The organism is Enterobacter sp. JJBC (genome assembly GCF_036936505.1).
In the GTDB taxonomy this organism is placed as follows: Bacteria; Pseudomonadota; Gammaproteobacteria; order Enterobacterales; family Enterobacteriaceae; genus Enterobacter; species Enterobacter hormaechei_C.
In genome coordinates this window covers 1265899-1380608 of sequence record NZ_CP136935.1, presented here as the reverse complement: position 1 = coordinate 1380608, position 114710 = coordinate 1265899, and the positions used below count along the sequence as shown (strand labels likewise).

Here is a 114710-nt window from a genome sequence, read left to right as displayed (position 1 = left end):
GATGGTACCGTGATGCCAACGCCAGAAGATCAGCTGCCGGTGATCCTGCCGGAAGACGTGGTCATGGACGGCATCACCAGCCCGATCAAAGCCGATCCTGAGTGGGCGAAAACCACCGTCAACGGTCAGCCAGCGCTGCGTGAAACCGACACCTTTGACACCTTTATGGAATCCTCCTGGTACTATGCGCGCTACACCTGCCCGCAGTACAAAGAAGGCATGCTGGATTCTGATGCAGCAAACTACTGGCTGCCGGTAGACATTTACATCGGTGGCATTGAACACGCCATCATGCACCTGCTCTACTTCCGCTTCTTCCACAAACTGATGCGTGACGCAGGCCTGGTCAACTCCGACGAGCCGGCAAAACAGCTGCTGTGTCAGGGTATGGTGCTGGCAGATGCGTTCTACTACGTTGGCGCGAACGGCGAGCGTAACTGGGTTTCTCCGGTTGATGCGATTGTCGAGCGCGACGAGAAAGGCCGTATCGTGAAGGCGAAAGACGCTGAAGGTCATGAACTGGTTTATACCGGCATGAGCAAGATGTCCAAGTCTAAAAATAACGGCATCGACCCGCAGGTGATGGTTGAGCGTTATGGTGCGGATACCGTGCGTCTGTTCATGATGTTCGCTTCCCCGGCAGATATGACCCTTGAGTGGCAGGAATCCGGCGTTGAAGGGGCCAACCGCTTCCTGAAGCGCGTCTGGAAACTGGTTTACGAGCACACCTCTCAGGGCGATGCGCCAGCGCTGAACGTAGCTGCACTGACTGAAGATCAACAGGCGCTGCGTCGTGATGTTCATAAAACTATTGCGAAAGTCACCGATGATATTGGTCGTCGTCAGACCTTCAATACCGCAATTGCGGCTATTATGGAACTGATGAACAAGCTGGCGAAAGCCCCGCAGGATGGCGAGCAGGATCGCGCGTTAATGCGTGAAGCGCTGCTGGCGGTCGTTCGCATGCTGAACCCGTTCACGCCGCACGTTAGCTTTACCCTGTGGCAGGAGCTGAAAGGCGAAGGCGATATCGACAATGCGCCGTGGCCAGTGGCGGATGAATCCGCTATGGTGGAAAACACCACGCTGGTGGTGGTGCAGGTTAACGGTAAAGTGCGCGGTAAAATTACCGTCGCGGTCGACGCAACCGAAGAACAGGTTCGCGAGCGCGCAGGCCAGGAGCATCTGGTCGCTAAATACCTTGAGGGCGTTACCGTACGTAAAGTGATCTACGTACCTGGTAAACTGCTGAATCTGGTCGTTGGCTAAGCGCGGGAGGAAACGTGCGACAACTGGCAACAATACTCTTATCTCTGGCGGTGCTTGTCACCGCTGGCTGCGGCTGGCACCTGCGCAACACCACGGCAGTGCCTGCGCAGATGAAAACGATGATCTTCGACTCATCCGATCCGAACGGACCGCTGAGCCGGGCCATTCGTAACCAGCTGCGTTTGAACGATGTTAAGCTGATCGAGAAGGGAACCCTACGTCAGGATGTTCCTTCGCTCCGTGTCCTGAAATCAACGCTGTCACAAGATACGGCCTCGATCTTCCAGGATGGGCGGACGGCGGAATATCAGATGGTGCTAACCGTTGATGCGGCCGTCTTGATGCCAAGTAAAGATATTTACCCTATCAATACCAAAGTCTACCGCTCGTTCTTCGATAACCCGCAGACGGCGCTGGCAAAAGACGCCGAACAGCAGATTATCATCAAGGAAATGTATGATAAGGCCGCGGAACAGCTGATCCGCAGGCTGCCTGCCATTGCCGCGTCGACGAAAAAAGGCGCTGACGTTATCGAAACACCGGATGCCAGCACGCCGGATATGCCAACGTCTCTGGGTAACTGATGATCAGGTTGTATCCTGAACAACTCCGCGCGCAGCTCAACGAAGGGCTGCGCGCGGCCTATCTGCTACTCGGCAACGACCCCCTGTTACTACAGGAAAGCCTTGATGCGGTTCGCCATGCGGCAGCCGCGCAGGGTTTCGATGAGCATCATACGTTCCAGATCGATAACAGTACCGACTGGAACGCTATCTTCTCGCTTTGTCAGGCCATGAGCCTGTTTGCCTCTCGTCAGACAATCCAGATCCTGCTGCCTGAGAATGGTCCTAACGCTGCCATCAATGAACAGCTGGCTATGCTGGTGAGTTTGTTACACGGCGATCTGCTGCTTATCGTACGCGGCAACAAACTCACAAAAGCGCAGGAAAACGCTGCCTGGTTTACCCGGCTAACCCCCAGTGCGGTGCTTGTCTCCTGCCAGACTCCAGAGCAGGCGCATCTGCCAAAATGGGTTGCCGCGCGAGCAAAGCAGCACAATTTGCAGCTGGATGAGGCCGCCAGTCAGCTCCTGTGCTACTGCTACGAAGGCAACCTTCTGGCACTGGCGCAGGCGCTGGACAGGCTCGCCCTGCTGTGGCCCGATGGCAAGCTGACGCTGCCGCGCGTGGAACAGGCGGTGAATGATGCCGCGCACTTTACCCCCTTCCACTGGGTTGATGCGCTGCTGTCGGCGAAAAGTAAACGTGCTCTGCACATCCTGCAACAGCTGCGCCTGGAAGGGAGTGAGCCGGTCATCCTTCTCCGTACGCTCCAGCGCGAATTACTGCTGCTGAACAACCTTAAACGCCAGTCAGCACACACGCCCCTGCGCGCCTTATTCGACAAACATCGCGTCTGGCAAAACCGTCGGGCGATGACCACGGAGGCGATAAACCGCCTGAGCCAGAAGCAGTTGCGTCAGGCAGTGCAACTTCTGATGCGCGCCGAACTGACGTTAAAACAGGATTACGGTCAGTCTGTCTGGGCGGAGCTGGAGAGTCTCTCTTTGCTGCTCTGCCATAAGGCGCTGGCAGACGTATTTATCGATGGGTGATATGCATTCTTTACAGGCAATGTATGGCGGGACCTTCGACCCGGTACACTATGGGCATCTTAAGCCGGTAGAAATCCTCGCGAATTTGATTGGGTTGCAGCGGGTAATCATCATGCCCAACAATGTTCCGCCGCACCGTCCTCAGCCAGAAGCAACCAGCGAGCAGCGTAAAGCGATGCTCGCGCTGGCTATCGCCGATAAGCCTCTCTTCACGCTGGATGAGCGTGAACTGCGCAGGGATACCCCTTCCTGGACATCGCAAACGCTGCGGGAGTGGCGCGCTGAGCAGGGGCCCATGAAACCGCTGGCGTTTATCATCGGCCAGGATTCCTTGCTCAACTTTCCCAGCTGGTACCAGTACGAAACCATTCTGGAAAACAGTCATCTGCTGGTCTGCCGCCGTCCGGGCTACCCGCTGACCATGCGCGACGCGCAGCATCAGCAGTGGCTTGACGCACATCTGACGGACAATATAGAAGACCTGCACAGTCTCCCCGCCGGGAAAATTTACCTCGCTGAAACGCCGTGGTTTGATATTTCCGCGACCCTCATCCGCGAGCGTCTCCAGCAGGGTTTAGACTGTGACGATCTCCTCCCCTCGCCCGTGCTGGCCTATATCCTTGCGCACGGTCTGTATCAGAAAAGTACAGATGTCTGAGCATCGCCGGCGAAATTGTCCGTTAATGATTATCCTGCCTTGACAGGCTAAGCCATACTGATATCCTCCGCTGCCAGACTTTCCCGCCGATCGCTGCTTTACGGAAATTGTTTTACAAAAATGGCGATGCAATCTCAGGCGGAGGGTGGGATGATACCCGCCTTCAAAAGCCGGGCGGTGACATTTGTCCCGCGACTGGCGTCAGTTCAGGTATACTGACTGGCCACGAATTCATAGTTGTACAATCTCATTCACCCAGGGGGAAAACTTGCAGGGTAAAGCACTCCAGGATTTTGTTATCGACAAAATTGATGACCTGAAAGGTCAGGACATCATCGCTATCGACGTTAAGGGTAAATCCAGCATCACCGACTGCATGATCATCTGCACCGGCACCTCAACTCGTCACGTTGTTTCGATTGCTGACCATGTTGTTCAGGAATCGCGCGCGGCAGGGCTGCTTCCGCTGGGCGTTGAAGGTGAAGCGACCGCTGACTGGGTGGTTGTCGATCTCGGCGATGTGATTGTCCACGTCATGCAGGAAGAGAGTCGTCGCCTGTATGAGCTGGAAAAACTCTGGGGTTAATGCGTGAAGTTGCAACTGGTCGCCGTCGGCACCAAAATGCCGGACTGGGTACAAACCGGTTTTACTGAGTATCTGCGTCGTTTCCCAAAAGATATGCCGTTCGAACTGGTGGAGATCCCAGCAGGAAAGCGCGGCAAGAACGCAGATATCAAACGTATTCTCGATAAAGAGGGAGAGCTGATGCTGGCTGCCGCAGGCAAAAACCGCATCGTGACCCTCGATATCCCGGGCAAACCCTGGGATACGCCGCAGCTGGCGCACGAACTGGAGCGCTGGAAGCAGGATGGTCGGGACGTCAGTCTGTTGATTGGCGGACCAGAGGGGTTATCTCCCGCCTGCAAAGCGGCAGCAGAACAAAGTTGGTCACTCTCGGCGCTGACGCTGCCCCACCCGCTTGTACGGGTTCTCGTGGCAGAAAGTTTGTATCGCGCATGGAGCATCACTACCAACCACCCTTATCACCGCGAGTAATGACTGACCAGGGTAATTTAAGCAGCGGATGAAACTACAGAATTCTTTTCGCGACTATACGGCTGAGTCCGCGCTGTTTGTGCGCCGGGCGCTGGTCGCCTTTACGGGGATTTTGCTGCTTACCGGCGTGCTGATCGCCAACCTCTATAATCTGCAAATTGTCCGCTATACCGATTACCAGACCCGCTCAAACGAAAACCGTATCAAGCTGGTGCCCATCGCGCCCAGCCGCGGCATTATCTACGATCGTAACGGCACGCCGCTGGCGCTTAATCGCACCATCTACCAGATAGAGATGATGCCCGAGAAAGTGGATAACGTGCAGGATACCCTGAACGCGCTGAGAAGCGTTGTCGACCTGACTGATGACGATATCGCTGCGTTCAAAAAAGAGCGCGCACGTTCTCACCGCTTCACCTCCATTCCGGTAAAAACCAACCTGACGGAAGTGCAGGTCGCCCGTTTTGCCGTTAACCAGTACCGTTTCCCCGGAGTGGAAGTCAAAGGCTATAAACGCCGCTACTATCCTTACGGCTCCGCGCTGACGCACGTCATTGGTTACGTCTCCAAAATCAACGATAAAGACGTCGAACGCCTTGATAAAGACGGCAAGCTGGCTAACTACGCCGCAACCCATGATATTGGCAAGCTGGGGATCGAACGTTATTACGAAGATGTACTGCACGGTCAGACCGGGTATGAAGAGGTTGAAGTTAACAACCGTGGCCGCGTGATCCGGCAACTGAAAGAGGTGCCCCCGCAGGCGGGGCATGACGTCTATCTGACGCTCGACCTGAAGCTACAGCAGTATATCGAGACGCTGCTGGCGGGTAGCCGTGCTGCGGTTATTGTGACCGACCCGCGTACCGGCGGCATTCTGGCGATGGTTTCGATGCCAAGCTACGATCCGAACCTCTTCGTGGATGGCATCTCCAGCAAGGATTACTCCGGCCTGCTCAACGATCCAAACACGCCGCTGGTAAACCGCGCGACGCAGGGGGTTTATCCTCCAGCTTCAACGGTTAAACCGTATGTCGCCGTGTCTGCGCTGAGCGCGGGCGTCATCACCCGTAATACCAGTCTGTTTGACCCCGGCTGGTGGCAGTTGCCTGGCTCTGAGAAACGCTACCGCGACTGGAAAAAATGGGGCCACGGCCATCTGAACGTGACCAAATCACTGGAGGAGTCGGCGGATACCTTCTTCTATCAGGTCGCCTACGACATGGGTATTGACCGTCTGTCTGAATGGATGAGCAAGTTCGGCTACGGGCATTACACCGGTATAGATTTGGCGGAAGAGCGTTCCGGCAACATGCCAACCCGCGAATGGAAGCTGAAGCGCTTTAAAAAACCCTGGTATCAGGGTGACACCATTCCGGTGGGGATCGGCCAGGGCTACTGGACGGCAACGCCGCTGCAAATGAACAAGGCGATGATGATCCTCATCAACGATGGCGTCGTGAAAGTGCCGCACCTGCTGCAAAGCACCGTTGAAGACGGCAAAAAAGTGCCATGGATACAGCCGCACGAGCCGCCGGTGGGTGACATTCATTCCGGATACTGGGAAATCGCGAAAGACGGCATGTACGGTGTAGCCAACCGCCCTAACGGGACGGCGCACAAATATTTCGCTGGCGCACCGTATAAGGTAGCCGCGAAATCAGGTACGGCTCAGGTCTTCGGTCTTAAAGCGAATGAAACTTACAACGCACATAAAATTGCCGAACGTCTGCGTGACCACAAGCTCATGACGGCGTTTGCCCCTTATGATAACCCGCAGGTTGCGGTGGCGATGATTCTGGAGAACGGCGGCGCAGGCCCGGCGGTGGGTACCATCATGCGTCAAATCCTCGACCACATCATGCTGGGTGACAACAACACCGAACTGCCAGCTGAAAACCCGGCAGCCGCTGCGGCGGAGGACCAATAATCATGACGGATAATCCGAATAAAAAATCGCTGTGGGACAAGATCCACATCGACCCAGCCATGCTGCTGATTCTGCTGGCTCTGCTGGTCTATAGCGCTCTCGTTATCTGGAGCGCCAGCGGCCAGGATATCGGCATGATGGAGCGTAAAATCGGCCAGATCGCCATGGGTCTGGTTATTATGGTGGTGATGGCGCAAATACCGCCGCGCGTGTACGAGGGCTGGGCGCCCTATCTCTATATTTTCTGTATCATTTTGTTGGTGGCAGTAGATGCTTTCGGCGCCATCTCGAAGGGGGCACAGCGCTGGCTGGATCTGGGGATTGTCCGCTTCCAGCCGTCGGAAATCGCCAAAATCGCCGTCCCGCTGATGGTGGCGCGCTTTATTAACCGCGACGTCTGCCCGCCGTCGTTGAAAAATACCGCCATTGCGCTGGTGCTGATTTTCCTGCCGACGCTGCTCGTGGCCGCACAGCCGGACCTCGGTACCTCGATTCTTATCGCCCTCTCCGGCCTGTTCGTCCTGTTCCTGTCCGGCCTGAGCTGGCGTCTGATTGGTATCGCCGTGGTGCTGGTTGCCGCGTTTATCCCTATCCTCTGGTTCTTCCTGATGCATGATTACCAGCGTCAGCGCGTTATGATGCTGCTCGATCCCGAGACCGATCCGCTGGGCGCAGGCTATCATATTATTCAGTCGAAGATTGCGATTGGCTCCGGCGGCCTGCGCGGCAAAGGCTGGCTGCACGGTACGCAGTCGCAGCTCGAATTTTTACCGGAACGCCACACCGACTTTATCTTTGCCGTTCTGGCTGAGGAGTTAGGGCTGGTTGGCATCCTGGTTCTGCTTGCACTCTACGTGCTGCTGATCATGCGAGGTTTGTGGATTGCCGCACGCGCCCAAACCACCTTTGGTCGCGTGATGGCAGGCGGATTAATGTTGATTTTGTTCGTTTATGTCTTCGTAAATATTGGTATGGTGAGTGGGATTCTGCCGGTTGTCGGCGTACCGCTGCCGCTGGTGAGTTACGGGGGCTCGGCACTGATCGTGTTGATGGCCGGGTTTGGTATCGTCATGTCGATCCATACCCACAGGAAAATGTTGTCCAAAAGCGTATAAAAATAAGGGGATCGCAATGCGTAAGCAGTGGCTGGGGATCTACATCGCAGCAAGTTTACTTGCCGCCTGTACAAGTGATGATGGTCAGCAACAGGCAACCGTCGCGCCGCCGCAGCCTGCGGTCTGTAATGGCCCGATTGTCGAGATTAGCGGTGCCGATCCCGTTTATGAACCGCTGAACGCCAGCGTGAATCAGGATTATCAGCGCGACGGTAAAAGCTATAAAATCGTTCAGGATCCTTCCCGTTTCAGCCAGGCTGGCTTTGCTGCCATCTATGACGCTGAGCCCGGTAGCAACCTGACCGCGTCGGGTGAAACCTTCGATCCGATGCAGATCACGGCGGCACACCCGACGCTGCCTGTCCCGAGCTATGCACGCATCACTAACCTGGCGAATGGCCGAATGATCGTGGTGCGTATCAACGATCGCGGTCCTTACGGCACCGATCGCGTGATCTCCCTGTCCCGCGCGGCGGCCGACCGTCTGAACACCTCAAACAATACTAAAGTGCGTATCGACCCAATTATCGTGGCGCAGGATGGTTCGCTGTCTGGCCCGGGCACGGCCTGTACCACGGTCGCGAAACAGACCTATGCCCTGCCCGCTCGCCCGGATCTGAGCGGTGGTATGGGGGGCGCTTCAACGCCGGCAGAGCCCACACAGCCGCAGGGTGAAGTGCGTGCTATCAGCAACGATACGCTGCAAAGTGAAGACGCGACAGGCGCCCCGGTGAAAAGCAGTGGTTTCCTTGGCGCACCCACCACGTTAGCGCCGGGCGTGATTGAATCAAATGAACCTGCCCCAGCGCCTGCGCCCGTCGTTGCTGCACCCGCTGCACAACCCGCCCCGGTGACCGCGCCTGCTGCTACGCAGACTGCGGCGCCTGCGACGGCGAGCGGCAGCTACGTGGTTCAGGTTGGCGCTGTCAGCGATCGGACCCGTGCAGAGCAATATCAGCAGCGTTTAAGCAAACAGTTTGGCGTGCCAGGCCGCGTTGAGCAAAACGGTGCGGTATGGCGTATCCAGATGGGTCCGTTTGCCAGCAAATCGCAGGCAGCATCCCTGCAACAGCGTTTGCAGAGCGAGGCGCAGCTCCAGTCGTTTATCGCTGTTGCAAAATAATTATTCGGTGGTATCCGAAATGTCAGTTTGTGTAAACCACGTTAACACTCTCATGATGAAAGTCGGATGCCTGCCCGTATAGCATTTGCTATAGTAAGGCACTTTTTTAATTCCATCACGGATGTCGTAGTTCTGACCATGAAGACCACTTTTTCTGCTCGTTTTGTGCAGCGCATGGCGCTGACCACGGCCCTTTGCGCTGCTGCATTCTCCGCAGCTCACGCGGATGACCTGAACATCAAGACCATGATCCCTGGCGTTCCGCAGATCGACGCGGAATCCTACATCCTGATTGATTACAACTCCGGCAAAGTTCTGGCAGAACAGAACGCCGATGCCCGCCGCGATCCGGCCAGCCTGACCAAAATGATGACCAGCTATGTTATCGGCCAGGCTATGAAAGCAGGCAAATTCAAAGAAACCGACCTGGTGACTATCGGTAACGATGCGTGGGCAACCGGCAACCCCGTGTTCAAAGGTTCATCGCTGATGTTCCTGAAACCTGGCATGCAGGTTCCGGTCTCTCAGCTTATCCGTGGCATCAACTTGCAGTCCGGTAACGACGCCTGCGTGGCCATGGCTGATTTTGCCGCGGGCAGCCAGGACGCGTTTGTGGGCCTGATGAACAGCTACGTCTCCGCGCTGGGTCTGAAAAACAGCCACTTCCAGACCGTTCACGGCCTGGACGCCGAGGGTCAGTACAGCTCCGCGCGTGACATGGCGCTGATCGGTCAGGCGCTGATCCGCGACGTGCCAAACGAGTACTCTATCTACAAAGAGAAAGAGTTCACCTTCAACGGCATTCGTCAGACCAACCGTAACGGCCTGCTGTGGGACAACAGCCTGAACGTCGACGGTATCAAAACCGGCCACACCGATAAAGCTGGTTATAACCTGGTGGCCTCCGCCACTGAAGGTCAGATGCGTCTGATCTCTGCCGTGATGGGGGGGCGTACGTTTAAAGGACGCGAAACGGAAAGCAAAAAACTGCTGACCTGGGGCTTCCGCTTCTTCGAAACCGTGAACCCGCTGAAAGCCGGTAAAGAATTTGCCTCTGAACCTGTCTGGTTTGGCGATAACGACCGCGCTTCCCTGGGCGTGGACAAAGATCTCTATCTGACTATCCCACGCGGTCGTATGAAAGATCTGAAAGCCAGCTACGTGCTGAATACCACCGAGCTGCACGCCCCACTGCAAAAGAATCAGGTCGTGGGTACTATCAACTTCCAGCTGGATGGCAAAACCATCGATCAACGCCCGCTGGTGGTGCTGGAGGAGATTCCTGAAGGCAATTTCTTCGGCAAAATCATTGATTACATTAAGCTGATGTTCCATCACTGGTTTGGTTAAAAATTGAACACTTGAAAGTGTGATTTTGATCCCCATATACTACGTATCAGTAAAACTCCCGCCCCGTGGCGGGAGTTATTATTTTTTACACACACGCCGGAGCTGACATGAAAACCAAACTTAACGAACTGCTTGAATTCCCTACCCCTTTTACTTACAAAGTAATGGGTCTGGCGAAACCTGAGCTGGTTGATCAGGTGGTTGAAGTGGTACAGCGCCATGCGCCGGGCGACTACTCTCCATCAGTCAAACCGAGCAGCAAAGGTAATTACCACTCGGTCTCAATCACCATCACTGCGACACACATTGAGCAGGTTGAGACGCTGTACGAAGAGCTCGGCAATATCGAAATTGTTCGTATGGTGCTGTAGTCCCTCAGCGGTTACCCGGTTTGCCGGGTAACCCACTTCCCCGCTGTGATATACTCCGCGTTACCTATTCTCCCTTGTCTTCGGAGACGTCCTTTTGTACCAGGATAAAATTCTTGTTCGCCATCTTGGGATACAGCCTTACGAGCCAGTCTCTCAGGCTATGCATGACTTTACCGATATGCGCGATGACACCACCCCTGATGAAATCTGGCTGGTTGAACACATGCCGGTGTTTACTCAGGGCCAGGCAGGAAAAGCCGAACATTTATTGATGACGGGTGATATCCCGGTGATCCAGAGCGATCGCGGTGGACAGGTAACCTACCACGGCCCGGGCCAGCAGGTAATGTATGTCCTGCTTAACCTGAAACGCAGAAAGCTGGGCGTACGTGAGCTCGTGACCTTACTGGAACAGACCGTGGTGAACACGCTCGCTGAGTACGGTATCGACGCTCATCCTCGCGCCGATGCCCCGGGCGTCTACGTGGGAGAGAAGAAAATCTGTTCGCTGGGGCTGCGTATCCGCAAAGGCTGCTCGTTCCACGGGCTGGCGCTGAATATCAATATGGATCTCACCCCTTTCCAGCGCATCAACCCATGCGGGTATGCGGGTATGGAAATGACGCAAATGCGCCAGTGGGTCGCTACCGCCACGCCTGAGAATATCCGCCCCGTGCTTCTGAAGATGTTTTTAGCGCTGCTTAACAATCCTGACTACGAATATATTGCTGCTTAACACACTTCCGGCAGTGGTTCGGTTATTTGACTAGCCACTGCTTAATTGCCGCATTTACGCTTTACAATAAACCGCATATTCTATATTTTCGAGTCGCCCATATATTAGCGTCCCATATTAATTAGAACCTTAATAGTACCATCACCGGGTATCGTGTAACGTGCGTGATAATCACCCAACTGCTTGTTTTCGATAAACAAGGGAAACTTACGAAACACTTTACGAATCTCTGCAAGCATAATAAATAAATTCAACTATCATTCATATTGTGAATGGATACGGAGTAAGAGCGTGGAGCCTACTAATTTACCAGCCAAACGCCTGAATGAAACCAGCGGCGAAGATAAGCCGCAAATTTTCCGGACTTTACGTAATATTGATCTCAATTTATTGACTATTTTTGAGGCGGTATATGTCCACAAAGGTATCGTTAATGCTGCGAAAATTCTTAATCTCACACCCTCTGCTATTAGCCAGTCAATTCAAAAATTGCGCGCGATATTTCCCGATCCCTTATTTATTCGTAAAGGCCAGGGCGTAACCCCCACCGCGTACGCAACCCATCTGCATGAGTACATCAGCCAGGGTCTGGAATCGATTCTGGGCGCGCTGGATCTCACCGGCAGTTACGATAAGCAACGAACCATCACCATAGGCACTTCTCCCTCTGTGGGCGTTCTGGTCATGCCCGCTATTTACCAGGCTGTTAAACAGCATGCGCCACAGCTGCTGATCCGCAATGTGCCCGTTAACGATCCGGAAACTCAGCTGGCGCAATTCCAGACGGACCTGATCATCGACAGCAACAGCTTCGCGGCCAGAGCATTAGGGCATAACGTTCTCTATACCGACTCTCTGGCGCTCGTTTGTCGTCAGAATCATCCTGTATTGAGCGCACCTTTAACGCCTGAAAATTTGCGTCATTACGAACATGCAACCTTTATGTCCGAGGGGCAGGGCCCGGATCCGCTGCGCCAGCGTATTGACGAACTGTTCCCGGACCGTCTGATCAGCTTCAGCAGTTACAATATGTTTACCCTCGCGGCCCTGATTGGCAGCAGCGATTTGCTCTGTATTATGCCTGTGCGTCTCTTCGCTTTACTTCAAAAATGCTGGCCGCTGGAGAGCATTCCATTGAGTCAACTTACGACGGAATCTGTTGAAATCTCACTGCATTACAACAAGCTAAGCCTGCGCGATCCGGTGCTGGAAAACGTCATTAACGTGATCCGCCAGGCTTTCTGATCCCGCCTTTCAGCGCAAGCCCCTGCCGCAAGCGGGGCAAAAGGCACAAAACAACAACTATTTTACAAATTGGCGACCTGGCAGGCTGCTTTATCGCCCCTTTAAATGATATACTGCCTGTCGTTCGTTCAAAAATAGTTGATAATTACAACATTCCCTTGAATTGAAACGCTTTCCTTCGATATTCGCAACTGGAACACGCACGCTATGAGTAAACCCATTGTGATGGAACGCGGTGTTAAATACCGCGATGCCGATAAAATGGCCCTTATCCCGGTTAAAAACGTGGCTACAGAGCGCGAGGCGCTGTTAAGAAAACCGGAATGGATGAAAATCAAACTTCCGGCCGACTCTTCGCGTATCCAGGGGATCAAAGCGGCGATGCGCAAAAATGGTCTTCACTCTGTCTGTGAAGAGGCCTCGTGCCCTAACCTTGCTGAATGTTTCAATCACGGTACCGCGACATTTATGATTCTGGGTGCCATCTGCACCCGCCGCTGTCCGTTCTGTGACGTTGCCCATGGCCGTCCTGTTGCGCCAGACGCTAACGAACCGCAAAAACTGGCGCAGACGATTGCCGATATGGCGCTGCGTTATGTTGTTATTACCTCCGTTGACCGTGACGATCTGCGCGATGGCGGTGCTCAGCATTTTGCTGACTGTATTACCGCCATCCGCGAAAAAAGCCCGAACATTAAGATTGAGACGCTGGTGCCGGATTTCCGTGGCCGTATGGATCGCGCGCTCGATATCCTGACCGCGACGCCACCAGACGTGTTCAACCACAACCTGGAGAACGTACCGCGTATCTACCGTCAGGTACGTCCCGGTGCAGACTACAACTGGTCGCTGAAGCTGCTGGAACGCTTTAAAGAAGCCCATCCGCATATTCCAACCAAGTCTGGTCTGATGGTCGGCCTGGGTGAAACCAACGCTGAGATCATTGAAGTGATGCGCGATCTGCGCCGCCACGGCGTCACCATGCTGACGCTGGGCCAGTACCTCCAGCCAAGCCGTCACCACCTGCCTGTACAGCGTTACGTAAGCCCGGATGAGTTCGATGAAATGAAAGCCGAAGCGATGGCGATGGGCTTTACCCATGCCGCGTGCGGTCCGTTTGTTCGCTCCTCTTATCACGCCGATATGCAGGCGAAGGGCGAAGAAGTGAAATAAAGCTGTAAAATTTATTTACAGTAAAACAAAAAACCGGCCTCGTGAGCCGGTTTTTTTATGCAAGCCTTGCAGCATTGCCATTACTCTTTGTGTGAAAGCTTCTGTGCAGTGATGTCATCTTCGGCACTTTTCTTCGCTGCCGCGTCGTCATCGTTCATTGCTTTCTTAAAGCCCTTAATGGCAGCACCCAGGTCTCCACCCAGCGTGCGTAACTTCTTGGTACCGAACAGCAGGACGACCAGTGCGGCAACCACCAGCAGTTTGGTAATACTAATCTCACCCATAAATACCTTCTTTACATGAAACAGGCTGCATTCCGCCAAAAAACCTGAACGTATTAACGGTCATTTGGCGCGTGCACACAATAGCAATCTGTAACAAGGTGAATCAAGCATTGTTGAAAAAAACATCACATTAATTGCGGTGGCGCAAACCTGCGGTTGCGCAGAACAGGTAATTGCTGCCGCGCAAGCGCTATTCGGGCTGAAATTATCTCCGTCAGCAATAACGCAGGCGTCTCCGCTGCCGCAACAACCGTCACCCCCAGCGGATCGACAACCCTGCTCTGCCCAATATTTTTGTTACCACATTCACCCGCGGCTACCACGTAACAGGTGGTATCCAGCGCGCGTGCTGCCAGCAGCGTCGCCCAGTGATGCTCCTTAAGCGGTCCTTTGACCCACGCGGCGGGCAGAACCAGCACCTCCGCCCCCTGCAATGCCAGGTTCAGCGCCAGCTCGGGAAAACGGATATCGTAGCAGGTCATCAGGCCAACCTTAAAACCCTCCACCTCAATCAGCGGCGGAATTACACTCCCCGGATCGACCAGGCGCGACTCCTGAACGCTGAACGCATCATACAGATGAAGTTTGGCGTAGCTCGCGGCAATGGCACCCTCACGTATCGCCACCAGCGTGTTCACCGCGCGCCCCGGCGAGGACGGAATATGGACCGTCAATATCGTGGTGAGCGCGCTGCCAACGCTTTCGGCCAGCAGTCGTTTCAGAAACGCCCCTTCCAGCGTTTGCGCAGACTTTACCGACAGGTCCGGATCGCCATCATCACGGGCCAGTAACGCCTCGGGAAGTACCAGCAACGACGCCCCCTTTTGCTTCGCCGCATGCATCAGGGAGACGCATTTTTCCGCGTTTTCATTCCAGTCCGGCGTCACCGCGAACTGCCCTACTGCAACATACATAATTGTCTCCCGGTCAAAAACAGCGTTACACTCGACGCACTTACACAGCAAATAGCAGGTACTGACAGTGTTACAACTACTTATAGCCGTTTTTATTGGTGGAGGCACGGGTAGCGTTGCGCGGTGGCTCTTAAGCATGCGGTTTAACCCTCTGCATCAGGCCATTCCGATGGGGACACTGGCGGCAAATCTGATCGGGGCGTTTATTATTGGGATGGGGCTGGCCTGGTTTAATCGCATGACCAACATCGACCCTATGTGGAAGGTTCTGATTACAACCGGTTTCTGCGGCGGCTTAACAACGTTTTCTACCTTCTCTGCGGAGGTGGTGTTTCTGTTTCAGGAAGGCCGGATGGGCTGGGCGCTGACGAACATTGCCGTTAACATGCTTGGCTCGTTTGCGATGACTGCGATCGCATTCTGGTTATTTTCCTCCGCCAGCGGACATTAAGCACGGCAACCTTAATGTTGGCTTAATTTTTCTCTGTCACTCTTGGCTCAATATTGAACGAGGGTGATAGCATGAAAGAAAATCTCTTAGGCGCAGGTATGGTATTGCTAAGCGTCGCGATCGTCGCCAGCTTCCTGAAGATCTATCTTATCGGTTGATTCAGAACGAAAAAAACCCGCTCATTGAGCGGGTTTTGAAATTCTTGCTGACGCGTCTGAATTACAGAGCGATTACGTTAGCAGCAGAAGGGCCTTTGGCACCGTTAGTGATTTCGAACTCTACGCGCTGACCTTCAGCCAGAGTTTTGAAACCATTAGACTGGATTGCAGAGAAGTGTACGAACACGTCTTTGCTGCCATCTTCAGGAGTAATGAAACCGAATCCTTTGGACTCATTAAACCACTTAACGTTACCTTTAATCTTAGACATCAAAATTACCTTTACATTAAAAAACGACACAAATGCTGTGTCGGGTATCAGTACAACAATTGTGAGGCGTTTTGTCCAGCGGATCTTTGATAAAAAGTGACAAAAGTCGCGTTAATTTTCGCTGTCCGATTTTTATCCTTTACATTTTAATGTCTGTGCATTTTTTGGCCGATTTAGCAGAAAAATTCAGTTAAAACTGAAACCGCATCCAGGCAAAGTAAACGTTACCGTTGTTATACGTACCCGGTATGTAGGTCATCTGAAACGTCGCCGGACCGTAACCAATGGAGGCAAGCGGCAGCAGTACCGGAACAGGAATGTATTTCCAGTTATCACGCGCCGTAAACCCTGCCGTATAGCCCAGCCCGAGACGGAAGTTGTCGTCTGATAACGGACGCCAGGTTTTTTCCCAGCCGTAACCGCCAATAGGCTCCCATTTATTGTAGGAGTCCTTAAACGCCATCAGGTACAGGCCATGCCAGTTACCTTTTTCATCCCAGCGAGACTGACCGAAGCCGGCCCCCCACGGACGTTCGTTATAACGGTCTGTTTTTTCTTTATCGTAGGCGAAACGTGCATGCCACGTAATGGCCGGAATATAGAGATCGTAATGCTCAGGTTCATTCCATGTTTGCGCGACGTTATCCGTGAAGGTGGTGAACCAGCCTTTATCCGCTGTATTGCTGTCTGCATTAACAGCAGACGCACACGATAACTGCCCAATAATAAACAACAAAATCAGGGGGAATTTAATTCGTACAATCACAATGCCATTACCATATTTAGTATTCGGTGCAGACCTTAACACAGAATACTTGAATGAACGCTTAACAGCATGGGTGTTATTCCTAATTACCATCCCGTTCCTGGGAATAATCTGAGGATACATAAACTGCATGCCTGAATAAGCACATGCAGTTGACATATTTAACGTTGATGTAACAATTTGTAGAGTGCGGGAATAACTAACATCGACAATAACGGTGCCGTTACCATGCCACCAATCATCGGCGCGGCAATACGTTGCATCACCTCCGAGCCACTCCCACTCCCCCACATGATGGGCAGCAGTCCTGCCATAATAGTGGCGACCGTCATCACCTTCGGACGCACGCGCAGCACGGCACCTTCGTGGATCGCCCGCATCAGCACCGTATTTCCCCCTTCTGGCTCCAGCCTGTGATATTTATCGATCGCATGATTCAAATAAAGAACCATAATTACGCCGAATTCTGCCGCCACTCCGGAAAGGGCGATAAAGCCAACGGCCCCCGCCACTGACAAATTATATTCAAGCAGCCACAATAACCACACGCCCCCAATAAGCGCGAACGGCAATGCCCCCATTATTATCAGGACATTTGATATCCGCCTGAAGGTTAACCATAAAAGGACGAATATAATCATCAGCGTGACAGGTAAAACTATTTTGAGCCTCGCGGTCGCCCGTTCCAGATATTCAAACTGCCCGGACCAGGAGAGAGACACGCCCTGCGGCAATACCACCTTCTCCTCCACCCGTTTTTGCATTTCATCCACGGCGGACTTCAGATCGCGCCCGCGCAAGTCAACATAGATCCAGCTGGAAAGGCGCGCGTTTTCACTTTTTAGCATCGGTGGGCCTTCCGTCACGACGATATCGGCCAATTCCCCCAGCGCCACCTGGCTACCGCTGGCGGTCACTACCGGCAACACCCGCAACGCGTCGACGTTATCACGCAAATCGCGGGGATAACGCAGGTTGATGGGATACCGCTCGCGTCCCTGGATCACCTCGCCAATGTTATCGCCCCCGACCAGCGTGGAGACCAGGCTTTGCAGTTCATCGACGGAAACGCCGTAGCGCGCGGCTTTTTGCCGATCGATACGAATATCCACGTAGCGTCCGCCTTCCAGACGCTCCGCCAGCGCAGAGGAGACGCCAGGAACGTCCTTCACCACCTGCTCAATCTGCCGGGCCACACGCTCAATGTCGGCAATATTATTGCCGTTCACCTTAATGCCGACCGGGCTTTTGATCCCGGTTGCCAGCATGTCCAGACGGTTACGGACAGGCGGCACCCACACATTGGCAATGCCCGGCAGCGACACGGTTTTATCGAGCTCCTCCACCAGCTTTTGCGGCGTCATTCCTGGCCGCCACTGCTCGCGGGGCTTAAAGTGGATGGTTGTTTCCAGCATGGTTAATGGCGCGGGATCGGTTGCCGACTCTGCCCGACCGGCTTTGCCAAACACGCTCGCCACCTCCGGGACGCTTTTGATCAAGCGGTCCGTCTGCTGAAGCAGCCGTGATGCCTCGCGAGCAGAGATCCCCGGCAGCGTGGAGGGCATATAGAGTAAATCTCCTTCATCCAGCGGCGGCATAAATTCGCTTCCCAGGCGGCTCAGCGGCCAGAGCGTGGCGATCAGCAGCAGACATGCCAGTGCCAGCGTCGTTTTCGGGAAGGTCAGTACCTTGTCCAGCAGCGGCTCATACAGGCGGATCAGGAGGCGGTTGATCGGGTTTGCCTTCTCATCCGGGATTTTCCCGCGAATGAAAAAGCCCATTAGCACCGGCACCAGGGTGATCCCAAGCCCGGCGGCCACGGCCATCGACCAGGTTTTGGTGAACGCCAGCGGCGAGAACATTCTCCCCTCCTGCGCTTCCAGCGAAAAAACCGGTATAAATGACAGCGTGATGATTAACAGGCTGCAAAACAGCGCCGGTCCCACTTCAACCGCCGCCTTTTCCGCCAGACGCCAGTATTCCCCCGGCGCGGGCTCCTTGCCCGGATTATCATGCCGCCACTGCTCCAGCACCTTGTGCATGTTTTCAATCATCACAATTGCGGCATCCACCATCGCCCCAATGGCAATGGCGATCCCGCCGAGCGACATCATATTCGCGTTAATGCCCTGATAGTGCATCACCACAAAAGCCCCGAGGATCCCCAGCGGCAGAGAGACCATCGCCACCAGCGCGGAGCGCAGGTGGAACAGGAACAGCGCACACACCAGTACCACCACGGCAAACTCTTCGAGCAGCTTGTGCGTCAGCGTTTTGACCGAGTCCTCAATCAGCGTGGAACGATCGTAGACCGGAACAATCTCGACGCCCTGCGGCAGCGTTTCTTGCAGCTCGCTCAGTTTCGCTTTTACCGCATGAAGCGTTTCCAGCGCATTCTGCCCGTAGCGCATCACGATCACGCCGCCAGCGACCTCCCCTTCACCGTTAAGCTCCGCCACACCCCGGCGGATCTCCGGGCCAATGCCAATGGTGGCGACATCTTTCAGCAGGACAGGTACGCCATCGCGGGTAGCGATCACCACATTGCGAAAATCCTCCAGCGAGCGCAAATAGCCCGTTGTCCGCACCATATACTCCGCTTCGCCCATCTCCAGCAGGGCGCCGCCGCTCTCCTTATTGGCGGCCTGCACCGCGCCGGATAGCTGGCTGTGGGTAATATTCAGCGCGCGCATTTTCGCCGGGTCCGCCACGATCTGATACTGACGCACCATTCCGCCAATACTTGCCACCTCAGATACATTCGGTACCGTCTTAAGCTCGAACTTAAGCGTCCAGTCCTGTAGGGCCCGCAGATCTGCCAGGCTGTGTTTTCCACTACGGTCGATCAGTGCATATTCGTAGATCCAGCCGACGCCCGTCGCATCCGGCCCCAGCGACACCTTCACGCCCGGCGGAAACTGCGCCTGTACCTGGCTTAAATATTCCAGCACCCGGGATCGCGCCCAGTAGAGATCGGTGCCATCCTCAAACAGCACATACACATAAGCGTCACCAAACATTGAAAAACCGCGCACGGTTTTAGCGCCCGGCACAGACAACATGGAGGTTGTCAGCGGCCAGGTCACCTGATCTTCAATCACCTGCGGCGCTTTCCCGGGGTAACTCGCTTTGATAATGACCTGCACATCAGACAGATCGGGCAACGCGTCCAGCGGCGCGCGTTGCACCGCCCACCAGCCCCAGCCTGCCATCATCAGTGCGGCCAGGATCACCAGCAGGCGGTTACGCAACGAGGCGCGAATCACAGCGGCAATCATGGCGTCACCTCCGGCATCACGCTACGCAGGCTGGCTTCGGAATCAATGAGGAATTGCCCGGACGTCACCACCTTATCGCCCTCTTTGACCCCGGACAGGATCGCCGTCCAGCCCTGCGCCGTCAGGCCGGTTGTCACCGTCACAGGCTGGAAATAACCGTCCCCGGTAGCCAGCAGCAGACGCGCAGACTCTCCGCTGTTAATCACCGCCTCTTCCGGCACCGCCAGCACCGGCGGGCCTTTCATCTCTTCCGCACGCCTGACGGAGAGGTACATACCCGGCTTCAGCTTATGTGCGGAATTTTCCATCACGATACGGGCTTTCAGGGTTCGCGTGGTCGTCTCCATCTGCGGCAGCAATTCGCTGACCGTGCCGTGGAATTGCTCCCCCGGCCAGCTTTCTGACGTTGCGACCACGTTGCTGCCCACTGCCAGAGACTGCGCCTGCGTTTGCGGGTAATCGACCACCAGCCAGACCGGATCGAGGCTGGCGATCTCAAACAGCGGAGCCGTTGCGGTGATTTGCGCCCCTTCCCGCACGTCCAGCTTCACCACATAGCCGGCCTGGTCAGCGCGCAGGATGAGCGTGGTCTGCGGCTTGCCGCTACGCTCCAGCAAACGAATGACCTCTTCCGGCATAAACTGCAACGCCAGCCGCTCGCGTGCGGCGCGGGTCAATGCGGCATCGCCAAGCTGACGAACTGCGAGATACTCCTGCTGGGCGGTGGTCCATTGCGGGATCCACAGTTGCGCCAGCGCCTCTCCGGCTTTCACCTGCTGCTGCGGTGCATTAACAAACAATTTTGACACCACGCCATTGGCCGGAGCTGACACCACCGAGACGTTACGTTCATCCGTTGCAACCGTGGCAAAGGCCGAGAACGGCGAAACCAGCTGGCGCATCTCAACGTTGGCGGTTTTCATCCCCAGGTTTTGCTGCTGTTGAGTGCTGATGGCCACGCCTGACGCCGCCTGCGCTTCATCAGCGTAGCGCGGGACCAGATCCATATCCATAAAGGGGGATTTACCCGGCTTATCGAAGCGCTGACCGGGTACCATGGGGTCGTACCAGTAAAGCACCTTACGTTCAGAGGGTTGTGCAGCCGCAGCCGGCTGATGCGTCTGCTTCTGTCCGACAAAATAGCCGCCAGCGGCAGCTATCGCGATGGCAATCGCCATTAACGTTGTTTTTTTCATTGCGCCAGCTCCTGCGGGATCAACCAGTTCACGGCAGCCCAGGTTCGCGCCATTTCGCGCTCCGCCTGGTTCACCGCCAGTTCCGTATCCAGTACGCCACGACGCGCCTCCAGCAGGGCCGGAAGCGCCGACTGTCCAGAGCGATATTGCGCCGTCAGTACCGCCAGCCGTTGACGCTGCAACGGTAGTACCTCGTCCCGCTGTCGCTGCCACACCGTTTGCGCAGCCTGATACTGCGCCACCAGCGTTTGCACCTGGGCAATGTGTTCGCGCTTGAGCAGCGTCAGTTGATCCGCCGCCTGCATAGAGCGGGAAACATCGGCGGCGTAATCCTTGTCCTGACGTTTTGACTGGAACAGAGGCAGATCCACGCTGAACATCACGCCAGCCATATCGTCATAGCCTTCAGCGCGGTGGGCGTAATAGACCTCCACATCCACATCGGGTATCGCCGCCACGGCAGATTGCGCTGAACGCGCTTTCGCGGTCTCGGCTTCACGTCGTGCGGCCTCCACTTCCGGGTGCCTGACGATCCCCTCCTGCAACGTTTTTTCATCGGCAGGAAGACGCTGATAGCGCGGCAGCGGACCGCGAACCGCCGTAATCGCGTGCCCCGTAAGCTCCAGCAGACGGCTTTGCGCCAGCTGCACATCCCGCTGCGCCAGCGTCTCTTTGTCGCGCATGGAGCTGAGGATCATTTGCAGGGCCAGTACGCTGTCCGGCATTGCGCTTCCCGCCCCGACGCTCGCCTTCTGCACGCCGCGCTGACGTTCCGTTTCACGGACCAGCGTTCTGGCCGTGTTCAGTGCCTGCTGGGCCAGCGCCAGATCCAGCCAGGCCTGGGCGGTATCACGCTGAAGCGCGGCGCGGACGGCCTCGGATTTTGCCAGCACGCTTCGCGCCTGCGCCTGAAAGGTCTGCGCTTTACGTTCCCGCTTCTCTGAGCTGACGTAGCTTTGCATGATGCCAACCTTCTGCATGGTCATCCCTTCGCGCGTCAGCCGCCGATCGTTGCTGCCCTGTACCGGCACGTTTTCGATGCCGAATTTCAGTTTTGGGTCTGGTAATTGCGTGGCGGAAACCGCCATCGCATCCAGCGCCTGCGCTTCGTTACGGCTGGCGGAGAGTTCTGCTGAGTAGCGCTGGGCTTCGGTCAGGGTGTGTTCGAGCGTCCACGGCTCCGCCTGCGCGGCGGAGGTTAACAGGCCGAACAACACCCCACCGAGCCACAGGCTCAGTGTGTGTTGTTTCATGGTGACCTCGCTTAGCGCGCTGGCGTCAGCGAGATAATCTGGAAACCGTCACCCGCACGCTCAAGCGTGAAGGTCACTTCATCCCCCGGTTTGGTGCCATTCAGCGTGGCGCCGGCAGATAAAGTAAACGGCATGGTCATCGCTGACCATTTTAGTTCCGGTATGGCCTCGTGCCGGAGCATGACGGCGCTGTCAGAGATCGACTGAACCACGCCGCGGCCCTGCCAGGTCTGGTTTGCCTGAACGGTATAAGAAGCGAAAGAGACGGACGCGCCAACCAGCGCGGAAAGGAATACGGTACGCATGATAAAACTCCTGTTAAACGTTAAGTAAATAAAATCAACGAATTAACAGGTTTTTACTCCCGAAACCGGCAATAGCGGATCGTTGCCGGCGGCCCCACAGTAGGAGGGGTAACGGACCACGCAGAATGGCTTGCAGACGAGCACTCTGGCGGAGTTAAGGTCAGGGTCATGGCGGCAGGCAGCGCCACCAGATGCGGCTGGGCAGGATCTTTTTGTACCTGATCCGGCACACAATGTTTTTCACACAGCGGTGAAGCACCGGCAGCATAATGCGGCCCCGGTTGCGCCATCATCTCCATATGCTGGATGGTGGCCACCTCGCCGCGCAAATCCATTGAACATTGATGGGAGGCGACGGCCACCTGAGTCTGGATCAACAGCCAGCCAAACGCCAGCAAAAACATCAGCAGATGTTTTTTGATAAAGCGCAGGCGATATGTCCAGCTGGCGTACATATTGAGATCGTCGGACAGGAGAAAGTGAACCGAGTATAAGCAGGCAAAAGAATGAAAGAGAAGTGGTTTTAAAGAGATTTACGTTTTAAATCGATTGTCGGCAAGTAATACTCAAAACCTTAACACTTCACCATCAATTTAATGACATATAATATCTATTCATCAGGTCAATAACGTCTTAATATAAATGACGCAGGGTTAGCAAAAATATCGTCATCAGTGCCTTTAGTAGTCTCTTTCTTGATTTTAATCAGCAAGGACTGGACATTTATTCGGCACATTTCAGCTTCTTTTTTATTGATTATTTGTCTCTCGGGCAGCAAGGAAATAGGGGAAATCATGCTTACTTTTCTCGAACTCCTCATTGGAGTCGTGGTCATTGTCGGTGTAGCACGCTACATCATTAAAGGTTACTCAGCCACCGGCGTGCTATTTGTCGGCGGCCTGACGCTGCTGATCATTAGCGCGCTAATGGGTCATCAGGTTTTACCCGCCAGCGAAGCCAGTACCGGATATACCGCTACCGATATTGTGGAATATATAAAAATTCTGCTGATGAGCCGCGGCGGCGATCTGGGCATGATGATCATGATGCTCTGCGGATTTGCTGCCTATATGACCCATATCGGCGCGAATGATATGGTGGTAAAACTGGCTTCTAAGCCGCTGCAATATATTAACTCCCCCTATCTGCTGATGGTCGCGGCCTATTTCCTGGCCTGTCTGATGTCATTAGCCGTTTCCTCAGCAACGGGCCTTGGCGTGCTGTTAATGGCAACTTTATTCCCGGTAATGGTTAACGTCGGGATCAGCCGTGGTGCAGCGGCGGCTATTTGCGCCTCTCCGGCGGCGATTATTCTCTCCCCTACTTCCGGTGACGTAGTGCTGGCCGCGAAAGCCGCGGAAATGTCGCTAATTGACTTCGCCTTCAAAACCACACTGCCGATCTCCATCACCGCTATTCTCGGCATGGGCGTGGCGCATTTCTTCTGGCAGCGCTATCTCGATAAGAAAGAGAACGTCAGCCACGAAATGATGGACGTCAGCGAAATCACCACTACCGCCCCGGCGTTTTATTCCATCCTGCCCTTCACGCCGATTATTGGCGTGCTTATTTTCGACGGCAAATGGGGCCCGCAGCTGCACATCATCACTATCCTGGTGATCTGTATGCTGCTGGCGGCCATCCTAGAGTTCGTTCGTGGTTTTAACACCCAGAAAGTGTTCACGGGTCTGGAAGTAGCCTTCCGCGGTATGGCGGATGCCTTCGCGGGCGTGGTGATGCTGCTGGTTGCCGCGGGGGTGTTTGCCCAGGGGCTGAGCACCATCGGCTTTATTCAGAGCCTGATCTCTATCGCCACCTCGTTCGGCTCGGCCAGCATTATCCTGATGCTGGTGCTGGTGGTGCTGACCATGCTGGCGGCGATGACCACCGGCTCCGGTAACGCGCCGTTCTACGCCTTTGTTGAGATGATCCCTAAGCTGGCACACTCCTCCGGCATCAACCCGGCTTACCTGTCCATTCCAATGCTTCAGGCCTCCAACCTGGGTCGTACCATTTCTCCGGTATCGGGCGTGGTGGTTGCGGTTGCGGGGATGGCGAAAATCTCTCCGTTTGAAGTGGTAAAACGCACGTCAGTGCCGGTGCTGGTTGGCCTGATTATCGTTATTATCGCCACCGAAGTGCTGGTTCCCGGCGCTGCCTAAGCGAAATTCCTGATATCCAAAAAGCGCCTGCGGGCGCTTTTTGTGCTTTAATAACCCCCAGAAATTAATCGCGCCCAACCAATCAGGAAAGCAAATGTTCAGGAAGGATATCGTTATCCCGTCTGGCGCAGTAGCGCTTGCACTCTGTGTCTTCTCAATTCAGGCAGATCCGCTTAAGCCAACCCAGTACGGCGATTTCGATCGCTACGTTCTGGCCCTTTCCTGGCAAACCGGATTTTGCCAGAGCATGGTCGAACGTAACCGTGACGAACCGGAAGAGTGTCGCCTGCAAAAAGAGAGCAGCAACAAAACCGATTTTCTGACCGTCCACGGCTTATGGCCAGCATTGCCGAAATCGATTGCCGCTCGCGGAGTGGATGAACGCCGCTGGATGCGCTTCGGCTGCGCCACTCGTCCGGTTCCGAATATGCCGGAAGCAAAAGCCAGCCGCAAATGTGACGCCGCAGAGACCGGACTATCGCTAACGGGCGCGGCGAAGCTGAACAGCGTGATGCCCGGCGCGGGCGGCAACTCCTGCCTTGAACGTTATGAATACGCGAAACACGGCGTCTGCTTTGGTTTTGATCCCGACGCTTACTTCGGCACCATGGTGCGCATGAACCAGGAAGTGAAGCACAGCGCGGCAGGAAAATTTCTGGCGGAAAACTATGGCAAAAGCGTCCGCCGCAGCGACTTCGATACAGCCGTGGCCAAAAGCTGGGGAAAACAGAGCGTAAAAGCGTTCAAGCTTACCTGCCACGGCAATCCGGCTTATCTGACCGAAATGCAGATCTCGCTGAACGCCAGCACCATCAACAACCCACTCTCTGACGGCTCCTTTGCGCCACAGCCGCATCCGGGCAACTGCGGCAAACAGTTTGTCATTGATAAAGCCGGTTACTGATGCTGCGCCGGGCAACTTTTTGCCCGGTTTTTCATTGGCTTCCGTGATATGACGATTAACCTCACACTTCCGCTCACACGCATCATTTTTCCAGCAAAAGCATTATTAATCTGGTAAACATCACTGAAACCTCCCCGTCATAATCGTGGCGTTATCTACAGGAGGAATTTCACATGGCTAAAAAACTGATTGCACTGTGCGCCTGCCCGATGGGCCTGGCACATACCTTCATGGCAGCCCAGGCGCTGGAAGACGCGGCGACGGAAGCCGGTTATGAGGTAAAAATTGAAACCCAGGGCGCGGACGGGATCCAGAATCGCCTGACCCCGCAGGATATTGCCGACGCTGACATTATCATCCACGCCATCGCGATCACCCCGGAAGACAATGAACGCTTCGAAATGCGCGACGTGTATGAGATTACGCTTCAGGACGCCATTAAAAACGCGGCAGGCACCCTGAAAGAGATCGAAGAGATGATTGCAGCAGAACAATAATAATCTTCACATCCAGGGGTTTTCGTCATGGCTATTAAAAAACGCAGCGCGGTTCGCCCGGACAGTCACGAGGGTGACACTCTTGCCATCAAATCCGCACCGGTTGCCGCCGGTGCGTCTTTCTGGAAAGAGCTTCCACAGCACATTATGTCGGGGATATCCCGCATGGTGCCAACACTTATCATGGGCGGGGTTATCCTCGCCATTTCACAGCTTATCGCCTACGTCTGGCTGGAGATCCCGCCTGACACCGGTATTCTCGACGCGCTTAACTCAGGCAAATTCACCGGTTTCAATCTCTCGCTATTGAAATTTGGCTATCTGACTGAATCGTTCGGCGGGCTGCTGTTCAGCTTCGCCATCCCAATGTTTGCCGCCTTTGTCGCCAACTCTATCGGCGGAAAACTGGCCTTCCCGGCCGGGTTTATCGGTGGCCTTGTCGCCACGCAGCCGACGCTGGTGCTGAACTTTGATGCGGAAAAACTGACCTGGCTTGCCACCAAACCCGTGCCCTCCACGTTTATTGGCGCGCTGATTATCGCCATAGCCGCAGGCTATCTGGTCAAATGGCTGAATAGCCGCATTAACGTTCCACAGTATCTGCTGGCCTTTAAAAGCACCTTTCTGATCCCAATCCTCTCGGCGCTGTTTGTAATGCTGGCGATGTATTACATCATCACGCCGATTGGCGGCTGGCTGAATGCAGGTATGCGGACCGTACTGCTGGCGGCGGGTCAGGCGGGCTCCATTATGTACGCCATCGGGATGGCGGCGGCCACGGCGATTGATCTTGGCGGCCCCATTAACAAAGCGGCGGGATTTGTTGGCCTGGGGCTGACAACCGATCATGTCCTGCCCATCACCTCCCGCGCCGTGGCGATTGTTATTCCGCCCATTGGTCTGGGGCTGGCCACGCTGATTGACCATCGTCTGACCGGCAAACGCCTGTTTAGTCCGCAGCTTTATCCGCAAGGCAAAACGGCCATGTTCCTCGCCTTTATGGGCATCAGTGAAGGGGCCATCCCGTTCCTGCTGGAAAATCCGCTTGCGACGCTGCCGGCGTATATGGCGGGCGCGATCGCCGGTGCAATGACTGCCACCGCGCTCGGTGCCGTGCAGTGGTTCCCTGAATCGGCGATCTGGGCGTGGCCACTGGTCACCAATCTGGGAGCGTACATGCTCAGTATTGTGGTCGGGGCGGCGATCACCGCGCTGTTGGTAGTGATTATTCGTAACAGTCTGCACAAGCGCGGGAAACTCGCTATCGACACGCTGTAACGGGGTGAACCATGGAATTACTGAGAAGGCTTCGTGCCTGGCTGGCTGCGGAAAAACTGGACGGCGTGCTCATCTCTTCGCGCCAGAATAAACAGCCGCACCTGGGCATTTCAACCGGTTCGGGATATGTGCTGGTGACACAAACCGCGGCACATATCCTGGTGGATTTCCGTTACTACAGCGATATCGCTTCACGAGCGGCGGGCTATGAGATGCATCTGCTTAACACGGAGAACCCGTTTGCGCAGGCGGTGAACCAGATTATTGCGAAGGAAGCTCTCACCCGTCTTGGCTTTGAGGGTGAATACGTGAGCTGGCAAACAGGCGTGCTGTGGCGCGATACGCTGAATACCGCCCTTTGCAGCACCTCGCTTGACGCGCTGCGGCAGATAAAAACCGCTGACGAAATCGACCGTATCCGTGCAGCATGCGGCATTGCCGACCGCGCCGCACAGCACATCCGGCGTTTCATTCAGCCCGGTATGCGCGAACGTGAAGTCGCTGCCGAGCTGGAGTGGTTTATGAAGCAGGAGGGCGCGGACAAGCCCTCTTTCGACACCATTGTCGCCAGCGGGCCGCGCGGTGCGCTGCCCCACGGCAAAGCCTCTGACAAAGTGATTATGCCTGGCGAGATGATCACCCTTGATTTCGGCGCCCAACACCAGGGGTATTGCTCGGATATGACAAGGACCTTTCTTGTCGCCGGGCAAAACACGCCGCCGGAGGAACACCCTCTCTATGCGGTGTACCAGATCGTTCTGGCGGCACAACAGGCAGCTATTGATGCCATCCGCCCCGGCGTTTCCTGTCATCAGATCGATAGCGCCGCACGTTCCGTGATTGAACGTGCAGGTTACGGTCCGCAGTTCGGGCATAACACCGGCCATGCCATTGGTATTGATGTTCATGAAAATCCACGTTTTTCCCCTACCGACCGCACCCCGTTGCAGCCCGGCATGGTGCTGACCGTTGAGCCGGGGATCTACCTTGAACACCTGGGCGGGGTACGAATTGAAGATGTGGTGCTGGTGACGGAAACGGGCGCCGAGGTGCTTTATACCTTCGACAAACGGCTATTGCTGACGGGAGAATAAGAGTGGACAGAGATTTACTGCGCGCCCTGAGCGAAGCAGACGCCATTGCGGCCTCAGAGCAAGAGGTGCGCGACATCCTGCTCAGTGAGGCGCAAAAGTACCATAAAGAGGTTCAGTTTGATGGGCTGGGTTCCGTGCTTATCCGCGTCAACCAGAGCCGGGGCCCGAAGGTGATGGTCTGCGCCCATATGGATGAAGTCGGTTTTATGGTGCGTAGCGTCTCGCGCGAAGGGGCCATTGATGTCCTGCCCATCGGCAACGTGCGCATGATGGCCCGTACCCTTCAGCCGGTGCGCATCACCACGCGTAACGGGAAAAAAATACCGGGACTGCTGGATGGGGATCTGAAAGGAGAAAACGTTGACAATTTGCGTGTCGACATTGGCGCGACGTCGGCGGAGGAGGTGTTCGCCGCCGGTATCGACGCAGGCGACCGCGTGACGTTCGATACACCCTTTCAAATCCTTCCCCACAATCGGGTGATGGGTAAAGCCTTCGACGATCGTCTCGGCTGTTACCTGCTGATCGCGCTGCTGCGCGAGCTGCACCAGACGCCGCTCGACTGCGAGCTTTGGCTGGTGGCCAGCTCAAGTGAAGAGGTCGGCCTGCGCGGCGGCCAGACCGCCACGCGCGCCATTCATCCTGATATCGCGCTGGTGCTGGATACCGCCTGCTGGTCAAAAAATTTCGATTATGGCAGCGCCAACCATCGCCAGATCGGTGCGGGCCCGATGCTGGTGCTGTACGACAAAACGCTCATCGCCCCAGCCAAACTGATTGCGCTGGCTGAGACAATCGCGCGCTCGCAGGGGATCCCGCTGCAAAAAGACATGTTCAGCAACGGCGGAACGGACGGCGGGGCGATCCATCTCTTCGGCACTGGCGTGCCGACTCTTGTGCTTGGTCCCCCTACCCGACACGGGCACTGCGCGGCATCCATTGCCGACGAAAAAGACATTCATCACACCCAACAACTGCTTGTCGCGCTTGTGGCAGGCATGAACCGTGAGACCGTGGATCATCTGACGGACTTCAGATGCTGATCTCACGCGGCCAGGAGGAAGTATGCTTTCAATTGAATTTTTCTGCCCACTGCCCAACGGCCTGCATGCGCGTCCGGCCTGGGCGTTAAAAGAGCAGTGCAGCGCATGGCGCAGCGACATCCGTTTTATCAACAGACGGCTTCACACTCACGCGGATGCCAAAAGCTCGCTGGCGCTGATCAGTACCGGTACGCTGTTTAATGACAGCTGCGTGCTGGAAATTAACGGCAGCGACGAGGAGCAGGCCCGACGCGTGCTGGAGGCGTATCTCACCGGCGCGTTTATCGACAGCGACAGTATTCCCTCCGGCGACGCGCCGCACGTTGCGCATCCCCTGCCCCGCTCGCTTGTAAGGCTTGCTCCCCATCTTCAGCACGGCATTACGCTCGCCAGTGGCATCGGGGCTGGCACTCTGCGAGGCTGGCAGAGCGATAACCTCAAACGTTATTGTCAGATCCCCGCCTCGCCGGAAGATATTACCCGCCTGGAACACAGCCTGGCGACGCTGGCCGAACAGCTCAACCACCGCTTGCGCGGGCTGGACGGCGAGAGTAAAACCATTCTCAGCGCGCATCTTTCGCTGATCCAGGATGAGGAGTTTGGCGGCACCATACGCCGACTGATCGCCGAGGAGCGGCTAAGCCTTGCGGAGGCGATCATTCGTAATATGGAGCTGATCTGCGACAAGCTGTCACTCTCCGCCAGCGACTACCTGCGTGAACGCGTCAGCGATATTCGCGACATCAGCGAGCAGCTTCTTAACATTACCTGGCCGGAGTTGCAGCAAACCTACGCATTCACCCTCAGCGCCCCCACTATTCTGGTGGCGGAAGATCTGACGCCCAGCCAGTTTCTCAGCCTCGACACGCAGTACCTGAAAGGCATGGTGCTTGAAAAAACAGGCCGGACGTCGCATACGCTGATCCTGGCACGCGCGGCCTCCGTGCCTGTGCTGAGTGGTTTAACGGTCGCCTCACTGGCGCCGTTGATGGGAAAAGAGGTCATTCTGGACGGCATCTGTAGCGTGCTGGTCGTTGAACCCAACGACGCGGTGAATGATTACTACAGCGTGGCGCAGCGCCTTGCCGACCGACGCCACCAGCAGCAGATCAAAGATGCGGGTCTTCCAGCGCTCACCCGCGACAACGTACCGGTAGAGATTGCCGCCAACATCGGCAGCGCGCTGGAAGCGCCCGGGGCGTTTACTTGCGGCGCGCAGGGTATCGGGCTGTTTCGCACTGAAATGCTGTATATGGACAGAGACACCGCGCCGGACGAGCAGGAGCAATTCGAAGCCTATCAGCAGGTGCTGCTCTCCGCGCAGGGCAAGCCGGTCATCTTTCGCACAATGGACATCGGCGGCGATAAGCAGATCCCTTACCTGAACATTCCCCAGGAAGAAAACCCGTTCCTCGGCTATCGCGCCGTTCGCATTTATCCCGAATTTGCCGATCTCTTCCGCACCCAACTGCGCGCGATCTTACGCGCAGGCGCAAGCGGCAATGCGCTGTTGATGATCCCGATGGTGCACAGCCTCGATCAGATTTTATGGATCAAACAGGAGCTGCAAAACGTTCGTGACGCCCTGGCCTCACAGGGGTTACGTCACACCGAGCGCCTGCCGCTGGGGATCATGGTTGAAGTGCCTTCAGTCTGCTTTATCATCGATCACTTCTGCGAAGAGGTGGATTTCTTCAGTATCGGCTCGAACGATATGACTCAGTATCTCTACGCTGTCGATCGCAACAACCCGCGCGTTTCGGGGCTGTATAACCCCATCACACCGTCTTTTTTACGCATGGTTCGCCAGATCGTCACCGCAGCGCATCGTCACGGGAAATGGGTCGGCATTTGCGGGGAACTTGGCGGAGAGCAGCGCTACCTCCCTCTTCTGCTTGGGCTGGGCTTGGATGAGTTCAGCATGAGCGGGCCGCGCATCCCTGCGGTAAAAACCCAGTTGCGTCAGCTTGACATGGCGACCTGCCGGGCGCTGGCAGATAAGGCCTGCGACAGCCGCAGCGCAGAGGAGATTGAAGCCCTGCTGGCGGATTTCACACCGGAAGCGCCGCCGCGTCCATTGCTGGCGCTGGAGACTATCGTGGTCAATGAGCCGCTGACCTCAAAAGAGCAGGTGCTTCAGTTCTTATGCGGAAATCTTGCGATTCATGGCAGGACCGAAAACCCGCTCGAGCTTGAAGAAGATCTCTGGCAGCGCGAAGAGATTGTCACTACCGCCGTCGGGTTTGGCGTGGCGATCCCTCACACCAAATCGCAATGGATACGCCATTCCAGCATCAGCATTGCCCGTCTGGACAAGGCGATTGACTGGGAGTCGGATTTGGGCGACGTCGAGCTGGTGATCATGCTGACGCTCGGCGCTCAGGAAGGGATTAATCACGTGAAGGTCTTTTCCCAGCTGGCGCGGAAGCTGGTCAATAAAACATTTCGCGAGTCGCTGTTTGCAGCAACGACGCCGCAAAGTATCCTGGATCTGTTGAACGCTGAAATCACGTTCTGACTGTCACTGAAAGCGTGCGCGATACTCCCCCGGCGTCAGGCCAAACTGGCGCCGGAAAAGACGGCTAAAATAGTCGCTATCGGCATAGCCACAGCGCTTCGCCACTTCCCCCACCGGCAGGTGGTATTTTTGCAGGATGGTTCTCGCCTTCGCCATACGCACCCAACGAACGTAATCCACAAAACTCATCGTCCCCTGTTGAGAGAACAGGCGTGACAGATGGTTAGCCGAAATATTAAACAGCGAAGCGACGCTGTCCCGCGACAGGGGTTCAGCATAGTTTTCCTGCACCCAGTTACAAATGCTCTGATAGAGGAAATCCCCGCGCGACACTCCCGGTTCAGGCAGCGACGACACCACTTTACGGCACCAGTGCAGCAGGCTCAGCACCAGTGGTTGAATAATAGCCTGGTCCTGCGGGGAAGCGCTCAGGTGCGTCAGGGCCATCAGCATCGCGGCACATTCACCTCGTTCAGGGTGAGGAAGCTCCACGTGTCGCTGCGCAGGCACGGATCGCCCGTGCCGGGTATCATGAAACACCAGCCCCAGCCACGACGGCGCGAAAAGAATGCTCAGCAGCATGACCGGTCGTTCAAACACCGGGACGCTGGCGGCCTGGGCGGGAAGAAACAGCATTTCCCCCTGGTGGAGGGGCTGCTGCCCGGCAACCAGTCTGTTGCCATATTCCCCGCGAAGAACGACGTCAAGCCGTGGCCAGTCGCGGCTCACGCTTCCGACAGCGTCAGACGCGCCACGATGAGCAAACCAGACTCGCCCCAACTGCTGTGGGTTGAGCACCAGGCCGCTCAACAGATCGGCAAAAAACTGCTGATCGGCGGGCAACAGGGTTGCGCGCATATTACCCCCTGCGCGCATCCGGGCGTACCAGGTCGAAGCGATGGCTATCACTGATGGCATAGTAGGCCGTCGGTCCACCCGCACGCAGAATGGGCTGCGCTTTCGCGGTCTGGTAAATCCCCTCTTCCAGCAAACTCTCGGCGATATGGACGCCCACGACTTCGCCGAGCACCAGCCAGGTATCAATCGGTGTCCCATCCGCGCCGGTAAGCTGAATGCACTGTGACAATCGACACTCGAAATTCACCGGGCTTTCCGCCACGCGTGGCGAGCTCACAAGCTGGCTGGCTACGGGCGTCAGGCCGGCAAAGGTAAATTCATCCTCGCCATGAGGGAGCGTGGCGGAGGTTTCATTCATCGCCTCGGCCAGATCGCGCGTTGCGAGGTTCCAGACAAACTCCCCCGTTTCGGTAATATTCCGCACGCTATCCTTCCAGCCATTGCTGGAAAAACCAATGATCGGTGGGCGATAGTTAAAACAGTTAAAGAAGCTGTACGGGGCAAGGTTCAGTTGACCGGCCTTATCACAGGATGAGATCCAGCCAATTGGACGTGGACCGATAATGGCGTTCAGCGGGTCGTGCGGCAGGCCGTGCCCCTGAGAAGGTTGGTAAAAGTACATATCGCTCTCTCTACGCTGGGGCTGCAACGCGCATTGCCCGGGTTCAGTCTTTCCAGCGTAACGAAATTTCCGTTCAGCGTGAATCGGGACGCCGGGTTTATTGCCAAAAATTCATATGGCGCATGATTGTGACCTTCATCACTTCAAACTTACGGTTTCAAACAGTATCATCAGCTAAGTTAAACCCTCGCTGCCAGACGGCGAGGGTTTTCTTTTGGATTGGTTTCTGCGTTACACGCAGCATTAACGACATGGAGTAAAAATGTCCAGACCTACGATTATCATCAATGAACTCGACGCAGAACGTATTGACCGACTGTTGGAGAAACCAGAATTCGCCTCGCTGCCGGTAGCCGATGCGCTGAACGAAGAGCTAGACCGGGCGCAGATGTGTACGCCTGAGACCATGCCGCATGATGTGGTCACCATGAACAGCCAGGTGAAGTTCCGCAACCTGACCACCGGCGAGGAGCTCACCCGTACGCTGGTCTATCCGGCGCAGATGACCGACAGCAGCACGCAACTGTCGGTGCTGGCACCCGTGGGCGCGGCGCTGCTTGGACTGCGCACAGGCGATACTATCCACTGGGAACTCCCGGGCGGTGCCTCAGCTCACCTGGAAGTGCTTGAGCTGTTCTACCAGCCCGAAGCCGCTGGCGATTACCTGCGTTAATCCCTTCTGAACAAGCGACCCCGCTTTGCACAGAGGATGCACCCGCATCCTCTTTCCGCAAATTCACCCGATTGTGTTATATCGGACAAAAACCGCTTAATCCACGCTTACTCTGTTGTGGTGCCGTGGGGACGGTCATGGGTGAGATACTTGTTATCACACTGGTTTTTCTCATCATCCTGGCGATCCTCGTCGTGGCGGTGCTATACCTTGAGCGCCACTGGTGAGTGAGGAACCTCACACAACGCCGCCGGGGAAGGCATTCACCAGTCCCTTCACTTTCTGCTGCGCTGCCTCCGGGGTGTCTGCACCAGGCACCAGGATCACCTTGCGGCACTCCTCCTCCCGTTTTTCGAAGATTTTATAGGCGCGCTCCGCATCAGCCAGCGGAAGATAGTGGGTGACAATATCTTCCGGTGTAAGCAGCCCTTTTTCGATAAGCGGCAGCAGCTCTCCCAGCCAGGCATGGACGTGGGTCTGCCCCATCTTAAAGCTCAGCCCTTTATCGAAGGCATCGCCAAACAGGAAGCCGTGTATAAAACCGGCATACACGCCCGGCACGCTGACCACGCCTCCGCGCCGCACCGCAGCAATGCACTGGCGCAGGGCTTTGCCGCTGCTGCCTTCAATTTTCAGGTTACTGAGGATCGTTTCCGTGGTGCTGCCTTTGGCCTCAAACCCGACGGCATCAATCACCGCATCCACTCCGCGCTGTCCGGCCGTTTGCTCAATGATTTTCTCCGCCGCGTCGTTATCGTCATCAAAGTTAATCGGGATCGCGCCGTAGCGCTCCTGGGCAAACCGCAGTCGATAGGGATGATGATCAACCACAAAAATCTGCTCTGCGCCGAGAAGCCGCGCGCAGGCAATGGTCAGTAGCCCCACCGGCCCGGCCCCGAATACGGCGACGCTGGAGCCTCTCTGAATCTGCGCATTTTTCGCCGCCTGCCAGGCGGTAGGCAGAATATCTGACAGGAAAAGCGCTTTGTCGTCAGACAGCAGTTGAGGCACTTTAAACGGCCCCACGTTGCCTTTCGGGACGCGCACATACTCCGCCTGTCCGCCCGGCACGCCGCCGTAAAGATGGCTGTAGCCAAACAGCGCGGCAGGGGCGGGAATTTGCTTTTTGTTCAGCGCCGCGCCCTGCCCGCGATTCGTGTTTTCGCAGGCCGCGTACTGTTGCATCTGGCAAAAGAAGCAGTCACCGCAGGCAATTACAAACGGGATCACCACTCGGTCACCTTTCTGCACGTTCTTCACTTCGCTCCCGCACTCCACCACCTCGCCCATAAATTCATGACCAAAGATATCGCCATGCTGGACCTTGGGAATTTTTCCGCGATAAAGATGCAAATCAGAACCACAGATCGCCGTGGCCGTTACGCGCAGGATGATATCGTCAGGCTGTTCGATGCCCGGATCGGGGACATTATCGACCCGAACATGATGTGGACCGTGATAGGTGAGAGCTTTCATGCAACCTCCGAAAGGGTGTGGGTAAGCTTATAAAAGGGTAGCTACCTCTCGGGATCTGCCCCGGAATCCGGCTGTTTTGAGATTTATCCTGGCGAGATAAAAAAGTGCTGTCGGGATTACAGAAACCATTTATATTTTGTGGTTGAATGATTTCAGCGTTTATTAACAAGGAGAAACGGTTATGTATCAAACAATCATTATGCCGGTTGATGTTTTTGAAATGGAACTGAGTGATAAGGCTATACGTCACGCGGAATTTCTCGCGCAGCAGGACGGAATTATTCATCTTCTGCATGTTTTGCCGGGCTCTGCCAGCCTGAGCCTGCATCGTTTCGCTGCTGATGTGCGTCGTTTTGAAGAGCATTTACAGCACGAAGCCGAGACGCGCCTGCAAACCATGGTCGGGCACTTCAGCATCGATTCTTCCCGCATCAAAACCCACGTCCGGTTCGGTAGCGTGCGCGACGCCGTTAATGAGCTTGCCGGGGAATTAAATGCCGACGTGGTAGTGATTGGTTCACGTAACCCTTCCATCACCACTCACCTGCTGGGGTCGAACGCCTCCAGCGTGATCCGCCACACCCACATTCCGGTGATGGTCGTCAGATAAAAAAAGAGGCCACCTTTAGGTGGCCTCTGGCATTGCAGGTGTCGTCTTGCTTTCTTTTATTATGCAGTTTTGGTGCGGATCAGGTAATCAAACGAGCTCAGCGACGCTTTCGCACCTTCACCGGTAGCGATGATGATCTGTTTGTACGGCACGGTGGTGCAGTCGCCCGCCGCAAATACGCCCTTCACGCTGGTTTCGCATTTCGCATCGATGATGATCTCGCCCATGCGGTTACGCTCAATAGCGCCTTCCAGCCAGGTGGTGTTTGGCAGCAGGCCAATCTGAACAAAGATCCCTGCCAGCGCTACGCTGTGGATATCGCCGCTCACGCGGTCACGGTATTCCAGACCAGTCACTTTGCTGCCGTCGCCTTTCACTTCTGTCGTCTGGGCATTGAGCACAATGTCGACGTTATTCAGGCTACGCACCTTATCCTGCAACACCTGGTCCGCTTTCATCTCCGGAGCGAACTCCAGCAGGGTAACGTGTTCCACAATTCCCGCCAGATCGATAGCCGCTTCCACGCCGGAGTTACCGCCGCCGATCACCGCGACGCGTTTACCTTTGAACAGCGGGCCGTCACAGTGGGGGCAATAGGTCACGCCTTTGGTGCGATACTGATCTTCGCCCGGGACGTTCATGTTGCGCCATTTCGCGCCGGTGGCAATGATCACGCTGCGCGCCTTCAGCACCGCGCCGGACGCCGTTTCAATCTGGTGCAAACCACCCTCGACCGCCGCCGGAACCAGTTTGCTGGCGCTCTGGCTGTCAATGACATCCACGTCGTAGTCGCTGACGTGCGCTTTCAACGCACCGGCCAGCTTCTGGCCTTCGGTTTTCGGCACGGAAATGTAGTTTTCAATGTCTACGGTATCCAGAACCTGACCACCGAAACGCTCGCCCATCAGACCGGTACGGATCCCTTTACGTGCGGAGTAGACCGCTGCCGCCGCGCCCGCCGGGCCTGAGCCAACAATTAGCACGTCATAAGCATCGCGTTGGTTCAGCTCTTCCGCCGCGCGTTTTTCTGCGCCGGTATCCACTTTGGCGACGATTTCGGTCAGCGTCATGCGCCCCTGGCCGAACTCCTGGCCATTCAGGTAAACCGCCGGAACGCCCATCACGTTACGCTCGGTGATTTCGTTCTGGAACGTACCGCCGTCAATCGCCGTGTGCTTAATGCGTGGGTTGAGGACTGACATCAGGTTCAGCGCCTGCACCACGTCCGGGCAGTTGTGGCAGGAGAGCGAGTAATAGGTTTCAAACTCAAAATCACCGTCGATATCGCGGATCTGCTCCAGCAGCGCCTGCGCTTCTTTTGACGGATGACCACCGGTCCACAGCAGCGCCAGCACCAGGGACGTAAATTCGTGCCCCAGCGGAGAGCCCGCGAAACGCGGCCCCTGGTCAGACCCTGGGTTGGCGATCAGGAAAGAAGGCTTACGGACTGCCAGCGTGTTGTCTTCTTTGAAGGTCACTTTCGGCGACAGCTCAGCAATCTCTTTCAGCAGTGCTTTGATTTCTGCCGATTTCGCGCTGTCGTCCAGCGTGGCAATCAGCTCAACAGGTTTGGTCAGTTTCTCAAGGTAGGCCTTGAGCTGGGTTTTCATGTTAGTGTCGAGCATTATTCTTCCCTCTCTTAAAACGTCATCATGCAAGCCGCCTTATACGGGCTGCCTGAATGCAACTTGCATCATGGTGCTGGAATGAAATGGGCGCGGGGAGCGCCCATGACTGAAACAATTTCCAAAGTATTTCGCGTCAGAGCAAGGCGGCTAGCCTGAGAATCCCCGGGAGCTTACTGAAGTAAGTGACCGGGGTGAGCAGGCGACGCCATCGCAGCTATGGCGTGAAAAACGACGGAAATTTAGATCTTGCCCACCAGGTCCAGAGATGGCGCCAGCGTCGCTTCGCCTTCTTTCCATTTCGCCGGGCACACTTCGCCTGGGTGAGAAGCAACGTACTGAGCCGCTTTCACTTTGCGCAGCAGGTCAGATGCATCACGGCCGATACCTTCAGCGGTAACTTCGATAGCCTGGATAATGCCCTGCGGGTCAACAACGAAGGTCGCGCGGTCTGCCAGGCCTTCATCTTCACGCATGTTGTCGAAGTTACGGGTCAGGGCGCCAGTCGGGTCGCCGATCATCGCGTATTTGATTTTCGCGATAGTTTCAGAGCTGCTGTGCCACGCTTTGTGGGTGAAGTGGGTATCGGTAGAAACAGAGTAAACGTCTACGCCCAGCTTTTGCAGTTCTTCGTAGTGGTCTGCCACGTCGCCCAGTTCGGTCGGGCAAACGAAGGTGAAGTCAGCCGGATAGAAGAAGAACACGCTCCAGCGGCCTTCGATATCTTTCTCGGTTACTTCGATGAACTCACCGTTTTTGAACGCCTGGTTTTTGAAAGGTTTAATTTTAGTGTTAATCAAAGACATCTGTACTTCCTCCGTGTTTTCGTTGAGATGTAAGGTAACCAACTTTATCCATCGGGGCTAATGCGTATGCTTTATCAAATCAATCAGCCAAACCTTACAACAGCAACAAGACAGCAAGGTGAACCTTTTACAGGAAAGCCTGAAAGTAAAAAGGCCGCCTCAACGGGCGGCCCTGATACCTGAATTCCCCGCAGGTACATTCAGTGCCAGCCGAAGCTGGCGTTGCGTTGCGCTCTACATACCTTGTATCAAGGCCGTAACAGCGCTTTGATTACAGCACCCCTGCGCGCATTGAGCAATGCATAAGAGGGATAGTCCTGCCTATGGCTGTGATAGGCAGTATCGAAGAGGTCTCTGAAAGATTATGAATTTAATTTCATTATGGGTTTCACGCTATATATAAACACCACTTTTCATTCAAATAATTCAATCAAACTTTAAAGATAAAATTATCTTAATTAGTCTTGAAGTTATGTTTCAATAATCCAAAGCCGTGATATATTAAGATCACTTAAATTTTAAATTAAGCGAGTTATTCACACGGATTGTAAAGGGTAACTTCCCTCTGTCGTACTCCAGGATGTGATAACGACAGCAAACTCAACTCACTCAGGACGAAACATGGCAAACCTCTACGACCTAAAAAAATTCGATCTCAATCTGTTAGTCATCTTCGAATGCATTTACCAACACCTCAGTATCAGTAGGGCTGCCGAGACGCTTTATATCACGCCATCCGCCGTCAGCCAGTCGCTGCAACGCCTGCGCGGTCAGCTTAATGACCCCCTGTTTATCCGTTCAGGGAAGGGAATTACGCCAACCACGGTAGGTACCAACCTGCATCATCATCTGGAAAAAAATCTCAATCAGCTTGAGCAGACGATCAACATGATGCATCACTCGGACATCAAAAAAAAGTTCGTTATCTATTGCTCTCAAATGGTGTCTCCTGGTTCGATGCTCGAACCGTTGAAGCTGTTAATATCTGAAGAGAATTATGAGATAGAGCAAAGAGACATGCTCATTTCCTCCGAATCAGCGGAAGATTTGTTGGCCTATCGTAAGGCCGATCTCATCTTCTCTATCGCACCTATCCACAATCGCTCTGTGGTCTGCACCCACTTCACCACGGTGCCGATAGCCTTAATCTGTAGAGCAGACCACCCAAGGCTCGCTGACGCAGTCACGCTGGAAGTGCTATACCAGGAGAAATTCACTTTTTACCAGAGTGCTCATCCGGGTGTAAAAGAGTTTCAGAGTCGCGCAAATGACGCGTTTCCGGAAAGAAATATTGCTTTTCGTACGGACTCCCTTAGCTCTCTCATCTCCATGGTCTGTTCATCTGATCTGTTAGGCTTCATCCCCGTGTCGATCTATGAAACATATAAAGAACCGTTGAAATTAAAAAGGCTTGAGCCACCGTTTGAGCTGCCTGAATTAAAGATCTATATGCTCTACAGCCGTTCATCACTGAATAGCACTGTTTTTTCAACATTCATTGAAAAAATGCATAAGCTCTGCGTTTCTCCGCCGTCTGCGTAAAATACATTTGCATGGTGAATGCAAATAAGGCAACCCGAAGAAAATGCCCCCGTGAAATTAAGGACAAATAATTCCATAATATCGTTTTGTTTTTTTCCAGACATTTAACACGCAGGACGCGATTAATCATGTCGATCTATAAAATCCCTTTACAGGAAAATGTTTTAGACGCTTCTGCGGAACGCATAGACTGGACGCTCAACAATTTCTCCAGGGTCTGCGTTTCCTTTTCCGGTGGAAAAGATTCTACCGTGATGCTGCATCTCGTTGCCCAGAAAGCACGGCAATTAAAGCGAAAAATAGATGTCATCTTTCTGGACTGGGAAGCGCAATTCTCCTCAACCATTCAGCATGTTGACACGATGAGAACGCTGTATCGGGATGTTATCCATCAGTTCTGGTGGGTAGCGCTTCCGCTCACGACCCAGAACGCCCTGTCACAGTTTCAACCTGAATGGCAGTGCTGGGAACCCGGGACAAACTGGGTTCGCCAGCCACCGGAAGATGCCATTACCGATTACCACTATTTCGATTTTTATCAGCAGGGAATGACGTTTGAAGCCTTCGTGCGCGAGTTTGCCGAATGGTATGCACAAAAACGTCCTGCCGCCGTCATGGTGGGGATCCGCGCCGATGAATCTTACAACCGCTTTCTGGCTATCGCGTCGGCGCGTAAGCAGCGCTTTTCTGACGATAAACCCTGGACGACCGCCGCCCCGGGTGGGCACGCCTGGTATATCTACCCCTTGTACGACTGGAAAACCGCCGACATCTGGACGTGGTTCGCGAAATCAAAATGTTGCTATAACCCGTTATACGACCTGATGTACAAGGCGGGGGTGCCGCCGCGTTATATGCGCATCTGCGAACCGTTTGGCCCGGAACAGCGTCAGGGCTTGTGGCTCTATCATGTCATTGAACCCGAACGCTGGGCGGCGATGTGTGAACGCGCCTGCGGCGTGCGAAGCGGAGGTATTTATGCCGGGCACGATAACCATTTTTATGGCCACCGGAAGATCCTGAAACCAGACCATCTCGGCTGGCGCGAATACGCCATGCTGTTACTCGACAGCATGCCGCAAAATACGGCGGAACATTACCGCAACAAAATCGCGGTTTATCTCCACTGGTATCAAAAGCGAGGCATGAACGATATTCCCGACACGCAGGAGGGTGACATTGGTGCAAAAGATATCCCTTCCTGGCGACGCATTTGTAAGGTTTTACTCAACAATGACTATTGGTGCCGGGCACTTTCGTTTAGCCCAAATAAGCCTAAACACTATCAGCGCTACAGCGACAGAGTGAAAGCAAAACGCAAGGAATGGGGGATTTTATGCAACAACGAATAATCACCGAAATGGAAACGTACCTTCAGGCACTTTCAGAAGAAGAGCGAATAGCCGCTATTAATGCGTTTCGTCAGGCATTACATGAAATCAGCCCTTTTCGCGATCAGCCCGTCGATTGCGTATTGTGGATAAAAAAGACAAACATCACCGCTAACGATTACAACCCAAATAACGTCGCGCCGCCGGAAAAGCGGCTGCTCAGCAAGTCACTGGAGCTGGATGGATTCACACAACCTATCGTTGTGACGGAAAATGCGCCACAGCACTACGAAATTGTCGATGGTTTTCACCGTCATGATATCGGCAGTAACCGGGCGATCCTGAAGCGCCAGCTTAAAGGTTACCTCCCTGTTACCTGCCTGCGTAAAGCGCGCCAGGAAAAGTTCGATCGCATGGCGGCAACTATTCGTCACAACCGCGCGCGTGGACGCCACCAGATCAACGCCATGTCAGAAATCGTGCGAGAACTGGTGCTTATGGGCTGGAGTGAGCAGAAAATTGGCCAGGAGTTAGGTATGGACAGCGATGAAGTGCTGCGTCTGAAGCAGATCAACGGTCTGCTCGAACTCTTCGCAGACCGTCGTTTTTCAGAAGCCTGGACGGTGAAATAGTCAGAGCGTCGCCAGACGCTCTGCCGCAGCGAGCAGCGTCGATTCCTGCTTCGCAAAGCAAAGACGAATCAGCTTATGCGGGAAGGGATCGGCGCAGAACACCGACAGCGGAATGGCCGCCACTCCCACCTCTTTCGTCAACAACTGGCAGAAACTCACGTCGTCCAGATCGGAAATCGCGCTGTAGTCGGCCAGCAGGAAATAGGTTCCTTCAGACGGCAAAATTTCCAGGCGGCTTTTGCTCAGCGCCGCCACAAACAGATCCCGACGTTCACGATAGAAGTGCGGCAGCTCGCGGTAATGCCCGGGTTCCGCACGCAGCATATCCGCCAGCGCCAGCTGGGCCGGTGTGTTCACGGCAAACGTCAGGTACTGATGCACTTTGCGCAGCTCAGCGCTAATGGCCGCCGGGGCCACGCAGTACCCTACCTTCCAGCCGGTCATATGGTAGGTTTTCCCAAATGACGATACCGCGATTGCACGCTCGCGAAGTTGCGGATGCGCCAGCACGCTGGCATGCCCCTCTTCGGCGAAGCAGATATGCTCATACACCTCGTCGCTCAGAACATATATTTCACGTTCGGCGATGGCCTGCCACAGCGCAGCAAAATCGGCTTTTTGCCACACCGTCGCCGACGGATTATGCGGAGTATTCAGGATCACCAGACGGGTTTTGTCACTCAGCAGCGCAGCAAATGCCTGCCAGTCAGGGCGAAAATGCGGTGGCTGGAGCGCCACGCGCTTCACCACGCCGCCGGCCAGTTCAATCGCCGGGGCGTAGCTATCGTAGCTCGGGTCAAAACAAATCACCTCATCACCCGTACGCACCAGGGCGGTTATCGCCGCATACAGCGCTTCGGTCGCCCCTGCCGTCACCGTGATATCGCTGTTCGCGTCAGGCTTATGGCCGTATAACTCCGCCGTTTTATCCGCAATGGCTTCACGCAACGTCTGCACGCCGGTCATCGGCGCATACTGGTTGGCTCCCTGCGCAACGTGGTACGCCAGACGCTCCTGCAAATATTTCGGCCCATCAAAATCCGGGAAACCTTGTGAGAGGTTAATGGCGTTGTGCTGCTGCGCCAGGGCGCTCATCTGCGTAAAAATCGTCGTGCCGAGATTGGGAAGTTTACTCTGCGGGATCAACGGGTTATTGCTCATTGTAGTGTGCCTGCCTGTAATACTTATGTTGCTGACACTATAACACGATGTTAGTCTTTGGCAATCAAGACGCTTAGACGTCTAAACGATATAAATATTCCTGGCCGAGAGGGTAAAAGGAAATGACAGACAACCTGCAACTCACACACCTGGTCGAGGCCTGCCGCTGGATTGGCGCTAAAGGCTGGGCGCGCGCTACCGGCGGCAATATGTCCATGCGTCAGGATGAACACCTGTGCTGGCTGAGCGAATCCGGAAAAGATAAAGGTAGCCTGACCACCGCCGATTTTCTACAGGTTGAAATCGCCACCAACCGCGCGCCGTCTGGCCGTAAACCGTCGGCAGAGACCGGGCTGCATACCCTCATCTATCGCCTGTTCCCCGAAGCTAACGCTGTCCTGCACGTTCACACCGTCAATGCCACGGTGCTGTCGCGGCTGGTGAACGAGGCCGAGCTGAAGATCACCGGTTTCGAGATGCAAAAATCCCTTACCGGGCAGACCACGCATCGGGATACGGTGGCCATCCCGGTGTTTGATAACGACCAGGACATCGACGCCCTCGCCTCGCGCATCGCCCATTACGCGCAGGAACGCCCGCTTAATTATGGTTTTCTTCTGCGCGGCCATGGCTTAACCTGCTGGGGACGCGACGTGGCCGAAGCCCGCCGTCATCTGGAAGGTTTAGAATTCTTATTTGAATGCGAAATGCGTTTACGACAATGGGAGAGAGTATGATTCGCGCGATTGTGACGGATATTGAAGGGACCACCAGCGATATCCGTTTTGTCCATGATGTTTTGTTCCCCTACGCGCGTGAGCGGCTGGCGGCCTTCGTGACCGCGCAGCAGTACGCCGAGCCGGTCAAATCGATTCTGGACAACCTGCGCGATGAAATCAGCGCTCCGCATGCCAGCGTCAGCGATCTCATCAACGTGCTGTTTACCTTTATGGATGAAGACCGCAAATCGACGGCGCTCAAAGCGCTGCAGGGGATCATCTGGCACGACGGCTACGTTAACGGCGACTTTACCGGCCATCTCTACCCGGACGTGCTCCCGGCGCTGGAAAAATGGAAAGCGCAAGGGATTGATCTCTATGTTTATTCCTCTGGCTCCGTCGCCGCGCAGAAACTGTTATTTGGCTACAGCGACGAAGGTGATATTACTCATCTGTTCAGCGGCTATTTCGACACCCACATCGGCGCCAAGCGCGAGGTGCAGTCTTATCAGAACATTGCGGCGCAAACGGGCATCGCCCCGTCGCAGATCCTCTTCCTCTCCGATATTCATCAGGAGCTGGACGCGGCTGAACAGGCAGGTTTTCGTACCCTGCAGCTGATTCGCGGTGATGATGACGGCGCAAGCCACCACCATCAGGTCCACCAGTTTGACGAGATTAACCCGGAGCACATCCCTTCATGAGCGCATTGACCATTTATTCCGACAAAGACGCCAGTCAGCACCAGTGGCACAGCACCGACGCCGCCGAGATTGCCCAACAGCTCAACGCAAAAGGCGTGCGGTTTGAACGCTGGGCTGCGGATCGCGATTTAGGGCACGATCCCGCGCCTGAAGCCGTGATCGCGGCGTATCAGCATGCGATCGACAAGCTGGTGGCAGAGAAAGGTTACCAGAGCTGGGATGTGATCAGCCTGCGCGCCGACAATCCGCAGAAAGACGCGCTGCGCGAAAAGTTCCTGAACGAACACACTCACGGCGAAGACGAAGTACGCTTCTTTGTGGAAGGCGCGGGGCTGTTCTGCCTGCACATTGGCGATGAGGTGTATCAGGTGCTGTGCGAGAAAAACGACCTGATTTCCGTGCCCGCAGGCACGCCGCACTGGTTTGATATGGGCTCAGAGCCGAACTTTACGGCGATCCGTATTTTCGATAACCCGGAAGGCTGGGTGGCGCAGTTTACCGGGGATGCGATTGCGGATGCGTATCCACGCCTGGCCTGATCTTTTCTCCCTCTCCCTGTGGGAGAGGGTCGGGGTGAGGGCACCAGCGCGCACTAAGCGTTAAGCCTTTTCACATACCCCACCAGCTGATCCAGCACAATCCCCCACCCTTCGTGGAAGCCCATCTGCTCATGCTGCTCACGAATTTCCTTCGTGGGGTGGCGCGCAATCGCCTTATAGCGGGTTTTGCCCTCCCCGGCGTCTTCCAGCAGCAGGATCGCCGTCATAAACGGCTTCTCGGCCGGTTTCCAGCCTTCGGTATAGCCGTCGGTAAAGACCAGCTTTTTCCCCGGGTCGATTTCCAGGAAGACCCCCCGGTTATCCATCCGCTGGCCGTCCACCTCAAACACGGTGTTGAACCGTCCGCCCACGCGCAGGTCGAGGTCGCATTCGGTCACCTTATGGGGAGCAGGAATGAAGAAGTTTTTGATGTGCTCTGGCGTAGTCCAGCAGAGCCACAGCAGATCGCGCGGTGCGTCCACCACGCGCTCCAGTTTTAAGTCTGTTTCAGGATCGAGCGTCACGATGTTGTCCTCTTAAGGGAGCCCCTTAAAGGATAGCCGGACTCAGGCAAATTTCCCTTCCGCCACCTCGTCCGGAGTGACCACGCCCGTATCCAGCACCCAGCCGCTAATCAGCGAGGCGGGGGTGACGTCAAACGCCGGGTTATAGACCTGCGCGTTTTCCGGTGCCCACTGCACCGCGCCAAAGCTTCCGGCGACGCCCGTCACCTCGCTGGCGGCGCGCTGCTCAATCGGGATCGCGTCGCCGTTCGGGCAGTCCGGGTCGAGGGTCGTTTGCGGCGCGGCGACATAGAACGGAATGCCGTGGAATTTCGCCAGCACCGCCAGAGAGTAGGTGCCGATTTTGTTCGCCACGTCGCCGTTGGCCGCAATGCGGTCTGCCCCCACCCACACGGCGTCGACCTGCCCTTTTGCCATCAGGCTGGCGGCCATGGAGTCGGTAATTAGCTGATACGGCACGCCCAGCTCGCCGAGTTCCCACGCGGTCAGCCTGCCGCCCTGCAATAGCGGACGGGTTTCATCCACCCAGACGTTGCTTACCTTGCCTTCCTTATGCGCGCGAGCAATCACCCCCAGCGCGGTACCGACGCCCGCCGTCGCCAGCCCGCCGGTGTTGCAGTGGGTCAGCAGACGGCTGCCGGATTTCACCAGCGCGCTGCCCGCTTTGGCAATCGCGTCGCAAAGCCGTTTGTCTTCGTCAATCAGGCGCAGCGCCTCCGCCACCAGCGCCGGAACATACTCTTCCTGCCACAGCGCCAGCTTCATGCGGTCGAGGTTGTTCATCAGGTTTACCGCCGTCGGGCGGGATGCGCGCAGGGTTTCCAGCGCCACCGCCAGCTCGTCGCGGCTTTTGCCGCTTTCCGCTAACAGCGCCAGCAGCAGGCTTGCAGAGAGACCAATCAGCGGCGCGCCGCGTACGCGCAAAGCGTGGATATGACCGACCAGCGCCTCGACCGTCGAGGCATCCAGCCAGCGTTTCTCCTGCGGAAGCGCCTGCTGGTCGAGAATAAAGAGCTGATTATTCGCCACCCGCAGGCTGGTCGTCTGTAATGTCTGCATGTCGTTAATTCCCTGTTGCGTTGTTGTAGCACATTGTGTCAGGATGAAATCCAGATGTATAGACGTCTACATGTCTTAATTAGCAAAACTGAGGAGCAGGCCATGTCGCAATACCGTACCTTTACCGCTCAGGACGCCGTGGAGTATGCCAGGCAGTTTGGCGGACTTGACGATCCGTCATCCCTGGTAGAGGCGCAGGAAGTGGGCGACGGCAACCTCAATCTGGTTTTTAAAATTTTCGACAGCGCGGGCGTCAGCCGCATCGTCGTTAAGCAGGCGCTGCCCTACGTACGCTGCGTCGGCGAATCCTGGCCGCTGACGCTGGATCGTGCCCGTCTTGAAGCGCAAACCCTGGTCGAGCATTACCAGCACAGCCCTCAGCACACCGTGAAAATCCACCACTTTGATCCGGAACTGGCGGTGATGGTGATGGAAGATCTCTCCAGCCATCGCATCTGGCGCGGCGAGCTGATCAGAAATAATTATTACCCACAGGCAGCGCGTCAGCTGGGGGAATATCTGGCTCACACCCTTTTCCACACCAGCGATTTTTATCTGCATCCGCACGAGAAAAAAGCGCAGGTGGCAAAATTCATCAACCCGGAGATGTGCGAGATCACCGAAGATCTGTTCTTCAACGATCCGTACCAGATCCACGCGCGCAACAGCTACCCGGCCGAGCTGGAAAACGATGTTGCCGCCCTGCGCGACGACGCCCAGCTTAAAATCGCCGTGGCCTCCCTCAAGCACCGCTTTTTCTCGCACGCCGAAGCCCTGCTGCACGGAGACATTCACAGCGGTTCGATTTTTGTGGCCGACGGCAGCCTGAAGGCCATCGACGCTGAGTTCGGCTATTTCGGGCCGATTGGCTTTGACGTTGGCACCGCCATCGGCAACCTGCTGCTGAACTTCTGCGGCCTGCCGGGGCACCTCGGCATTCGCGATGCCGCCGCCGCGCGCGAGCAGCGCCTGACCGATATTCAGGAACTGTGGAACACCTTTGCGGAGCGCTTCCAGGTGCTGGCAAACGAGAAAGCCCGCGACGCCGCACTCAGCGCACCGGGCTATGCCTCCGCATTCCTGAAAAAGGTCTGGCACGATGCCATCGGATTCTGCGGCACCGAGCTGATTCGCCGCAGCGTCGGGCTTTCCCATGTGGCGGATATCGACACCATTCAGGATGAAGCGATGCGTCACGAATGCCTGCGCCACGCGATATCCCTCGGTAAAGCGCTGATTGTGATTGCCGACCGCATCGACAGCGCGGAAGAGCTGGTGGCGCGGGTGCGGCAGTACAGTTGATTTTCTCCCTCTCCCCGTGGGAGAGGGCCGGGGTGAGGGCATCAAACCGCACTCACCCCAGATACTCAATCACCGACAACCCACCGTTATAATCCGTGCTGTAAATAATCCCCTGCGCATCCACAAACACGTCGCACGACTGGATCACCTGCGGGCGATTCGGCCGCGTATCCATCATCCTCTCCGGCGCCGCGGGCACCAGCGCTCCCGTTTCCACCGGGCGATACGGATTGGAAATGTCATACGCGCGCACGCCCGCGTTCTGATACGTCGCGAAGATCAGCGTTGAGCTGACAAAGCTCCCCGGCCGGTTCTCGTGCAGGTTGTGCGGGCCAAAATGCGCCCCTTTCGCCACGTAGTCGATTTCATCCGGCTGCGGGAAGGTAGAGATACTCACCGGGTTCGACGGCTCGCGAATATCAAACAGCCAGATCAGCTTCTCGCCGTCTTCCTGGTTATCGAGCACCGCTTCGTCCAGCACCACCAGCAGATCGCGGTCCGGCAGCGGCAGCGCGGTGTGCGTCCCACCGCCAAACGGCGGGCTCCAGTTACGGTGGCTAATGAGCTTAGGCTGGGTGCGATCCTTCACGTCCAGCAGCGTCAGGCCGCCGTCGCGCCAGCTGCCGTACGCGGTATCCCCCGCAATAATCGCGTGGTGCAGCGCGTAGCGTTTCCCTTCCGGCCAGTCCGGCTGTTCGCCTGCGGCCTGGTTCATCCCCGGCAGCCACCAGCGCCCCGCCACCTCGGGCTTGCGCGGGTCCGCCAGGTCAATGGTCAGGAAAATGTAGTCGGTAAAACCGTCGATCAGCGCCGACACGTATGCCCAGCGGCCACCGACGTACCAGATGCGGTGAATGCCGATGCCGCTCAGCGACAGAAAGCCGATTTCGCGCGGCCTGTCCGGCGTGGAGATATCAAAAACGCGAAGCCCGGCGCTCCAGCCCCTGTCCTGAACGTCGCTGACGGTCTCTCCTACCTGACGGGTGTAGTAGACCTTCTCGTCGGCGAAGCGGGCATCGGCAAACAGATCCCGGGCGTTGATCACCAGCAGCAGGTCGTCATGCGCCTGGAGGTGCACGTTCCAGGTGCCCGGCGGCGCGGGGACATAGCCCGCGGGTTTCGGATTTTTTGGATCGCGCACGTCGACAATCGAAAAGCCCTGCGACACCATATGGCCGATATACGCAAAGCCGCGGTGCACCATCAGCTGCACGCCGTCCGGGCGACCGCCCTGGTCGCTATGGCCAATCAGCCGCATATTGCGGCTGTATTCTGGCGTAGGAAGCATGCTCATTTATTTTTCGCTTCCAGCGTCGCAAACCACGGCGCGATAAAATCTTCCGTCTGGCCCCAGCCCGGAATGATTTTGCCCAACGACGCCACGTTCACCGCCCCCGGCTGCGCGGTCAGCAGCGCCTGCGGGATCGCAGCGGCTTTGAAGTCGTAGGTGGCAGGCGTGGCTTCACCGGCAATCTTGTTGGCGATCAGGCGTACGTTGGTCGCGCCAATCAGCTTCGGATCTACCGCCACGCTCACCTTCCACGGGCTACCCGGCTCGCGCATCAGCTGTAAATCCTGGTTGGAGATGTCGATGCTGTAGAGTTTGATCTCGGTGCGGCCGTTCTCTTTCAGCGCCTTATACGCGCCCTGGCTGAAGGCATCCCAGGTCCCCCAGATGGCGTCGATTTTGCCTTTCGGGTATTTCGCCAGGATCGCGCCCACCTTGTTGGCGGTGTCGCCCTGCACGTCAGAGGAGACCGCGCCGATGGACTCCAGCTCTTTAATCTCCGGGTACTGCTTTTGCAACTCTTTATACGCCGCCTGACGACGCTCCATCGGCGGGAAGCCCGCTACCCACAGCTTGACGATATTGGCCTTGCCGTTGAAATCTTTCGCCAGCTGGCCGAAGGAGAGATTGGTCAGAGAGGCATCGTCCTGTTGGGTAACGGTCACGCCCGGAATCTCGCCGTTGACGGCGGTATCAAATACGGCGACCTTGATCCCGGCATCCACCGCCTTTTTTACCAGCGCGGTGGAGTACGGATCGCGGCCCTGAGACAGGATAATCCCGTCATATTTCTGGCTGATGGCCTGGTTCACGAAGTCCTGGAATTTAGCGTCATCCCCGTTGCTCAAAAAGGTGCTGACCTTAAAGCCGAGCTTTTTCCCTTCCTGAATGGCCCCGGCAACAAACTGCGTGGTGTTGTCGTCTGAGCCGAGGTTGCGGATCACCGCAATGCGAATGGGGCCGTCATGGTTGGCAATGGCCGCCGGGAGCGGTGCGGGCGTGGCCGCGAAGCCAGGCAGAGCGGTGAATAACCCTAATGCCACCAAAGAGAGTGCAATCTTTTTCATTTTTTATCCCGTTGTGTTGTCAGCGTTTTTGTATGTAGGTAATCGCCAGCGCTACCGCGAGCACCAGCCCTTTTATAATGTCCATGGCGTAATACGGCACGGAGAGCATCACCAGCCCGTTCGACAGCACGCCGAGAATCACCGCCCCGACCAGGGTCCCCAGGGCATTCGGCTTGCCGGACCCGGCCAGCGAGAAGCCGATCCACGCCGCCGCCACCGCATCCATCAGGTAACCGCCGCCCGCGTTCACCTGCGATGAGCCAATACGCGAGGCCAGCAAAATCCCGCCCAGGCCCGCCAGCAGGGAGGCAATCACGTAGGCCGCCACCTTGTAGCGCGTGGTGCGAATCCCCGAGAGGCGCGCCGCTTCCGGGTTACCGCCAATGGCGTACATGCGACGACCGTGAGTGGTCAACGAGAGGCCAAGCTGCGCCAGCACCGTCACCACCAGCATGACGATCACGATAGTCGGTACCTGTCCCAGCAGGCTGAACGTCGCAGGGATGGTGCCTTCCGCCATGTCGCCGCTCGGCAGCACCATGTTCTCGGTAATCGACCCGCCGTAACTGTAGGTCATCGCCACGCCCTGGATGACAAACAGGCTGGCAAGGGTCGCGAGCATGTCCGGAATGCGCAGGATGACGATCAGAAAGGCGTTAAACAGGCCGACCAGCGTGCAGAGCGCGAGAGTGATTACAATCGACTCGGTGGTGCCGAAGCCGTGCCAGACGAAGAGCGAAATCACCAGCGCGTTCGCCAGCGACGCGGTGGATCCCACCGAGAGATCGAACCCGCCGACGGTCAGGGAGATCGACACGCCGATGGCAATCACCGTCACGATGGCAATCGAGCGCAGAATGTTAATGATGTTGTTCGGATCGAGGAAGCTGTCCGACGCCAGGCCAAAAACGGCCACCAGCGCGACGACGGTCAGCAACATGCCCCACTTGTAGAGAAAATCGAAAATCTGCTGACGGCCAGACGCCGCCGCGCTCACTGAAAGGGCCTTGCTCACGACGCCGTTCCTCCGGTTGAATAATAAAGTAGTGTCTCTTCACGGGCCTCGGCCCCGGCGATTTCCGCCACGATGCGCCCGTCCCACAGGACGCAGATGCGGTCGCACAGCCCGACCAGTTCGGCAAATTCGCCCGAGGCGTAAATCACCCCTTTGCCCTCGCGCGCCAGGCCGTCAATCAGCTGGAACAGATCGGTTTTGGCCTTCACGTCCACGCCTTTGGTCGGCTCGTCGAATATCAGCACGCTGGCGTCATTACGCAACCATTTACCGATGGCGACCTTCTGCTGGTTGCCGCCGGAGAGACGTCGCAAAACCTGCCCGGGACCGCGGGCGCGAACGCCGACGCGGGCGATCACCTCCTCCGCCCAGCGCCACGCCTGACGATGGCCGAACAGGCTCCAGCGCGAGAAGCTGTTATCGGCGCACACGGCAAGATTCATGCTCACCGGCTCGTCGATAAAAATGCCCTCTTTGCGCCGCTCTTCCGGCACCAGCGCCAGGCCGCGCAGCACCGAGTCCGCCGGGTCGCGCGGTTTCCAGTCCTGATGGTTCAGCTCGCCGTTCGCGACGCGGCTTTTACTGGCGCCAAACAGCGCCTTACAGAGTTCTGTTTTGCCCGCGCCCGCCAGCCCGGCAATGCCGAGAATTTCGCCCTTGCGCAGGTGCAGCGAGATATCTTTCAGCAGCGCGTCGTCGTGCAGCCCTTCTACCCGCAGCAGCGTTTCGTCGCCGTGCGGCGGGCGCGCGGGCGGGTAGATATCGCTCAGCACGTGGCCGAGCATCTTCTCAACGATCGCTTCACCGCTGAGATCGGCCATCGGGCCAGACTCAATCAGCTTGCCGTCGCGCAGCACCGTCAGGGTGTCGCAGATAGCTTTTAGCTCGTGAATGCGGTGAGAGATAAACACCACGCCGATGCCCTGCTGTTGCAGACGTCTTACCACCGCAAACAGACGCTCGCTCTCGTGCGCGTCCAGCGGCGCGGTGGGCTCGTCAAGAATCAAAAAACGGCAGTGATGAGATAACGCCCGCGCCAGCAAAATCTGCTGTTTTTCAGCCAGCGTGCAGCCGTCGATGGAGCGGCGAACGTCGAGCGAAACATCCAGCTGCGCCAGCGCCTGCCGCGCCTGCTGGCGGATGTCGCGCCAGCGGTAGCGGTGCCCTGGCTGCGCCAGCTGGTCGAGCATGATGTTTTCAGCAATGCTTAACCCCGGGATCAGCGCCACGTCCACCTCCTGCTGCACGAGGTGGATGCCCAGCCGTTTGGCGTCCAGCGGCTCGCGGATGCTTACCGGCTGGTTGTTAATGCAGATTTCGCCTTCATAGTGGTCGTGCGTCCCGCACAGCACCGCCATCAGCGTCGATTTCCCCGCGCCGTTGGCACCGGTCAGCGCATGCACCGACCCGCCGTTCAGGGTGAAATCCACGCGCGACAGCGCCTGAAAGCCGGAAAAGGCCAGGCTGATACCGCGCATCTCAAGGCGACTGGAAACCATCCGCGTAAATCCTTCATTACTCTTCTGATTTAGCGAATTTTTCACAGCTCCGGTTGACTGACAACGACGGAAAAGGCATAAGATAAAGCGAAATATTATTAGCCATCCGGATGTCCAGACATAACATCGGGTTAGCGCTTGCTAAAAAAGGACAACTTCATGAGCAACACCGATATCCGCGTCGTACCCGGCCCGGCGAACTACTTCTCTCATCCGGGAAGCCTTGCACACCTGGATAATTTCTTTACTCCGGAACAACTTTCCCGCGCGGTGTGGATCTACGGCGAGCGGGCAATCGAGGGCGCACGCCCTTATCTGCCGCAGAGTTTTAACGCGACGGGGGCAAAACATCTGTTGTTTAAGGGCCATTGCAGCGAGCGTGACGTCACTCATCTGGTAAACGAGTCGGGAAGTGAAACCAGCGTGGTGATTGGCGTGGGCGGCGGTGCGGTAATGGATACCGTCAAGGCCGTGGCGCGTCGTCTGGGCGTGCCGTTCGTGGGCATTCCCACTATCGCCGCCACCTGCGCGGCGTGGACCCCGCTCTCCGTGTGGTACAACGATGCCGGTCAGGCGCTACAGTTTGAGATTTTTGACGACGCCAACTTTCTGGTGCTGGTGGAGCCGCAGATCATCCTTAACGCCCCGGCGGAATACCTGCTGGCGGGCATCGGCGATACGCTGGCGAAGTGGTACGAAGCGGCGGTGCTCGCCCCTCAACCTGAGAGTCTGCCGCTGACCGTGCGTCTTGGCCTGAACGGTGCGCTGGCGATCCGCGACGTGCTGCTGGAACGCAGCGAAGAGGCGCTTGCAGATCAGCAGCGCGGCGAACAGACGCAGGCGTTCCGGGACGTGGTGGATGCGATTATTGCCGGAGGCGGAATGGTCGGCGGTCTGGGTGAGCGCTATACCCGCGTGGCGGCGGCACACGCGGTGCACAACGGCTTAACCGTGCTGCCGCAGACGGAAAAATACCTGCACGGCACCAAGGTGGCCTACGGCATTCTGGTCCAGAGCGCCCTGCTCGGCCAGGACGACGTGCTGGCGCAGCTGGTGGCGGCATACCAACGCTTTAACCTGCCGATCACGCTTCGCGAGCTGGACGTTGATGTAAACAACCGCGACGAGCTGGATAAGGTCATTGCCCACACCCTGCGCCCGGTGGAGTCGATTCACTATCTGCCGGTGACGTTAACGCCTGAGGTGCTGCGCGCCGCGTTTGCGAAGGTGGAATCCTTCAGTCGTTAATTGCGCCGACGGGCTATACCTAATGATGATTCTCTCCACTCTTGCAACGAGGTCATCATGCAGATCGATTTAACAGGTAAAAAGGCGCTGGTTACCGGCGCCAGTCGTGGGCTGGGTCGGGCGATTGCGCTGTCGCTGGCGCGAGCCGGTGCCGATGTGGTTATCACCTACGAAAAATCCGTCGATAAAGCCCAGCAGGTCGTCGATGAGATCAACGCGCTGGGGCGACACGGCGAGGCGATTCAGGCCGACAGCGCCAGCGCGCAGGCGATTCAGGATGCGGTCACGCAGGCGGCGCGCTCCCTCGGCGGGCTGGATATTCTGGTCAATAACGCCGGGATTGCGCGCGGCGGCCCGCTGGAGTCCATGACCCTGGCGGACATCGACGCTCTGATCAACGTCAACATCCGCGGCGTGGTGATCGCCATTCAGGAAGCGCTGGTGCATATGTCGGACGGCGGACGCATCATCAACATTGGCAGCTGTCTGGCGAACCGCGTGGCGCAGCCGGGGATCGCCGTCTACTCGATGACCAAGTCTGCCCTTAACTCTCTCACCCGAGGTCTGGCCCGTGATTTAGGCCCGCGCGGCATTACCGTCAACCTGGTCCACCCCGGCCCGACCAACAGCGATATGAACCCGGAAGACGGTGAGCAGGCTGACTCTCAGCGTCAGCTTATTGCCCTGGGCCATTACGGCCAGCCGGAGGATATCGCAGCGGCAGTCACCTTCCTCGCCAGCCCGGCTGCGGGGCAAATTTCCGGCACCGGTCTGGATGTCGACGGCGGTCTGAACGCCTGATCGCAAATTTACTGTATGCCTCTGTCGCCCGGCAGAGGCCTGTTCGAGCCGCCTCGATGATTCGCGTTTTGCCGCTTTCTCGCGGTTATTCTCCGCTCTACAGTACCTCATTAGAAATTCGGAATTTATCTAATAGTCTTATTATTTCCTTATATTTTGTGTGGGCGTACAGTGGAGGTACGGATGAAGATTGTGTGGTCTAAAACAGCAGAGAAGCAGTTTTCTAAAATCGATCCTCGATATCAGAACCGCATTAAATTCAGGCTGGAGAAGATGGACGATAAAACATCACCTGTCGCGGATATCAAGAAATTATCTTCTCCCGAAAACCACTACAGGTTGCGATTAGGTGATTACAGGGTCATTTACACCTTCGGAGACCCGCCGGGTGATATCTGCTACGTAGTGGCAGTAAAACGCCGGACAACCACTACCTACCTTCATGAGGAGCATACGGAATATGACTATTCAGTTCATCAAGGATGAAGAAGGAAAAAAACAGTATGTTGTCATACCCTACGGTGAATATTTTCGCATGCGTTTAGCCATGCTTGAGTACGATGACGATGATGAAAACGACTGGGAAGACATCCCTTACGAATCAGACATCTACGATAACGTAGGTTTACCGGGTGAAGTGTGCGACATCATGCATAACGAGAACGTCAGCCTACAGGCCGCCTGGCGCATTTTACGCGGCATGTCCCAGCAGGAGGTGGCGGAGAAGCTTGGCATCAGCCAGTCCGCCGTGTCACAGCTGGAAGCGCTGGACTCCCGACCGCAAAAGCGCACCCGCGAAAAGCTGGCGGCACTTTACGGCTGTAAACAGGAGCAGATCAGCCTCTATTTACCGAAAGAGGGTTAACAGCACTTCGCCCCGCCCTTGCCGCCGTAGCGGGCGTCCTGACGGTCGCGGAAAAATTCTTCGTAGGTCATGGGCGTCTGGTCCGGGTGGTTGACGCGCATATGCTCGACGTAGTTGTCGTAATCCGGCACGCCAATCATCATTTTAGCGGCCTGGCCCAGGTATTTACCTGCTTTGGAAAGGGTGTCGAACATAATCAGTTTCTCGTTTGTATTCCCCTCACCCTGACCCTCTCCCCAAAGGGGAGAGGGAACTTTAACACCCTCTCCCCTTTGGGGAGAGGGCTAGGGTGAGGGGGTTTGGTAATGTTAATGCGCCCCTTTCGCCTGGGTGACAATCTCGTCCAGGTTCTCAGGCATTGGCTCATACGGCGTCTCTTTCGCCGTCGGTTTGTCGACTTTCAACGCCGCCAGCGCGGTTTTCAGAGAATACAACGCCAGCACCACAACCACCACCATAAAGAAGATGGTCAGCCCGGCGTCCAGACGGTTGTTAAACACCAGCTGCGACAGCTGAGATTCGGTGTACTGTGCCGGGATCTTACCGCTGTCGATCATCGCCTGGAACTTATTGGCGATCGCCAGGAAGCCCACCTTGTTGTCCGGGCTGAAGGCTTTCTGCCAGCCCGCGGTCAGGGTACAGATCAGCAGCCACGCCGTTGGCACCAGCGCCACCCATGCGTAACGCTGGCGCTTCATCTTGAACAGCACTACCGCGCAGAGCATCAGGGCCATGCCCGCCAGCATCTGGTTGGCGATACCGAACAGCGGCCACAGGGTGTTGATCCCGCCCAGCGGATCGACCACGCCCTGATGCAGGAAGTAGCCCCACGCCAGCACGCACAGCGCCGTCGCCAGCAGGTTAGCCGGGAGCGAATCGGTCCGCTTCAGGTTCGGGGAGATCACCCCCAGCAGATCCTGTAGCATAAAGCGCGCCGCACGCGTACCCGCATCCACCGCCGTCAGAATAAACAGCGCCTCGAACAGAATGGCGAAGTGATACCAGAACGAGACATCCATCAGCCCGCCCAGCGCGCCGTGCAGGATGTAGGCCATGCCCACCGCCAGCGTTGGCGCCCCGCCCGCACGGGAGATAATCGACTGCTCGCCGACCTCATTAGCGATATGCGTCAACGTTTCAGGGGTAATCGCAAAGCCCCAGCCGCTCACCACCTGCGCGGCAGAGGCGACCACGTCAACGGTGCCGGCCGGGGCCAGCACCGCCATCGGGCTGTTCATCGCAAAGTAAACGCCCGGGTCAATAATACAGGCCGAAACCAGCGCCATAATCGCCACGAAGGACTCCATCAGCATGCCGCCGTAGCCAATCAGGCAGGCCTGATTTTCATTCGCCAGCATCTTCGGCGTGGTCCCGGAGGCAATCAGCGCGTGGAAGCCCGACACCGCCCCACAGGCGATGGTGATAAACAGGAACGGGAACAGATTGCCGGTCCAGACCGGGCCGGTGCCGTCAATAAATTTGGTCAGCGCAGGCATGGTCAGGGTCGGGCGCATAATCAGAATGCCGATCGCCAGCCCGACGATGGTGCCGATTTTCAGGAAGGTAGAGAGGTAGTCACGCGGGGCCAGCAGCAGCCATACCGGCAGCACCGCCGCCACGAAGCCGTAGCCTACCAGCATCCAGGTCAGCTGCACGCCGGTGAAGTCGAAGAACGGTGCCCAGGTCGGGCTTTCCGCCACCCAGCCGCCGGAGATAATGGCAAACACCAGGAACACCAGGCCAATGACTGACACTTCACCAATGCGCCCCGGACGCAGGTAGCGAATGTAGATCCCCATGAACAGCGCCAGCGGTATGGTGAAGGCGACGGTATAGGTTCCCCACGGGCTGTGGGTCAAGGCTTTCACCACAATCATCGCCAGCACCGCGAGGATGATCACCATGATCATAAAGGTCGCCACCAGCGCAATCACCCCGGCGGTTGCCCCCATCTCTTCTTTCACCAGCTCACCCAGCGAACGACCGTCGCGACGGGTGGAGACGAACAGCACCATGAAGTCCTGCACCGCGCCCGCCAGCACCACCCCAGCGAGGATCCAGATCATCCCCGGCAGGTAGCCCATCTGCGCGGCCAGTACCGGCCCCACCAGCGGGCCTGCCCCGGCAATCGCCGCGAAATGGTGACCGAACAGCACTTTTTTATCGGTCGGCACGTAGTCCAGACCGTCGTTATGACGCACGGCCGGCGTCATGCGCGTGCCGTCTACGCCCAGCACCGTCTTTGCGATATAGCGGCCATAAAAACGGTATGCGATCAGATAAATGCAGACGGAGGCGACGACGATCCACAGCGCGTTGATCTGCTCCCCCCGGTTGAGGGCGATATAGCCCAGGGCAAAGGCTCCCACCACGGAGAGCACCGCCCACGTAAGGTATTTCCCTGAGTTGTTCATAGTTGTTGTCCGTTGTTGTGAAACAGTGAGATGTTACATTTTGTTTCTAGAACAACGGATAAAATTTAACAACTTTGAAACGCAATAATGCGTGGTCAAACCAGAGATTTACACCACAGTGTTAAGCCGATCACTTTCAGCTGAATGACTTACCCCAACACCATCGTACTCAACCGACAGGTACAGCACCGCCGCCCCTGCTCGTCGAACACCACGATCTCCCAGCTCTGGCTGGAACGGCCCAGATGCAGCGGCTGACACACGCCGCGTACCTTACCGTGTGAGACTGCGCGGTGGTGCGTGGCATTCAGTTCCGTACCCACCACGTTCTGCCCGTCACGGGTCATCAGAAAACCGGCCATCGAGCCCAGCGTTTCCGCCAGCGCCGCCGAGGCGCCGCCGTGCAGCAGGCCAAACGGCTGATGGGTGCGCGCATCCACCGGCATCTCCGCTTCCAGCGTATCGTCCCCGAGGCGGGTATAGACGATGCCAAGGTGCCCCACCATCGTATTCAGGCTGGTGGCGTTCAGCTCCTCGAGCGTTAAATGACGTTTCCAGATCATTACGCCCCCAGCGTGGAGCCGCCGTCCACCACGATATCCTGCAAGGTGATATGGCTGGCGGCATCGGATGCCAGGAACAGCACGGTCGCAGCAATCTCCTGCGGACGGGCAATTTTACCGAGCGGAATGCCAAGCTTGAACTGCTCGCCAAAGCCGCGAATGCGCCGCTGTTCCGCATCGTCGCTGGTCCACAGGGTGCGCTGCATGTCGGTATCCGTTGAACCCGGCGACACCAGGTTACAGCGTACGCCGCTGCCCGCCAGTTCCAGCCCGACTGTCAGCGCCAGGCTTTTCAGCGCCGCTTTCGACGCGCCGTAGGCGCTCATGCCGATGCGCGGCGTGTGCGCCGCGTCAGAGGCCACCGTCACAATCGCCCCACCCTGCTGACGACGGAACTGGCCCATCGTCTGCTGGAACAGGTTGAACGCGCCGCCGACGTTGACCGCAAAGGTCTGCTGCCAGTCCTCCTGCGAAAGCTGATCCGTCGCGCCCATACGCAGAATGCCCGCTGCGTTAACCAGCACGTCGAGCCGCTCAAGGCTGCTGAGCAAACGCCCGCAGACGTCACTCGCCTGCGCCGCATCCGCCACGTCCAGCGTTTCGGTAGCAAACGGATATTCGCCGTGAGGGAAAGCCAGATCGAACCCGGTCACCTGCGCCCCGGCCTCCACAAATGCCAGCGCGGTCGCATAGCCAATGCCCTTACCCGCGCCCGTCACCCAGACGGTTTTACCGGTAAAATCAAAAGCCATCACTTCACCTCGCGGGAGAGCAGCGCCCACCAGGCATCGAGGGTCGGATTTTTTGCCAGCATCACGAAATCAATGTCGCCGTGCACTTTGCGCCAGCGGGCGGCGAGCGCCATCATCCGTACTGAATCCAGACCATAGTCGATCAGGTTTTCATCATCCATCGGCTCGTCGGACTCGTCCAGCAGCGGCAGGATCAGCTCACGCAGCGCGGCTTTCGTTGCCGGAACAGACGGCAGCAGCTCGTCGGTCATCACCACGCGGCCCGAACGCCCTGCCACGTATTTCAGCGACATCAGGTGCTCGTCGCGGGTGAAATCCGCCAGCGCGTCGGCGATAAAGAACGGTTTAATGTCGCGCATAAAGGCGTCGGTGGCGGTGGTCATGCAGCCGATGTGGGCGTATACGCCGGTGATCAAAAGCTGGTTGCGCCCGGTCTCTTTCAGCATCTGCTCCAGCGGCGAGCGGTGAAACGCGCTGTAGCGCCACTTCACCAGCACGGTGTCCGCTTCATCCGGGGTCAGCTCAGCGACGATGCGCTGCTGCTCCGGCGAACGGGTCAGGCCCGGCCCCCACATGTCGTTCAGCAGGGCACGGTCTTCATCGCTCTGATCTTTCGGCTGCGCGGTGTAGTACACCGGAATATTGTGCTCTTTGCAGTACGCGCGCAGTTTAGCGATGTTCGCCACTACCTGCTGCATCATGTCGCTATTTTCGCCCCAGAAGTTCAGGAAGTACTCCTGCATATCGTGGATCAGCAGCGCGGCGCGCTCCGGTTCAAACGCCCAGTTCACTTTACTGGTCGGCAGTTCGGCGGCGGTTGGCAGCGCGTATGCGGTTAATTTTGGAATGGCCATTCTCTGTTCCTCAGCCCCGGGCGCGTTCAGCAAGCCACAGGCGCAACTGTTTCTTATCAACTTTGCCGACCGGCGTGAGCGGAAGCGCATCCACGCTCTCCACGCGGTCCGGCAGCTTAAATTCGGCAACGCCCTGCTCGCGCAGGAAGCGTCGCACCTCCACCGCGCGCAGGGGCTGTTTCACCACCAGGTACGCGCAGCTTTTTTCGCCCAGCAGGCTGTCCTCCATGCTCACCAGCGCGGCGTGGATCACCGCGTCGTGGCGCAGCAGCAGGTTTTCGATCTCTTCGGCGGCGATCTTCTCGCCACCGCGGTTGATCTGATCTTTCTCGCGCCCCTGCACGGTGATGTAACCCTGCTCGTCGATGGCGATCAGATCGCCCGAGCAGTAGAAACCGTTGGCATCAAAGGCGCTGGCGTTGTGTTCCGGGCTGTTGAAATAGCCGCGGAAGGTATACGGGCCGCGCGTCATCAGACGCCCGACTTCCCCGCGCGGCAGCGGGTTGCCGTCCTCATCCGCCACCCACACTTCATCGTCCGGGCACATCGGGCGGCCCTGGGTATTGATGATGCGCTCCGGCGCATCGTCGAGGGCGGTGTAGTTCACCAGCCCTTCCGCCATGCCAAACACCTGCTGAAGCTGGCAGCCAATTTCCGCCGGAATGCGCGCCGCAAGCGTGGCGGAGAGACGTGCGCCGCCTACCTGGAGCAGTTCGAGGGATTTCAGCTGGGCGTTCCCCGCGCCGTCGGCAATCGCCTGCAACCACAGGCTGACCGCGGGCGGCACCAGCGAGGTGACGTTGATCTGATGCTGCTCAATCAGCGGGAAGCAGAGCGTGGCGCTCGGATCGTTCGCCAGCACCACGCAGCCGCCCGCCGTGAAAACGCCTAACGATCCCGGCGAACTCATGGCGTAGTTGTGCGCCGCGGGAAGCGCGTTCAGATAGCGGGTGTGCGCAGTGATACCGCAGATTTCGTTGCTGCGGCGAATGCTGTAGTCGTAGTCGTTGTGCGTACGCGGGATCAGCTTCGGCGTGCCGGTGCTGCCGCCGGAGAGCTGGAAGAACGCCACTTCGTCGGCGGGCGTCGGGTTCGGGATGAAATTGTCCGCCGGGCGTGAAATCGCCGCCTCCAGCGCGTGTTCGCCCTTATCGCCGCGTAGCAGCACAACGCGTACCGAGCGATGCGCATCCACAAAGGTGTTGAGAAAATCATCGCCCGAGAACAGCGCGTGGTCGCGATCGGCAATCAGTACGGCGGGTTTGATCTGCTCCGCGTAGGCGTTGAGTTCACTGCGCTGATGGCTAAAGAGCGCGTTGACCGGCGCGACGCCGATTTGCAGTAGCGCGAAGAAGGTGATGTAGAACTCGGCCACGTTGCCGAGCTGCACCAGCGCGGTCTCGCCGCGATGCAGCCCCTGCGCCTGAAGGGCGGACGCCAGATTCGTCACCGCCTGATTAAACGCGCGGTAGGTGATGCGGCGATCGCCGTCAATTATCGCGACCGCATCGCTGTCCGCATGGTCCGTCAGGATGTGGGTCAGCGGCAGATCCTGCCAGTAGCCTTTTTCACGGTAGCGCCGGGCAAAATCCTCAGGCCAGCGGGTAAAAGGGATGGTCATGAGTATTCCTTAGTGCAAACCAAACACGTTGAGCATGGTGGAGAGCTTCACGCCCGTCTCGCGCCACTCGCCCACCGGGGAAGAAGCAGGCACAATGCCCGCGCCGGCAAACAGGCGAACGGTATTTTGATGCAGCCGCGCGCAGCGGATAGTTACCACCCACTCGCCGTTACCTTCGCTGTCGCACCAGCCAACGATGCCGCCGAACAGTTCGCGGTCGAAGGGCTCCAGCTCGGCAATGAGTTCTTTTGCCGCCTGATGCGGGAAACCGCTCAGGGCCGGGGTCGGGTGCAGCAGGCAGGCCAGCGTCAGGGCGTTCTCGTTTTCACGCGCGTCACCCTCAACCGGCGTGGCCAGATGCCACAGCGTTGGGGTGGTAATGAGCTGCGGGGAAGCCGGCATGCTCAGATGATGGCTGCGCGGTTCCAGAATGGTTTTCATCGCCTGGGTTACCAGGTCGTGCTCGTGACGGTCTTTTTCGGAGGCCAGCAGCTTAGTGCCCGCTTCGCGATCCAGCACATCGTCCGGCTGACGGCGCGCAGAGCCCGCCAGCGGCAGCGAACTAAAGTGCGCGCCCTCTTTACGCAGCAGCAGTTCCGGGCTGGCGCCCAGCAGCACGCCGCCGTCTTCCAGCGGTACGTGGAAGTTAAAGCTCGCCGGGTTCTGGGCGATAAGACGCTCCATCAGCGCGCTGCTATCAATCTGTTTGTCGGTGGCAATATCAATCAGGCGCGACAGCACCACCTTATTCACCTGCGGCGTGGCGGTGAGCGACGCGGCGCGAGCAACCATCTCCTCGAAAACCGGCTGCGGCGGGATCTCGGTGCGCTGTTGCACGTTCAGCGTCTGCGCGCCGGAGGCGTAGCGTGCGGACTGCTGACGCGCCGGGCGGGAGAAGGTTTGCCAGCGTTGCGGAATAAACAGCGATGACGGTTTGCGGGTATCGAAGGGGATCGCCCCTACCATCACCGGATGGGCAATGCCGCTGTTTTTCGCATTCCGGAAAGCCTGAGCTAATTTCTGCTGAAAGGGACCCGCCGGATCGTCACCGCCTACGGAGGGTTCAGAAAAACGGGCAAAACAGCCGGACGTGGTAAAACTGCGGTAAGGCGACATAAAGAAAAAGCTATCTGCTTGCAGCGTAGTCGCGGTGTGCTGAACTTCCTCAGCCAGGGACGTGTCCATATCATCCTCCTTAAAATGATAAAAGAAGCAATAATGATTATCATTTATATTTTCGTCGGCTAACCTAATCCCACATCGCCCCGCTGTCAACCGTCGGGCAAATAACTTGTGCGACAAACGCTTGCATCCCTTCCCTACAGCCCTGAAAATGAGAAGCATTATCTTCAATAAAATCAGGATGCCGCTCTGTGAAAATCGCTGCCGTTTGCCGCAATGCCCTTCTTTTAACAGGACTTTTTGTTTTAGGACTAACCTCAGCCGCCGCCGACGACTGGCCGCGCCAGGTCTCCGACAGCCGCGGCGTTCACACGCTTGAGAGCAAACCGACGCGCATTGTCTCCACCAGCGTGACCTTAACCGGCTCCCTGCTGGCCATTGACGCGCCGGTCATTGCCAGCGGTGCGACCACGCCGAACAACCGCGTGGCGGATGCGCAGGGCTTTTTACGTCAGTGGGGCGATATCGCGAAGCAGCGTAAGGTTGCCCGGCTGTACATCGGCGAGCCGAGCGCCGAAGCGGTCGCGGCCCAGATGCCGGACCTGATTTTGATCAGCGCCACAGGCGGGGATTCCGCGCTTGCGCTCTACGAGCAGCTTTCCGCCATCGCGCCGACGCTTATCATCAATTACGACGACAAAAGCTGGCAGGAACTGCTGACCCAGCTGGGGACGATCACCGGGCAGGAGACACAGGCCGCAGAGCGCATCGCTGCCTTCGATAAACAGCTCGCCCAGGTGAAGCAGCAGATGAAGCTGCCGCCACAGCCGGTGAACGCCATCGTTTACACCGCCGCGGCACACACGGCGAACCTGTGGACGACAGACTCCGCGCAGGGCAAGCTGCTGCACCAGCTGGGCTTTACGCTGGCGGACCTGCCTGCCGGTTTGCAGACCTCAACAAGCCAGGGCAAGCGCCACGACATTATTCAGCTGGGTGGAGAAAATCTGGCGACGGGGCTGAACGGCGAAGGGCTGTTCGTGTTTGCCGGCGACCAGAAAGACGTGAATGCGATTTACGCCAATCCGCTGCTGGCGCATCTGCCGTCGGTGAAGAACAAGCGCGTCTGGGCGCTGGGAACGGAGACGTTCCGCCTGGATTATTACAGCGCGATGCTGGTGTTAGACAGATTGAATGCGTTGTTTAAGTAGGCATTTTTCCTCCCTCTCCCCGTGGGAGAGGGCCGGGGTGAGGGCATCAGGCCGCACCGTCGTTCAACGCGACCTCCTGCCTGAACCGCCGCAATTCCACCAGCGTCACCAGTAAGATCGCGCCAATCATCGCTAACACAAACCCGCTGCTGCTCGCCGACGCCACCGGGGTCATTATCGCCCCCATCCCGCCGAGGATCGCCGCGCCAATTGCATCGCCCGTCACGTTCTGCGCGGTCCACAGGCCGTTAATGCGCCCGAGCATCCCTTCCGGCGTCTGGGTCTGGATCAGGGTGTACTGTAAAAGCGAGCTGACCGCGCTCAGCCAGCCAAAAATCACCAGACACATCACCCCCAGCGCCCACACCGGCATCAGGCTGAAGAAACCAATCGCGATAAACGAGGCCAGCGTCGCCACCAGCATGATCAGCCCCGGTCTCGCGCTCTGCGCCAGGTTGCCGCTGGTCAGCGCCCCACACGCGGCGCCGAGCGGAATGGCGGCGTACAGCACGCCAATCTCTGAGGCGCTCATCTGCCACTCGCCCGCCAGCGCCGGGTACAGCACGCGCACGGCGCTCGCCATCGTCAGCAGGCCGCCGAGCAGCGCAATGCCGCCAATCAGCGGGTTGCTGAACAGAAAACGAATCGCGGCCATCAGGGACTTCAGCGGGTGCTCGCGCGGCTGCGGCGGCGGGGGCAGGAGCGGCAGACGCAGTAACGTCAGGGTGGTGATAAAGGTGCCCGCCGCGGCAAGGCCGTAGTTCCACGCCACGTTGCCGGTGGCCAGCAGCAGGCCGCCGACCATCGGCGAAATCACCGAGCCGAGGCGCACGGTGAGCATGGTGATCGCCCCCGCCTGCATCAGGTTCTCGCGCCCCACCAGCGCGGGCGTTGCCGCCAGCAGCGCCGTCACGCCGAGCGAGGCGAAAAAACCATCCCACAGGCCAAGGGCATAAATCGCCATCAGCGACGGCTCCGGCAGCATGGCGTTCAGACACAGCCCGATAAAGCCCACCCCGCAGGTGCCGCGCGCCAGCAGGATCAGCTTCTTACGCTCGTAGCGATCCGCCAGCACGCCGCCGACCATCAGGCCGATAAACATCGCCCCGCCGGTTAAGGTGACGGATAGCCCTACCAGCCAGCTGGAGTGAGTGATGGTCTGGATTTGCACCGGCACGGCCACACCAAGCAGACCGAGGGACAAAATGGAGATAAAGCGAGCGATAAAAACGGCGCGATACGCCGGGTGTGTTTTGAGCAGGCTGAGGTTAAGCAGCCAGGATTTTTGATTCATGACAAAGCCTTGAGTCTATTTCTACCCATTCCATGGGCGCACATGCTAACATAGCCAAATAAGATAGATAACGATAATCACTATCATTATCAAATCATGGATGTTGCTATGTCGTTTTCCTCTTCTGCGGTGCGCGCCCTTGCCGTGCCCGTTTTATTGCTACTGCTAATCCTTGCGATTGCACTCAGCCTGCTGGTCGGCGCAAAACCGCTGCCCGCGTCCGTTATTGTCGATGCGCTATCCGGTACCTGTCAGAGCGCCGACTGCACCATCGTGCTCGACGCTCGCCTGCCCCGCACCCTTGCCGGCCTGCTGGCCGGTGGTGCGCTCGGCCTTGCCGGTGCCCTGATGCAAACCCTCACCCGCAACCCGCTGGCGGACCCTGGCATTCTCGGCGTGAACTCTGGTGCCAGTTTCGCCATTGTGCTCGGCGCGGCGCTGTTTGGTTTCACCTCTCCGTCTGAACAGCTGGTGATGGCCTTCTGCGGCGCGCTGGCCGCCTCGCTGGTGGTGGCGTTTACCGGCAGCCAGGGCGGCGGACAGCTCAGCCCGGTACGCTTAACGCTGGCGGGCGTAGCGCTCGCGGCGGTACTGGAAGGCTTGTCCAACGGCATCGCCCTGCTCAACCCGGACGTGTATGACCAGCTGCGCTTCTGGCAGGCGGGTTCGCTGGATATTCGTACCCTTGAAACCTTAAAAGTGGTGGTGATCCCGGCGAGCGTCGCTGCCGCCGTGGCGCTCTGTTTAAGCCGGGCGCTGAACAGCCTGAGCCTCGGCAGTGACACCGCGACCGCCCTCGGCAACCGCGTGGCGCGTACGCAGCTGACGGGCCTGCTTGCCATCACCGTGCTGTGCGGCAGCGCGACCGCCGTAGTCGGCCCGATTGCCTTTATCGGCCTGATGATGCCGCACATGGCGCGCTGGCTGGTGGGGGCGGATCACCGCTGGTCCCTCCCGGTAACGCTGCTGGCGACCCCTGCCCTGCTGCTGTTTGCCGACGTGCTGGGCCGCCTGCTGGTGCCGGGCGAACTGCGTGTCTCGGTGGTCAGCGCCTTTATCGGCGCGCCGGTGCTGATCTTCCTGGTACGACGCAGACGCGGGGGTGGCGCATGATGGCCCCGTCACGTCGTTTACTCACCAGCGTCGCCCTGCTGGTCGTCGCCTGTCTGCTGCTGGCGGTCTGGAGCCTGCAAAGCGGTGCCGTAACGCTTGATTTCGCGCAGGTCTTTCACGCTCTCACCGGCAGCGCGCCGCGTAACATCACCATGGTGGTCACCGAATGGCGACTGCCGCGCGTGGCAATGGCGATCCTGGTTGGCGCGGCGCTTGGCGTCAGCGGCGCGATATTCCAGTCGCTGATGCGTAACCCCCTCGGCAGCCCGGACGTGATGGGCCTGAATACCGGCGCGTGGAGCGGCGTGCTGGTGGCGATGGTGCTGTTCGGGCAGCATCTCACGGCCATTACCTTTACGGCGATGGCGGGCGGCATTCTCACCTCCCTGCTTATCTGGGCCCTGGCCTGGCGCAACGGCATCGACACCTTCCGCCTGATCATCATCGGGATCGGCATCCGCGCGATGCTGATGGCGTTTAACACCTGGCTTCTGCTACAGGCGTCGCTGGAAACCGCACTCTCCGCCGGACTGTGGTACGCCGGTTCCCTCAACGGTCTGACGTGGGTAAAAACCTGGCCCGCCGCGCCGCTGATTATCCTGATGTTTATCGGCGCGTTGCTGCTGGTCAGGCGCATGCGGCTGCTGGAGATGGGCGACGACAGCGCCTGCGCGCTGGGCGTGAGCGTAGAGCGCTCGCGCCTGATGCTGATGCTGGTGGCGGTCTTGCTGACCGCAGCGTCTACCGCCATCGCCGGGCCGATCTCGTTTATTGCCCTTGTCGCGCCGCATATCGCGCGGCGACTTAGCGGCACCGCGCGCTGGGGATTAACCCAGGCGGCGCTGTGCGGTGCAGTATTACTGCTGGCCGCCGATCTCTGCGCCCAGCGGCTGTTTACGCCTTATCAACTGCCGGTGGGCGTGGTGACCGTCAGCCTCGGCGGGATTTACCTCATCGTCTTGCTCGTTCAGGAGTCACGCAAGAAATGACAGATTTAACCACCCGCTTGCGCGGCGAAAACTTGACCCTCGGCTACGGCAAAAAAATCATTGCCCGGGACTTATCCGTTGCCATTCCGGACGGCCACTTCACCGCCATTATCGGGCCAAACGGCTGCGGCAAATCAACATTGCTGCGCACGCTGAGCCGCCTGATGTCGCCGGTTGAGGGCAGCGTGTTCCTCGACGGGGAGCAGATCCAGCGCTTCGCCAGCAAAGAGGTGGCGCGCCGAATTGGTCTGCTGGCGCAAAACGCCACCACGCCGGGGGATATTACCGTGCAGGAGCTGGTCTCCCGCGGGCGCTATCCGCACCAGCCGCTGTTTACCCGCTGGCGCAAGGAGGACGACGAGGCCGTGAAGCGCGCGATGCAGGCGACGGGCATCACCGAGCTGGCCCAGCAAAGCGTCGATACCCTCTCCGGCGGACAGCGCCAGCGCGCGTGGATCGCAATGGTGCTGGCGCAGGAAACCTCGATCATGCTGCTGGACGAGCCGACGACCTGGCTGGATATCAGCCATCAGATTGACCTGCTGGAGCTGCTGAGCGAGCTGAACCGTACGCAGGGGTACACCCTGGCGGCGGTGTTGCACGACTTAAACCAGGCGTGCCGCTACGCGACGCATCTGATTGCGCTGCGCGACGGCGAGATTGTGGCGCAGGGCGCGCCGAAGGAGATTGTTACGCCAGAGCTGATCGCGCGGATCTACGGCATGCGCTGCATGATTATTGACGATCCGGTGGCGGGTACGCCGTTGGTGGTGCCGCTTGGAAAACGTGCGGTCTGATGCCCTCACCCCGGCCCTCTCCCACAGGGAGAGGGAGCAAACCATCCCCTCTCCCCGTGGGAGAGGGTTAGGGTGAGGGGCATTTGCACTATCCTAAAATTTCCTTCAGTACCGGCCCAATTTTCTCAAACGCCTGCGGTGAAATAATATCCACGTGGGCGCAGTCCTGGCTGTAGACCTCCAGCTCGCCCACCCACGGCGCCCACGCGGCCTGAGGATCCAGGGTTCGCGTTCGCTCGGCGACAAACAGCGTCGCTTTACCGTCAAAGCGCGCGCTGTGTGCGGTGGTGAGCAGCCGCACCGCGTCGGCGTAGTTGCCCTCAATGGCGTTAAACAGCTCGCTGGAGCCCTGCCCCTGCTGGGCGGCGATAAACGCCTGACGCTCGCGCTCGATCTCTGCCAGCACCGCCGGGTCGAGGCCGTTGGCCTCTTTCTCCGCCCAGTTCTGGGTTTCCGGCGGCCAGGTATCCAGCAGGCCGAGGAACGCCACCGCTTCACCCTGCTCGCGCAGGCGGGCCGCAATGCCCTGCGCCAGCGTGCCGCCGAGGGAATAGCCGAACAGGTAATACGGCCCCTGCGGCTGCTGCTTACGCAACGTGTTCAGATGATGTTCGATCACCCCATCGAGATCCGCGCACTGCTGCATCGGGCCGTTTGGCCGCGGCGACTGAATGCCGACGATGGACCAGCGCGGGCTGAGGTAGCGCGCCAGGACGCTAAACTGCCAGGCAAAGCCGGACGCCGGATGGAAGCAGAACAGCGTCGGGCCGTTGCTTTCACGCAGCGGCAGAAGGGTTTCATACCCCAGACGCTGCGCCTGCTCGTCGCTCATCTGCGAGTCCAGCAGGGCGCTAAGCTTGCTTACCGTCGAGGCGACCATAATCTGCCCCGGCGTGACCTTACGGCTGAACGCACGGCTGAGCTGAGCCGCGAGGCGCATCGCCAGCAGCGAGTGGCCGCCGAGGGCAAAGAAATCGGCCTCGATATCGTTCACCGCGCAGCCCAGCAGGGAAGAAAACGCCTGCGCCACGGCCACTTCGGTTTGCGTCTCAGGTGCGCGACCGGAAGTTCTGCTGGTCAGCTCCGGCAGCGGCAGCGCCTTGCGATCCAGCTTGCCGTTGGCGCTTAACGGCAGCGCGCTGATTTGCAGCAGCACCACCGGCACCATATGCGGTGGCAGCTGGGCTTTGAGTGATGCAAGCAGCGCGTCGCGGTCCAGCGGTAAGCCAGATTCAGAAACCACGTACCCCACCAGCTGGCGGGCATCGCCACCCGTCGCCGCTGCCTGGTTGAACACGCAGGCGTGCGCCACGGCCTGCGCCACGTCCGGCAGCGCAAGCATCGCCCGGTCGATTTCACCCAGCTCGATGCGCTGGCCGCGAATTTTTAGCTGGTCGTCGCTGCGGCCCAGATATTCCACCGCGCCGTTATCCAGCCAGCGGGCAACATCACCGGTGCGGTACATCCGCTCGCCTGGCGCGAACGGGTCGGCGATAAAGCGGCTGGCGGTAAGGTCGGGGCGTCCCAGATACCCCTGCGCCAGCTGGATGCCGGTGAGATACAGATCCCCCGCCACGCCGAACGGCACCGGGCGCATCATCGCGTCCAGAATGCGCAGCCCCGTATTCCACACCGGGAAGCCGATCGGCACGCTGTTCCCTTCCACCGCCGCCAGCTCGGGGCCGTACGCCGGATACCAGCTGACGTCCACCGCCGCTTCGGTCGGGCCATAGAGGTTGTGCAGCGGCGCATGGGTGAGCTGTTCCCACTCGCGGCACAGCGCAGTCGGCAACGCCTCGCCGCTACAGAACACCAGCTTCAGCGTCCTGCAACAGTGGGCGTTTTCCGGCGTCAGTGAGGCGACGAACGCCGCCAGCATCGACGGCACGAAGTGGGTGGTGGTTACGCCATATTCTGCGAAGAAGCTCTGCATCGCCTGCGGATCGCGGTGCGCGTCCGGCTCGGCCATCACCAGCTTCGCCCCGGCGATAAACGGCCACCAGAACTCCCACACCGACACGTCAAAGCTGCACGGCGTTTTCTGCGCCACCACGTCATGCGCCGTCAGTGGATAATGATCCTGCATCCACTTCAGGCGGTTAACGATGGCGGTATGGCCGACCATCACCCCTTTTGGACGTCCCGTCGAACCGGAGGTAAAGATGATGTACGCGGTTTGCTCCGGCTTCGCCAGGCGCAGCGGTTCAGCACCCGAGGTCGGTAATAGTGTGTTGTAACTAAACGTCTCGACGGAGAGATCGCTAAAGCGCGGAAGCTGCTCGTCGGTGGTAATGAGCAGGGACGGCCTCGCATCCTCCAGCATCATCCGCAGGCGATCGTCCGGGTAGCCGGTGTCGAGCGGCAGCCACGCGGCGCCCGCCTCCACAATGCCGTGCAAGGCTAACGTCAGGAACACCGAGCGCGGAAGCGCCACCGCCACGCTGTCGCCCGGCTTCACGCCGCGCGCGCGCAGCAGGTTTGCCAGCGCGACCACCTGCTCGCGCATCTGGCGGTAGTTCAGTTCAGTATGGGCATCCGCCAGCGCGGGGGCGTCCGGCGTTTTGCTCGCCTGCTCCGCGACCAGATCCGCCAGCGTGGTGGACGGCAGCGCCAGCCCGGTATCGTTAATGCGCGCCAGCCGGGCGTATTCCTGCTCTGATACGGTTTCCACGTCGCCACAGCGCAGGTCCGGGTTGGCGGCAAACTGCGTCAGCATTGCGTTCAGCCGCACCGCGTGACCCTTTAGCGTCGCCTCGTCGTAACGCTGCCCGTTGGCGAGGATCTCAATGCTCAGTCCGCCCTGCTCGTCCGGGAACAGCGCAAGCTCCAGATCGTTCACCGGGCCGGTCGCCAGCGTGTGGGTAATGGCCTCCACGCCGTCGATATCCAGCTGATAATCGAACACCTTGACGTTCAGCACCGGACCAAACAGGGCTTCATCGCCTGCGGCACGTCCGCTGTCGCGCACGATCTGCTCGGCGTCGTAACGCTGATGGCGACGCATCTTTTTCAGCTGGTTCGCCAGGCGCAGCGCCAGTTCCGGCAGGCTCTCGTGCGGGCGAATATTCACCGCCAGCGGCAGGACGTTGAGCACCGGTCCGGTCGCGGTCAGCGCGGCGGAGCCCATGCGGCGCATAAAGATAAACCCGGCGGCGTAGTCCAGCCGTCCGGTCAGGCGGCCCAGCCACAGCACCACCAGCGCAAGCGCCAGATCGGTACGCTGCGCCTGGCCTGCCATCTGTGCAAGCTGGCTGAAAGCACGTCCGTCCATCGCCATTTTCAGGCGCAGGATGTCGGTGGTGGCGGCGTGTCCAGGCAGGGGCGCGGAAGAGAGCGAGACCGGAGAAGGAAGCTGTTGGCGCTGTTCGGCCCAGAAAGCACCGTCGCGCTGATACGCCTCACTGTCGCGATAGCGCTGATACTCCTCCACCACCTCGGCGAACGGGGTAAACGGGGAGGCGGGCGCGGGTTCCCCTTTCTGCCACGCAGCGTAAATGGCGGCGATCTGACGCGTAATGGCCGGGAAACTGAAGCCATCTACCACCAGATGATGATACCGCTGATACCAGTACCAGTGGCTTTCTCCCACTTGAATCAGCTGGTGAAACGCCAGCGGCTGACCGCTGTCGACGCGCAGGTTCTGCTTGAGATCGGCTTCCATCAGCGCCACGGCGGCGTCGTGGGAGTCAACGCGCACGATGGACGGCTCCGGCAGGAGCATGGCCTCATCGATCCACTGCCACACCTCACCGTGATCTTCGGCAAAACGCATCCGCAGGGTGTCGGCCTGCATCATGCCTTCAGCGATGGCTTTTGCCAGCAATGGCGCATCGATAGCGCCTTTCAGTTCGGTATAGTGCGCGACGCTCCAGGCGTTTGGCAGGGAGGAAAGCTGCTCTGCCATCCAAATCCCCGGCTGGGCGGCGACAAGAGGGAGACGGTTCATGCGCTCTCCCCCGCAAAATAAAACGGCTCAAGCGTCTGCCACTGTTCCGCCAGCCACTGCTGGCACGCCTCCTGAGATTGCGGTTCGCAGACCACGCGCCAGCCCGCGGGCAACTCGCACTGCTGCGGCCACAGGCTGTACTGCCCCTGGTCATTTTGCAAAATGGCGAACTGTCCCTGCGGATTATCGAAAGGATTGCTGAATTCCATACAGACTCCGTTATTGAATAAGCGGCTGCCAGAGGGTCATCAGCCCCTGCGTCAGCCCACCGCGCCAGCAAAGCGCATCGTGTCCGCCGTCAACCTGACGCCAGAAAACCGGTTGCTGAGTGTGTAGTTCGGCGAGGATCGCCTGGTTTGCGCGCAAAATAAGCGGCTCGTTGCGCCCGGCCTCAAGGACGATGCGCAGCCCGCGAGCGGTTTTTTCACCCGCTTTGAGTTGTTCGATGAGCAGCCCGTCCTGCTGCGCGCCGCGGTGCGGCCACCAGTAGGATCCGGACTGGCTGAGGATGCAGCCAAAACGCTGCGGCCAGTTGAGGCCCGCATAGAGGGAAGAGAGTCCGCCGAAGCTCTGACCCGCCACCACGGTATGGTCGGCGCGGTCGCTGAACGGGGCCATGCTTTTCACTTGCGGGAGAAGTTCTTCCTGCACTGCCAGCCAGAAATCAGGGTTGCACGGCAGCTCGCGGCTGCGGTGTGCGGTGTCAATGACGTCAATTAAGACATAAACCGCAGGCGGCAGTTTGCCTTCATGGGTGAGCGACGCCAGAGCAGGCCAGACGGGCATGCTTTCGGCCCAGAACTGCCCGTCAAGGAGCACCGCCAGCGGGCGCTCGGGGCTTTCATCCCCGGTGGTAAAAATCCACACGCGGCGACGGTTCTTCAGACGCGCGCTGTGCCAATCAATACAGACAGGCTTATTGTAAGGGGTATCGGGATGGTTCCAGCCGGGCTGTACGGGCGCCTCCGGCATCTCCAGCGCCGAGACGGCGTGCCCGCGCCCGCCGCGCCAGCTCTGCGGATTCAGCGGGTCGGACACCGCGTGCGGCAACAGTTTACGCCAGCCTTCGCGCAGCGCCATGCGGTCCGGCTGCTCGCCTTCAAACACTGCATCGGCAAAATCGTTTTCGTTATCGGAGGGGATAAAACAGTAGCTGCCGCGCCATTCGGGGCTGAACTCGCCCTGCCACTGCCAGACGTCGGTATCCGGGATACGTTCAAGGGATTGCGGACGGGCATTTTGATGGTGATCGGTCACGCCGGTGACGTAGAGCCAGACGCGTTTCACCGTCGAGGTTTTCTGCGTTCCCGCCGGGTCCCGCCACCAGAATGTCACGCGATAGTTTTCCTGATGACGTTCCCGTTCCGGCCCGTTTTTCGCCTGCCACCACGCTTCACTTCCGGTTGTTAACGCCGTCACCCTTATAACCCCATGTTTAACAGTCTTTTTTGTTTCAGAGCAAATTTTATTGATAATATTATTGATAACTATTTGCATTTGCAATAGCGTAATGCCCGCGCTGTGGGAAGCGCGCTCATTAAATAACCATAAAAGCGGGACGTACAATGAATAAGAAGATTCACTCTCTGGCCTTGCTGGTCAATTTAGGGATTTATGGTGTCGCGCTGCCCGCCATGGCAGATGACAATACCGCCTCCGCGCAGCACGAAGACACAATGGTGATCACCGCCGCCGAGCAGAATTTGCAGGCGCCGGGCGTGTCGACCATCACCGCCGATGAGATCCGCAAAAACCCGCCAGCGCGCGACGTGGCGGAAATCATCCGCACCATGCCGGGCGTTAACCTGACCGGCAACTCCACCAGCGGCCAGCGCGGGAACAACCGTCAGATTGACATTCGCGGCATGGGCCCGGAAAACACCCTGATCCTGATCGACGGCAAGCCGGTCACCAGCCGCAACTCCATCCGTCTGGGCTGGCGCGGCGAGCGTGATACCCGCGGCGATACCGGCTGGGTCCCGCCGGAGATGATCGAGCGCATCGAAGTGATCCGTGGCCCGGCTGCTGCCCGCTACGGTAATGGTGCGGCGGGCGGCGTGGTGAACATCATCACCAAAAAATTTGACGACCAGTGGCACGGCTCCTGGAACACCTACCTGAACGCGCCAGAGCATAAAGACGAAGGTTCCACCAAACGCACCAACTTCAGCCTGAGCGGCCCGCTGGGCGGGGATTTCAGCTTCCGCATGTACGGTAACCTGGATAAAACCCAGGCCGACGCGTGGGATATCAACCAGGGTCACCAGTCTGACCGCACGGGCGCTTACGCCAACACCCTGCCCGCAGGCCGTGAAGGTGTGGAAAATAAAGACATCAACGGCGTGGTGCGCTGGGACTTCGCGCCGATGCAGTCGCTGGAGTTTGAAGCGGGCTACAGCCGCCAGAACAACCTGTATGCGGGCGACACGCAGAACACCAACAACGACAACGCGCTGGTGAAGAAGAACTACGGTAAAGAGACTAACCGTATCTATCGTCAGAACTTCGCCGTGACCTGGAACGGCGGCTGGGATAACGGCATCACCACCAGCAACTGGGCGCAGTACGAGCACACCCGCAACTCTCGTCTGGGTGAAGGGTTGGCGGGCGGTCTGGAAGGCCTGTTCAACAGCAATAAATTCACCGATACCGATCTGGCCGACGTGATGCTGCACAGCGAAATCAACCTGCCGATTGATTTCATTGTGAACCAGAACCTGACGCTCGGCACCGAGTGGAACCAGCAGCGCATGAAGGACTCAACCTCCTTTACACAAACCCAGCAGGGGGGCACCATCCCGGGCATGAGCGAAGATCGTAGCCCGTACACGTCAGCGGAGATCTTCTCCCTGTTTGCCGAAAACAACATGGAGCTGACCGACAGCACCATGCTGACCCCTGCCCTGCGCTTCGACCACCATACTATTGTGGGTAATAACTGGAGCCCGTCCCTGAACCTGTCGCAAGGTCTGGGGGATGACTTCACCCTGAAGATGGGCATCGCGCGCGCCTATAAAGCGCCAAGCCTCTATCAGACCAACCCGAACTACCTGCTGTACAGTAAAGGCCAGGGCTGCTACGCCAGTTCCGACGGCGTGGGCTGCTACATGATGGGTAACGACGATCTGAAAGCGGAAACCAGTATCAACAAAGAGATTGGCCTGGAGTGGAAACGCGACGGCTGGCTGGCTGGCGTGACCTGGTTCCGCAACGACTATCGCAACAAGATTGAAGCGGGCTACGCGCCGATTGGCCAGACGTCCACCGGCAAAGTCACCACCGATATCTACCAGTGGGAAAACGTGCCGAAGGCGGTAGTGGAAGGTCTGGAAGGCTCCCTGAACGTGCCGGTCAGCGACACCATCAACTGGACCAACAACATCACCTACATGCTGCAAAGTAAGAACAAGGAGACCGGCGATCGTCTGTCGATCATCCCGGAGTATACGCTGAACTCTACCCTGAGCTGGCAGGTACGTCAGGATGTCTCATTGCAGTCGACCTTCACCTGGTACGGCAAGCAGCAGCCGAAGAAGTACAACTACAAAGGTCAGCCGGTGACCGGGTCTGAGAAAGACGAAGTCAGCCCCTACAGCATCGTTGGCCTGAGCGCGACCTGGGACGTGACCAAAAACGTCAGCCTGACCGGCGGCGTGGACAACGTCTTCGACAAGCGCCAGTGGCGCGCGGGTAACGCCCAGACCACGGGTAATACCACGACGGGTGCGTATATGTACGGCGCGGGTGCGTATACGTATAATGAACCGGGTCGCACCTGGTACATGAGCGTAAATACGAGGTTCTGATACAGGCAGTGACTTCCCCCTCTCCCTGTGGGAGAGGGCCGGGGTGAGGGCATCAGGCCGCACAATACAGAAGGAAAAGCCATGCACACCACCCACAGCACATTTTCTCTCGCTGGCCACACCCTCCACCGCATCACCTTCGACCCCACCACCTTTACGGACGCCGATCTCCTCTGGCTCCCCCACCACGCCCAGTTGGCTAACGCCGGACGTAAACGCAAGGCTGACCACCTCGCAGGACGCATCGCCGCCGCGCACGCCTTGCCTGACCACACCGTTCCCGCCATCGGCCCCAGCGGGGAACCGCTCTGGCCGCAAGGAATTTCCGGCAGCATCACCCACAGCGGCACGCAGGCGATAGCCGTCGTCACGCAATACCCGGCGCTTATCGGCATCGATTGTGAAACGATCCTCTCCGAAAACGAAGCCAGGGAAATCAAAGACGGCATCATTGATACACAGGAAGAACCTGTGCTTTCCCGCATGGGATACCCGTTCGCCCTCGCCCTGACGCTGGTCTTCAGCGCCAAAGAGAGCCTGTTTAAGGCCCTCTTTCCGCAGGTACAGGCCTGGATGGGTTTTGACTGCGCCCGCGTTACCAAGCTCGACGACAAGACGCTCACGCTGGCATTGACCCGTCAACTGGCAGGCTTTGAGGAAGGCACCGCCTTCCCCCTGCACTGGCAGCAGCACGGCGAACAGGTCATCACTCTGCTGTCATACGCTCCTGGCGACGAGCCTTCACGCTGGTCACCACAAACGTCACGATAAACACCATCGCGAACAGGACCACAATGGTCGGCGCAGGCGCGCTGTCGAGATAAAACGAGGCATACACGCCGCTTACCGACACCAGCGCTGAAACGGCGACCGCCACCAGCAGCGCCATGTGAAAGCGTCGGGTAATCAGCACCGCCACCGCGCCGGGGGCAATCAGCAGGGAAATCGACAGAATGATCCCCACCGCTTTCAGCGTCGCCACAATGGTCAGCGAAACCATGCACAGTAAGCCGTAGTGCAGCCAGCGGGTGCGCAGGCCACTCGCCTGCGCCTGCTGATAGTCAAAGCAGAACAGCAGAAAATCGCGCCACTTCAGGCCAATCACCAGCGCAATCATCCCCGCGACGAGACCGCTTTGCAGAATGTCCATCCCGTTAATACCCAGCATATCGCCGAACAGAATGTGGTCGAGATGCACCTCAGGTTTGACAGCGATATAGAGGATCAGCCCGGCGCCGAACATGCCGGAAAAGACGATCCCCATGACCGTATCCTGTTTGATGCGGCTGTTATCCTTCAGGTATCCGGTGGCGACCGCGCAGAACAGACCGGCCACGAACGCGCCCAGCGCCAGCGGCAGGCCCATCATCCAGGCCAGCACGACGCCGGGAAACACCGCGTGGCTCATGGCGTCGCCCATCAACGCCCAGCCTTTCAGCACCAGAAAAACCGACAGCAGCGCGCAGGGCACGGCCACCAGGAGTGAAATCAGCAGCGCGTTGTTCATAAACGCAAACTGGAAGGGTTCGAGGAGCAGCGTCATCATGGGTGTGCCTCCCGCGCCCGACGACGGCTGGCAAGCAGTCCGTGCTTCGGCGCAAAGACGAACGCCAGCAGAAACAGCAGCGTCTGGGCGACCACGATAATGCCGCCGGTGGCGCCGTCCAGGTAATAGCTGGCCCACGCGCCGAGGAAGCTGGTGATGCTGCCAATGGCGACGGCAATCATCAGCAGGCGCGGGAAGCGGTCGGTCAGCAGCCACGCGGTCGCGCCGGGCGTGACTACCAGACAGATCACCAGAAACGCGCCGACGGTTTGCAGCGCCGCCACGGTAGAGACCGCCAGCAGCGTGAAGAAGAGAATTTTCAGGCGTTCAGGACGCAGGCCGATGGCGCGGGCGTGGTTCTCATCAAAAAAGGTCACCATCAGATCTTTCCATTTGAACAGCAGGATAACTATCGACACCACGCCGATAATCGCCAGCTGGACGATATCTTCGGGGGCGATAGCCAGAATATTGCCGAGGACGATGGTCTGAATGTTCACCGAGGTCGGGTTGAGCGAGACCATAAACAGCCCCAGCCCGAAAAAGGAGGAGAAGATCAGCCCGATAATGGCGTCCTCCTTCAGGCGGCTGCGCTGGTTGAGAAACAGCATGCTGCCCGCCGCCAGCCCGCCCGATAAAAACGCCCCCAGCGAGAACGGCAGCCCGAGCATGTAAGCGCCCGCTACGCCCGGCACGATGGAGTGCGACAGCGCATCGCCGATCAGCGACCAGCCTTTAAGCATCAAATAGCAGGAGAGAAACGCGCACAGCCCGCCCACCATCGCCGAGACCCACATCGCGTTGAGCATGTACTCGTAGCCGAAGGGTTCGAGAAGCGCGTTCATTTGGCCTCCTGTCGGTGCGTCACGAAGGGGCGCTCGTCGTCGGTTATGATGCGATCTTCCGAGCCGCTGAGCACCACGTGGCGCAGCACGCCGCTGAAGGCGCGCTCAAGATTCTCGGCGGTAAAGGTGATATCCGTCGGGCCGCTCGCCAGCACGGTGCCTTTGACCATCACCGTGTAATCGCAGAATTCCGTGACCGAGCCCAGATTGTGGGTCGAGACCAGCATCGTTTTACCCTCGTCACGCAGCTCCCGCAGCAGGCTGATGATCCTGGCTTCGGTTTTGACGTCCACGCCGGTAAACGGCTCGTCGAGCAGGATCACCTCGCCCTGCTGGGCAATCGCACGGGCCAGAAACACGCGCTTCTTCTGCCCGCCGGACAGCTCGCCAATCTGCCGATGACGCAGCTCGAGCATATCCACACGCTTCAGGGCGTCGGTGACGATCTGCTTATCGCATTCTTTGGGACGACGCAGAAACCCCATATGCCCGTAGCGGCCCATCATCACCACGTCCTCGACGAGCACCGGAAACGACCAGTCGACCTCTTCCGACTGCGGCACGTAGGCGACCAGGTTCTGACGCAGCGCCCGGTGAGGCGGCAGCCCCAGAATGGAGATAGTGCCGCTCGCCGCCCGCACAAACCCCATCACCGCCTTAAACAGCGTGGACTTGCCGGAACCGTTCACCCCCACCAGGGCAGCAATCGATCCGCCCGGCACGCTGAACGACGCGTCGCGCAGCGCCGTGTGGCCGTTGCGGTAGGTCACGGTCACGTCGGTTACAACAATACCTTTCTGCATGATTACTCCTTCATCCCGTCGCGGATGCCCTGCACCAGCGTGCGGGTGGTGACGTTCAGCAGATCGATATAGGTTGGCACCGGGCCGTTTTCCGCGCTCAGAGAGTCGACGTACAGCACGCCGCCATAGTGGGCGCCGGTTTCACGCGCCACCTGACGGGCGGGCTTATCGGAGACCGTGCTTTCGCTGAACACCGCCGGAATGTGATGTTTTTTCACCAGATCGATAACCTTGCGCACCTGCTGGGGCGTGCCCTGCTGATCGGCGTTGATCGGCCACAGGTAAAGCTCCTTCAGGCCCAAATCCCGCGCCAGATAGGAAAAAGCCCCTTCGCTGGTCACCATCCAGCGTTTGTCTTCCGGTATCTCCGCGACCTGCTTGCGCAGCGGTTCGAGAGTGGCGGTGATCTTCTGCTTGTAAGCATCAGCGTTGCGCTGATACGTCTGTGCGTTGGCCGGATCGTACTTCACCAGCGCGTCGCGGATGTTATCGACGTAAATCAGGGCGTTGTCCGGCGACATCCACGCGTGCGGATTGGGCTTGCCGTTATAGGGCCCTTCGCTGATGCCCATCGGGGTGATGCCTTTGGTGACCACCACCTCCGGCACACCGTTCAGATGCTGATAAAAGCGCTGGAACCACAGCTCCAGGTTCATGCCATTCGCCAGGATCAGCTGCGCCTTCTGCGCGCGTTTGATATCGCCCGGGGTGGGCTGGTATTCGTGAATTTCCGCGCCCGGTTTGGTGATGGAGGTGACCTCTGCGGCATCCCCCGCCACGTTTTTCGCCATATCAGCGATAACGGTAAAAGTGGTGATGACCTGGAACTTTTCAGCCGCCAGCGCGCCCGTGGTGGTCGCGGTCATGAGCAGCGCGCCGAGCAACAGACGCTTCAATCCTTGCCGTGGATGCATCGCAGAAGTCTCCTGAGGTGATTAAAATCAAAGCAAAATTAGCCTGTGCTATAAGGTATAGCACAGGCTATATTTAAATGAAAATAATTATCATTAAAGTTGTGTCAACGGAGGGAGAGCCTGATGGCGCTTCGCTTATCAGGCCTACGGTAAAGCAGTTTTGGAGTTTTGTTGGCCGGGTAAGCGCAGCGCCACCCGGCATAAGGGCGACTCACTGCCCGGCAAGTGCCTTATAAAATGCAGGATTCTCCCGAATCACATTAAGTGCCTTCGCCGCCAGCCCGGTTGGGTTGCGACGTTTAGACTCCCAGCTCTTTATCGTATCGACGCTCGTGCCAAGCGCCTTCGCCATTTCGCTTTGCGTGATATTGAGCTGCTCTCTGATGGCGCGCACATCAGCAACTTCATAGCGGGTTATTCTGGAAGCTGCTTTCCTTCCGCTGTGGATCTCAACCGCCTCTTCAAGCGAAGTTTTAAGTTCATCAAAGATGCTCATTTTATACCTCGGAACAACATAAAGGCGTACATAGTACACCTCTAGTAAAAGATATAATAAGCACTATTCGAAAAGTACAGGGCCAGATTCATAACAATCTGGCCCCTTAACTTTCACGCACTTTATTCAGATCAAACTTTAGACATCCGGGAACATCACGCTATTCCCCGGTGCTTCCCTGTGCAGATGGATAAAGTTCAGGTGCCGTTCATACTGGTCCAGAATGTCCGTAATCACCTGCTCCTTGCTGTAATCCATCAGATCATTCCCCTGGCTGCCTTCCAGCAGGAAGGTCTCCAGCCGGTAGTAGGTCGACTTCCCGCTGCGCGCCCGGTAGGTGAACCCGGGCACCGAATACTGCTGCGGCCAGATCTGATAGACAAAGTTCTGCTCGTCGCCCATGTGCACCAGCAGATCCAGGTGCCCCAGATTTTCGCCCTCTTCCGGGGGCAGGTTTTTCAGCTCCACGTAGGCGCCACGCAGCTTCAGCTCCTGGGCCACCTCTTCCATCGCCGGGAAACAGACCGTCTCCATCATCTGTTTGGTGTAGCGCGTACCGGGGTAATTCATCAGGCGCGAGAGGCGTTTTTTCCAGCTCAGCCTGTCCTGCGCGCCCAGCGGACGCGGGGCGGTGTCGCGGCTGGCGCTGACGCGGCGGTAGTCTTCCACCTTAAGCGATTTATACAGCCCGGCCATCACGAAGAAGATCACGAAGCTGAACGGCAGGCCCATGATCACCGTCGTGTTCTGCAACGCCGAGATACCGTTGGTCATCAGCATGCCGAGCGTCAGCAGGCCGATGGCGACGGACCAGAAGATGCGCAGCCAGTTCGGCGCGTCGCTGTTAATGTCCTTGAGCTTCGAGGTGAAGTTCCCCAGCACCAGCGCGCCAGAGTCCGCCGAGGTGACGTAGAACAGCAGGCCGGTAATGGTCGCTACGGACGCGCTAAAGGTGAACGCCGGGTACTGCGCCAGCAGGCTGTAGAAGCCGCGCTCCGGGTGCGCCATCGCTTCCTGGGCAAAAGTCGCATTGCCGTGGATGATCTCGTGCAGCGCGCTGTTGCCGAAAATCGACAGCCACAGCAGGGTAAAGGTGAACGGGATAATCAGCGTGCCCATCACGAACTGACGGATGGTCCGCCCACGCGAAATACGCGCCAGGAACAGGCCGACAAACGGCGACCACGCCACCCACCACGCCCAGAAGAACAGCGTCCAGTTGTTCATCCACTCTGTCGGACGGTCAAAGGCGAAGCTGTTCAGCGTCATGCCCATAAAGCGGTTCACGTAATCACCCACGTTCAGTACCAAAGCATTGAGCAGGAACGAGGTGTCGCCCATAAACAGCACGAACAGGATCAGCCCCAGCGCCAGCGCGACGTTCAGTTCGGAGAGCACGCGAATCCCTTTATCCACGCCGGAGGTCACCGAGATGGTGGCGATAATCACCGACAGCGCAATCAGCGCCGCCTTCGCCGCCATCGAATCCGGGATGTCAAACAGCACGCTCAGCCCGTAGTTGAGCTGCACCACGCCAATTCCGAGCGTGGTGGCGATGCCGAAGATGGTGCCGATCACCGCCGCAATGTCGACGCTGTGGCCAATCGGACCGTTGATCTTTTTGCCGAAAATCGGGTACAGCGCGGAGCGGATGGTAAGGGGCAAATTATAACGATAGCTAAAGTATCCGAGCGCCATGCCCATCAGGGCGTACATCGACCAGCCCGTCAGGCCGTAGTGGAACAGCGTCCAGACCATCGCCTGGCGCGCGGCCTCCATCGTCTGCCCTGCCCCTTCCGGCGGCTGCATATATTGCGTGACCGGTTCCGCCACGGAGAAGAACATCAGGTCGATGCCGATGCCTGCGGCAAACAGCATTGCGGCCCAGCTCAGCAGGCTGAACTCGGGCTTGGACTGCTCTGGCCCGAGCTTTACCGAACCGAAGCGCGAGCAGGCAATGCAGACCACGAACACGATGTAAAGCGTCGCGGCCAGCAGATAGTACCAGCCGAAGGTCTTTGACACCCAGTCCAGAGTGCGCCCAATCCACTCGGCAGAAAAATCACGAAAGAAGATGGTCGTCAGGGAAAACAACAAAATCAGCCCGGCGGACGTATAAAAAACGACCGGGTTGATTTTGTCTTTTTCTCTGTCTTGTGAAAGGTCTGTCATCCAGTATCCCCACTGTTTTTGTAACTATTGAAATCCAAAATCGCAACAATTAAGACACATTTTATATTGAACGTCCAATCAAAAACCGCTTTAATAGATTACCAACGCTGATGAATGGAGTGGCAAAAATGCCCAAAGTGGGGATGCAGCCGATCCGGCGCAGGCAGCTAATCGATGCCACGCTGGAAGCAATTAATGAAGTGGGAATGCATGACGCAACCATCGCGCAGATCGCCCGTCGGGCGGGCGTATCCACGGGGATCATCAGCCACTATTTCAAAGATAAAAACGGTCTGCTGGAAGCGACCATGCGCGACATCACCGGTCAGCTGCGCGACGCGGTATTAAGCCGTTTACGCGCCCTGCCGGACGGCAGTGCAGAGCAGCGCTTGCAGGCGATTGTCGGCGGCAATTTTGATGAAACTCAGGTTAGCGGCGCGGCGATGAAGGCCTGGCTGGCCTTCTGGGCCAGCAGCATGCATCAGCCGATGCTCTACCGTTTGCAGCAGGTCAGCAGCCGTCGGTTGCTCTCAAACCTGGTGTATGAGTTCCGCCGCGAGCTGCCGCGTGAACAGGCTGAAGAGGCGGGCTACGGGCTCGCCGCACTGATTGACGGGCTATGGCTGCGAGCTGCGCTCAGCGGCAAACCGCTGGATAAAACCCTGGCCCAGTCGCTTACCAGCCACTTTATCAGCCAGCATTTACCGACCGACTAACCGAGGAGAATTTATGTCCCGAATGGCAGAACAGCAGCTTTATATCAATGGTGGTTATACATCCGCCACCAGCGGTCGCACCTTCGAGACCATCAACCCGGCGAACGGTGAAGTTCTGGCGACCGTGCAGGCCGCCGGGCGCGAAGACGTGGACCGCGCCGTCGAAAGCGCAAAGCGCGGGCAAAAAATCTGGGCGGCGATGACCGCCATGGAGCGCTCGCGCATCCTGCGTCGCGCCGTCGATATCCTGCGCGAGCGTAACGACGAGCTGGCAACGCTGGAAACCCTCGACACCGGTAAAGCGTATTCCGAAACCTCGACCGTCGACATCGTCACCGGCGCGGACGTGCTGGAGTACTACGCGGGGCTGATCCCGGCGCTGGAGGGCAGCCAGATCCCGCTGCGCGACACCTCGTTCGTCTACACCCGCCGCGAGCCGCTGGGCGTGGTGGCGGGCATCGGCGCGTGGAACTACCCGATCCAGATCGCCCTGTGGAAATCCGCGCCGGCGCTGGCGGCAGGCAACGCGATGATCTTCAAGCCGAGCGAAGTGACACCGCTTACCGCCCTGAAACTGGCGGAGATCTACACCGAGGCGGGCCTGCCGGACGGCGTGTTTAACGTCCTGCCTGGCGTGGGCGCAGAGACCGGCCAGTTCCTGACCGAGCATCCGGGCATCGCCAAAGTCTCCTTTACCGGCGGCGTCGCCAGCGGCAAAAAGGTGATGGCGAACTCGGCGGCCTCGTCCCTGAAAGAGGTGACGATGGAGCTGGGCGGTAAATCCCCGCTGATAGTGTTTGACGATGCGGATCTGGATCTCGCGGCAGATATCGCCATGATGGCCAACTTCTTCAGCTCCGGCCAGGTGTGCACCAATGGCACCCGCGTGTTCGTGCCCGCGAAGTTCAAAGCCGCGTTTGAGCAAAAAATCGTTGAGCGCGTGGGCCGCATCCGCGCGGGCGATCTGTTCGATGAAAGCACCAACTTTGGCCCGATGGTTAGCTTCCCGCACCGGGACAGCGTGATGCGCTACATCGCCAAAGGCAAAGAGGAAGGCGCGCGCGTGCTGTGCGGCGGCGACGTGCTGAAGGGCGAAGGCTTCGATAACGGCGCGTGGGTGGCCCCAACCGTGTTCACCGACTGCACCGACGAGATGACCATCGTGCGCGAAGAGATCTTCGGCCCGGTGATGTCCATCCTCACCTATGAGTCCATTGAGGAAGCGATTCGCCGCGCCAACGACACCGACTACGGGCTGGCGGCAGGCATCGTCACGACCGACCTGAACCGCGCCCACGGCGCCATTCATCAGCTCGAAGCGGGCATCTGCTGGATCAACACCTGGGGCGAATCCGCCGCAGAGATGCCGGTGGGCGGCTACAAACACTCCGGCATTGGCCGTGAGAACGGCGTCATGACGCTTCAGAGTTACACCCAGGTGAAGTCCATCCAGGTTGAGATGGGTAAATTCCAGTCCATATTTTAACCGGGAGGTTTATTTGCAATTTGACTACATCATTATCGGGGCCGGCTCTGCCGGCAACGTACTGGCAACACGACTGACTGAAGATCCAAACACCACCGTCCTGCTGCTTGAGGCGGGCGGGCCGGACTACCGCTTTGACTTCCGCACCCAGATGCCTGCCGCGCTGGCCTTCCCGTTGCAGGGCAAGCGCTACAACTGGGCGTATGAAACCGAGCCAGAGCCTTTCATGAACAACCGCCGCATGGAGTGCGGACGGGGTAAAGGGCTGGGCGGCTCGTCGCTGATCAACGGCATGTGCTACGTGCGCGGCAATGCAATGGATCTGGACAACTGGGCGAAAGAACCGGGTCTGGAGCACTGGAGCTATCTCAACTGCCTGCCCTACTACCGCAAGGCAGAGACCCGCGACGTGGGGCCGAACGACTACCACGGCGGCGACGGTCCGGTGAGCGTCACCACCTCTAAGCCGGGTGTGAACCCGCTGTTTGAAGCGATGGTGGAGGCAGGCGTGCAGGCGGGCTACCCGCGCACCGACGATCTCAACGGCTATCAGCAGGAAGGCTTTGGCCCGATGGATCGCACGGTCACGCCGCAGGGCCGACGCGCCAGCACCGCGCGCGGCTATCTGGATCAGGCCAAACCGCGCCCGAATCTGACCATCCGCACCCACGCCATGACCGATCACATTATCTTTGACGGCAAGCGCGCGGTGGGCGTCGAGTGGCTGGAAGGCGAAAGCACCATTCCGTCAAAAGCGACAGCGAAGAAAGAGGTACTGTTGTGCGCGGGCGCCATCGCGTCTCCGCAGATCCTCCAGCGCTCCGGCGTGGGCAACGCTGAACTGCTGCAGCAGTTTGATATCCCGCTGGTACATGATTTACCCGGGGTGGGTGAAAACTTGCAGGATCACCTGGAGATGTATCTTCAGTATGAATGTAAGGAGCCGGTCTCCCTCTACCCTGCCCTGCAATGGCGGAACCAGCCGAAGATTGGCGCGGAGTGGCTGTTTGGCGGCACGGGCGTGGGCGCGAGCAACCACTTCGAAGCAGGCGGGTTTATCCGCAGCCGCGAGGAGTTCGAGTGGCCGAACATTCAGTATCACTTCCTGCCGGTGGCGATTAACTACAACGGCTCGAACGCGGTGAAAGAGCATGGTTTTCAGTGCCACGTTGGCTCCATGCGCTCCCCGAGCCGCGGCCACGTGCGCATCAAGTCGCGCGATCCGCACCAGCATCCGGCGATCCTGTTCAACTACATGTCCCACGAGCAGGACTGGCAGGAGTTCCGCGACGCGATCCGCATCACCCGCGAGATCATGCATCAGCCGGCGCTGGACAAGTATCGCGGTCGTGAAATCAGCCCGGGCGTCGAATGCCAGACCGACGAACAGCTGGACGAGTTCGTGCGCAACCACGCCGAAACCGCCTTCCACCCGTGCGGTACCTGCAAGATGGGCTACGACGAAATGGCGGTGGTCGACGGCGAAGGCCGCGTTCACGGGCTGGAAGGGTTACGCGTAGTGGATGCGTCGATTATGCCGCAGATTATCACCGGCAACCTGAACGCCACCACCATCATGATTGGCGAAAAGATTGCCGACGCCATTCGCGGGCGCGAGCCGCTGGCGAAGAGCACGGCGGCTTATTATGTGGCGAACGGGGCGCCGGTTCGCCGCTGTGTGCGAACTTCTCCCCTCACCCTAACCCTCTCCCCAAAGGGGAGAGGGAACTTGAACACCCTCTCCCCTTTGGGGAGAGGGTTGGGGTGAGGGGTAAGGCTTTTACGTCCGAAATTCCTCTAACCGCCTGACCTGCCGCCCTTCCCCGTCAAAATTCTCCGCTGCCAGCCAGGCCCGCAGAGCCGCATCCTTTTCCGGCCATTCGCCGTCAATAATCGAAAGCATATCGCTGTCGCGGTTGCGTCCTTTGCGCACCAGCTTCTGGCGCAGCCGCCCTTCCCAGACAAACCCCAGACGCTCCGCCGCGTTGCGTGAGGCGATGTTCATCGAATCGCACTTCCACTCCAGCCGGCGATATTGATGCTCAAAGGCATTTTTCAGCAGCAGCCACACCGCTTCGGTACCCACGCGGGTGCCCTTCATTCTGCGCGACCAGGTGACGTGGCCGATCTCAACCGAGCCCTGAAAGCGTTCTATCGCCATATAGCTGACCAGCCCTACCGCCTTTTCGGTGCGCAGATCGATAATGGCAAAGGGCACCAGGTCGTCATCCAGCACCTTTCCCAGCACCCAGTGCGCAGTGGCCTCAACGCTCACAGGCTGGGTGCTGGCAAGCCACGTCCAGTCGCTGTCGTCACCCAGCGCATAGGCTTCAAACAAATCAGCCGAATGGCGGTCAGCATCCAGCGGCTCCAGGCGGCAATACTGGCCGGTGAGCAGAGTACGGGTTAACGCGCGGGCGCATTTCCAGTCCGGGACAATATCGTTAACGGTTTGACCATGTTGATTGATTTCGGGCACGGCGGTGACTCCCTGAAAGGTAAGGAGTTTGTTATAGCAGGTTAAAAAGCGAACGAAAAGAGAGGTGACTCATAACCAGACCGAATGCGTTATTCCCGGATGGCATAAGCAAAGCAGAATTTCGACTTTGAGGAAATCCTCAGCCAGCCTACCGTAACGGTGCATAAAACAATCACAATATATTTTATTCAGGGATCGCTATGACTAAAAAACTGCTGCCGTTACTGGTGCTGGCTGCGCTCTCAAGCGCTGCTCACGCCGCTACCCCGCCCAACACGCTGGTTGTCGCCCAGGGTCTGGATGATATCGTGAGCCTTGACCCGGCCGAAGCCAACGAGCTTTCCAGCATCCAGACCGTGCCGAGCCTGTACCAGCGTCTGGTACAGCCGGACCGCGATAATCCGGAAAAAATCACGCCGGTTCTGGCAGAAAGCTGGGACGCGGACGCGGCAGCAAAAACCCTGACCATCAAGCTTAAACCCGATGCGAAATTCTCCTCCGGCAACCCGCTGCGCCCGGAAGACGTGATCTTCTCTTATACCCGCGCCGTGACGCTGAACAAATCCCCGGCGTTTATCCTCAACGTACTGGGCTGGGACGCCAGCAACATCGCCAGCCAGCTAAAGAAAGTGGACGACCATACCCTCACGCTTCACTGGACGGCCGACGTTAGCCCGTCGGTGGCGCTGAATATTCTCTCCACGCCGATTGCCTCCATCGTCGATGAAAAACAGGTTGCGGCGAACGTGAAGGATAACGACTTCGGCAACGCGTGGTTAAAAATGCACTCTGCGGGCAGCGGCGCGTTCAAAATGCGCGTTTACCAGCCGCATCAGGCCATCGTGCTGGAAGCCAACGACTCCGCGCCCGGCGGCGCGCCGAAGCTTAAAAGCATCATCATTAAAAACGTCCCCGATCCCGCTTCCCGCCGCCTGCTGATCCAGCAGGGTGATGCGGACGTGGCGCGCGATCTGGGTGCAGACCAGATAAGCGCCCTCAGCGGCAAGCCGGGCGTGAAGGTACTGAGCATCCCTTCTGCCGAGCAAAACTATCTGGTGTTTAACACCGGCAACAGCGCTAACCCGCTGCTGAATAATCCAGCGTTCTGGGAAGCCTCGCGCTGGCTGGTGGATTATGAAGGCATCACCAAAGACCTGCTGAAAGGCCAGTATTTTGTTCATCAGAGCTTCCTGCCGGTCGGCCTGCCGGGCGCGCTGGAGGACAATCCGTTCACGTTTGACCCGGCAAAAGCAAAAGCGATCCTCGCCAAGGCGGGCATCAAAGACGCGCATTTCACGCTGGACGTGGAGAATAAACCACCGTTCATCACCATCGCGCAATCCATGCAGGCGAGCTTTGCTCAGGGTGGCGTGAAGGTGGATCTGCTGCCCGCTGCGGGTAGCCAGGTGTACGCCCGCGTGCGCGCTAAGCAGCATCAGGCGGCGATTCGTCTGTGGATCCCGGACTACTTCGATGCGCACTCCAACGCCAGCGCCTTCGCGTGGAACGACGGGAAGTCCAGCACCGTGGCCGGTCTGAACGGCTGGAAAATCCCGGAGCTGAACAAGGCCACGCTGGCGGCGGTTGCCGAGCCGGATCCGGCGAAACGTCTGGATCTGTATAAGAAGATGCAGGAACAGTTACAGCATAACTCGCCGTACGTGTTCGTTGACCAGGGCAAAACTCAGATCGTGGTGCGCGATAACGTGAAGGGGTATCAGCAGGGGCTGAACGCGGATATGGTCTGGTACGATCGCGTTATGAAGTAGCTTTTCCCCCCTCTCCCTCTCCCGTGGGAGAGGGGGTCGTTCGTGCATATTTTCAGGATAACGATTTTCCCATGCCACATCTTTCCACCCGCGTGCTTCAGGGTCTGCTGACTCTCCTGCTCACGCTGTTCGGGCTACTGCTGGTCACGTTTGCGCTCTCTGCCTTTTCCCCGGTCGATCGCGTATTGCAGATCGTCGGCGATCACGCCAGCCAGTCCACTTACGATCAGGTACGCCACCAGCTTGGGCTGGATCGGCCCCTGCCGGTGCAGTTCTGGCACTACCTGCAAAACCTCGCTCACGGGGATTTAGGCACCGCCAGCGCTACCGGTCAGCCGGTATTGCAGGACCTGCTGCACGCCTTTCCCGCCACGCTGGAACTGGCAACGCTGGCGCTAATTATCGGCACAGTACTCGGCGTAATTGCGGGTGTGCTGTGCGCCCGCTACGCCGGTTCGCCACTGGACTTAGCGATCAGAACGCTCACCCTGCTCGGCAATTCGGTGCCGATATTCTGGCTCGGCCTGCTGATGCTGGCTCTGTTCTACGCGAAACTACAGTGGAGCGCTGGCCCCGGCAGGCTGGACGACATCTGGCAATTCACCGTCGAGCCACGAACCGGATTTGCGCTGGTAGATACCTGGCTTTCCGGCGACCGCGAGGCGTTCCGCAACGCCATCAGCCACCTGGTGCTGCCGGTGCTGCTGCTGGCCTACTACTCGCTGGCAAGTATCACCCGCCTGACGCGCTCCGCCTGTCTGAGCGAGATGAACAAAGAGTACATATTGCTCGCCCGCGCCAAGGGCGCCGGAGAGATGACCATCCTGCTGCGTCACGTGCTGCCGAACATTCGCAGCACGCTGCTGACGGTGATTGCGCTGGCCTACACCAGCATGCTGGAGGGCGCGGTATTAACCGAAACCGTCTTCTCGTGGCCGGGCATCGGGCGCTACCTCACCACGGCCCTGTTCGCCGGTGACACCACCGCCGTGATGGGCGGCACGCTGCTGATTGGCGTCTGCTTTGTTCTGATCAATAACCTTACCGACCTGCTTGTGCGGGCGACCGATCCCAGGGTGCGCTAATGCCGTTTTATCTCTTCTTACGCCGCCTGCGCCGCTCCCCTGCCGCGTTTTGCGGGCTGATCGCCATCGCGCTGCTGGTGCTTATTGCTCTGTTCGCGCCGTGGCTTGCGCCGCAGGATCCCAACTGGCAGGACGCCGCCGCGCGTCTGCAACCGCCTAACGCGCAGCACTGGCTGGGTACTGACAGCTATGGGCGGGATCTGCTCTCCCGATTAATCTACGGCACCCGTCCGGCACTGGGGCTGGTGGCCTTAGTCACCGTTATTACCCTCCCCGCCGGTCTGCTGGTGGGGATTTTGTCAGGCTACTACGGCGGCTGGATGGAGCGCATCCTGATGCGCTTTTCCGACGTGGTGATGTCGATGCCGCGCCTGATCCTCGCCTTCGCGTTTGTGGCGATGCTCGGCCCGGGGCTGGTCAACGGCGCGCTGGCGCTGGCCTTAACGACCTGGCCTGCCTATGCGCGCCAGGCGCGCAGTGAAATCCAGCGTCTGCGCCACAGCGATTATCTGGCCGCCGCGGAGATGATGGGCATTCGCGGCCCGCGCCTGCTGGTCGGCCATATTCTGCCCCTGTGCCTGCCCTCCGCGATTGTGCGACTGGCGCTGGATCTGGCCGGGATTATTCTGGCCGCTGCCGGGCTGGGCTTCCTTGGTCTGGGCGCGCGTCCACCGATGGCGGAATGGGGCGCGATGATTGCCGACGGCATGCAGGTCATTTTTGACCAGTGGTGGATTGCCGCCATTCCAGGCGGGGCGATTCTGTTTGCCAGCCTGGCCTTTAACCTGCTGGGCGATGGCCTGCGCGACGTACTGGAGCCACAGCATGACTGAACACCGCGTCATCGTCGATGCGCTGAATATCGACTACCCCGCCGCGCGCGTGGTCAACAACCTGAGCTTTACGTTGGGCAAAGAGCGGCTGGCGCTGGTGGGAGAATCCGGCTCCGGCAAGTCCATGTCTGCCCGCGCCCTGATGGGGCTGGTGCGCAAGCCCGGCATCGTGAGCGCTAAGCGGCTTAACGTGCTTGGCAACGACCTGCTGACCCTGAACAGCCGCCGCTGGCAGGCGCTGCGCGGCAACGGCATTGCGATGGTTCTACAGGACCCGCGCTACGCGCTAAACCCGGTGAAAACCGTCGCCGCCCAGCTTGATGAGGCGCTGACCCTCCATCAGCGCCTGCCCCGCGCCGAACGACTGGCGCGCATTCACGATATCATCCGCGCCGTGGGGCTGAACGAGCACGTGCTCCAGCGCTATCCCGGCGAACTTTCCGGCGGCATGGGCCAGCGCGTGATGATCGCCATTGCGCTCGTCAACAACCCGCAGGTGCTGATCGCCGACGAACCGACTTCCGCGCTGGACGCACGCCTGCGCAACCAGATCCTGGAGCTGCTGGTACAGCAGTGCGAGGCGCGGCAGATGGCGATGCTGTTAATCAGCCACGACTTGCCGCTCGTCGCGGAACACTGCGACCGCGTGCTGGTGATGTATCAGGGTGAGAACGTTGATGAAATGGCGGCGAGCCTGTTGCCGCAGGCAACCCATCCCTACACGCGCACGCTCTGGACCTGCCGCCCGAACGCCGGGACGTTTGGCAAGATGCTGCCGACGCTCGACCGTTCGCAACCGTGGAAGGAGGACGACAATGGCACTCGTTGAGGTTAACCAGCTCCGGGTGAGTTTTGGTGAAAAAACGGCGGTTTCCGCCGCCAGTTTTGCCATCGAAAAAGGTGAAACCTTCAGCCTGATCGGTGAATCCGGCTGCGGCAAATCGACTCTTCTGCGCGTGCTGGCGGGGCTGCTGCCCGAGTGGAATGGCCACATTTCCGTCCTCGGGGAAAATTTACGGCCAGGACGACGTTTTGAAGGCGCGCTTCGCCGCAACGTGCAGATGGTGTTCCAGGATCCGTGGGCGTCTTTGCACCCGAACCACACCATTGCCCGCACCCTGTCGGAGCCGTTAAACATCCACGGCGAAAGCCAGGTTGCCGAAAAAGTGGCGGATGCGCTGCAACAGGTGGGGCTGGCTGCCGACGCGGGCAGGCGTTACCCGCATCAGCTTTCCGGCGGACAGCGTCAGCGCGTGGCCATTGCCCGCGCGCTGCTGCTGCGCCCGCAGCTTCTGCTGCTGGATGAACCGACCTCGGCGCTGGATATGTCGGTACAGGCGGAGATTCTGAACCTGCTCAACCGCCTGAAGGCGCAGCACGGCATGACCTACCTGCTGGTGAGCCACGATGCGGACGTGATTGCGCATATGTCCGACCGGGCGGCATTTATGGCGCACGGGGAGATCCAGCGGGTATTTGACCGTGAAGCAATGTTGCGGGGCGAGCACAGGATGGGGTAAACCGTGCGGCGGCGAGTGCCGCACGCATTTTGTAGGCCGGGTAAGGCGTAACCGCCACCCGGCAAAACGTTACTTCAGCAGCTTCACCGTGGCATCGATGTCGATCTCATCTTCAGTGAAGATCAGCGTCGTGTTCTGGAAGGTAGTGATCGCCAGCTTCTTCACCGTGCGCATTTCGCCCGGCTTTTTCTCGGTTTTTGGTTTGATGCTGTTCATCAGCAGCCCCACCGACAGCACCGCGTTCTCTTTGTCGATTTTAGTATCAACGGGCTCTTCTTCGCTGAACACCACGAAGGATTTAATTGAGGTAAGCTTCACGCGCTCGCCTGCAATATAGAGGTGCTTACTTTCGGGGATCACCTTCACCGCATACGCGGAAAGGCCTTTGCTGTTGGTGGTTGGCTCGAAGGTCACCGCCGCATCTTTCTTAATCAGATCAGGGTTGGCGACCTTAATCACATGAAAGTAGCGGTTGTCGCCGTTTTCATCTTTGATAAATCCAAAGCCTTTATCTTTAAACCACGTTGTGATTGTACCGTTCATCGCTGTTACCGCCTGTCAGATCTCAAGACTAAAGTTTTGCAGCGCGCAGTGTAATGCACAATGGCTGACGAGACAAAAAAAAGCCCCTGCACGGGAGCAGGGGAAAGTTCATGTCAGAGCTTTTTAGTATTGTGTATTTAGTTGAACACCATCCCACCATCAATCAGCAGCGACTGACCGGTCATGTAGTCGGAATCCGGCCCGGCGAGGTAAGAGACGCAGGCGGCCACGTCTTCCGGCTCGGACAAACGGCCAAGCGTAATGCGTTTGGCAAAGGTTTCCGTCCCGTAGCCAAGCGGTTTACCCGCCGCCTCGGAGACCTGACGGTCGATTTCCGCCCACATCGGCGTTTTGACGATGCCCGGGCAATAGGCGTTAACGGTGATCCCCAGCGGCGCGAGATCCCGCGCGGCGGTCTGGGTTAAGCCACGCACCGCGAACTTGCTGGAGCTGTAGACCGCCAGTTCCGGGTTGCCGGTATGGCCCGCCTGGGAGCAGGCGTTGATGATTTTGCCGCCGTGCCCCTCTTTGCGGAAGGCGTCAATTGCGGCCTGAATGCCCCAGATCACCCCTTTCACGTTGATGTTGTAGACCTTGTCGACAATCTCCGGCGTGATGGATTCGATGGGCGTGGACGGCGCCACCCCGGCGTTATTGACGATGACGTTAAAACCGCCCAGCGCAGTGCGGGCTTTTTCCACCGCCGCGAACACCTGCTCGCGGTCAGAGACGTCCACCTTCACGGCGACGGCCTTCCCGCCGTTGCGGGTGATCTCATCCGCGACCGCTTTCGCCGTCTCTTCGTTATAATCCGCAATAGCAACGGCAAAACCATCCTTCACCAGGCGAAGCGCAATCGCTTTGCCAATCCCCTGGCCGGAGCCGGTTACGAGAGCCACTTTTTGCATTTCTGTGTCCTTATATTGATTCACAAAATCTGGCTGAGATGGAGCTGGCCCATCAGCAGCGGGTTATCGCTGTAGTCGACGGGAATGGCCACCACGGCCGGGCCATCGACATCCATTGCCGCACGCAGCGTCGGTTCGAGCGCATCGGCGCTCTCGACGGCAAAGCCTTTCGCACCGAACGCGTCGGCATAGGCTTTGAAATCGACCGGGCCGAACTCCACGCCAGAGAGACGCTGATATTTTTTCTCCTCCTGGATGGCCACCATGTTGTAGGCGTTATCCACCCAGATGATGTGCAGAATATTGGCGTTGAGGCGTACGGCGGTTTCCAGCTCCATGCTCGACTGCAAAAAGCCGCCGTCCCCGGAGACCGACACCACCTTGCGCCCCGGGTTGACCAGCCACGCACCAATCGCCCACGGCAGCGCCACGCCCATGGTCTGCTGACCGTTGGAGATCATCACCTGACGCGCGCGGAAGCTGTAGAGGTAGCGGGCGATCCAGATGTGGAAGCTGCCCATGTCGACGGTGAGCGTTACGTCGTTATTCACGATGTCCTGCATGGCGCGCACGATGCGCAGCGGATGCAGGGCAAACTGGTTAAGCGATGCGCCGCGGCGGTCGAGGAGGTCCCGCTGATGCTGGCGATCGACAAGAATTTCCGAGGCGCGCTGGCTGAGTTCAAGCTTGTGCTCGATTCGGCTGGCAAGCAGATTCAGCGTGGCGGCAATATCCCCAACCAGTTCCAGATCGGGAACATACTTGCGCTCCTCATAGGCGGGCAGCACGTCAATGTGCACCAGGGTGGCGTCGCCGCTGTTCCACATGGACGGCTCGTATTCCACCGGGCTGTAACCGATACAGATGATCAGATCCGCCAGATGCAGGAGCCGATCGCCCGCCTGGTTGTTAAACAGACCGACGCGTCCGGCGAAGCGGGTGAAGTGTTCCTGATTCACCGCCCCGGCGGCCTGATAGGTGCTGGTGACCGGAATACGGCTTCTCTCCAGCAGTTTATGCAGCGCGGCGCTGTTGGCGGGCTGGCTGGCCATCAGGCCGAGTAAGATGACCGGGTTTTTGGCCTTCGCGATAAGCTTCGCCACCTCGTTGATGGCAGATTCCGGTGCCGGGCCCATCAGCGCCGCAGTGCTGGCGGGTAAAATCGCCCCCGTGGTGGGCTGGTCGACAATATCCTGCGGCAGGCTGACAAACGCCCCGCCCGGCCTGCCCTGCTCGGCAGCGCGAAATGCGTTCGACACCACCTCGGCAATCGCGTCAGGCGAATTGACCTCCACGGCGTATTTGGTCACCGGGCTGAACATGGCGACGGTATCCATGCTCTGGTGCACCAGCTTCGCTTTATCTGCCCGCTTCACCGCCCCGCCCAGCGCGACCACCGGGTCACCTTCGCTGTTGGCGGTGGCGATGCCGGTGATCAGGTTGGAGCAGCCCGGCCCGGAGGTGACCAGCGCGACTCCGGCCTTGCCGGTTAACCGCCCCACTGCCGCCGCCATAAACGCCGCGTTCGCCTCGTGACGCACCGGGATAATCTCGATGGAGGAGTCCAGCAGGGAGTCAAAGACCTTGTCGATTTTTGCGCCCGGTATGCCGAACACCTGCTTCACACCCTGCGCTTCCAGCTGGCCGACAACCATATCGGCACCGTGCGCCCACTGACGTGACTGTTTCTCACTGTTCACGGTAGTTCTCCTGTTAGTTTTCGACGGCGCGGATAGCCGCATCAAGGTTGCTGGGGTGCAGGTTGGCCTGTAAAAACGCGCTGTCGGCGGGCAGGTCAATCATCAGCTTGTGGATTTCGCCGAAGGTGAGCACGCCGTTCTCCAGCTGATAGTCGAGCAGATGGCCGCCGCCCTGTCGGTCGTCGGTGATGAAGTGTTCGTGATAGCCCGCCACGTTTATCCCCTGCATATGCTGCGGGGTACGGAACCCGACCAGCACGCCCTCGCGCTGGTTAAAGCGGAACACCGGCTGGTCATCCAGCACGTCGGTCATCGCCCGGTACGGCGGCGTCTGGCGCGGTACGGTGCGGGTGTGCGCGTGGCGGAAATTGCCGTCGATGCGCAGCGCGCAGAACAGGTTATCGGAGGGGATTTGCTGGTCGATCACGTCGTGGATCTGCTGACGGCTGACCGGCCCGTCGAAGGTTTTGCGGTACTGCGGCTGGAACCAGGTCATCACCGCGAACGGCGTTTTTTGCTCCGGCTTCGCGGCGCGGGCGCTGCCGTCGGCGCGCAGCTGGTACACCTGGCTGCTGAAGGCAATCATTTCACCGTCCAGCTCGTTAAAGGTACCGAGACCAAAATCGCCGTGCGCCAGCAGGTCGGCGATGGTGGTCTCCCCTTCGTAGACGCCGCTTAGCAGGGCGCTCATTAGCGATGTCTGATAGATCACGCTGTCAGGATGCTGAGCCGAGAACCCGCGCAGGGTCTCGCATAAACTCGCCTCACAGTCGCATGCAGATGAATGCATCATCATGCCCGTCCTCTTCAACTTTATTTATAAAGGTTAAATAAATGTTGACCCGATTCAGCAGAGAGTTCCAATATAGAATCCATGCTGGTTTGAGACGTTTTTGATATGGAACTTCGTTATCTGCGCTATTTTGTCGCGGTAGCACGCGAGCGACACTTCACCAGGGCGGCCAAAGCGCTGGGTATTTCACAGCCTCCTCTGAGTCAGCAGATCAAACGGCTCGAAGAGGAAGTGGGCACGCCGCTGTTCAGGCGCCTGACGCGGGGCGTGGAGCTGACCGAGGCGGGAGAAGCCTTCTATGAGGACGCCTGTAAGATCCTGGCGCTGAGCGACGCCGCGCTGGAGAAAGCCCGGGGCATCGCGCGCGGGCTGAACGGCAGCCTGTCGATTGGCATCACCAGTTCAGATGCTTTTCATCCCAAAATCTTCGCCCTGATACGTCAGTTTCAGGTGCAGAACATGGCGGTGCAGGTTCACCAGGTGGAAGCCAATATGTCGTCGCTGACGACGATGCTGGCGGAGGGTGAGCTGGATATCGCCTTTGTGCGCCTGCCGTGCGAAAGCAGTAAGGTGTTCGAATTAAAAATCCTCGATCGGGAGCCGATGGTGGTGGCGCTGCATCGCGATCATCCTCTGGCGGCGTGTGGCGATCTGGCGCTGGAGGAGCTGCGGGATACGCCGGTGGTGCTGTTTCCCCAGGAGGTCGCGCCGGGGCTGTATGACCGCGTTTACGGCAGCTGCGAGCGGGCCGGGATCGATATGCAACACACGCTGCAATCTTCACAACTTTCCTCTTCCCTGAGCATGGTCTCCGCGGGCGGCGGGTTTGCGCTGGTGCCGAAATCGATGGCCGCTATTTCGCCGCAGAATGTCACCTACCATGCGCTGCGCTCGCCAGAGCTTTATACCGATATCGCACTCTGCTGGCGGCGATTTGAGCGTTCGCGGACGGTGAAGCGGTTTCTGGCGATGATGAGCGAGGGGTAGCTACGGTGTGGCTGTGCCCGGCGGCGCTGCGCTTGCGCGGGCCTACGGTTCGTGTTGCTGTTGGGGCTTTGGATTTTGTAGGCCGGGTCAGGCGTAGCCGCCAACCGGCAATGCCGTTCTGGAAGCCGCCTCGCAAACCTGCAAGCAACCTTATGTAATTCAGGGGTATCCCTTTTCATCCTTTCTTCGCGGTTTTAAAGTGCCTGCGTTGCGGCACATCCGCAGCCGGGCGTAGGAACCCGTTAGCATAAAGCGATATTTTTTGTCGCGACAGCGCATATCCCGTTAGAATCACGGTGGCGCTGACGGAGCAGTCGAAAGGCTGGCCGTTTTTCTTTATGCACGGTATTCCTACCTCCGTCAGCGCTACCCCCTCTGAGCGTAGGAACTCATCGGGCGGTTAACATTTTTTGCATAAAGAGGATGCCTTATGGCTACTATCCCTGGATTTTCTTACGCGCTTACTGAAGAAAGCGCTCTTCATCACCTTCTTCACCTGCAACTTCCCGATTCTGCGGATCTCTTTGAACTGGCTGACACCTGTGCGGCATACGTGAGCGTACTGGTGGAAACGGACGATGCGGTGACATTTGCCACGCTCTGCAAGCAACTGCTGGCTGCGCTAAAACGAATGCGTGAGCGCTGTGACTCGGAACTTCCGCCGTATCTGGTGGAACAGCTAATTGCGGGGGAAAAGATCGCCTCCTGCGTACCGGACTGCTGGCAGGATACGGCGTTGCAGGTGGATTATGCTGTGGCGTTAACGCTGGCGGTAATGGGCGGAACGTTGCCTGTGAGCGTGGCGAAAGAGCTCACCGGGCTGTTGCATGATATGGTCTGGCTGCTGGCGGAGTTTGTGAAAGAGCCTTATATCACGGCGCACTAAGGCGGGTGATGGGAGGCCGGGGTTCTGCTGGGTAAAAAGCAGGATTTCGGCCTTATGCAAAATGCAATGTGGTTTGTTGAATGTTTGTTAAGAGCGAGGAACGGGCATTGGTCTTATAGGATAATTGAACCGTTCTACGGATAGTCTCTAAAAGTGAATGGTTCGGATTACAGAGATACTTGCTCTTACGCAACCATCAGTGTTAAAACTCTACATTTCCTAAGTGATTACCTTACAAATCACACAGTTGTGATATCATGCAATAGAATTAGTATACCTATGGGTATCTGGCATATGAAAATAATAATCATTAGTGATTTACACGTTGGCGACGCGGCTGTTTCAAATGAGTTTTCAGTAGGAAGCTCTAACAACGCTGTAAAAAATCAGTTCCTAAATGAATTACGGCAGCTTTCTAATCAAGAGGATATAAGAGCTGACTATCTTGTTGTCGCGGGTGACATCACCAATAGAGCAACCAGAGAAGAATTTGAACTTGCATCCACACGCTTGAAAGAAATTGCGGAGATTGTGGGAGTAGAGCAAGAAAAAGTCTTCTTTGTTCCAGGGAACCACGATGGTAACTGGGCTGAAGAAGAACGCTCAATGACCTCAAAAGAAAGCATTAAAATGACAATTGATCGCAAATATAGCAACTTGCGGTTCAATGACTTTTTTAAACAATGTTTAGACCGAGCTCGTTTCGGCTGTTATTTCAATGAACCATATTTTGCTATTTGGAGTGATGAGCACCTAAATATTATTGGCGTAAACAGTTCGGTTTTCGACCACTATGACAGAAAGCCTCATCACGGTGTAATCCGCAAACAGGATTTAACAGAACTGGATAGAAAGCTTCAAGAAATGCAGATTGCACATAGCGGGAAGATTAATCTGCTAGTTGTACATCACCATCCAATCCAGCAGCCAGATTTACCTTTTGACGCCGCTGACCATAGCATCTTACAAAACGCAGCCATCCTGATGGAAATTGCGTCTAAGCATAACGTTAATTTTATTGTGCATGGACATAAACATATACCGAGGCTTGCACAGTATTCTGATGACTATCAGCATCCTATTAATATACTGTGCGCTGGAAGTTTCTCTGCGCGTTTAGATGATAGGTGGTTCCAAGGGGTACCAAATACTATTCATCAAATTGAAATCGATAAAATTTGTGATGTAAACAAAACCCCTTTAGGGAAGGTGGTAAGTTGGTCACATAACACAGGGCATGGGTGGACAAAAGATGAGTCCATTAATGGAATACCTCACAAAGAGTTTTTTGGTAATCGCATGTTACCTGTTGAACTAAAAAAGCAGCTAAAAGAATCTATTGAGCGATTTTTTGAGACGCAGACACATGTTAAGTGGAGTGAACTATCTAACCATTATGCTGATATAATATATACTTCCAGAAAACTTCTAGAAAAGACCATTATGGATTTATCGGACGAAGTTGGCTTTACAATATTTAAAACTCCAGGACAAGATGAGTTATTCATTTTGCTAAAGGGAAAATGACATGCATAACTTATTTGGATTTAACAATATATTTGAGCACTCTAATGCTAGATATTTCACGTCTAATCAATTAGCTGAAGAATTTGTTTGGACACCAGCATTTGAATCACTAATTTCTAACAAAAATCATATAATACTAGGTTCTAGAGGCTCTGGTAAGACTGCTCTAATTAAAATGCTTTCTCATGAATGTCTTACTAAGTTAAATGATGAAAAAGCAAGAAAAATAGTAAATGAACGCTCATTTATTGCGACGTACATTCCCTTAAAAGTTGAATGGGTAAACTCAATAGGCGACATTGATGATAATAACCAGCTTTTTAGGTGGAGTTTGAACTTATCTTCATGCGCAAGATTTCTAGATACCATACGAAGCTGCCTCCATTCGTATGTTGAGGATGAAATAGATAGAATTATCAAGGAGAAAGCTATTTGTAATAAAATATCAGAATTGTGGCTATCTAAAAAATTAAATACAATTACCGATATTTATGACGAATTAGAGATTATTGAGTATAAAAAGAACATTATATTCAATAAAATTAAACTAGGCCTAAAATTAAGTGATGATGATCTTATGGTTGGTCTTAACTTTAATGCTGATTTATTTAAGCCTCTAATAATGGCACTTTTTACGGTAAGAAAAGAAATCGGGCTTTCTAATTCCTCCACATTCTGTGTTTGTATTGATGAAGCTGAATTTTTAACAAAAGATCATCATAGAATATTGAATACTCATATGAGGTCATATAATGAGATCGTGTTCAAAATAACAACAATGCCATACCGGCACTACACCCTGGAAACTGATACGGGTACTCCATTAAATATGGGGCACGACTTTGATTATTTAAATATTGATAAGCAAGGCCTGCATGGTAGCTCAAAGAATAATTCTCATAATTTTTTCGAAAATTTCGCAGAGAAGCTTTTTAAAAAAAGAATAAAAAACTCATCCATTATAAATAAAGAAATAACACTCGAGTTTCTTCTAGGCAATTCAGTGTTAGTAGACTCCCCAAAAGACGCACTCCCTGATGATAAACTAATGGAGAAAGTGAGAGAGTATTGTGATTCCAGTACGATAAAAAGAGCGGAGAGGTTACTGGATCAAGATTATTCATTGTTCGAAAGCTCAATATCAAGGAAGTTGAGAGGGACTTTGATGTTAAAGGATTCCTTCCAACGTTATAAGGGTAATGCTTCACCATTTATATTTTCTGGATATTCACTTATAGTAAGATGTTCTGACGGAAACCCGCGTCGTCTATTACGGTTATTCAATTATCTTTTCTCAAATAACATTGATTCTTGTACTGAGCTTAAGCCTCTATCAGATAAGGAACAAGGCGCGAAACTAAAAGAGTTTTCATACTCAGAGTTAGATGGTTTAAACCTAGAGGTGGATGGAAAGAAAGCTTTCGATTTGTTTACAACAATTGGTAGATTTTTAAAAGACAAGCTTCATACTGATAAAATAAATACAGATACATACAACTCATTTTCATTCGATGTTGAAGATGACAAAGTATGGAAATATATAGAAACAGCTGTAGATCTAGGTTTAATTTACCCAGATTTTAGAGGATTGGACAATGATAATAAAATGCCAAATAGAAAAGGTAGATTCTCATTAGCCTTTTGTTTAGCACCTCATTTTTACTTAATGCCAAGAAAAGGAAACTCCATCAAATTATCTGTGATAATGAACAATTATTCATATAGTCGATTTAAGGCTATAAATAAGAATAATGACGATGGACAATTTAGTCTAGATTGGGAGGGAGATGATGAATAAATTACATGTTGATGACTTATCAATAGGTGAGCTAAGCCAGTCAAAATATGATATTGCATTATTTTCTTGTGGCTACGAAGAACGCTGTATTGACGTGGCTACGCGATTGCATAAAAACAATATAAACAATGTTATTGTTTTAGCTTTTGACCAGCATAAAGAAGATCCAGTTCGTATCGATAGTTTAAATTACTTTTCAGAAAGTTGGACTGGCTTCAAATTACTTGAGATTTCACAAAGGGAAATTGCGGAAATACAAAAGGTGCTAAGTGAAATAATTGAAAAAATTAACGTTGAAGAATTAAAAGTATTAATTGACTATACTTCGATGTCTCGAGCTTGGTATGCTGCGATTTTAAACTATCTAGTCAATTTTTGTGAATTAAGAGTAACTGTTGATTTGACATATGCAACTGCTGTCTATAGAAATTTAGATCTCAACGTTGAACTAGGTGAGTTGCGCATAATTCCGGGCTGCGAGGGTATTTCATTAACTAAAAGACATAATGCAGCAATATTCATGTTGGGTTTTGATAGATATGGTCCTCAACGTTTATATAACTTACTAAACCCAAACAAATGCTTTGGTATCATGGCCGCACCAGCTGCAACCTATGATTATGAGAATACTTGTTTAGAAAAAAACAAAGACTTTATTTCACACTACCTTGGCGGTGAAGATAAACTTATAAAATTACCAATCAATAGTATTGCGACATGTTATGACAACATGTCGCAAATGCTCTCTCCCCTAAGATCTGATTATAACGTTTCCATCATTCCATTTGGGCCAAAACCACATATATTAGCCGCGATATTATGTAGTTTTAATTATCCCAACGTCACTTGCCTATATTCTGAATATATTCGAAATGAAACTACAAAAGTCGAATCTTCGGGAGATTTTGTAATATCTCGCTTACATATAAAGAAAAATGAATAGATTAATCCCCCTACTAAATTACTTGATGATTTAGTAGGGGTACTGGTATATTCCCGGAACAAAAACAATGCCATACTAAATTAGGGTAATTTATCTTTCTGCTCTGGCAAGAAACCAGTGCACGTTCAGTCACTCGCCCCTAAAACTGCCATTAAATGACTCAAGCAACACGTTGTCCATCGACACTAAGAAGTCTTAACGGGTCCTCATTCATATATAATCCGTCCAAGAAGGTAACGTATTTTTTGATAGCTGACCTAACGAGCAATAGCTTTCTTGATGTCTTTTTTTGGCATTTAGTAGACAGGCTCAGGGCAAGACGTTTACTATGAGCGAGGAGTGAAAGTTGGCACTTTTGTGGGTCAGTCCAGTTTCCACAAAAGTGATTACAGAAATATTTGCAATTCTTGGGACGAATTTGCATTAAGCAACCACGAGGGGCGATATAGTTTTGCACATATCAAATTTTATTTATTAGTTGAATTATTTCTTATATTTAGCATTTTAGACGAAAAGAAAGCTATGCTTATACAATATTCATTGTATGTTGCTCTGCTTATACAATATTCATTGCATGTTAGTGATAACTATCTCCATTAGATAAAATAGTGTTTTAATTGTTCTAAATCCTATCAGCATTAAAGCTAAGCCAGCGTTCTAACAATCCTGATTTGTTCAGAGGAACTGAGTGATTATTTAGTTTTTTACCTTCCAATGTACTTTTAGCAAAGTATGTACAATCGGCCTTGAAATGCACTGTAAGAGAATCAGGCTTGATAGCCATCAATCCAGCGTCAAAAAGACGATGCAAACAAGCAAGCATAAGCACCCCATTAGAAGTGTTATTGTTCCCCGTTCCTATTGGCTCAATGTGAGCTGCTTCTAACGCTTCTCCGCTATTCGTAATGGCACAACGATAACCAAAATTAGCTGCTACACGCTCTTTAAAATCATTCTGATTGGTACGAGTACGAACAATGCGATCAGCAAACAATGCTTTTTCAATCGAATCAGCGTGGGTAATAGCGTAGTAGCAATCATTAGCAATAGATGCTACAGGTGATTCTACAAGCGTTCCCATGGCCTCTGTCAAGGTGTTTGCTTCTTGAGGGATAATTTCTACAGGGGCTTTATAGGGCTTACAGACACTAAGAAAATCATGTATCTGTAATGTCGTCATATTCTCTTTAGCTGCATCACGTTTAAACGCTTCAACCATTGCAGCACTGTAACCTTTATCTGCAAATAACCTGATCCACTTATCACTAAATGATTCTGGCGTTTTGGCAACAGGAATAGAAACAACTGGCTCTACTGGCTCAGTAGATAGCAATACAGGCGGCTCAATGACAATATCCTCAGCCCCTTCATTTTCAACAATTAACTTAGGTGTACTTACGCTGGCATGATGAACATCTTTAGTATGATCTACAAATCCACCAAATGATTTAAAGTCAATTTTGCATTCAATACATGATACAGGACGTCTTATAAGTGCTGTGTCGATTCGCCTTTGTTCGACAATAGATAAATTGATCGCATCTTGCTTAACTTTTGCTATGTGCCAAGGATCAGATTTAATCGCATCCTCATTAAGTAAAGTATTGGATTTAACAATTCGATTTTTTCTGACAGCACAAGGCTTTTTATCGTTATTTAGTTTATCTAGATTTGCACTTAGAATAACTGCTCTAGCTTTCTTAGTGGCTTGTTTTTTAGATAATCCAGATGCAATAAAATCTTGCATTAGCTTTGAATAAAGTTGAGGGTTATTTTTACGCTTTTGATTATCTAACTTGCGTTTTTGGTTGTATATTTCCATTTGTTCAGAGGTTAAAGCACTTCCCGTACTGCGGATAGTACCAGATGTAGCTAACGGCTTCTTACCGTTAATATTCCTTTTTACTTGCTCTTTACTAACTCTAACTTTAGCTGTAGGAGCTTTTATAACGAAATCGTGATGGCTATCATTTTGAGTGCTGATCAGAAACTTTCTAACATCATCGGGAATAGGCTTACCTTCACGGCTTGCTCTACCCCATGCCTTAATAGCTTCTAAGCGTGTCATTTTCATGCTAGTACCTGAAAAATCTTTAGATGTGGACAAGTATATAAACCATTCTTATCATTCGTCTATCCATGCGACATCAAGCACTGCAAGAACTGATGCAATGAAGGCAGGCATTACAGTCATACAGTAATCCACATAGATACGGCGTAGGCGTTGTGTAAGTATCCATGTAAAACAAACCATCCTTTTTAAGGGCCTCTGAGACTCCAACGTCCGCTCTTGCCACAAAGCAGACATTTCTCATTAAACCTATCCCTTTTTATCCCTCCAGCGCCACACTCGCCGACAGCCCCGCCACAAGCTCAACCCCATCCGGTAACCTGTCGATATGAATGCGCACCGGCACGCGCTGCGCCAGCCGCACCCAGCTAAAGGTGGGCTCGACGTCGGATAGTCCCAGTCCGCCCGTCTCGTCGTTCCTGTCCCCGATCCCATGCCCAATGCTACCCACGTGATCCGTGATGATAGGTTTGTACCCCATCAGCACAACCTCCACGGCATCCCCGACTCGAATATGGCGCAGCTTGGTCTCTTCAAAGTATCCCACCACCCAGAAGCTGTGAGCATCGACGATGGCTACCTTCGTCTCCCCCGCCGACGCATAGTCTCCGGGGCGAAGCCGTAGGTACGTAACGTGCCCCGAAACCGGCGCACGGACGGTGGCGTGCGCCAGATTAAGCTCTGCCAGATCAAGCGCGGCCAGCGCGCCGTGATAATTGGTCGCCGCGACGTTTGCCGTGCTGCCGGTGCCTTCACCGGCAAGCCAGGCATGAACGTCGCTCAGCAATACCTGCTCGTCGGCGGGAAGGGTTCCGAACGTTGGCAGGCGATCGTGTAATTCACAGTAGACGATAACCAGCCGCGCCAGCCCGTCGTGGATCGCTTTTCTGGCCTGCCGCTAACGCGCGGATTATCCCCTGGACAGCCACGTCGCCAGGCTGACCCGAGTCACGTTTGACGAGCTCGCCAGCATGCCATAGCAGAAGCTGAGCCTGCATGTATCAGCCAACCCGAAAATTCGCGCCATGGGCGACGCGCTGGTCAGCCTCCCTGAGAACAGAAGCCCCCTTAAGAAGTGGGCGAAACGCCTTGCTCTCAGAGAGCGCTCCTTTGCCCGCCTGATGCAGCGCGAAACCGGGCTGAGCTTCGGGCACTAGCACCAGCAGCTGCATTTGATTATTGCCCTGCGGGAGCTGGCCAGCTGCGTGTCCGTCCAGAACGTGGCGGCAACGTTCAGGTACGAATCCGTGAATGCGTTTATCACCATGTTCCTAAAAGCGATGGGTAGCACGCCCGCACATTACCTTGCCGAACGGAAAAACAGTAACCGTTAACCCGGCCCCTCGCTCCCCGCCGCCAGCAGCGGCACCACCACGTCGCTGATGGGCACCGCAATCCCGTGTTTGCGGCCGTAGCGCTGGATCACGCCGTTGCGGATATCCCACTCCATCGGACGATCCGCCTGACGGTCGGCAAGAATCGACGTGCCCAAATCCACTGGCGCGCGCTGAAAGTTCGCCAGAATCTCCTCCGCCACCGCATCGTCCAGCTTCGCCCCTTCGGCGCGGGCGACGGTCAGCCCCTCGCGCAGGTAGGCCAGCGCCAGCTCGCTGATATCCTCGCGCCTGAACATCCCGGCGCGGCGATTGGCCAGCACCATCAGCCCGGCGACCGCGTTTTGCAGCAGCTTGCGCCAGGCGACGGTGGGGAAATCTTCCGAGAGCTCAACCGCGCAGCGCGTATCACGAAGCGCTTCGACCACCCGCTGCGCCTGCGGCACGTCCGGCAGCGTCAGGCGCGGTTTGGCGCGCAGCCAGACGGAGGCATCCGGCTCGCGCTGCGCAGGGAACCACACCACCGACGGCAGCACCGTTGCGCCATTGACCAAAGGCGCAAGCTGGGCTTTCTGCTCCACGCCGTTTTGCAGCGCGCAGACCACGGTGTGTTTATCGCACAGGGCGCGCAGCCAACCGGCGCTGTCGGCATTTTGCGTCGTTTTTACCGCCAAAAAAACGAGGTCAACGGGGCGCGTAATGACGCTGGGATCGGTGAGTACCGGACCGGGCACCACAATTTCACCCTCATCATGACGCAGGCGCAGTTCCGGATGCGCGGTGCGACCACACAGCAGCGGCGTGCGGCCCGCTTCATGCAGCACCGCGGCGATGGTGGTCCCAATCGCACCGGGTCCTGTCAGCGCAATGGTTGGATAGTCAGACATGGGTCACTCCCCTTTTGCTAAGCCTGCAATCAGTTATACCACCCTGAAAAGAGCGCGCCACGCCCATTGTCTATACTCAATTCATAACAGACAACGGAGTGCGCCATGCCTTTACCCGACTTCAAATCCTCTGAACCTTATACCCTCGGCATTGAGCTCGAACTCCAGGTGGTTAACCCGCCGGGTTACGATCTGAGCCAGGACTCCTCTGCCCTCATCGCTGCCGTCAAAGACGACATTAAAGGCGGTGAAGTCAAACACGACATCACCGAAAGCATGCTCGAAATCGCCACTGGCGTGTGTCAGACCATCGACCAGGCGGCAGCGCAGTTCTCGGTGATGCAGCAGAGCATCCTGCGCGCGGCGGCGGAGCATCACATCCAGATCTGCGGCGGCGGAACGCACCCGTTCCAGAAGTGGCAGCGTCAGGAGGTGTGTGACGACGAGCGCTATAACGTCACGCTGGAGCGCTTTGGCTATCTGATTTTGCAGGCAACGGTGTTCGGCCAGCACGTACACGTCGGCTGTCGGACCGGGGACGACGCAATTTATCTGCTGCACGGCCTGTCGCGCTTTGTGCCGCACTTTATCGCCCTGGCCGCCGCATCACCGTATATGCAGGGCACGGACACGAAGTTCGCCTCATCGCGTCTCAACATCTTCTCGGGCTTCCCGGATAACGGACAGATGCCGTGGGTCAACAGCTGGCAGGAGTTCGAGGGGCTGTTCCGCCGCCTGAGCTCCACCAGCATGATCGACAGCATTAAGGATCTGCACTGGGACATCCGCCCCAGCCCGCATTTTGGCACCGTGGAGGTGCGGGTAATGGATACGCCGCTGACGCTCGGCCACGCGATTAACATCGCCGGGCTTATTCAGGCGACGTCGCACTGGCTGTTGACCGCGCGGCCGTATAAGCATCAGGAACGGGATTTTCTGCTGTATCGCTTTAACCGTTTTCAGGCCTGTCGCTACGGGCTGGAAGGCATTCTGACAGACGTGCATACCGGCGAGCACAAAACCGTGGCGGAAGATATCGCCTGGCTGCTGGAGCAGGTTGCGCCGTCCGCCGAGAAGCTCGGCGCGACAAGCGCAATCAAGGAAATTGCCCTGCTGTTAAAGCAGGGCAAGAGCGAGGCGCAGCGCATGCGGGACTTTATCGCCGATGGCGGCTCGCTGATTTCTCTGGTGCAGAAGCACTGTGAGCTGTGGGCGACGAGTCCGTAAGGCCGTGGCCCCACTCGCGCAGGCGCTGGAACAGCACGAACAGCGCCGGGATGAACACTATCCCCACCACGGTCGCCACCAGCATGCCGCTGAAGACCGTAGTGCCGATGATGCGGCGGCTCTGGGCACCCGCCCCGGTCGCCAGCATCATCGGCAGGACGCCGATAATGAACGACACGGCGGTCATCATTACCGCGCGGAAGCGGCGCGATGCTCCCTCCCGTGCGGCATCGACAATCGCCATTCCATCCATGCGCCGGGCGCGGGCAAACTCCACGATAAGAATTGCGTTCTTGGCGGCGAGGGCTATCAGTAGCACCAGACCAATCTGCACATACACGTCGTTGGCGTAGCCCGCCAGCCACAGCCAGACCAGCGCCCCGCCGATGGCGAACAGCACCGAGAGCATCACGCTCGCCGGCAACGTCCAGCTCTCGTACTGGGCGACGAGGAACAGCCACGCCATCACCACCGCCGCCAGCACGATCCATATCGCCTGATTGCCGGTCTGCTGCTCCTGATACGACATGCCGCTCCAGGCGTAGTCGTACCCGGCTGGCAGGTTTTCCGCCAGAATCTCGCCCATCGCCGCCATTGCGGTGCTGCTGCTCACCCCTTCCGCTGCCGAGCCGCTCACCGATACCGAAGGGAACTGGTTGTACTGCTGAATAAATGGCGCGCCGACGGTCGGCGTGATGGTGATGAGGTTGCTCAGACGCACCCGCTCGCCGCTGTTGCTGCGCACGAACAGCTCGTTGATTTGCTCCGCGCGCTCGCGCCACTGCATCTCGTTCTGCATCACTACGTGGTAGACGCGGTTGTTGACGCTGAAATCCCCGGCGCGCGTGCCGCCAAAGGCGGTTTGCAGACTGCTGAAGATGCGTGACACCGGCACGTCGAGGCGGGCCGCGCGCTCACGGTCAACGGTGAGCGTCATCTGTGGCACGTTGCTGCTCCAGGTGGTGAACACGCGGCTCAGCTGCGGGTTCTGGTTGGCTTTCGCCAGCACCTTACGCGTCACGCGCTCCAGCTCCGCCGGACTTTGCCCCGCCTGCGCCTGAATGCGCAGGTCGAAGCCGGAGGCGTTGCCCAGCCCCGGCAGCGTCGGCGGCGCAAAGGTCATGATGGTGGCTTCCGGCAGGGCCAGCAGCTGGCGCTGAAGGGTGCCCATCACCTCATCCAGCGGCGGACGCTCGCCCCAGTCTTTGAGCATGATGGAGATAAACCCGCCGTTCGATGCGCTGGTGCCGTTGAGGATGTTAAACCCGGAGACCTGAATCACGTCTTCTACCGCCGGGTTTTTAGCGATCAGCTCGCGCGCGGTGGTCATCACCGCTTCGGTGCGCTCCAGCGAGGCTGCCTCCGGCAGCTGGACGCTGGCGAAGAAGTAGCCCTGATCCTCCTGGGGCAGGAAGCCCTTTGGCATCGACATAAAGCTGAATACCACCACCGCCGCCGCGCCTGCGGTGGCCAGCAGCGCCAGCCACGGACGGAGGTTGAACACGCTCACGATCCGGGTGTAAAGCATGCGCGTGGCGTCCAGCCCGCGGTTGAACCCACGGAAAACGGCGGCGGGCTGTGCCGGACGCGGGCGCAGCAGCAGCGCGCAGAGCGCGGGCGTCAGGGTCAGCGCCACCAGGCTTGAGAGCGTGACGGCGGTCGAGAGGGTCACCGCGAACTGGCGGTATAGCTCGCCCACTATCCCTGGCAGGAGCGCCACCGGTACAAACACCGCCAGCAGCACCAGCGTGGTGGCAATCACTGGCCCGGCAATCTGGCGCAGCGCCAGCGCGGTCGCCGCCGTGCGGCTCTGCCCTTCCGCCATCAGGGTTTCGACGCTCTCCACCACCACGATGGCGTCATCCACCACCATGGTCAGCGCCAGAATGATGGCGAACAGGCTCAGCGTATTGGCGGAGTAGCCGAGCGTATAGAGCACCGCGAAGGTGCCCACCAGCGACACCGGAATGGCAAGGGCGACAATCAGCGTCGCGCGCCAGCTTTGCAGGAACAGGGACACCACGACCACCACCGCCAGCATCGTCAGCGCCAGCGAGACGCCAATCTCTTTGATGGTGGCGGCCACAAACGAGGTGGTGTCGAATTTGACTTCATAGACCAGATCGTCCGGGAAGCGCGTGGATAACCGTTCCAGCTCCGCGCGCACCGCATCGGCCACGCGCAGGGCGTTGGCGGACGGCGTCGGGTAGATACCCAAATAGGCGGAGTCATGCCCGTTCAGCTGCGCGCCAGAGCTGTAGCTGCGCGAGCCAAGCTCGATGGTGGCGACGTCCTTCAGGCGCACCAGCTGCCCCATCTCCCCGGCGCGGATAATGATATTGGCAAAGTCGTCGGCCTGGTTTAAGCGCCCCAGCCCGTTAATGGTCAGCGTCTGCTGCTGGCCGTTAAACACCGGCGGCGTGCCGACCTGGCCCGCCGCCCCCTGCACGTTCTGCTCGCGCAGCGCCTGCGCCACGTCATCGCTGGTCACGTTCAGGGCGTTCATGCGGTCCGGCCTCAGCCAGATGCGCATGCTGTAGTCCCGTGCGCCAAACATCTGTACCTGCCCGACGCCCGGCAGACGCGACAGCACCTCGCGCACCTGGGTGCTGGCGTAGTTGCTGACGAACAGCGGCGTGTGGGTGTTGTTCGGTGAGTAAAGGCTTACCCCCATCATCAGGTTGGTGGCCCGCTTGCGCACCTGCACGCCGTTTTGCTGCGCCTCGGTCGGCAGCTGCGCCACGGCCTGCGCCACGCGGTTCTGCACGTCGATGGCGGCGAGATCCGGATCGGTGCCCGCCGCAAAGGTGATGTTCAGGCTGTAAGAGCCCTCATCCGAACTGGTGGACTCCATATAGAGCATGTGATCCACGCCGTTCAGCTGCGTTTCCAGCGGCGTGGCGATGGCCTCCGCCACGTCAGCCGAGCTGGCGCCCGGCCATGACGCTGACACATTCACGACCGGCGGGGTGATCTGCGGGTACTGCTCCACCGGAATAATCCTCAGCGCGATGGCCCCCAGCAGGGTGATGACCAGCGCAATCACCATCGCAAAGCGCGGGCGTTTGATGAAAAACGTCAGCATGATGGCTCCTTAATTCAATATCTGGACGGTTGCGCCTGGCTGCACGCGCTGCGCACCGTCAGTAATCGCTCGCTCACCGGGCTTCACGCCGGAGGCAATCTGGAACTGCTGGCCGATCTGCCCGGCGACCTTCAGCGGACGCATTTCGGCTTTATCCTCGGCGTTAATCACCCAGGCGAAGAACCCGTCGCCATTCTGCTGTACGGCAGCGGCGGGCAGAGTCAGCACCGGTAGCTCGCTTGCCGGACGCAGGTAAACGTTCACATTGCCGCCGGGCAGCAGCTGATGGCGCGGGTTGGCGAACTCGGCACGCAACATCACGCTGGCGGTACGCGGGTCGATGCGGTTGTCCACGGAGGTGAGTTCCCCGCTGACGCGCTGGCCGTTGCTGTCAATCAGCGCCTGCCAGGCCTGCTTCATGGCGCTGATATCCGCATGCTGTCCGGCTTTGGTGGCAAACGCGCCCTCTTCCAGCGCAAAGGCGATGCGGATCGGATCGAGCTGCACCACCTCCACCAGCACACCGCTGGCAGGATTCACCAGGCTGCCGACGTGAAAGTTGCTGTGCCCCACGCGCCCGTCAATCGGCGAGGTGATGCGGGTGTAGTTCAGGGTGACGCTGCGGGTGTCGAGCCGGGCTTTGGCCTGCTCCAGCGCGGCGCTCGCCACGTCGCGCTGCATGCGGGCATTGTCCACGTCGTGACGGCTGATGGCGTTGCTGTTGCCCAGGCTTTCGAAGCGGGAAAGCTGCTGCTGCGCCTGACGCAGCGTGGCTTCAGCGCTTCTCACTTCGGCCTGGGCCAGACGCAGTGCGGCGCGCGGCTCGGCGTCGTCCAGTTCGAACAACACGTCGCCTTTTTTCACGTACTGGCCATCGCGGAAGTGGATTCTGGTGATGACGCCTTCCGCACGTGCACGCAGTTCAACGGTGTGGATAGCTTCAATGCGGCCCGGAATTTGGCGCTCGGCGGCGTGGGCGGTTTGCTCCACGGTGGCAACACGCACGGGAATGACTGCGGCGAACGCGGGTTGCAGGGTGCAGGCGAGGAGCGCGAACAGGAGTGGGAGTTTCATTAAGAAGTACCTCGGCGTTGTTTTCCCTCACCCCGGCCCTCTCCCACAGGGAGAGGGAGGTCAGGGTTCCCTCTCCCTGTGGGAGAGGGTTAGGGTGAGGGCAAAAAGTTATGCAGCCTTACGGAACCTGCGGGTCAGTCGCTTCTCGATTTCGACGACGAAGAACATCACCCCCGCCACCGCCAGCGTCACGAACCAGTAGCGCAGCGGAAGCGCTTCGGTGCCGAACAGCATCTGCATAAACGGCAGGTAGATGATCGCCGCCTGGAGCAGGAACAGCACGCCCGTTACCAGCCAGATCCCTTTGTTCGCCAGCAGGCCGCGGTTCAGGGAGAACCCTTCGGTATTGCGGCAGTTAATCATGTACACCCACTGGGCGCAGACCAGCATCTGGAGCAGCACGGTGCGGATGAACTCCGCGCTGTGCCCGCGCGGGGCCAGCCAGGCTTCCAGCGCAAAGGCGGCGATGGCAATCATGGTGCCGACGAAGGCCACGCGCCAGACGGCGTAGGCGTCCATTACGTGCTGCCCGGTCTGGCGCGGCGGGCGGCGCATGATGTTGCGCTCGGCGGCCTCGAAGGCCAGGCCGAAGGAGAGCGTGGCGGAGGTCGCCATGTTCATCCACAGAATCAGCACCGGCGTCAGCGGAATGATGTTCCCCGCCAGCAGCGCAATCACAATCAGTAGCCCCTGCGCCAGGTTGGTCGGCATGATGAACAGAATGGTCTTCTTCAGGTTGTCGTAAACGCGACGCCCCTCTTTCACCGCGCTGGCGATGGTGGCGAAGTTATCGTCCGTCAGGACCATGTCCGCCGCCTCTTTGGTGACTTCCGTGCCTTTGATGCCCATCGCGATACCCACGTCCGCCTGGCGCAGCGCCGGCGCGTCGTTCACGCCGTCACCGGTCATACCGACGATTTCGCCTTTATCCTGCAACGCTTTCACCAGGCGCAGCTTATGCTCCGGGCTGGTACGGGCGAAGATGTCATACTTCACCGCCGCTTCCGCCAGCTCGGCGTCGTCCATTTTCTCCAGCTGATAGCCGGTAACCGCCTGCTCGCTGTTGGTGATCCCAAGCATCTGGCCGATGCTCATCGCCGTCTGCGGGTGATCGCCGGTGATCATCTTCACGCGGATCCCCGCCTGCTGGCAGGCGTTAATCGCCTCAATCGCTTCCGGACGCGGCGGATCCATCATCCCGGCGATGCCGAGGAAGATCAGGCCGTGGCTCAGATCGTCGTGAGTCAATGCCTGCTCACCGTTCGCTGGCTTGAACGCCGCGGCGACCATGCGCAGCCCCTGACGCGCATAGCGCTCCATCTCCGTTTCCCAGTACGCGCGGTCAAAGGCTTGCGCACCGTTGCGGGTCTGCTGCTGCTCACACAGGGCGAAAATCACGTCCGGCGCGCCGGTGATCAAAATCTGCTCCTCACCGCCAATCTGGTAGTGGGTGCTCATGTACTTGTACTGAGAGTCGAACGGGATCTTGTTAACCAGCGTGGTCACGACCGGCTCGAGGTGGGCCTTGGCCGCCAGCACCTTCAGCGCGCCCTCGGTCGGGCCGCCGGTGATGCCCCACAGGCCGCGCTCGTCCTGAATCAGCTGGCTGTCGTTACACAGGTCGATGGTGCGCAGGTACTGCTCCAGCACGGTGCCCGGCTGGATCTGCACCGGCTCATCGCTGCCTTCGAGATAGATGTTGCCCACCGGCTCGTAGCTGTTGCCGTCCACGCGGTAGCAGGTGTCGGCGGTAATGATGGCTTTCACCGTCATCTCGTTCATGGTCAGGGTGCCGGTTTTATCCGAGCAGACCACGGTCAT

General features: G+C 57.3%; 104 protein-coding genes and 3 pseudogenes (2 of these 107 only partly in view). 58 read left to right on the top strand and 49 right to left on the bottom strand.

The window, feature by feature from the left end:
- The 14 genes from leuS to lipA all read left to right on the top strand — a co-directional run.
- Positions 1-1269 carry the 3' end of a leucine--tRNA ligase gene (gene leuS, locus RY075_RS06585; protein ID WP_338628335.1) on the top strand. The gene continues 1314 nt to the left of window position 1, outside the view, so 1269 of the gene's 2583 nt are visible here — the last part of the coding sequence; its start codon lies beyond the left edge, outside the window; the stop codon is at positions 1267-1269.
- A 14-nt stretch (positions 1270-1283) separates the two neighbouring features.
- A complete protein-coding gene (gene lptE / locus RY075_RS06580; protein ID WP_338628334.1) occupies positions 1284-1853 on the top strand; it encodes an LPS assembly lipoprotein LptE in 570 nt (189 codons plus the stop codon).
- Entirely contained in the window at positions 1853-2884 is a 1032-nt protein-coding gene (holA, locus tag RY075_RS06575; RefSeq protein WP_032608858.1) for a DNA polymerase III subunit delta, read from the top strand. The genes lptE and holA overlap by 1 nt, the downstream gene beginning before the upstream one ends.
- The gene (gene nadD, locus RY075_RS06570) at positions 2877-3542 is read left to right on the top strand and encodes a nicotinate-nucleotide adenylyltransferase (protein ID WP_032608857.1); all 666 of its coding nucleotides are present in this window, start codon (positions 2877-2879) and stop codon (positions 3540-3542) included. The genes holA and nadD overlap by 8 nt, the downstream gene beginning before the upstream one ends.
- Positions 3543-3810: 268 nt before the next feature.
- Positions 3811-4128 (top strand): ribosome silencing factor, encoded by a 318-nt coding sequence (gene rsfS / locus RY075_RS06565; RefSeq protein WP_003858696.1) that lies wholly within the window; start codon positions 3811-3813, stop codon positions 4126-4128.
- A 3-nt stretch (positions 4129-4131) separates the two neighbouring features.
- Positions 4132-4599, top strand: a complete 468-nt coding sequence (rlmH, locus tag RY075_RS06560) for a 23S rRNA (pseudouridine(1915)-N(3))-methyltransferase RlmH (RefSeq protein WP_003858701.1) — start codon at positions 4132-4134, stop codon at positions 4597-4599.
- A gap of 28 nt (positions 4600-4627) precedes the next feature.
- Positions 4628-6529, top strand: coding sequence for a peptidoglycan DD-transpeptidase MrdA (gene mrdA, locus RY075_RS06555; protein WP_015571138.1), 1902 nt, complete (start codon positions 4628-4630; stop codon positions 6527-6529).
- A 2-nt stretch (positions 6530-6531) separates the two neighbouring features.
- Positions 6532-7644, top strand: a complete 1113-nt coding sequence (gene mrdB, locus RY075_RS06550) for a peptidoglycan glycosyltransferase MrdB (protein WP_015571139.1) — start codon at positions 6532-6534, stop codon at positions 7642-7644.
- A 16-nt stretch (positions 7645-7660) separates the two neighbouring features.
- Positions 7661-8767 (top strand): endolytic peptidoglycan transglycosylase RlpA, encoded by a 1107-nt coding sequence (rlpA, locus tag RY075_RS06545; protein ID WP_276191044.1) that lies wholly within the window; start codon positions 7661-7663, stop codon positions 8765-8767.
- 138 nt (positions 8768-8905) lie between these two features.
- Complete coding sequence (gene dacA, locus RY075_RS06540) at positions 8906-10117, top strand: D-alanyl-D-alanine carboxypeptidase DacA (RefSeq protein ID WP_003858714.1); 1212 nt, start codon at positions 8906-8908, stop codon at positions 10115-10117.
- A 107-nt stretch (positions 10118-10224) separates the two neighbouring features.
- Positions 10225-10488, top strand: coding sequence for a DUF493 family protein YbeD (ybeD, locus tag RY075_RS06535; protein WP_003858718.1), 264 nt, complete (start codon positions 10225-10227; stop codon positions 10486-10488).
- A 94-nt stretch (positions 10489-10582) separates the two neighbouring features.
- Entirely contained in the window at positions 10583-11224 is a 642-nt protein-coding gene (gene lipB, locus RY075_RS06530; protein WP_232967338.1) for a lipoyl(octanoyl) transferase LipB, read from the top strand.
- 291 nt (positions 11225-11515) lie between these two features.
- Positions 11516-12469 carry a YbeF family transcriptional regulator gene (locus RY075_RS06525; protein WP_023315623.1) on the top strand — a complete coding sequence of 318 codons (954 nt, stop codon included), beginning with the start codon at positions 11516-11518 and terminating at the stop codon, positions 12467-12469.
- Positions 12470-12676: 207 nt separating this feature from the next.
- Positions 12677-13642, top strand: coding sequence for a lipoyl synthase (gene lipA / locus RY075_RS06520; RefSeq protein WP_006809637.1), 966 nt, complete (start codon positions 12677-12679; stop codon positions 13640-13642).
- Between the two features lie 80 nt (positions 13643-13722).
- On the opposite strand, the gene tatE is transcribed toward lipA, so the two are convergent.
- Together tatE and RY075_RS06510 are read right to left on the bottom strand one after the other, a co-directional pair.
- Complete coding sequence (gene tatE / locus RY075_RS06515; protein WP_003858723.1) at positions 13723-13926, bottom strand: twin-arginine translocase subunit TatE; 204 nt, start codon at positions 13924-13926, stop codon at positions 13723-13725.
- A gap of 125 nt (positions 13927-14051) precedes the next feature.
- Positions 14052-14840: a deaminated glutathione amidase gene (locus RY075_RS06510; RefSeq protein ID WP_232967336.1), complete on the bottom strand. Its 789-nt coding sequence runs from the start codon at positions 14838-14840 to the stop codon at positions 14052-14054.
- 67 nt (positions 14841-14907) lie between these two features.
- Here RY075_RS06510 and crcB point away from each other — a divergent pair, with 67 nt between their 5' ends.
- Positions 14908-15291: a fluoride efflux transporter CrcB gene (gene crcB, locus RY075_RS06505; RefSeq protein ID WP_017382474.1), complete on the top strand. Its 384-nt coding sequence runs from the start codon at positions 14908-14910 to the stop codon at positions 15289-15291.
- A gap of 219 nt (positions 15292-15510) precedes the next feature.
- On the opposite strand, the gene cspE is transcribed toward crcB, so the two are convergent.
- The 7 genes from cspE to RY075_RS06470 form a co-directional block, all read right to left on the bottom strand.
- Positions 15511-15720, bottom strand: coding sequence for a transcription antiterminator/RNA stability regulator CspE (gene cspE, locus RY075_RS06500; protein WP_002439184.1), 210 nt, complete (start codon positions 15718-15720; stop codon positions 15511-15513).
- Between the two features lie 190 nt (positions 15721-15910).
- Positions 15911-16528: a lipid IV(A) palmitoyltransferase PagP gene (pagP, locus tag RY075_RS06495; protein ID WP_088196724.1), complete on the bottom strand. Its 618-nt coding sequence runs from the start codon at positions 16526-16528 to the stop codon at positions 15911-15913.
- Between the two features lie 119 nt (positions 16529-16647).
- The gene (locus tag RY075_RS06490) at positions 16648-19764 is read right to left on the bottom strand and encodes an efflux RND transporter permease subunit (RefSeq protein WP_302378201.1); all 3117 of its coding nucleotides are present in this window, start codon (positions 19762-19764) and stop codon (positions 16648-16650) included.
- Positions 19761-20960 (bottom strand): efflux RND transporter periplasmic adaptor subunit, encoded by a 1200-nt coding sequence (locus RY075_RS06485; protein WP_063401324.1) that lies wholly within the window; start codon positions 20958-20960, stop codon positions 19761-19763. The genes RY075_RS06490 and RY075_RS06485 overlap by 4 nt, the downstream gene beginning before the upstream one ends.
- Positions 20957-22213, bottom strand: a complete 1257-nt coding sequence (locus tag RY075_RS06480) for a TolC family protein (protein ID WP_233131842.1) — start codon at positions 22211-22213, stop codon at positions 20957-20959. Before RY075_RS06480 ends, RY075_RS06485 begins: the two co-directional genes overlap by 4 nt.
- An 11-nt stretch (positions 22214-22224) precedes the next feature.
- Positions 22225-22518, bottom strand: a complete 294-nt coding sequence (locus RY075_RS06475) for a copper-binding protein (RefSeq protein ID WP_032608845.1) — start codon at positions 22516-22518, stop codon at positions 22225-22227.
- A 53-nt stretch (positions 22519-22571) separates the two neighbouring features.
- Positions 22572-22973 carry a hypothetical protein gene (locus RY075_RS06470; RefSeq protein ID WP_302378202.1) on the bottom strand — a complete coding sequence of 134 codons (402 nt, stop codon included), beginning with the start codon at positions 22971-22973 and terminating at the stop codon, positions 22572-22574.
- A 339-nt stretch (positions 22974-23312) separates the two neighbouring features.
- On the opposite strand from RY075_RS06470, the gene dcuC reads away from it, so the two are divergent.
- The 7 genes from dcuC (at position 23313) to ptsP (ending at position 32014) form a co-directional block, all read left to right on the top strand.
- Positions 23313-24680, top strand: coding sequence for an anaerobic C4-dicarboxylate transporter DcuC (dcuC, locus tag RY075_RS06465; RefSeq protein ID WP_017382481.1), 1368 nt, complete (start codon positions 23313-23315; stop codon positions 24678-24680).
- A gap of 94 nt (positions 24681-24774) precedes the next feature.
- The gene (gene rna, locus RY075_RS06460; RefSeq protein WP_023315614.1) at positions 24775-25584 is read left to right on the top strand and encodes a ribonuclease I; all 810 of its coding nucleotides are present in this window, start codon (positions 24775-24777) and stop codon (positions 25582-25584) included.
- Between the two features lie 173 nt (positions 25585-25757).
- The gene (locus tag RY075_RS06455; protein ID WP_058659397.1) at positions 25758-26081 is read left to right on the top strand and encodes a fructose PTS transporter subunit IIB; all 324 of its coding nucleotides are present in this window, start codon (positions 25758-25760) and stop codon (positions 26079-26081) included.
- Between the two features lie 27 nt (positions 26082-26108).
- Positions 26109-27359 carry a PTS fructose transporter subunit IIC gene (locus RY075_RS06450; RefSeq protein ID WP_338628328.1) on the top strand — a complete coding sequence of 417 codons (1251 nt, stop codon included), beginning with the start codon at positions 26109-26111 and terminating at the stop codon, positions 27357-27359.
- Between the two features lie 11 nt (positions 27360-27370).
- Positions 27371-28453, top strand: a complete 1083-nt coding sequence (ypdF, locus tag RY075_RS06445; protein WP_032608839.1) for an aminopeptidase — start codon at positions 27371-27373, stop codon at positions 28451-28453.
- Between the two features lie 2 nt (positions 28454-28455).
- Positions 28456-29496, top strand: a complete 1041-nt coding sequence (gene ypdE, locus RY075_RS06440) for an aminopeptidase (protein ID WP_023324306.1) — start codon at positions 28456-28458, stop codon at positions 29494-29496.
- Positions 29497-29518: 22 nt separating this feature from the next.
- Complete coding sequence (ptsP, locus tag RY075_RS06435; protein ID WP_338628326.1) at positions 29519-32014, top strand: phosphoenolpyruvate--protein phosphotransferase; 2496 nt, start codon at positions 29519-29521, stop codon at positions 32012-32014.
- 3 nt (positions 32015-32017) lie between these two features.
- On the opposite strand, the gene RY075_RS06430 is transcribed toward ptsP, so the two are convergent.
- Positions 32018-32872 (bottom strand): AraC family transcriptional regulator, encoded by an 855-nt coding sequence (locus tag RY075_RS06430; protein ID WP_032608836.1) that lies wholly within the window; start codon positions 32870-32872, stop codon positions 32018-32020.
- Position 32873: 1 nt separating this feature from the next.
- A complete protein-coding gene (locus tag RY075_RS06425; protein ID WP_003858756.1) occupies positions 32874-33494 on the bottom strand; it encodes a flavin reductase family protein in 621 nt (206 codons plus the stop codon).
- Positions 33495-33756: 262 nt separating this feature from the next.
- On the opposite strand from RY075_RS06425, the gene rnk reads away from it, so the two are divergent.
- Positions 33757-34167, top strand: a complete 411-nt coding sequence (rnk, locus tag RY075_RS06420; protein WP_032608834.1) for a nucleoside diphosphate kinase regulator — start codon at positions 33757-33759, stop codon at positions 34165-34167.
- Positions 34168-34304: 137 nt separating this feature from the next.
- Positions 34305-34394: a small membrane protein YldA gene (gene yldA / locus RY075_RS06415; protein WP_015571155.1), complete on the top strand. Its 90-nt coding sequence runs from the start codon at positions 34305-34307 to the stop codon at positions 34392-34394.
- A 10-nt stretch (positions 34395-34404) separates the two neighbouring features.
- On the opposite strand, the gene RY075_RS06410 is transcribed toward yldA, so the two are convergent.
- Positions 34405-35643: a zinc-dependent alcohol dehydrogenase gene (locus tag RY075_RS06410; RefSeq protein WP_022650589.1), complete on the bottom strand. Its 1239-nt coding sequence runs from the start codon at positions 35641-35643 to the stop codon at positions 34405-34407.
- A 181-nt stretch (positions 35644-35824) separates the two neighbouring features.
- Here RY075_RS06410 and uspG point away from each other — a divergent pair, with 181 nt between their 5' ends.
- The gene (gene uspG, locus RY075_RS06405) at positions 35825-36253 is read left to right on the top strand and encodes a universal stress protein UspG (protein WP_109948493.1); all 429 of its coding nucleotides are present in this window, start codon (positions 35825-35827) and stop codon (positions 36251-36253) included.
- A 59-nt stretch (positions 36254-36312) separates the two neighbouring features.
- Here uspG and ahpF read toward each other — a convergent pair whose 3' ends face one another.
- Together ahpF and ahpC are read right to left on the bottom strand one after the other, a co-directional pair.
- Positions 36313-37878, bottom strand: coding sequence for an alkyl hydroperoxide reductase subunit F (gene ahpF / locus RY075_RS06400; protein WP_338628324.1), 1566 nt, complete (start codon positions 37876-37878; stop codon positions 36313-36315).
- Positions 37879-38120: 242 nt separating this feature from the next.
- A complete protein-coding gene (gene ahpC, locus RY075_RS06395; protein ID WP_003858764.1) occupies positions 38121-38684 on the bottom strand; it encodes an alkyl hydroperoxide reductase subunit C in 564 nt (187 codons plus the stop codon).
- A 621-nt stretch (positions 38685-39305) separates the two neighbouring features.
- Between ahpC and RY075_RS06390 the strand changes: the two genes are divergently transcribed.
- The 3 genes from RY075_RS06390 (at position 39306) to RY075_RS06380 (ending at position 42189) form a co-directional block, all read left to right on the top strand.
- On the top strand, positions 39306-40226 hold the full coding sequence (locus RY075_RS06390) for a LysR family transcriptional regulator (RefSeq protein ID WP_022650586.1): 921 nt from the start codon (positions 39306-39308) through the stop codon (positions 40224-40226).
- 128 nt (positions 40227-40354) lie between these two features.
- The gene (locus tag RY075_RS06385; protein WP_325773901.1) at positions 40355-41578 is read left to right on the top strand and encodes a phosphoadenosine phosphosulfate reductase; all 1224 of its coding nucleotides are present in this window, start codon (positions 40355-40357) and stop codon (positions 41576-41578) included.
- Positions 41563-42189: a ParB/RepB/Spo0J family partition protein gene (locus tag RY075_RS06380; protein WP_022650584.1), complete on the top strand. Its 627-nt coding sequence runs from the start codon at positions 41563-41565 to the stop codon at positions 42187-42189. The genes RY075_RS06385 and RY075_RS06380 overlap by 16 nt, the downstream gene beginning before the upstream one ends.
- On the opposite strand, the gene RY075_RS06375 is transcribed toward RY075_RS06380, so the two are convergent.
- Positions 42190-43350, bottom strand: coding sequence for a pyridoxal phosphate-dependent aminotransferase (locus tag RY075_RS06375; RefSeq protein ID WP_023315606.1), 1161 nt, complete (start codon positions 43348-43350; stop codon positions 42190-42192).
- A gap of 122 nt (positions 43351-43472) precedes the next feature.
- Here RY075_RS06375 and RY075_RS06370 point away from each other — a divergent pair, with 122 nt between their 5' ends.
- Genes RY075_RS06370 through RY075_RS06360 form a run of 3 tightly spaced genes read left to right on the top strand, consistent with a single transcriptional unit; the run spans position 43473 to position 45312 of the window.
- Positions 43473-44087, top strand: coding sequence for a methylthioribulose 1-phosphate dehydratase (locus RY075_RS06370; protein WP_109948492.1), 615 nt, complete (start codon positions 43473-43475; stop codon positions 44085-44087).
- Positions 44084-44773 carry an acireductone synthase gene (gene mtnC / locus RY075_RS06365; RefSeq protein ID WP_109948491.1) on the top strand — a complete coding sequence of 230 codons (690 nt, stop codon included), beginning with the start codon at positions 44084-44086 and terminating at the stop codon, positions 44771-44773. Before RY075_RS06370 ends, mtnC begins: the two co-directional genes overlap by 4 nt.
- The gene (locus RY075_RS06360) at positions 44770-45312 is read left to right on the top strand and encodes an acireductone dioxygenase (protein WP_049126737.1); all 543 of its coding nucleotides are present in this window, start codon (positions 44770-44772) and stop codon (positions 45310-45312) included. Before mtnC ends, RY075_RS06360 begins: the two co-directional genes overlap by 4 nt.
- A gap of 53 nt (positions 45313-45365) precedes the next feature.
- On the opposite strand, the gene RY075_RS06355 is transcribed toward RY075_RS06360, so the two are convergent.
- Complete coding sequence (locus RY075_RS06355) at positions 45366-45836, bottom strand: SRPBCC family protein (protein ID WP_045896374.1); 471 nt, start codon at positions 45834-45836, stop codon at positions 45366-45368.
- 42 nt (positions 45837-45878) lie between these two features.
- Positions 45879-46895: an S-methyl-5-thioribose-1-phosphate isomerase gene (gene mtnA, locus RY075_RS06350; protein ID WP_194514970.1), complete on the bottom strand. Its 1017-nt coding sequence runs from the start codon at positions 46893-46895 to the stop codon at positions 45879-45881.
- A gap of 102 nt (positions 46896-46997) precedes the next feature.
- On the opposite strand from mtnA, the gene mtnK reads away from it, so the two are divergent.
- A complete protein-coding gene (gene mtnK / locus RY075_RS06345; protein ID WP_045342263.1) occupies positions 46998-48197 on the top strand; it encodes an S-methyl-5-thioribose kinase in 1200 nt (399 codons plus the stop codon).
- Between the two features lie 52 nt (positions 48198-48249).
- Here the strand turns inward: mtnK and RY075_RS06340 are convergent, their stop codons facing one another.
- Genes RY075_RS06340 through RY075_RS06325 form a run of 4 tightly spaced genes read right to left on the bottom strand, consistent with a single transcriptional unit; the run spans position 48250 to position 53066 of the window.
- A complete protein-coding gene (locus RY075_RS06340; protein WP_045332393.1) occupies positions 48250-49491 on the bottom strand; it encodes an LVIVD repeat-containing protein in 1242 nt (413 codons plus the stop codon).
- The gene (locus tag RY075_RS06335; RefSeq protein ID WP_022650577.1) at positions 49488-50552 is read right to left on the bottom strand and encodes a sugar ABC transporter substrate-binding protein; all 1065 of its coding nucleotides are present in this window, start codon (positions 50550-50552) and stop codon (positions 49488-49490) included. The genes RY075_RS06340 and RY075_RS06335 overlap by 4 nt, the downstream gene beginning before the upstream one ends.
- Before the next feature lie 19 nt (positions 50553-50571).
- The gene (locus tag RY075_RS06330) at positions 50572-51567 is read right to left on the bottom strand and encodes an ABC transporter permease (protein ID WP_022650576.1); all 996 of its coding nucleotides are present in this window, start codon (positions 51565-51567) and stop codon (positions 50572-50574) included.
- The gene (locus RY075_RS06325; RefSeq protein WP_048209159.1) at positions 51564-53066 is read right to left on the bottom strand and encodes a sugar ABC transporter ATP-binding protein; all 1503 of its coding nucleotides are present in this window, start codon (positions 53064-53066) and stop codon (positions 51564-51566) included. Before RY075_RS06325 ends, RY075_RS06330 begins: the two co-directional genes overlap by 4 nt.
- A 159-nt stretch (positions 53067-53225) precedes the next feature.
- Between RY075_RS06325 and RY075_RS06320 the strand changes: the two genes are divergently transcribed.
- The 4 genes from RY075_RS06320 to RY075_RS06305 all read left to right on the top strand — a co-directional run bounded on the left by RY075_RS06320 (position 53226) and on the right by RY075_RS06305 (position 55980).
- Positions 53226-54314 (top strand): oxidoreductase, encoded by a 1089-nt coding sequence (locus RY075_RS06320; RefSeq protein ID WP_047054246.1) that lies wholly within the window; start codon positions 53226-53228, stop codon positions 54312-54314.
- A gap of 57 nt (positions 54315-54371) precedes the next feature.
- Complete coding sequence (locus RY075_RS06315; protein WP_017382507.1) at positions 54372-55115, top strand: 3-oxoacyl-ACP reductase family protein; 744 nt, start codon at positions 54372-54374, stop codon at positions 55113-55115.
- Between the two features lie 183 nt (positions 55116-55298).
- On the top strand, positions 55299-55601 hold the full coding sequence (locus RY075_RS06310) for a type II toxin-antitoxin system RelE/ParE family toxin (RefSeq protein WP_022647393.1): 303 nt from the start codon (positions 55299-55301) through the stop codon (positions 55599-55601).
- Entirely contained in the window at positions 55576-55980 is a 405-nt protein-coding gene (locus RY075_RS06305) for a helix-turn-helix transcriptional regulator (RefSeq protein WP_023324295.1), read from the top strand. The genes RY075_RS06310 and RY075_RS06305 overlap by 26 nt, the downstream gene beginning before the upstream one ends.
- Here RY075_RS06305 and RY075_RS06300 read toward each other — a convergent pair.
- The 7 genes from RY075_RS06300 to entC form a co-directional block, all read right to left on the bottom strand.
- Entirely contained in the window at positions 55977-56174 is a 198-nt protein-coding gene (locus RY075_RS06300) for a YbdD/YjiX family protein (protein WP_006809671.1), read from the bottom strand. The two genes, RY075_RS06305 and RY075_RS06300, sit on opposite strands and share 4 nt — an antisense overlap.
- A gap of 114 nt (positions 56175-56288) precedes the next feature.
- Positions 56289-58394, bottom strand: coding sequence for a pyruvate/proton symporter CstA (cstA, locus tag RY075_RS06295; RefSeq protein ID WP_015571172.1), 2106 nt, complete (start codon positions 58392-58394; stop codon positions 56289-56291).
- 149 nt (positions 58395-58543) lie between these two features.
- Complete coding sequence (gene entH / locus RY075_RS06290; protein ID WP_015571173.1) at positions 58544-58957, bottom strand: proofreading thioesterase EntH; 414 nt, start codon at positions 58955-58957, stop codon at positions 58544-58546.
- Entirely contained in the window at positions 58957-59709 is a 753-nt protein-coding gene (entA, locus tag RY075_RS06285) for a 2,3-dihydro-2,3-dihydroxybenzoate dehydrogenase EntA (RefSeq protein WP_023305663.1), read from the bottom strand. The genes entH and entA overlap by 1 nt, the downstream gene beginning before the upstream one ends.
- On the bottom strand, positions 59709-60563 hold the full coding sequence (locus RY075_RS06280) for an isochorismatase (protein WP_017382510.1): 855 nt from the start codon (positions 60561-60563) through the stop codon (positions 59709-59711). The genes entA and RY075_RS06280 overlap by 1 nt, the downstream gene beginning before the upstream one ends.
- 10 nt (positions 60564-60573) lie before the next feature.
- Positions 60574-62184: a (2,3-dihydroxybenzoyl)adenylate synthase EntE gene (gene entE / locus RY075_RS06275; protein WP_023324293.1), complete on the bottom strand. Its 1611-nt coding sequence runs from the start codon at positions 62182-62184 to the stop codon at positions 60574-60576.
- Between the two features lie 9 nt (positions 62185-62193).
- On the bottom strand, positions 62194-63369 hold the full coding sequence (gene entC / locus RY075_RS06270; protein ID WP_109948488.1) for an isochorismate synthase EntC: 1176 nt from the start codon (positions 63367-63369) through the stop codon (positions 62194-62196).
- Between the two features lie 188 nt (positions 63370-63557).
- On the opposite strand from entC, the gene fepB reads away from it, so the two are divergent.
- On the top strand, positions 63558-64517 hold the full coding sequence (gene fepB, locus RY075_RS06265) for a Fe2+-enterobactin ABC transporter substrate-binding protein (RefSeq protein ID WP_048209166.1): 960 nt from the start codon (positions 63558-63560) through the stop codon (positions 64515-64517).
- 46 nt (positions 64518-64563) lie between these two features.
- Here the strand turns inward: fepB and entS are convergent, their stop codons facing one another.
- Positions 64564-65811 (bottom strand): enterobactin transporter EntS, encoded by a 1248-nt coding sequence (gene entS, locus RY075_RS06260; RefSeq protein WP_109948487.1) that lies wholly within the window; start codon positions 65809-65811, stop codon positions 64564-64566.
- A 108-nt stretch (positions 65812-65919) separates the two neighbouring features.
- Between entS and fepD the strand changes: the two genes are divergently transcribed.
- The 3 genes from fepD to fepC are packed head-to-tail and all read left to right on the top strand — an operon-like array spanning position 65920 to position 68710.
- On the top strand, positions 65920-66924 hold the full coding sequence (fepD, locus tag RY075_RS06255; RefSeq protein WP_022650567.1) for a Fe(3+)-siderophore ABC transporter permease: 1005 nt from the start codon (positions 65920-65922) through the stop codon (positions 66922-66924).
- Positions 66924-67913, top strand: coding sequence for an iron-enterobactin ABC transporter permease (gene fepG / locus RY075_RS06250; RefSeq protein WP_072139725.1), 990 nt, complete (start codon positions 66924-66926; stop codon positions 67911-67913). The genes fepD and fepG overlap by 1 nt, the downstream gene beginning before the upstream one ends.
- Positions 67910-68710, top strand: coding sequence for an iron-enterobactin ABC transporter ATP-binding protein (fepC, locus tag RY075_RS06245; RefSeq protein ID WP_022650565.1), 801 nt, complete (start codon positions 67910-67912; stop codon positions 68708-68710). The genes fepG and fepC overlap by 4 nt, the downstream gene beginning before the upstream one ends.
- 88 nt (positions 68711-68798) lie before the next feature.
- Here fepC and entF read toward each other — a convergent pair whose 3' ends face one another.
- Genes entF through fes form a run of 3 tightly spaced genes read right to left on the bottom strand, consistent with a single transcriptional unit; the run spans position 68799 to position 74075 of the window.
- Positions 68799-72656: an enterobactin non-ribosomal peptide synthetase EntF gene (gene entF, locus RY075_RS06240; protein WP_129318723.1), complete on the bottom strand. Its 3858-nt coding sequence runs from the start codon at positions 72654-72656 to the stop codon at positions 68799-68801.
- The gene (locus RY075_RS06235) at positions 72653-72865 is read right to left on the bottom strand and encodes an MbtH family NRPS accessory protein (protein ID WP_060579777.1); all 213 of its coding nucleotides are present in this window, start codon (positions 72863-72865) and stop codon (positions 72653-72655) included. Before RY075_RS06235 ends, entF begins: the two co-directional genes overlap by 4 nt.
- Before the next feature lie 10 nt (positions 72866-72875).
- The gene (fes, locus tag RY075_RS06230; protein ID WP_063401593.1) at positions 72876-74075 is read right to left on the bottom strand and encodes an enterochelin esterase; all 1200 of its coding nucleotides are present in this window, start codon (positions 74073-74075) and stop codon (positions 72876-72878) included.
- 146 nt (positions 74076-74221) lie between these two features.
- Between fes and RY075_RS06225 the strand changes: the two genes are divergently transcribed.
- Together RY075_RS06225 and entD are read left to right on the top strand one after the other, a co-directional pair.
- Positions 74222-76462: a TonB-dependent siderophore receptor gene (locus tag RY075_RS06225; protein ID WP_003858810.1), complete on the top strand. Its 2241-nt coding sequence runs from the start codon at positions 74222-74224 to the stop codon at positions 76460-76462.
- A gap of 81 nt (positions 76463-76543) precedes the next feature.
- Complete coding sequence (gene entD / locus RY075_RS06220; RefSeq protein WP_232967326.1) at positions 76544-77233, top strand: enterobactin synthase subunit EntD; 690 nt, start codon at positions 76544-76546, stop codon at positions 77231-77233.
- Here the strand turns inward: entD and RY075_RS06215 are convergent.
- The 6 genes from RY075_RS06215 to betT all read right to left on the bottom strand — a co-directional run bounded on the left by RY075_RS06215 (position 77169) and on the right by betT (position 83238).
- Positions 77169-78008: a metal ABC transporter permease gene (locus RY075_RS06215; protein WP_048209178.1), complete on the bottom strand. Its 840-nt coding sequence runs from the start codon at positions 78006-78008 to the stop codon at positions 77169-77171. The two genes, entD and RY075_RS06215, sit on opposite strands and share 65 nt — an antisense overlap.
- The gene (gene sitC / locus RY075_RS06210; protein ID WP_022647369.1) at positions 78005-78853 is read right to left on the bottom strand and encodes an iron/manganese ABC transporter permease subunit SitC; all 849 of its coding nucleotides are present in this window, start codon (positions 78851-78853) and stop codon (positions 78005-78007) included. Before sitC ends, RY075_RS06215 begins: the two co-directional genes overlap by 4 nt.
- A complete protein-coding gene (sitB, locus tag RY075_RS06205; RefSeq protein WP_032657506.1) occupies positions 78850-79656 on the bottom strand; it encodes an iron/manganese ABC transporter ATP-binding protein SitB in 807 nt (268 codons plus the stop codon). The genes sitC and sitB overlap by 4 nt, the downstream gene beginning before the upstream one ends.
- Before the next feature lie 2 nt (positions 79657-79658).
- Positions 79659-80570, bottom strand: a complete 912-nt coding sequence (gene sitA, locus RY075_RS06200; protein WP_032657503.1) for an iron/manganese ABC transporter substrate-binding protein SitA — start codon at positions 80568-80570, stop codon at positions 79659-79661.
- A gap of 211 nt (positions 80571-80781) precedes the next feature.
- Entirely contained in the window at positions 80782-81066 is a 285-nt protein-coding gene (gene nadS, locus RY075_RS06195) for a NadS family protein (RefSeq protein WP_325773903.1), read from the bottom strand.
- A 138-nt stretch (positions 81067-81204) separates the two neighbouring features.
- Positions 81205-83238, bottom strand: a complete 2034-nt coding sequence (gene betT, locus RY075_RS06190; RefSeq protein WP_003858825.1) for a choline BCCT transporter BetT — start codon at positions 83236-83238, stop codon at positions 81205-81207.
- A gap of 128 nt (positions 83239-83366) precedes the next feature.
- Here betT and betI point away from each other — a divergent pair, with 128 nt between their 5' ends.
- The 3 genes and pseudogenes from betI to betA form a co-directional block, all read left to right on the top strand.
- Complete coding sequence (gene betI / locus RY075_RS06185; RefSeq protein ID WP_003858827.1) at positions 83367-83954, top strand: transcriptional regulator BetI; 588 nt, start codon at positions 83367-83369, stop codon at positions 83952-83954.
- 13 nt (positions 83955-83967) lie between these two features.
- Positions 83968-85440 (top strand): betaine-aldehyde dehydrogenase, encoded by a 1473-nt coding sequence (betB, locus tag RY075_RS06180; protein WP_048210493.1) that lies wholly within the window; start codon positions 83968-83970, stop codon positions 85438-85440.
- Positions 85441-85453: 13 nt separating this feature from the next.
- Positions 85454-87112, top strand: a pseudogene (gene betA / locus RY075_RS06175) (choline dehydrogenase); the annotation flags it as partial.
- A gap of 108 nt (positions 87113-87220) precedes the next feature.
- On the opposite strand, the gene RY075_RS06170 reads toward betA, so the two are convergent.
- A complete protein-coding gene (locus tag RY075_RS06170; RefSeq protein ID WP_045896349.1) occupies positions 87221-87919 on the bottom strand; it encodes a GNAT family protein in 699 nt (232 codons plus the stop codon).
- 200 nt (positions 87920-88119) lie between these two features.
- Here RY075_RS06170 and RY075_RS06165 point away from each other — a divergent pair, with 200 nt between their 5' ends.
- The 5 genes from RY075_RS06165 to RY075_RS06145 all read left to right on the top strand — a co-directional run bounded on the left by RY075_RS06165 (position 88120) and on the right by RY075_RS06145 (position 93126).
- Positions 88120-89688 (top strand): ABC transporter substrate-binding protein, encoded by a 1569-nt coding sequence (locus RY075_RS06165; RefSeq protein WP_032608803.1) that lies wholly within the window; start codon positions 88120-88122, stop codon positions 89686-89688.
- A gap of 71 nt (positions 89689-89759) precedes the next feature.
- Positions 89760-90773: an ABC transporter permease gene (locus RY075_RS06160; RefSeq protein ID WP_023303249.1), complete on the top strand. Its 1014-nt coding sequence runs from the start codon at positions 89760-89762 to the stop codon at positions 90771-90773.
- A complete protein-coding gene (locus RY075_RS06155; protein ID WP_023324282.1) occupies positions 90773-91606 on the top strand; it encodes an ABC transporter permease in 834 nt (277 codons plus the stop codon). The genes RY075_RS06160 and RY075_RS06155 overlap by 1 nt, the downstream gene beginning before the upstream one ends.
- Positions 91599-92435, top strand: coding sequence for an ABC transporter ATP-binding protein (locus RY075_RS06150; RefSeq protein ID WP_338628307.1), 837 nt, complete (start codon positions 91599-91601; stop codon positions 92433-92435). Before RY075_RS06155 ends, RY075_RS06150 begins: the two co-directional genes overlap by 8 nt.
- Positions 92422-93126: an ABC transporter ATP-binding protein gene (locus RY075_RS06145; RefSeq protein ID WP_045332421.1), complete on the top strand. Its 705-nt coding sequence runs from the start codon at positions 92422-92424 to the stop codon at positions 93124-93126. The genes RY075_RS06150 and RY075_RS06145 overlap by 14 nt, the downstream gene beginning before the upstream one ends.
- A gap of 69 nt (positions 93127-93195) precedes the next feature.
- Here RY075_RS06145 and RY075_RS06140 read toward each other — a convergent pair whose 3' ends face one another.
- The 4 genes from RY075_RS06140 to budA form a co-directional block, all read right to left on the bottom strand.
- Positions 93196-93669 (bottom strand): cold shock domain-containing protein, encoded by a 474-nt coding sequence (locus RY075_RS06140; RefSeq protein ID WP_032608799.1) that lies wholly within the window; start codon positions 93667-93669, stop codon positions 93196-93198.
- Positions 93670-93806: 137 nt separating this feature from the next.
- Positions 93807-94577 carry a (S)-acetoin forming diacetyl reductase gene (locus RY075_RS06135; RefSeq protein ID WP_003858846.1) on the bottom strand — a complete coding sequence of 257 codons (771 nt, stop codon included), beginning with the start codon at positions 94575-94577 and terminating at the stop codon, positions 93807-93809.
- A 20-nt stretch (positions 94578-94597) separates the two neighbouring features.
- Complete coding sequence (alsS, locus tag RY075_RS06130; protein WP_226860953.1) at positions 94598-96232, bottom strand: acetolactate synthase AlsS; 1635 nt, start codon at positions 96230-96232, stop codon at positions 94598-94600.
- 58 nt (positions 96233-96290) lie between these two features.
- Positions 96291-97070, bottom strand: coding sequence for an acetolactate decarboxylase (budA, locus tag RY075_RS06125; protein WP_003858848.1), 780 nt, complete (start codon positions 97068-97070; stop codon positions 96291-96293).
- A gap of 105 nt (positions 97071-97175) precedes the next feature.
- Between budA and RY075_RS06120 the strand changes: the two genes are divergently transcribed.
- The 5 genes from RY075_RS06120 to RY075_RS06100 all read left to right on the top strand — a co-directional run bounded on the left by RY075_RS06120 (position 97176) and on the right by RY075_RS06100 (position 103211).
- Positions 97176-98057 (top strand): LysR family transcriptional regulator, encoded by an 882-nt coding sequence (locus RY075_RS06120; RefSeq protein ID WP_232967323.1) that lies wholly within the window; start codon positions 97176-97178, stop codon positions 98055-98057.
- 430 nt (positions 98058-98487) lie between these two features.
- Positions 98488-98943 carry a hypothetical protein gene (locus RY075_RS06115; RefSeq protein WP_045142667.1) on the top strand — a complete coding sequence of 152 codons (456 nt, stop codon included), beginning with the start codon at positions 98488-98490 and terminating at the stop codon, positions 98941-98943.
- Between the two features lie 294 nt (positions 98944-99237).
- The gene (locus tag RY075_RS06110) at positions 99238-100470 is read left to right on the top strand and encodes a metallophosphoesterase (RefSeq protein WP_202401997.1); all 1233 of its coding nucleotides are present in this window, start codon (positions 99238-99240) and stop codon (positions 100468-100470) included.
- Position 100471: 1 nt separating this feature from the next.
- Positions 100472-102268: a hypothetical protein gene (locus tag RY075_RS06105; protein ID WP_063944366.1), complete on the top strand. Its 1797-nt coding sequence runs from the start codon at positions 100472-100474 to the stop codon at positions 102266-102268.
- On the top strand, positions 102258-103211 hold the full coding sequence (locus RY075_RS06100; RefSeq protein ID WP_202401998.1) for a hypothetical protein: 954 nt from the start codon (positions 102258-102260) through the stop codon (positions 103209-103211). Before RY075_RS06105 ends, RY075_RS06100 begins: the two co-directional genes overlap by 11 nt.
- Positions 103212-103833: 622 nt before the next feature.
- On the opposite strand, the gene RY075_RS06095 is transcribed toward RY075_RS06100, so the two are convergent.
- Together RY075_RS06095 and RY075_RS06090 are read right to left on the bottom strand one after the other, a co-directional pair.
- Positions 103834-105285, bottom strand: coding sequence for an HNH endonuclease signature motif containing protein (locus RY075_RS06095; RefSeq protein WP_338628298.1), 1452 nt, complete (start codon positions 105283-105285; stop codon positions 103834-103836).
- 256 nt (positions 105286-105541) lie between these two features.
- A pseudogene (locus tag RY075_RS06090) lies at positions 105542-106030 on the bottom strand (efflux RND transporter periplasmic adaptor subunit); the annotation flags it as partial.
- Between RY075_RS06090 and RY075_RS06085 the strand changes: the two are divergent.
- Positions 105947-106120, top strand: a complete 174-nt coding sequence (locus tag RY075_RS06085) for a hypothetical protein (protein ID WP_169815275.1) — start codon at positions 105947-105949, stop codon at positions 106118-106120. The pseudogene RY075_RS06090 and the gene RY075_RS06085 sit on opposite strands and share 84 nt — an antisense overlap.
- Positions 106121-106190: 70 nt before the next feature.
- Positions 106191-106616: pseudogene (locus tag RY075_RS06080) on the top strand (helix-turn-helix domain-containing protein); the annotation flags it as partial.
- Here RY075_RS06080 and RY075_RS06075 read toward each other — a convergent pair.
- On the bottom strand, positions 106613-107503 hold the full coding sequence (locus tag RY075_RS06075) for an oxidoreductase (protein ID WP_232967321.1): 891 nt from the start codon (positions 107501-107503) through the stop codon (positions 106613-106615). The pseudogene RY075_RS06080 and the gene RY075_RS06075 sit on opposite strands and share 4 nt — an antisense overlap.
- Before the next feature lie 105 nt (positions 107504-107608).
- Between RY075_RS06075 and RY075_RS06070 the strand changes: the two genes are divergently transcribed.
- Positions 107609-108730: a YbdK family carboxylate-amine ligase gene (locus RY075_RS06070; protein ID WP_003858868.1), complete on the top strand. Its 1122-nt coding sequence runs from the start codon at positions 107609-107611 to the stop codon at positions 108728-108730.
- Here the strand turns inward: RY075_RS06070 and RY075_RS06065 are convergent.
- From RY075_RS06065 to RY075_RS06055, 3 genes are all read right to left on the bottom strand, one after another.
- The gene (locus RY075_RS06065; protein ID WP_063864146.1) at positions 108660-111815 is read right to left on the bottom strand and encodes an efflux RND transporter permease subunit; all 3156 of its coding nucleotides are present in this window, start codon (positions 111813-111815) and stop codon (positions 108660-108662) included. The genes RY075_RS06070 and RY075_RS06065 overlap by 71 nt on opposite strands.
- A 9-nt stretch (positions 111816-111824) precedes the next feature.
- Positions 111825-112889, bottom strand: a complete 1065-nt coding sequence (locus tag RY075_RS06060; RefSeq protein ID WP_063864145.1) for an efflux RND transporter periplasmic adaptor subunit — start codon at positions 112887-112889, stop codon at positions 111825-111827.
- Between the two features lie 108 nt (positions 112890-112997).
- On the bottom strand, positions 112998-114710 hold the 3' portion of the coding sequence (locus RY075_RS06055) for a cation-transporting P-type ATPase (RefSeq protein WP_058659366.1). 996 nt of this gene lie beyond the right edge of the window; 1713 of the gene's 2709 nt are visible here — the last part of the coding sequence; its start codon lies beyond the right edge, outside the window; it ends in the stop codon at positions 112998-113000.

What these genes read in the sequence shown, in the direction of transcription:
- fepC (WP_022650565.1), top strand. Translation starts at nt 67,910, where the DNA reads ATGACAGATTTAACCACCCGCTTGCGCGGCGAAAACTTGACCCTCGGC.
- betB (WP_048210493.1), top strand. Translation starts at nt 83,968, where the DNA reads ATGTCCCGAATGGCAGAACAGCAGCTTTATATCAATGGTGGTTATACA.
- rnk (WP_032608834.1), top strand. Translation starts at nt 33,757, where the DNA reads ATGTCCAGACCTACGATTATCATCAATGAACTCGACGCAGAACGTATT.
- RY075_RS06135 (WP_003858846.1), bottom strand. Translation starts at nt 94,577, where the DNA reads ATGCAAAAAGTGGCTCTCGTAACCGGCTCCGGCCAGGGGATTGGCAAA.
- entH (WP_015571173.1), bottom strand. Translation starts at nt 58,957, where the DNA reads ATGATCTGGAAACGTCATTTAACGCTCGAGGAGCTGAACGCCACCAGC.
- RY075_RS06280 (WP_017382510.1), bottom strand. Translation starts at nt 60,563, where the DNA reads ATGGCCATTCCAAAATTAACCGCATACGCGCTGCCAACCGCCGCCGAA.
- RY075_RS06075 (WP_232967321.1), bottom strand. Translation starts at nt 107,503, where the DNA reads ATGTCTGACTATCCAACCATTGCGCTGACAGGACCCGGTGCGATTGGG.
- dacA (WP_003858714.1), top strand. Translation starts at nt 8,906, where the DNA reads ATGAAGACCACTTTTTCTGCTCGTTTTGTGCAGCGCATGGCGCTGACC.
- RY075_RS06375 (WP_023315606.1), bottom strand. Translation starts at nt 43,350, where the DNA reads ATGAGCAATAACCCGTTGATCCCGCAGAGTAAACTTCCCAATCTCGGC.
- fepG (WP_072139725.1), top strand. Translation starts at nt 66,924, where the DNA reads ATGGCCCCGTCACGTCGTTTACTCACCAGCGTCGCCCTGCTGGTCGTC.
- betI (WP_003858827.1), top strand. Translation starts at nt 83,367, where the DNA reads ATGCCCAAAGTGGGGATGCAGCCGATCCGGCGCAGGCAGCTAATCGAT.
- yldA (WP_015571155.1), top strand. Translation starts at nt 34,305, where the DNA reads ATGGGTGAGATACTTGTTATCACACTGGTTTTTCTCATCATCCTGGCG.
- RY075_RS06480 (WP_233131842.1), bottom strand. Translation starts at nt 22,213, where the DNA reads ATGAAACAACACACACTGAGCCTGTGGCTCGGTGGGGTGTTGTTCGGC.
- RY075_RS06370 (WP_109948492.1), top strand. Translation starts at nt 43,473, where the DNA reads ATGACAGACAACCTGCAACTCACACACCTGGTCGAGGCCTGCCGCTGG.
- mrdB (WP_015571139.1), top strand. Translation starts at nt 6,532, where the DNA reads ATGACGGATAATCCGAATAAAAAATCGCTGTGGGACAAGATCCACATC.
- sitB (WP_032657506.1), bottom strand. Translation starts at nt 79,656, where the DNA reads ATGCAGAAAGGTATTGTTGTAACCGACGTGACCGTGACCTACCGCAAC.
- RY075_RS06450 (WP_338628328.1), top strand. Translation starts at nt 26,109, where the DNA reads ATGGCTATTAAAAAACGCAGCGCGGTTCGCCCGGACAGTCACGAGGGT.
- RY075_RS06150 (WP_338628307.1), top strand. Translation starts at nt 91,599, where the DNA reads ATGACTGAACACCGCGTCATCGTCGATGCGCTGAATATCGACTACCCC.
- RY075_RS06510 (WP_232967336.1), bottom strand. Translation starts at nt 14,840, where the DNA reads ATGTATGTTGCAGTAGGGCAGTTCGCGGTGACGCCGGACTGGAATGAA.
- RY075_RS06485 (WP_063401324.1), bottom strand. Translation starts at nt 20,960, where the DNA reads ATGAAAAAAACAACGTTAATGGCGATTGCCATCGCGATAGCTGCCGCT.
- RY075_RS06430 (WP_032608836.1), bottom strand. Translation starts at nt 32,872, where the DNA reads ATGCGCGCAACCCTGTTGCCCGCCGATCAGCAGTTTTTTGCCGATCTG.
- ahpF (WP_338628324.1), bottom strand. Translation starts at nt 37,878, where the DNA reads ATGCTCGACACTAACATGAAAACCCAGCTCAAGGCCTACCTTGAGAAA.
- tatE (WP_003858723.1), bottom strand. Translation starts at nt 13,926, where the DNA reads ATGGGTGAGATTAGTATTACCAAACTGCTGGTGGTTGCCGCACTGGTC.
- rlpA (WP_276191044.1), top strand. Translation starts at nt 7,661, where the DNA reads ATGCGTAAGCAGTGGCTGGGGATCTACATCGCAGCAAGTTTACTTGCC.
- alsS (WP_226860953.1), bottom strand. Translation starts at nt 96,232, where the DNA reads ATGGTTGTCGGCCAGCTGGAAGCGCAGGGTGTGAAGCAGGTGTTCGGC.
- RY075_RS06095 (WP_338628298.1), bottom strand. Translation starts at nt 105,285, where the DNA reads ATGAAAATGACACGCTTAGAAGCTATTAAGGCATGGGGTAGAGCAAGC.
- RY075_RS06455 (WP_058659397.1), top strand. Translation starts at nt 25,758, where the DNA reads ATGGCTAAAAAACTGATTGCACTGTGCGCCTGCCCGATGGGCCTGGCA.
- RY075_RS06305 (WP_023324295.1), top strand. Translation starts at nt 55,576, where the DNA reads ATGACTATTCAGTTCATCAAGGATGAAGAAGGAAAAAAACAGTATGTT.
- RY075_RS06390 (WP_022650586.1), top strand. Translation starts at nt 39,306, where the DNA reads ATGGCAAACCTCTACGACCTAAAAAAATTCGATCTCAATCTGTTAGTC.
- budA (WP_003858848.1), bottom strand. Translation starts at nt 97,070, where the DNA reads ATGATGCATTCATCTGCATGCGACTGTGAGGCGAGTTTATGCGAGACC.
- ypdF (WP_032608839.1), top strand. Translation starts at nt 27,371, where the DNA reads ATGGAATTACTGAGAAGGCTTCGTGCCTGGCTGGCTGCGGAAAAACTG.
- RY075_RS06065 (WP_063864146.1), bottom strand. Translation starts at nt 111,815, where the DNA reads ATGCTGACGTTTTTCATCAAACGCCCGCGCTTTGCGATGGTGATTGCG.
- mrdA (WP_015571138.1), top strand. Translation starts at nt 4,628, where the DNA reads ATGAAACTACAGAATTCTTTTCGCGACTATACGGCTGAGTCCGCGCTG.
- sitA (WP_032657503.1), bottom strand. Translation starts at nt 80,570, where the DNA reads ATGCATCCACGGCAAGGATTGAAGCGTCTGTTGCTCGGCGCGCTGCTC.
- RY075_RS06215 (WP_048209178.1), bottom strand. Translation starts at nt 78,008, where the DNA reads ATGATGACGCTGCTCCTCGAACCCTTCCAGTTTGCGTTTATGAACAAC.
- cspE (WP_002439184.1), bottom strand. Translation starts at nt 15,720, where the DNA reads ATGTCTAAGATTAAAGGTAACGTTAAGTGGTTTAATGAGTCCAAAGGA.
- RY075_RS06140 (WP_032608799.1), bottom strand. Translation starts at nt 93,669, where the DNA reads ATGAACGGTACAATCACAACGTGGTTTAAAGATAAAGGCTTTGGATTT.
- RY075_RS06385 (WP_325773901.1), top strand. Translation starts at nt 40,355, where the DNA reads ATGTCGATCTATAAAATCCCTTTACAGGAAAATGTTTTAGACGCTTCT.
- holA (WP_032608858.1), top strand. Translation starts at nt 1,853, where the DNA reads ATGATCAGGTTGTATCCTGAACAACTCCGCGCGCAGCTCAACGAAGGG.
- entS (WP_109948487.1), bottom strand. Translation starts at nt 65,811, where the DNA reads ATGAATCAAAAATCCTGGCTGCTTAACCTCAGCCTGCTCAAAACACAC.
- entD (WP_232967326.1), top strand. Translation starts at nt 76,544, where the DNA reads ATGCACACCACCCACAGCACATTTTCTCTCGCTGGCCACACCCTCCAC.
- RY075_RS06115 (WP_045142667.1), top strand. Translation starts at nt 98,488, where the DNA reads ATGGCTACTATCCCTGGATTTTCTTACGCGCTTACTGAAGAAAGCGCT.
- uspG (WP_109948493.1), top strand. Translation starts at nt 35,825, where the DNA reads ATGTATCAAACAATCATTATGCCGGTTGATGTTTTTGAAATGGAACTG.
- RY075_RS06105 (WP_063944366.1), top strand. Translation starts at nt 100,472, where the DNA reads ATGCATAACTTATTTGGATTTAACAATATATTTGAGCACTCTAATGCT.
- RY075_RS06425 (WP_003858756.1), bottom strand. Translation starts at nt 33,494, where the DNA reads ATGTACTTTTACCAACCTTCTCAGGGGCACGGCCTGCCGCACGACCCG.
- sitC (WP_022647369.1), bottom strand. Translation starts at nt 78,853, where the DNA reads ATGAACGCGCTTCTCGAACCCTTCGGCTACGAGTACATGCTCAACGCG.
- rna (WP_023315614.1), top strand. Translation starts at nt 24,775, where the DNA reads ATGTTCAGGAAGGATATCGTTATCCCGTCTGGCGCAGTAGCGCTTGCA.
- entF (WP_129318723.1), bottom strand. Translation starts at nt 72,656, where the DNA reads ATGAACCGTCTCCCTCTTGTCGCCGCCCAGCCGGGGATTTGGATGGCA.
- RY075_RS06470 (WP_302378202.1), bottom strand. Translation starts at nt 22,973, where the DNA reads ATGTACGCCAGCTGGACATATCGCCTGCGCTTTATCAAAAAACATCTG.
- RY075_RS06320 (WP_047054246.1), top strand. Translation starts at nt 53,226, where the DNA reads ATGAGCAACACCGATATCCGCGTCGTACCCGGCCCGGCGAACTACTTC.
- dcuC (WP_017382481.1), top strand. Translation starts at nt 23,313, where the DNA reads ATGCTTACTTTTCTCGAACTCCTCATTGGAGTCGTGGTCATTGTCGGT.
- ahpC (WP_003858764.1), bottom strand. Translation starts at nt 38,684, where the DNA reads ATGTCTTTGATTAACACTAAAATTAAACCTTTCAAAAACCAGGCGTTC.
- RY075_RS06070 (WP_003858868.1), top strand. Translation starts at nt 107,609, where the DNA reads ATGCCTTTACCCGACTTCAAATCCTCTGAACCTTATACCCTCGGCATT.
- RY075_RS06335 (WP_022650577.1), bottom strand. Translation starts at nt 50,552, where the DNA reads ATGAAAAAGATTGCACTCTCTTTGGTGGCATTAGGGTTATTCACCGCT.
- RY075_RS06160 (WP_023303249.1), top strand. Translation starts at nt 89,760, where the DNA reads ATGCCACATCTTTCCACCCGCGTGCTTCAGGGTCTGCTGACTCTCCTG.
- RY075_RS06410 (WP_022650589.1), bottom strand. Translation starts at nt 35,643, where the DNA reads ATGAAAGCTCTCACCTATCACGGTCCACATCATGTTCGGGTCGATAAT.
- RY075_RS06165 (WP_032608803.1), top strand. Translation starts at nt 88,120, where the DNA reads ATGACTAAAAAACTGCTGCCGTTACTGGTGCTGGCTGCGCTCTCAAGC.
- betT (WP_003858825.1), bottom strand. Translation starts at nt 83,238, where the DNA reads ATGACAGACCTTTCACAAGACAGAGAAAAAGACAAAATCAACCCGGTC.
- lipA (WP_006809637.1), top strand. Translation starts at nt 12,677, where the DNA reads ATGAGTAAACCCATTGTGATGGAACGCGGTGTTAAATACCGCGATGCC.
- RY075_RS06325 (WP_048209159.1), bottom strand. Translation starts at nt 53,066, where the DNA reads ATGGTTTCCAGTCGCCTTGAGATGCGCGGTATCAGCCTGGCCTTTTCC.
- entA (WP_023305663.1), bottom strand. Translation starts at nt 59,709, where the DNA reads ATGGCTTTTGATTTTACCGGTAAAACCGTCTGGGTGACGGGCGCGGGT.
- nadS (WP_325773903.1), bottom strand. Translation starts at nt 81,066, where the DNA reads ATGAGCATCTTTGATGAACTTAAAACTTCGCTTGAAGAGGCGGTTGAG.
- RY075_RS06225 (WP_003858810.1), top strand. Translation starts at nt 74,222, where the DNA reads ATGAATAAGAAGATTCACTCTCTGGCCTTGCTGGTCAATTTAGGGATT.
- cstA (WP_015571172.1), bottom strand. Translation starts at nt 58,394, where the DNA reads ATGAACAACTCAGGGAAATACCTTACGTGGGCGGTGCTCTCCGTGGTG.
- RY075_RS06315 (WP_017382507.1), top strand. Translation starts at nt 54,372, where the DNA reads ATGCAGATCGATTTAACAGGTAAAAAGGCGCTGGTTACCGGCGCCAGT.
- nadD (WP_032608857.1), top strand. Translation starts at nt 2,877, where the DNA reads ATGGGTGATATGCATTCTTTACAGGCAATGTATGGCGGGACCTTCGAC.
- RY075_RS06490 (WP_302378201.1), bottom strand. Translation starts at nt 19,764, where the DNA reads ATGATTGCCGCTGTGATTCGCGCCTCGTTGCGTAACCGCCTGCTGGTG.
- entE (WP_023324293.1), bottom strand. Translation starts at nt 62,184, where the DNA reads ATGACCATCCCTTTTACCCGCTGGCCTGAGGATTTTGCCCGGCGCTAC.
- RY075_RS06475 (WP_032608845.1), bottom strand. Translation starts at nt 22,518, where the DNA reads ATGCGTACCGTATTCCTTTCCGCGCTGGTTGGCGCGTCCGTCTCTTTC.
- RY075_RS06310 (WP_022647393.1), top strand. Translation starts at nt 55,299, where the DNA reads ATGAAGATTGTGTGGTCTAAAACAGCAGAGAAGCAGTTTTCTAAAATC.
- RY075_RS06300 (WP_006809671.1), bottom strand. Translation starts at nt 56,174, where the DNA reads ATGTTCGACACCCTTTCCAAAGCAGGTAAATACCTGGGCCAGGCCGCT.
- ptsP (WP_338628326.1), top strand. Translation starts at nt 29,519, where the DNA reads ATGCTTTCAATTGAATTTTTCTGCCCACTGCCCAACGGCCTGCATGCG.
- entC (WP_109948488.1), bottom strand. Translation starts at nt 63,369, where the DNA reads ATGGACACGTCCCTGGCTGAGGAAGTTCAGCACACCGCGACTACGCTG.
- RY075_RS06235 (WP_060579777.1), bottom strand. Translation starts at nt 72,865, where the DNA reads ATGGAATTCAGCAATCCTTTCGATAATCCGCAGGGACAGTTCGCCATT.
- RY075_RS06380 (WP_022650584.1), top strand. Translation starts at nt 41,563, where the DNA reads ATGCAACAACGAATAATCACCGAAATGGAAACGTACCTTCAGGCACTT.
- RY075_RS06340 (WP_045332393.1), bottom strand. Translation starts at nt 49,491, where the DNA reads ATGAGCATGCTTCCTACGCCAGAATACAGCCGCAATATGCGGCTGATT.
- RY075_RS06100 (WP_202401998.1), top strand. Translation starts at nt 102,258, where the DNA reads ATGATGAATAAATTACATGTTGATGACTTATCAATAGGTGAGCTAAGC.
- RY075_RS06155 (WP_023324282.1), top strand. Translation starts at nt 90,773, where the DNA reads ATGCCGTTTTATCTCTTCTTACGCCGCCTGCGCCGCTCCCCTGCCGCG.
- mtnA (WP_194514970.1), bottom strand. Translation starts at nt 46,895, where the DNA reads ATGCAGACATTACAGACGACCAGCCTGCGGGTGGCGAATAATCAGCTC.
- RY075_RS06110 (WP_202401997.1), top strand. Translation starts at nt 99,238, where the DNA reads ATGAAAATAATAATCATTAGTGATTTACACGTTGGCGACGCGGCTGTT.
- RY075_RS06060 (WP_063864145.1), bottom strand. Translation starts at nt 112,889, where the DNA reads ATGAAACTCCCACTCCTGTTCGCGCTCCTCGCCTGCACCCTGCAACCC.
- mtnK (WP_045342263.1), top strand. Translation starts at nt 46,998, where the DNA reads ATGTCGCAATACCGTACCTTTACCGCTCAGGACGCCGTGGAGTATGCC.
- fepD (WP_022650567.1), top strand. Translation starts at nt 65,920, where the DNA reads ATGTCGTTTTCCTCTTCTGCGGTGCGCGCCCTTGCCGTGCCCGTTTTA.
- RY075_RS06145 (WP_045332421.1), top strand. Translation starts at nt 92,422, where the DNA reads ATGGCACTCGTTGAGGTTAACCAGCTCCGGGTGAGTTTTGGTGAAAAA.
- mtnC (WP_109948491.1), top strand. Translation starts at nt 44,084, where the DNA reads ATGATTCGCGCGATTGTGACGGATATTGAAGGGACCACCAGCGATATC.
- RY075_RS06120 (WP_232967323.1), top strand. Translation starts at nt 97,176, where the DNA reads ATGGAACTTCGTTATCTGCGCTATTTTGTCGCGGTAGCACGCGAGCGA.
- RY075_RS06360 (WP_049126737.1), top strand. Translation starts at nt 44,770, where the DNA reads ATGAGCGCATTGACCATTTATTCCGACAAAGACGCCAGTCAGCACCAG.
- ybeD (WP_003858718.1), top strand. Translation starts at nt 10,225, where the DNA reads ATGAAAACCAAACTTAACGAACTGCTTGAATTCCCTACCCCTTTTACT.